At 46.6% G+C, this 115,343-nt stretch carries 92 protein-coding genes and 1 pseudogene (2 of these 93 running past the window's edge); 42 read left to right on the top strand and 51 right to left on the bottom strand.

What is annotated here, in order from left to right; genetic code table 11:
• The 3 genes from IEY13_RS14175 to IEY13_RS14165 form a co-directional block, all read right to left on the bottom strand.
• Nucleotides 1–1,003, bottom strand: partial view of a TonB-dependent receptor domain-containing protein gene (locus IEY13_RS14175; RefSeq protein ID WP_188953191.1) — the 5' end (the start) only. It extends 2,369 nt beyond the left edge of the window; 1,003 of the gene's 3,372 nt are visible here — the first part of the coding sequence; the start codon lies at nucleotides 1,001–1,003; its stop codon lies beyond the left edge, outside the window.
• A gap of 179 nt (nucleotides 1,004–1,182) precedes the next feature.
• Complete coding sequence (locus IEY13_RS14170; protein ID WP_188953188.1) at nucleotides 1,183–2,172, bottom strand: FecR family protein; 990 nt, start codon at nucleotides 2,170–2,172, stop codon at nucleotides 1,183–1,185.
• Nucleotides 2,173–2,257: 85 nt separating this feature from the next.
• Nucleotides 2,258–2,848: an RNA polymerase sigma factor gene (locus tag IEY13_RS14165; protein WP_188953187.1), complete on the bottom strand. Its 591-nt coding sequence runs from the start codon at nucleotides 2,846–2,848 to the stop codon at nucleotides 2,258–2,260.
• A gap of 184 nt (nucleotides 2,849–3,032) precedes the next feature.
• Between IEY13_RS14165 and IEY13_RS14160 the strand changes: the two genes are divergently transcribed.
• The 9 genes from IEY13_RS14160 (at nucleotide 3,033) to IEY13_RS14115 (ending at nucleotide 16,863) form a co-directional block, all read left to right on the top strand.
• On the top strand, nucleotides 3,033–3,605 hold the full coding sequence (locus IEY13_RS14160; protein WP_188953184.1) for an RNA polymerase sigma factor: 573 nt from the start codon (nucleotides 3,033–3,035) through the stop codon (nucleotides 3,603–3,605).
• A 76-nt stretch (nucleotides 3,606–3,681) separates the two neighbouring features.
• On the top strand, nucleotides 3,682–4,770 hold the full coding sequence (locus IEY13_RS14155) for a FecR family protein (RefSeq protein WP_188953182.1): 1,089 nt from the start codon (nucleotides 3,682–3,684) through the stop codon (nucleotides 4,768–4,770).
• A 78-nt stretch (nucleotides 4,771–4,848) separates the two neighbouring features.
• On the top strand, nucleotides 4,849–8,013 hold the full coding sequence (locus tag IEY13_RS14150; protein ID WP_188953180.1) for a SusC/RagA family TonB-linked outer membrane protein: 3,165 nt from the start codon (nucleotides 4,849–4,851) through the stop codon (nucleotides 8,011–8,013).
• Between the two features lie 20 nt (nucleotides 8,014–8,033).
• Nucleotides 8,034–9,377, top strand: a complete 1,344-nt coding sequence (locus IEY13_RS14145; protein WP_188953178.1) for a RagB/SusD family nutrient uptake outer membrane protein — start codon at nucleotides 8,034–8,036, stop codon at nucleotides 9,375–9,377.
• Between the two features lies 1 nt (nucleotide 9,378).
• Nucleotides 9,379–10,518 (top strand): esterase-like activity of phytase family protein, encoded by a 1,140-nt coding sequence (locus IEY13_RS14140; protein ID WP_188953176.1) that lies wholly within the window; start codon nucleotides 9,379–9,381, stop codon nucleotides 10,516–10,518.
• Between the two features lie 829 nt (nucleotides 10,519–11,347).
• Nucleotides 11,348–12,232: an NmrA family NAD(P)-binding protein gene (locus IEY13_RS14135; protein ID WP_188953174.1), complete on the top strand. Its 885-nt coding sequence runs from the start codon at nucleotides 11,348–11,350 to the stop codon at nucleotides 12,230–12,232.
• Between the two features lie 13 nt (nucleotides 12,233–12,245).
• Nucleotides 12,246–13,160, top strand: coding sequence for a helix-turn-helix domain-containing protein (locus tag IEY13_RS14130; protein ID WP_188953173.1), 915 nt, complete (start codon nucleotides 12,246–12,248; stop codon nucleotides 13,158–13,160).
• A gap of 107 nt (nucleotides 13,161–13,267) precedes the next feature.
• Nucleotides 13,268–15,427 (top strand): AAA family ATPase, encoded by a 2,160-nt coding sequence (locus tag IEY13_RS14120; RefSeq protein WP_229687869.1) that lies wholly within the window; start codon nucleotides 13,268–13,270, stop codon nucleotides 15,425–15,427.
• 167 nt (nucleotides 15,428–15,594) lie between these two features.
• Nucleotides 15,595–16,863, top strand: a complete 1,269-nt coding sequence (locus IEY13_RS14115; RefSeq protein ID WP_188953171.1) for a 5-methylcytosine restriction system specificity protein McrC — start codon at nucleotides 15,595–15,597, stop codon at nucleotides 16,861–16,863.
• A 161-nt stretch (nucleotides 16,864–17,024) separates the two neighbouring features.
• Here IEY13_RS14115 and IEY13_RS14110 read toward each other — a convergent pair whose 3' ends face one another.
• The 4 genes from IEY13_RS14110 to IEY13_RS14095 are packed head-to-tail and all read right to left on the bottom strand — an operon-like array spanning nucleotide 17,025 to nucleotide 25,838.
• Entirely contained in the window at nucleotides 17,025–17,924 is a 900-nt protein-coding gene (locus IEY13_RS14110) for a PorP/SprF family type IX secretion system membrane protein (protein ID WP_188953169.1), read from the bottom strand.
• A gap of 30 nt (nucleotides 17,925–17,954) precedes the next feature.
• Nucleotides 17,955–23,987 (bottom strand): Ig-like domain-containing protein, encoded by a 6,033-nt coding sequence (locus IEY13_RS14105; protein WP_188953167.1) that lies wholly within the window; start codon nucleotides 23,985–23,987, stop codon nucleotides 17,955–17,957.
• Nucleotides 23,988–24,015: 28 nt separating this feature from the next.
• Nucleotides 24,016–25,179, bottom strand: coding sequence for an ABC transporter substrate-binding protein (locus tag IEY13_RS14100; protein WP_188953165.1), 1,164 nt, complete (start codon nucleotides 25,177–25,179; stop codon nucleotides 24,016–24,018).
• A 50-nt stretch (nucleotides 25,180–25,229) separates the two neighbouring features.
• Nucleotides 25,230–25,838 (bottom strand): phage tail protein, encoded by a 609-nt coding sequence (locus IEY13_RS14095; protein WP_188953163.1) that lies wholly within the window; start codon nucleotides 25,836–25,838, stop codon nucleotides 25,230–25,232.
• A 595-nt stretch (nucleotides 25,839–26,433) separates the two neighbouring features.
• Between IEY13_RS14095 and IEY13_RS14090 the strand changes: the two genes are divergently transcribed.
• On the top strand, nucleotides 26,434–27,474 hold the full coding sequence (locus IEY13_RS14090) for a hypothetical protein (RefSeq protein ID WP_188953161.1): 1,041 nt from the start codon (nucleotides 26,434–26,436) through the stop codon (nucleotides 27,472–27,474).
• A gap of 5 nt (nucleotides 27,475–27,479) precedes the next feature.
• On the top strand, nucleotides 27,480–28,397 hold the full coding sequence (locus IEY13_RS14085) for an alpha/beta hydrolase family protein (RefSeq protein WP_229687868.1): 918 nt from the start codon (nucleotides 27,480–27,482) through the stop codon (nucleotides 28,395–28,397).
• Nucleotides 28,398–28,477: 80 nt separating this feature from the next.
• Here the strand turns inward: IEY13_RS14085 and IEY13_RS14080 are convergent, their stop codons facing one another.
• The 10 genes from IEY13_RS14080 to IEY13_RS14035 form a co-directional block, all read right to left on the bottom strand.
• Nucleotides 28,478–30,166, bottom strand: a complete 1,689-nt coding sequence (locus IEY13_RS14080; protein ID WP_188953159.1) for an acetylxylan esterase — start codon at nucleotides 30,164–30,166, stop codon at nucleotides 28,478–28,480.
• A gap of 146 nt (nucleotides 30,167–30,312) precedes the next feature.
• Nucleotides 30,313–31,659, bottom strand: coding sequence for an alkaline phosphatase family protein (locus tag IEY13_RS14075; RefSeq protein WP_188953157.1), 1,347 nt, complete (start codon nucleotides 31,657–31,659; stop codon nucleotides 30,313–30,315).
• 7 nt (nucleotides 31,660–31,666) lie between these two features.
• A complete protein-coding gene (locus tag IEY13_RS14070) occupies nucleotides 31,667–33,079 on the bottom strand; it encodes a tetratricopeptide repeat protein (protein ID WP_188953155.1) in 1,413 nt (470 codons plus the stop codon).
• Nucleotides 33,080–33,098: 19 nt separating this feature from the next.
• Entirely contained in the window at nucleotides 33,099–36,023 is a 2,925-nt protein-coding gene (locus tag IEY13_RS14065; RefSeq protein ID WP_229687867.1) for a TonB-dependent receptor domain-containing protein, read from the bottom strand.
• Nucleotides 36,024–36,125: 102 nt separating this feature from the next.
• Complete coding sequence (locus IEY13_RS14060) at nucleotides 36,126–37,199, bottom strand: FecR family protein (protein WP_188953150.1); 1,074 nt, start codon at nucleotides 37,197–37,199, stop codon at nucleotides 36,126–36,128.
• Nucleotides 37,200–37,286: 87 nt separating this feature from the next.
• Nucleotides 37,287–37,862, bottom strand: a complete 576-nt coding sequence (locus IEY13_RS14055; protein WP_188953148.1) for a sigma-70 family RNA polymerase sigma factor — start codon at nucleotides 37,860–37,862, stop codon at nucleotides 37,287–37,289.
• 59 nt (nucleotides 37,863–37,921) lie between these two features.
• Nucleotides 37,922–39,646, bottom strand: a complete 1,725-nt coding sequence (locus tag IEY13_RS14050) for a M14 family metallopeptidase (protein ID WP_188953146.1) — start codon at nucleotides 39,644–39,646, stop codon at nucleotides 37,922–37,924.
• Between the two features lie 240 nt (nucleotides 39,647–39,886).
• Nucleotides 39,887–40,084, bottom strand: a complete 198-nt coding sequence (locus tag IEY13_RS14045) for a hypothetical protein (RefSeq protein ID WP_188953144.1) — start codon at nucleotides 40,082–40,084, stop codon at nucleotides 39,887–39,889.
• Between the two features lie 21 nt (nucleotides 40,085–40,105).
• Nucleotides 40,106–40,648: a YciE/YciF ferroxidase family protein gene (locus tag IEY13_RS14040; protein WP_188953142.1), complete on the bottom strand. Its 543-nt coding sequence runs from the start codon at nucleotides 40,646–40,648 to the stop codon at nucleotides 40,106–40,108.
• A gap of 20 nt (nucleotides 40,649–40,668) precedes the next feature.
• Nucleotides 40,669–40,887 (bottom strand): hypothetical protein, encoded by a 219-nt coding sequence (locus tag IEY13_RS14035; protein ID WP_188953140.1) that lies wholly within the window; start codon nucleotides 40,885–40,887, stop codon nucleotides 40,669–40,671.
• Nucleotides 40,888–41,267: 380 nt separating this feature from the next.
• Between IEY13_RS14035 and IEY13_RS14030 the strand changes: the two genes are divergently transcribed.
• From IEY13_RS14030 to IEY13_RS14015, 4 genes are all read left to right on the top strand, one after another.
• Nucleotides 41,268–42,266, top strand: a complete 999-nt coding sequence (locus IEY13_RS14030; protein ID WP_188953138.1) for a manganese catalase family protein — start codon at nucleotides 41,268–41,270, stop codon at nucleotides 42,264–42,266.
• A complete protein-coding gene (locus IEY13_RS14025) occupies nucleotides 42,232–42,939 on the top strand; it encodes a DsbA family protein (RefSeq protein ID WP_188953136.1) in 708 nt (235 codons plus the stop codon). The genes IEY13_RS14030 and IEY13_RS14025 overlap by 35 nt, the downstream gene beginning before the upstream one ends.
• 76 nt (nucleotides 42,940–43,015) lie before the next feature.
• Entirely contained in the window at nucleotides 43,016–44,206 is a 1,191-nt protein-coding gene (locus IEY13_RS14020) for a GTP-binding protein (RefSeq protein ID WP_188953134.1), read from the top strand.
• 34 nt (nucleotides 44,207–44,240) lie between these two features.
• Nucleotides 44,241–45,323 (top strand): hypothetical protein, encoded by a 1,083-nt coding sequence (locus tag IEY13_RS14015; protein WP_188953132.1) that lies wholly within the window; start codon nucleotides 44,241–44,243, stop codon nucleotides 45,321–45,323.
• A gap of 100 nt (nucleotides 45,324–45,423) precedes the next feature.
• On the opposite strand, the gene IEY13_RS14010 is transcribed toward IEY13_RS14015, so the two are convergent.
• Nucleotides 45,424–46,302, bottom strand: coding sequence for an NmrA family NAD(P)-binding protein (locus IEY13_RS14010; protein ID WP_188953130.1), 879 nt, complete (start codon nucleotides 46,300–46,302; stop codon nucleotides 45,424–45,426).
• Nucleotides 46,303–46,383: 81 nt separating this feature from the next.
• Here IEY13_RS14010 and IEY13_RS14005 point away from each other — a divergent pair, with 81 nt between their 5' ends.
• The 6 genes from IEY13_RS14005 to IEY13_RS13980 are packed head-to-tail and all read left to right on the top strand — an operon-like array spanning nucleotide 46,384 to nucleotide 51,671.
• Nucleotides 46,384–46,752 carry a winged helix-turn-helix transcriptional regulator gene (locus IEY13_RS14005; RefSeq protein ID WP_188953128.1) on the top strand — a complete coding sequence of 123 codons (369 nt, stop codon included), beginning with the start codon at nucleotides 46,384–46,386 and terminating at the stop codon, nucleotides 46,750–46,752.
• A 35-nt stretch (nucleotides 46,753–46,787) separates the two neighbouring features.
• A complete protein-coding gene (locus IEY13_RS14000) occupies nucleotides 46,788–47,873 on the top strand; it encodes a metallophosphoesterase (protein ID WP_188953126.1) in 1,086 nt (361 codons plus the stop codon).
• A gap of 3 nt (nucleotides 47,874–47,876) precedes the next feature.
• Entirely contained in the window at nucleotides 47,877–48,725 is an 849-nt protein-coding gene (locus IEY13_RS13995; protein ID WP_188953124.1) for an NAD(P)-dependent oxidoreductase, read from the top strand.
• A 1-nt stretch (nucleotide 48,726) separates the two neighbouring features.
• Nucleotides 48,727–49,644: a hypothetical protein gene (locus IEY13_RS13990; RefSeq protein ID WP_188953122.1), complete on the top strand. Its 918-nt coding sequence runs from the start codon at nucleotides 48,727–48,729 to the stop codon at nucleotides 49,642–49,644.
• Nucleotides 49,641–50,342: an ATP-binding cassette domain-containing protein gene (locus tag IEY13_RS13985; protein WP_188953120.1), complete on the top strand. Its 702-nt coding sequence runs from the start codon at nucleotides 49,641–49,643 to the stop codon at nucleotides 50,340–50,342. Before IEY13_RS13990 ends, IEY13_RS13985 begins: the two co-directional genes overlap by 4 nt.
• A 36-nt stretch (nucleotides 50,343–50,378) precedes the next feature.
• Nucleotides 50,379–51,671: an amidohydrolase gene (locus IEY13_RS13980; protein ID WP_188953118.1), complete on the top strand. Its 1,293-nt coding sequence runs from the start codon at nucleotides 50,379–50,381 to the stop codon at nucleotides 51,669–51,671.
• Nucleotides 51,672–51,727: 56 nt separating this feature from the next.
• On the opposite strand, the gene IEY13_RS13975 is transcribed toward IEY13_RS13980, so the two are convergent.
• The gene (locus IEY13_RS13975; protein WP_229687866.1) at nucleotides 51,728–52,087 is read right to left on the bottom strand and encodes a hypothetical protein; all 360 of its coding nucleotides are present in this window, start codon (nucleotides 52,085–52,087) and stop codon (nucleotides 51,728–51,730) included.
• Nucleotides 52,088–52,147: 60 nt separating this feature from the next.
• On the opposite strand from IEY13_RS13975, the gene IEY13_RS13970 reads away from it, so the two are divergent.
• Together IEY13_RS13970 and IEY13_RS13965 are read left to right on the top strand one after the other, a co-directional pair.
• A complete protein-coding gene (locus IEY13_RS13970) occupies nucleotides 52,148–52,450 on the top strand; it encodes a hypothetical protein (protein ID WP_188953115.1) in 303 nt (100 codons plus the stop codon).
• Nucleotides 52,451–52,557: 107 nt separating this feature from the next.
• Nucleotides 52,558–53,532 carry a CobW family GTP-binding protein gene (locus IEY13_RS13965; RefSeq protein WP_188953113.1) on the top strand — a complete coding sequence of 325 codons (975 nt, stop codon included), beginning with the start codon at nucleotides 52,558–52,560 and terminating at the stop codon, nucleotides 53,530–53,532.
• Nucleotides 53,533–53,548: 16 nt separating this feature from the next.
• Here the strand turns inward: IEY13_RS13965 and IEY13_RS13960 are convergent, their stop codons facing one another.
• From IEY13_RS13960 to IEY13_RS13930, 7 genes are all read right to left on the bottom strand, one after another.
• Nucleotides 53,549–54,334 carry a LytR/AlgR family response regulator transcription factor gene (locus IEY13_RS13960; protein ID WP_188953111.1) on the bottom strand — a complete coding sequence of 262 codons (786 nt, stop codon included), beginning with the start codon at nucleotides 54,332–54,334 and terminating at the stop codon, nucleotides 53,549–53,551.
• Between the two features lie 134 nt (nucleotides 54,335–54,468).
• Nucleotides 54,469–55,785 carry a RagB/SusD family nutrient uptake outer membrane protein gene (locus tag IEY13_RS13955; protein ID WP_188953109.1) on the bottom strand — a complete coding sequence of 439 codons (1,317 nt, stop codon included), beginning with the start codon at nucleotides 55,783–55,785 and terminating at the stop codon, nucleotides 54,469–54,471.
• Between the two features lie 11 nt (nucleotides 55,786–55,796).
• Nucleotides 55,797–59,120 carry a SusC/RagA family TonB-linked outer membrane protein gene (locus tag IEY13_RS13950; protein ID WP_188953107.1) on the bottom strand — a complete coding sequence of 1,108 codons (3,324 nt, stop codon included), beginning with the start codon at nucleotides 59,118–59,120 and terminating at the stop codon, nucleotides 55,797–55,799.
• A gap of 27 nt (nucleotides 59,121–59,147) precedes the next feature.
• Nucleotides 59,148–61,763, bottom strand: coding sequence for a zinc-dependent metalloprotease (locus IEY13_RS13945; RefSeq protein ID WP_229687865.1), 2,616 nt, complete (start codon nucleotides 61,761–61,763; stop codon nucleotides 59,148–59,150).
• Between the two features lie 165 nt (nucleotides 61,764–61,928).
• Nucleotides 61,929–63,404, bottom strand: coding sequence for a histidine kinase (locus IEY13_RS13940; RefSeq protein ID WP_188953103.1), 1,476 nt, complete (start codon nucleotides 63,402–63,404; stop codon nucleotides 61,929–61,931).
• 159 nt (nucleotides 63,405–63,563) lie between these two features.
• Nucleotides 63,564–63,809, bottom strand: a complete 246-nt coding sequence (locus IEY13_RS13935; RefSeq protein ID WP_188953101.1) for a DUF6965 family protein — start codon at nucleotides 63,807–63,809, stop codon at nucleotides 63,564–63,566.
• A 24-nt stretch (nucleotides 63,810–63,833) separates the two neighbouring features.
• Entirely contained in the window at nucleotides 63,834–64,694 is an 861-nt protein-coding gene (locus IEY13_RS13930) for an alpha/beta hydrolase (protein WP_188953099.1), read from the bottom strand.
• Nucleotides 64,695–64,946: 252 nt separating this feature from the next.
• Between IEY13_RS13930 and IEY13_RS13925 the strand changes: the two genes are divergently transcribed.
• Nucleotides 64,947–66,533 carry a GH39 family glycosyl hydrolase gene (locus tag IEY13_RS13925; RefSeq protein ID WP_188953097.1) on the top strand — a complete coding sequence of 529 codons (1,587 nt, stop codon included), beginning with the start codon at nucleotides 64,947–64,949 and terminating at the stop codon, nucleotides 66,531–66,533.
• Nucleotides 66,534–66,591: 58 nt separating this feature from the next.
• Complete coding sequence (locus IEY13_RS13920; protein WP_188953095.1) at nucleotides 66,592–67,710, top strand: TlpA disulfide reductase family protein; 1,119 nt, start codon at nucleotides 66,592–66,594, stop codon at nucleotides 67,708–67,710.
• A gap of 61 nt (nucleotides 67,711–67,771) precedes the next feature.
• Here IEY13_RS13920 and IEY13_RS13915 read toward each other — a convergent pair whose 3' ends face one another.
• The 7 genes from IEY13_RS13915 to IEY13_RS13885 form a co-directional block, all read right to left on the bottom strand.
• On the bottom strand, nucleotides 67,772–68,830 hold the full coding sequence (locus IEY13_RS13915) for an L-dopachrome tautomerase-related protein (protein WP_229687864.1): 1,059 nt from the start codon (nucleotides 68,828–68,830) through the stop codon (nucleotides 67,772–67,774).
• Nucleotides 68,831–68,978: 148 nt separating this feature from the next.
• Nucleotides 68,979–69,959: a hypothetical protein gene (locus IEY13_RS13910; protein ID WP_188953093.1), complete on the bottom strand. Its 981-nt coding sequence runs from the start codon at nucleotides 69,957–69,959 to the stop codon at nucleotides 68,979–68,981.
• 34 nt (nucleotides 69,960–69,993) lie between these two features.
• The gene (locus IEY13_RS13905) at nucleotides 69,994–71,898 is read right to left on the bottom strand and encodes a RagB/SusD family nutrient uptake outer membrane protein (RefSeq protein WP_188953091.1); all 1,905 of its coding nucleotides are present in this window, start codon (nucleotides 71,896–71,898) and stop codon (nucleotides 69,994–69,996) included.
• A 46-nt stretch (nucleotides 71,899–71,944) separates the two neighbouring features.
• On the bottom strand, nucleotides 71,945–75,118 hold the full coding sequence (locus IEY13_RS13900; RefSeq protein ID WP_188953089.1) for a SusC/RagA family TonB-linked outer membrane protein: 3,174 nt from the start codon (nucleotides 75,116–75,118) through the stop codon (nucleotides 71,945–71,947).
• 372 nt (nucleotides 75,119–75,490) lie between these two features.
• Nucleotides 75,491–76,174 (bottom strand): ribose 5-phosphate isomerase A, encoded by a 684-nt coding sequence (rpiA, locus tag IEY13_RS13895; protein ID WP_188953087.1) that lies wholly within the window; start codon nucleotides 76,172–76,174, stop codon nucleotides 75,491–75,493.
• Nucleotides 76,175–76,206: 32 nt separating this feature from the next.
• Nucleotides 76,207–76,497 carry a hypothetical protein gene (locus tag IEY13_RS13890; RefSeq protein ID WP_188953085.1) on the bottom strand — a complete coding sequence of 97 codons (291 nt, stop codon included), beginning with the start codon at nucleotides 76,495–76,497 and terminating at the stop codon, nucleotides 76,207–76,209.
• A 66-nt stretch (nucleotides 76,498–76,563) separates the two neighbouring features.
• Entirely contained in the window at nucleotides 76,564–76,779 is a 216-nt protein-coding gene (locus IEY13_RS13885) for a hypothetical protein (protein ID WP_188953083.1), read from the bottom strand.
• A 208-nt stretch (nucleotides 76,780–76,987) separates the two neighbouring features.
• Between IEY13_RS13885 and IEY13_RS13880 the strand changes: the two genes are divergently transcribed.
• The gene (locus IEY13_RS13880; RefSeq protein ID WP_188953081.1) at nucleotides 76,988–79,393 is read left to right on the top strand and encodes an ABC transporter permease; all 2,406 of its coding nucleotides are present in this window, start codon (nucleotides 76,988–76,990) and stop codon (nucleotides 79,391–79,393) included.
• 24 nt (nucleotides 79,394–79,417) lie between these two features.
• Complete coding sequence (locus IEY13_RS13875) at nucleotides 79,418–80,095, top strand: hypothetical protein (RefSeq protein ID WP_188953079.1); 678 nt, start codon at nucleotides 79,418–79,420, stop codon at nucleotides 80,093–80,095.
• A 3-nt stretch (nucleotides 80,096–80,098) separates the two neighbouring features.
• Here the strand turns inward: IEY13_RS13875 and IEY13_RS13870 are convergent, their stop codons facing one another.
• The 7 genes from IEY13_RS13870 to IEY13_RS13840 all read right to left on the bottom strand — a co-directional run bounded on the left by IEY13_RS13870 (nucleotide 80,099) and on the right by IEY13_RS13840 (nucleotide 87,219).
• Nucleotides 80,099–81,382: a hypothetical protein gene (locus tag IEY13_RS13870; protein ID WP_188953077.1), complete on the bottom strand. Its 1,284-nt coding sequence runs from the start codon at nucleotides 81,380–81,382 to the stop codon at nucleotides 80,099–80,101.
• A gap of 35 nt (nucleotides 81,383–81,417) precedes the next feature.
• Nucleotides 81,418–82,158 (bottom strand): glycosyltransferase family 2 protein, encoded by a 741-nt coding sequence (locus IEY13_RS13865; RefSeq protein ID WP_188953075.1) that lies wholly within the window; start codon nucleotides 82,156–82,158, stop codon nucleotides 81,418–81,420.
• Nucleotides 82,155–83,228, bottom strand: a complete 1,074-nt coding sequence (locus IEY13_RS13860) for an NAD-dependent epimerase/dehydratase family protein (RefSeq protein WP_188953073.1) — start codon at nucleotides 83,226–83,228, stop codon at nucleotides 82,155–82,157. Before IEY13_RS13860 ends, IEY13_RS13865 begins: the two co-directional genes overlap by 4 nt.
• On the bottom strand, nucleotides 83,225–84,298 hold the full coding sequence (locus tag IEY13_RS13855; protein WP_229687863.1) for an NAD-dependent epimerase/dehydratase family protein: 1,074 nt from the start codon (nucleotides 84,296–84,298) through the stop codon (nucleotides 83,225–83,227). Before IEY13_RS13855 ends, IEY13_RS13860 begins: the two co-directional genes overlap by 4 nt.
• A gap of 92 nt (nucleotides 84,299–84,390) precedes the next feature.
• Complete coding sequence (locus tag IEY13_RS13850; RefSeq protein WP_188953070.1) at nucleotides 84,391–85,701, bottom strand: STN domain-containing protein; 1,311 nt, start codon at nucleotides 85,699–85,701, stop codon at nucleotides 84,391–84,393.
• Nucleotides 85,664–86,641: a FecR family protein gene (locus IEY13_RS13845; protein WP_188953068.1), complete on the bottom strand. Its 978-nt coding sequence runs from the start codon at nucleotides 86,639–86,641 to the stop codon at nucleotides 85,664–85,666. Before IEY13_RS13845 ends, IEY13_RS13850 begins: the two co-directional genes overlap by 38 nt.
• Nucleotides 86,638–87,219 carry an RNA polymerase sigma-70 factor gene (locus IEY13_RS13840; RefSeq protein WP_188953066.1) on the bottom strand — a complete coding sequence of 194 codons (582 nt, stop codon included), beginning with the start codon at nucleotides 87,217–87,219 and terminating at the stop codon, nucleotides 86,638–86,640. Before IEY13_RS13840 ends, IEY13_RS13845 begins: the two co-directional genes overlap by 4 nt.
• Before the next feature lie 193 nt (nucleotides 87,220–87,412).
• Here IEY13_RS13840 and IEY13_RS13835 point away from each other — a divergent pair, with 193 nt between their 5' ends.
• The 9 genes from IEY13_RS13835 to IEY13_RS13795 all read left to right on the top strand — a co-directional run bounded on the left by IEY13_RS13835 (nucleotide 87,413) and on the right by IEY13_RS13795 (nucleotide 102,374).
• Entirely contained in the window at nucleotides 87,413–88,000 is a 588-nt protein-coding gene (locus tag IEY13_RS13835) for an RNA polymerase sigma-70 factor (protein ID WP_188953064.1), read from the top strand.
• A gap of 77 nt (nucleotides 88,001–88,077) precedes the next feature.
• Nucleotides 88,078–89,100 carry a FecR family protein gene (locus IEY13_RS13830; protein WP_188953062.1) on the top strand — a complete coding sequence of 341 codons (1,023 nt, stop codon included), beginning with the start codon at nucleotides 88,078–88,080 and terminating at the stop codon, nucleotides 89,098–89,100.
• Nucleotides 89,101–89,284: 184 nt separating this feature from the next.
• Nucleotides 89,285–92,773, top strand: a complete 3,489-nt coding sequence (locus IEY13_RS13825; RefSeq protein WP_229687862.1) for a carboxypeptidase-like regulatory domain-containing protein — start codon at nucleotides 89,285–89,287, stop codon at nucleotides 92,771–92,773.
• A gap of 11 nt (nucleotides 92,774–92,784) precedes the next feature.
• Entirely contained in the window at nucleotides 92,785–94,497 is a 1,713-nt protein-coding gene (locus IEY13_RS13820) for a DUF4397 domain-containing protein (protein WP_188953060.1), read from the top strand.
• Nucleotides 94,497–95,705 carry a hypothetical protein gene (locus IEY13_RS13815; RefSeq protein ID WP_188953058.1) on the top strand — a complete coding sequence of 403 codons (1,209 nt, stop codon included), beginning with the start codon at nucleotides 94,497–94,499 and terminating at the stop codon, nucleotides 95,703–95,705. Before IEY13_RS13820 ends, IEY13_RS13815 begins: the two co-directional genes overlap by 1 nt.
• A gap of 19 nt (nucleotides 95,706–95,724) precedes the next feature.
• Nucleotides 95,725–96,774 carry a fasciclin domain-containing protein gene (locus IEY13_RS13810; RefSeq protein WP_188953056.1) on the top strand — a complete coding sequence of 350 codons (1,050 nt, stop codon included), beginning with the start codon at nucleotides 95,725–95,727 and terminating at the stop codon, nucleotides 96,772–96,774.
• 17 nt (nucleotides 96,775–96,791) lie between these two features.
• Nucleotides 96,792–98,096: a fasciclin domain-containing protein gene (locus IEY13_RS13805; protein ID WP_188953054.1), complete on the top strand. Its 1,305-nt coding sequence runs from the start codon at nucleotides 96,792–96,794 to the stop codon at nucleotides 98,094–98,096.
• Nucleotides 98,097–98,106: 10 nt separating this feature from the next.
• Complete coding sequence (locus tag IEY13_RS13800) at nucleotides 98,107–99,081, top strand: fasciclin domain-containing protein (RefSeq protein ID WP_188953052.1); 975 nt, start codon at nucleotides 98,107–98,109, stop codon at nucleotides 99,079–99,081.
• Between the two features lie 32 nt (nucleotides 99,082–99,113).
• Nucleotides 99,114–102,374, top strand: coding sequence for a TonB-dependent receptor (locus tag IEY13_RS13795; RefSeq protein WP_188953050.1), 3,261 nt, complete (start codon nucleotides 99,114–99,116; stop codon nucleotides 102,372–102,374).
• 96 nt (nucleotides 102,375–102,470) lie between these two features.
• Here the strand turns inward: IEY13_RS13795 and IEY13_RS13790 are convergent, their stop codons facing one another.
• The 6 genes and pseudogenes from IEY13_RS13790 to IEY13_RS13765 form a co-directional block, all read right to left on the bottom strand.
• Nucleotides 102,471–102,923, bottom strand: a complete 453-nt coding sequence (locus tag IEY13_RS13790) for an SRPBCC family protein (RefSeq protein WP_188953047.1) — start codon at nucleotides 102,921–102,923, stop codon at nucleotides 102,471–102,473.
• Nucleotides 102,924–102,965: 42 nt separating this feature from the next.
• Nucleotides 102,966–103,241 (bottom strand): annotated as a pseudogene (locus IEY13_RS30445) (DUF2185 domain-containing protein).
• A 130-nt stretch (nucleotides 103,242–103,371) separates the two neighbouring features.
• A complete protein-coding gene (locus IEY13_RS13780; protein WP_188953045.1) occupies nucleotides 103,372–104,055 on the bottom strand; it encodes a hypothetical protein in 684 nt (227 codons plus the stop codon).
• 540 nt (nucleotides 104,056–104,595) lie between these two features.
• The gene (locus IEY13_RS13775; protein WP_188953043.1) at nucleotides 104,596–104,952 is read right to left on the bottom strand and encodes a hypothetical protein; all 357 of its coding nucleotides are present in this window, start codon (nucleotides 104,950–104,952) and stop codon (nucleotides 104,596–104,598) included.
• Between the two features lie 163 nt (nucleotides 104,953–105,115).
• Nucleotides 105,116–105,658 (bottom strand): hypothetical protein, encoded by a 543-nt coding sequence (locus IEY13_RS13770; RefSeq protein WP_188953041.1) that lies wholly within the window; start codon nucleotides 105,656–105,658, stop codon nucleotides 105,116–105,118.
• Between the two features lie 6 nt (nucleotides 105,659–105,664).
• Nucleotides 105,665–106,024: a hypothetical protein gene (locus IEY13_RS13765; protein WP_188953039.1), complete on the bottom strand. Its 360-nt coding sequence runs from the start codon at nucleotides 106,022–106,024 to the stop codon at nucleotides 105,665–105,667.
• A 171-nt stretch (nucleotides 106,025–106,195) separates the two neighbouring features.
• On the opposite strand from IEY13_RS13765, the gene IEY13_RS13760 reads away from it, so the two are divergent.
• Nucleotides 106,196–106,549, top strand: coding sequence for a hypothetical protein (locus tag IEY13_RS13760; RefSeq protein ID WP_188953037.1), 354 nt, complete (start codon nucleotides 106,196–106,198; stop codon nucleotides 106,547–106,549).
• 84 nt (nucleotides 106,550–106,633) lie between these two features.
• Here IEY13_RS13760 and IEY13_RS13755 read toward each other — a convergent pair whose 3' ends face one another.
• On the bottom strand, nucleotides 106,634–106,819 hold the full coding sequence (locus IEY13_RS13755; protein WP_188953035.1) for a hypothetical protein: 186 nt from the start codon (nucleotides 106,817–106,819) through the stop codon (nucleotides 106,634–106,636).
• Nucleotides 106,820–106,991: 172 nt separating this feature from the next.
• On the opposite strand from IEY13_RS13755, the gene IEY13_RS13750 reads away from it, so the two are divergent.
• Both IEY13_RS13750 and IEY13_RS13745 read left to right on the top strand, forming a co-directional pair.
• Nucleotides 106,992–107,687, top strand: coding sequence for a LytR/AlgR family response regulator transcription factor (locus IEY13_RS13750; protein ID WP_188953033.1), 696 nt, complete (start codon nucleotides 106,992–106,994; stop codon nucleotides 107,685–107,687).
• A gap of 130 nt (nucleotides 107,688–107,817) precedes the next feature.
• Nucleotides 107,818–110,037: an ATP-binding protein gene (locus IEY13_RS13745; RefSeq protein ID WP_188953032.1), complete on the top strand. Its 2,220-nt coding sequence runs from the start codon at nucleotides 107,818–107,820 to the stop codon at nucleotides 110,035–110,037.
• A gap of 160 nt (nucleotides 110,038–110,197) precedes the next feature.
• Here IEY13_RS13745 and IEY13_RS13740 read toward each other — a convergent pair whose 3' ends face one another.
• Nucleotides 110,198–111,031, bottom strand: a complete 834-nt coding sequence (locus IEY13_RS13740) for a helix-turn-helix domain-containing protein (protein WP_188953030.1) — start codon at nucleotides 111,029–111,031, stop codon at nucleotides 110,198–110,200.
• A gap of 227 nt (nucleotides 111,032–111,258) precedes the next feature.
• On the opposite strand from IEY13_RS13740, the gene IEY13_RS13735 reads away from it, so the two are divergent.
• Genes IEY13_RS13735 through IEY13_RS13725 form a run of 3 tightly spaced genes read left to right on the top strand, consistent with a single transcriptional unit; the run spans nucleotide 111,259 to nucleotide 114,054 of the window.
• Nucleotides 111,259–112,017 carry a hypothetical protein gene (locus IEY13_RS13735; RefSeq protein ID WP_188953028.1) on the top strand — a complete coding sequence of 253 codons (759 nt, stop codon included), beginning with the start codon at nucleotides 111,259–111,261 and terminating at the stop codon, nucleotides 112,015–112,017.
• Nucleotides 112,018–112,034: 17 nt separating this feature from the next.
• The gene (locus IEY13_RS13730; RefSeq protein WP_188953026.1) at nucleotides 112,035–112,928 is read left to right on the top strand and encodes a dienelactone hydrolase family protein; all 894 of its coding nucleotides are present in this window, start codon (nucleotides 112,035–112,037) and stop codon (nucleotides 112,926–112,928) included.
• Between the two features lie 4 nt (nucleotides 112,929–112,932).
• A complete protein-coding gene (locus IEY13_RS13725) occupies nucleotides 112,933–114,054 on the top strand; it encodes a pepsin/retropepsin-like aspartic protease family protein (RefSeq protein WP_188953024.1) in 1,122 nt (373 codons plus the stop codon).
• A 75-nt stretch (nucleotides 114,055–114,129) separates the two neighbouring features.
• Here IEY13_RS13725 and IEY13_RS13720 read toward each other — a convergent pair whose 3' ends face one another.
• The 3 genes from IEY13_RS13720 to IEY13_RS13710 form a co-directional block, all read right to left on the bottom strand.
• Nucleotides 114,130–114,795 (bottom strand): DUF1579 domain-containing protein, encoded by a 666-nt coding sequence (locus tag IEY13_RS13720; RefSeq protein WP_229687861.1) that lies wholly within the window; start codon nucleotides 114,793–114,795, stop codon nucleotides 114,130–114,132.
• A 44-nt stretch (nucleotides 114,796–114,839) separates the two neighbouring features.
• Nucleotides 114,840–115,193 carry a VOC family protein gene (locus tag IEY13_RS13715; RefSeq protein WP_188953022.1) on the bottom strand — a complete coding sequence of 118 codons (354 nt, stop codon included), beginning with the start codon at nucleotides 115,191–115,193 and terminating at the stop codon, nucleotides 114,840–114,842.
• 123 nt (nucleotides 115,194–115,316) lie between these two features.
• Nucleotides 115,317–115,343: the 3' end of a PhnA domain-containing protein gene (locus IEY13_RS13710; RefSeq protein WP_188953020.1), read on the bottom strand. 555 nt of this gene lie beyond the right edge of the window; 27 of the gene's 582 nt are visible here — the last part of the coding sequence; its start codon lies beyond the right edge, outside the window — the gene reads right to left on this strand; its stop codon occupies nucleotides 115,317–115,319.

Here is a 115,343-nt window from a genome sequence, read left to right as displayed (position 1 = left end):
CCATATCGCTGTTGTAAAAGCTGTTTACCATACCACCGGTTTGGGTGTTCATACCTACCTGTGCAGTAATGCTCAGCGTTTGCCTTTCGGGTATAGATTTGGTTTTCAGCTCCACAATACCCGCTGCCGCATCTGCCGGTTTATCAGGCGTAACGGTTTTGTAAATGGTAATGTTATCCAGCAGGCTGGCAGGCACCAGATCAAGCGGAATGGTACTTCTGTCCGGATCGGAAGAAGCCAGGCGCACACCGTTCAGTTGACCAATCACACTACGATCTCCCAGTCCACGGATGGCTACATACTTGTCATCTGTAATGGTTACGCCCGATACGCGTTGTAATGCCTGGGTAGTAGTAATACTTGCCGTACGCTCCATCTGCTGGGCAGAGATACCATCTGAGACAATGGCTGCGTTTTTTCTTTCGTTCAGCAGCGCTACTTCTGTATTAATTTTTCTGCGTGCGCCTACTACCACGCCGGTAAGCGCTTTATCATCAGCAGCAAGAAATACTACCGCCTCATTTTTACCGGCTGATATAAAACGGCTTTCATAGCCTACTATGGAAAACACCAGCACGGCGCCGCTGTCTTTTACCAGTACAGAATAACTGCCATCTGCCGCAGTAACCGAGTTCATTCTGCTACCCTGCACCATTACATCCACACCCGGTAACGGCTTTTTGGTAGCACCATCCTTTACCACACCGGTAACGGGAAACACTTTGGCGGTTACATTTTTATTCAGCGTATCACCTTTCTCCTGTGTTTTTTCCAGGAAAAAAGAGATGGTGGTGTTTACCGGCTGAAAGCCGATATGGTATTTCTTTTTCAGCTCGTTCAATGCTGTTTCCAGCGTTACCTTGTTCCAGTCAATGCTGCCGGTTTCAATTTTCTGCAGCGTTGCGCGGGAATAGGTAAAAGAATAATTGCTTTGTTTGTCCAGCTCTTCCAGTACCGCAGCCACGTTGCTTTGTGTTACGTGTATTGTTACCAGCTCTTTCATGTTGTACGTTTGGGCCTTTGCCGTTTGCCGTACACCTGTTGTTAATAAAAGGATCCATATACCGGCTATCATCAGCGGCATAGCTCTCCCTGTCCGGGTGTAAACCCGGCTTTTTCCAGTGATACCATTCATGTTGTTACTTTTTAAAGGGCTATTGCGGCTGCAACGCCTTGTCTGTTTTAGTCCGTTCCGTATATAGTGAGTTGCTTGTCTTTTAACCTGTACCTGATCTGGTTGGTAAGGGCTATACCCTGTAATATCTGCTCCGGCGTTTCGCGGCGGAACAGGGCGGTAACCGTAGTACCATCCCCTGCTGCCAGCTTTTGCTTCCATTGTACCGTCCAGTCAAAATGCCGGGCCAAGCGTATAATGGCTTCTTCCACCGGCACCTCATTAAACACCATAGCACCTTCTACCCAGGCGTCTACCGCGGCATTGCCAATGGAGTTTACCTCGCTATGTGCCGTTGCTTTGGTATAGGTAACCATGTGGCCCGGTAACAATACCACCGGCTGGTGCTGCAGGCTGTTTTCTTCAAAACGTACCTTACCGCTCAGCAGCGCTACTTTAATAGCCTGCTCATCTTTGTAAGCTTCTATGTTAAACTCTGTGCCCAGTACGGTAGTGGTGGTGGTGCCTGCCTGTACGCGAAAGGGCCTGCCTGCGTGTTGCGCCACGGCAAAACGCGCTTCGCCACTCAGCTTCACCCCCCTTTCTGTATCGTTAAAATTTTCATCCCATTCCAGTGAGGAAAATTCATTCAGCCATACTACAGATGAATCCGGCAGCACTACTTTTTTCAACTCCCTGCGTCCGGTGTTCATGGCAGTGATGGCAGCAGCCTGTTTGCGCATACTTCCCTTCCATACCAGATAGCCGCTATACACAAGCAATATACCGGTAATGGCAGCAGCAATGGCTGTAACGCGGCGTAGCGGCTGCATACGTGTTGCTGCAGGTATTACCTGCGCCGGTAAGCCAGGCAGTTGATTGCGTAGCTGACGCTCTGCCTGTGCGGCAAAGGCACGATCTTTCTCCAGCAGGTTTTCTTCACCTGCTGTCAGCTGATGGTACCATTCATCTACCATGGCTTCCTCGGCAGGTGTGCACTTACCTGCGAGATATTTTTCCAGTAACTGGTTTACCAGTTTTTCCTGTTCAGTAGTCATCGTACATACACCACGTTTGGAAAATACCTGTTGTACCCGTGGGGTTTATTACTAAATTGTTAACAAGAAAAATGACGCTACAGGCTTATACGGTAATAGAAATAAGGATAGCTACCCACAAATGTTTTTCCAGTGCAGAACGTACACGGTCACTGGCTTCAGACAACTGATTACGGATAGATTGCGGGCGCAGACTTAAAGCGGAAGAGATTTCAGCAATAGACAGCTGATGGTGGTGGCGCAGCACATAAATTTCCTTCATTCTGTCGGGCAGCATGTCAATGGCACTCTGCCATTGCTCCAGGGTAGCGGTATAATCCGTAGCGGCCTGTTGCTGCTGTGTGCTTTCGGGCATGTTCTGTAACCGCTCCAGCAGCGCCTCCTTTTGTTTGGTGCGGGTGCTGGTAATACGGTACCAGTTTACAATGCGGTTACGGAGGCTAACGGTAAGGTAAGCGGCCACGTTACCGGTAATGTGTATGCTCTCCCGTTTTTCCCATATATAAATGAATAGTTCCTGTACAATGTCCAGGGCATCCTGATTGTTGCCCGTTTTGCGGTAAGCAATATTGAAGAGGTTTTGCCAGTGCCGTAAAAACAGGGCCTCATAAGCCTCCTTATTTCCACGGGAAGTATACTCCATCAACGCATTATCAGTTTCTCCGGCAAATTGCATGCTTACATGAAATTTGCCGGAAAATTAGAACATACCATCAGCAATGATCTCAGTTTCAACGCTGTTTAATAATATGGTAACATTAAAACGGTACAGACTTAAACATAGCTTAACACAACCTGTACCTGAAAACAGCCAATTTTACTTTTCAAAACCAGTCAATATCCTGTAAACTTCCACTCTCTTGAATATTGCTATTGAAATACAGCAGGGCAATGAGCAGGCTTTTAAGCAGGCATACGAGGAACATCACCAGGCGGTGATGGCCAATATATGCAGGCTGGTGAACAATGCTGCTGTGGCAGAAGATCTGTTACAGGAAGTATTTGTATCGCTCTGGGAAAACCGGCACAAGCTTACCGCTGCACATTCCGTGGCAGGCTGGCTGTTTACCGCCAGTTATTACAAAGCACTGGACTATCTGAAAAAAGCAGTAAGAGAAAAGCTTACCCCTATTACCGATACGCTTCAGGAATTACTGCCGGCAGAAGAACCCACTACCGTAGAGCAGGAGTATATGCATATGTATGAACTGCTTACCGAAGCCATCAGCGAATTATCTCCCCGCAAACAAATCGTATTTCGCCTGTGCCGCCTGGAAGGCAGGAGTTATAAGGAGGCTGCACAGCAACTGGGTATATCTGTAGAATCAGTAAAAGATTACCTGAAATTGTCTGCCGCCCATATCCGGCAGCATATTACCGCCCGCAACCCGGCGCTACCGTTGCTTACCCTGTACCTGCTGAGCAACCTGTAATGCCACGGTTAACAATTTGGTAATACACCACCTCACCCCCATTTTTACAATCGCGTCTATTTCATAGTATACCACTATGCAACAGATAGCACAACTGATAGAAAAATTCAACAACGGCACCGCCACTGCGGAGGAGCAGCTGCAGTTACAGGCAGCCCTGCAGCAGCAGGAGCCTGCTTTGCAGCAATGGATGAAGGAGGCGTATGAAAAGGATAGCACCAACAGCCCTGCCTTGTTATCTGCTGAAAGGTCTGCTTCGCTGTTCCGGGATATACAGGCCCGTGTAGCCCCCGCAGCATGGCAGGCAGCAGAAGCACCTGTGGTTACATTAGAAGCACCTGTACGCCGCTGGTACCAGCGCAGCATGGTATGGAGTGCCGCCGCTTCACTGCTGGTAATAACCGTACTGGCTGTATTATTTACCCAACGCCCCCACCCTGCACAGCCGCTGACGGTGCAGAACGCACCGGTAGCCCCCGCAGCGTTACCCAAACAGATACACAACAACGGCCGCACGCTGATGCATCTGGTGCTGGAAGACCATTCCACCATAGAACTGCACCCCGGCAGCAGCCTTACCTATATACCCGGCTTTACCGCCACTGCACGTACTATACAGTTAACCGGCAGGGCGCTGTTTACCGTAGCAGCAAATAAAAAACGGCCCTTTACCGTAACGGCCGCAGGCATTGCCACCACCGCACTGGGTACACAGTTTCTGGTGAACGCGCAGGATGCAGGCAATGTAATAGTAAAACTGCTGGAAGGCAAGGTAGTAGTACAAAGCGCAGATAGCAGCCTGGCGCAAACCATGCAGCCCGTGTACCTGCTGCCTGGCCAGGAAGCTGTTACCAGCCTGCAGCACCACCTGTGTAAGGTGCGCCAAAGCAGCAACCGTTTACCGGAAGCAGCTGCGCCTGCACCAGCCGGCGATGCTATGGCATTCCATTACAACCGTACACCGCTGATACAGGTACTGCAACAGCTGGGCAGCCGCTACCAGGTGCAGTTTCAGTACAACAAACGGGAAATACAAACCCTGCGGTTTACAGGTACGCTGGAGCAGGGCGACTCGCTGGAGGTGATACTGAACATACTCGGTGCCACCAACAACCTCAGCTTTACGCAAAACGGCAGCAACATCGTAATTACCAAACAACCATAAACAGGCGCTTTATACGTTACCGCACACCTCTTCCGGAAGGGGTGCTACTCAACTATTGTCTCAACTCAAACAAACATTATGTCACTATCCAGAACCTTTACTTCCATCACCCTGCTGCTGGCGCTGCTGTTTCTCAGCACCACTGCCATCCGGGCACAGCAGTCGGGAACCCTAAAGGGTATTGTATTAACAGAAAAAGGCAAACCCATAGCAGGCGTTACCGTAAGCTTTAATGCCAAAGGCAGCACCAGCATACAAACCAGTGTAACAGACGAGAAAGGTGTTTTTACCGCCACACGCCTGGTAACCGGCACCAGCTATCAGTTCCGGTTTACACATATAGGCTATGAAACCTATACCATAGCTGCTTTTGAAATGAAGAGCGGGGAAGACAATTCCTTACTGGTACGACTGAAAGAAGCCCGCGCCAGCTTAAACGATATTGTGGTGGTGGGCTACGGCAGCCAGCAGAAAAAGCAGGTAAGCGGTGCCATCAGCTCTGTAAAGCCCGATAATACCGATAAAGGCGGCACCTACGATGCGCTGAAACTGTTACAGGGCCGTGCCTCCGGTGTAAACATTATTACCCCTGCCGGTACACCCGGTACCAAACCCGTGGTAATGGTACGCGGTGTAGGCAGCATTAGCAGCAACAGCTCGCCCCTGTATGTAATAGATGGTACGCCTACCGAGTTTTACCCCAACCTTAACCCGAACGATGTGGAGAATATAGAAGTACTGAAAGACGCCTCTGCCGCTTCCATCTACGGCTCCCGTGCCAGCAGCGGTGTTATCATCATCACCACCAAAAACGGCAAGCCCGGTAAAACACAGGTAAACGTAAGTGCCTATACCGGCAGCGGCACTATTTATCACGATATTAAAATGGCCAACAGCGCGCAGTACACACAGGTAATGCAGGCAGCAGTTGATAACTACAACGCGCAAAAAGGCACTTCGCTTACGCTGTACAAACCGGGGATGATACAGGAAACAGACTGGGTGAAAAGCATATCCCGCTCACAGGCACAGATACGGTCTGTAGATGCCAACCTATCCGGTGGTACCGATAAAACACAGCTCTACGCCAGCTTTGGTTATTTTAACCAGCAGGGCATACTTAACACCAGCAACTACCGCCAGTTTAGCATGCGCTTTAAAATAAGCCACGAGCTGAGCCGTTCTATAAAATTAAACGTAAACCTTTCCGGCACTGTTACCCCACGCAGACTGGTGGAGGAAGACAATACCAGCCTTAAAGTGCTGCGCAACGCGCGGGAAGAGCAGCCCTGGTACAGCCCTTACCTGGCAGATGGTACCTATAAAGTAAACGGCACCTATATTTTCCGCCACAATCCCGTAATGGAGATTAATGAAGAAAAATGGACGCGCAACACCTTTGAAGGCCTGGGCTCCGTTAGCCTGGATATTACCCCGCTGAAAGGTTTTAAATACACACCCAGCATAAGCGCCTACGGCACCCTGATAGATGAACGCAAAAAGCTGACCGATCAGATGGCTGCCCGCGCCCGCAGCGCCGGCTGGGGTGCATTGTTACAGAACAGAAACCTGGGCGTGCGTTATGTGTTCGACAACATCTTTAGCTATACCAACAAAGCAGGCCTGCTCAACTATACCCTTATGGCCGGCCACTCGTACGAAAAATACACCTCCGACCTGCTGGGCATTTACAGCAGCAACTATTCCGCCAACGCCTACCCTTCTTCCAACCTGGATATTATTAATGCAGGCCCGGCGGTATATGCCGATCCTGCGGGCAACGGCTACAACGCCTACAACCTGGAATCGTACCTGGGCAGGCTTACGCTGGATTACGACGGCCGCTACCTGCTCAACGCCAGTGTACGGCGCGATGGTAGTTCCCGCTTTTCCAAAGATCACCGCTTTGGCACCTTCCCCTCCGTATCGCTGGGCTGGGTACTCTCCCGCGAGCAGTTCTGGCCCGCAGCACAGCGTGTGATAAGCTTTCTGAAACTGCGCAGCAGCTACGGCGTAACGGGCAGCCTGGCAGGTATAGGCAACTACGCCGCTTTATCGCTGGTAAGCGCCGGCAGCTCCTACAACAACCAGGGTGGCTTTGTGGTATCGCAGGATGCACAGAACGTAACCTGGGAAAAAGCACGCCAGTTTGATGTGGGTGTGGATGCGGAATTATTCAATGGCAGAATCAGCTTTACGGCCGATTACTTTCAGCAGAAAAATACCGATCTGTTGTACAGTCGCCCCATTTACGCCACCTCCGGCTATACCAGCATTCCTTCCAACATAGGCTCGCTGCAAAACAGGGGCTGGGAACTGGCTGCCAACGGCAAAATAACCACCGCTGCAGTACAATGGACGGCCGGTGCCAACATCAGCTTCATCAGCAACAAACTGTTATCCCTGTATCAGAACAAGGATATGTATATAGTACCCGCCTCCGGCTTTGAGCAAATTGGCGGACAAATGCACGCCCTCATCAACGGTAAACCCGTAAGCGCCTTTTACATGCTGCGCCAAACGGGTATTTACCAGTACGATAGCGAGGTGCCGCAGAAACTGTTTGCCAAAGGCGTGCGCGCAGGCGATGTGCGGTATGATGATTATAACAACGATGGTGATATTACCGATGCAGACCGCCAGTATGTAGGCAAAGCTATTCCCGACTTTTTTGGCGGTATTACCAACAACCTGCGCTGGAAAAACTTTGAGTGCAATATATTCTCCCAGTTTTCCAGCGGCAGCCGTGTAGTAGCCTCCTGGCGCGGTATTAACTCCGAAGGTGCAGAACACCTGGGCGATGCACTGAGCAACGTTAAAATTGAAAACGGCCAAACCGTAGAGCAATACTACAACGTAAGCCAGGCAGCCGCCAACAGCTACTGGCGCGGCCCCGGCACCAGCAATACCACACCGCGGCCCGTACGCAAAGGCGTGTTCTCTGGCTATACCTATAACTACAACGCCATGGCCAGCACCCGCTTTCTCGAAAACGGCTCTTTCTTCCGCATAAAAACCGTAACACTGGCTTACACCCTGCCCGCCACGCTTACGCAAAAATGGAAGATGGACAACATACGCATTTATATAACGGCCGATAACCTGTTCACCTTTACCGGCTACTCCGGTTACGACCCTGAACAGAGTTTTGTAACCACACCGGGCGATAGCAACTATGGTGTAGACTTTGGCCTGCAATCCGCCCTGCGTACTTATATGGTAGGTGTAAACATTAAATTCTGATCACTCCCAGGCAATCTTATATGAAAAAGAATATACTTTCTATTGCAGTTTTACTGATGGCCGTTTGCAGCAGCTGCAGCAAGCAGCTGGATGGCATACGCCCCAAAGACCAGATACCGCAGGAGGCACTCAACAGCAACGACATTAACACCCTGCGCGTAGGCATGTACTCGCAAATGGAAAACGTGCTGTTTACTTTCTGGTTTGATTTTGATATTAAGGCCGGTAACCTGAAAGGCGGCCCCGGCTTTACCATGAGCAGCGACTATGTAAATATGTCGCCCTCCGATGCCGCTATTGCCACCATGTGGCAAACCGCTTTTCTGGCACTGAACAAAATCAACTTTTTGCTGGAAACCATCGACAACAATCCGCAACCCGCCAGCTTCGCCACCATTAAAGGAGAAGCCCTGTACTTTCGCGCACTTGTCTATTACCACCTGGCCGCCCGCTGGGGAGGCATGCCGCTGTTAACCAAAAGAACCTACGATGTAGTGCAGCGCTCTACCGAAGAGACCACCTGGGACCTGATAAAGGCCGACCTTACCAGCGCCGAAAAACTGGTAGCCAACTACAGCGACCGTTTTTATGTAAGCACCCAGGCCGTACAAGCACTGGCTGCCCGCGTATACCTGGCTACTAAAGACAATGCCAACGCCATTGCCTATGCCGATAAGGTGCTGAGCTACACCACTAGCGGCTTTACCCTTTCTGCCGATGCCACCGCCTATGCCAGCCAGTTTGTAGCCGGCAGCACCGCCAGAGAGCTGATTTTTGCCCTGGCCAACAACACCGCCGCCAACCCGCACCTGTTTTACCAGCAGGTGAATGATATTGATGGCTCCTGGGGCTACTCCCCTGCCAGCGATCAGTACACTACCCTGTTTGCCGATAACGAAGCCGCCGCAGGTGATAAAAGAAAAGCAGCCACGTTTTCTGCAGATAATAACCGCATTATCAAATTCCCCAACGGCATCAGCGGCCAGCAGTTGGTAAGCACTACCAGCGCCGCCTACACCCCTATTGTGGTGAGCCGCCTTGCAGAAATATACCTGATTAAAGCCGAAGCACAGGGCGCAGGCAGCGCCGCCGCAGCCACCCTGGCCCCGTACTTTGCCGCCCGTTACCAAACAACACCCACCGCCGCCTATCTTACCGGCTTGAACGCCACCGGCCTGCAAAGCCTGCTGCTGAACGAGCGCCGCCGCGAGTTTTATGCCGAAGGCTACTGGTGGTACGATATTAAGCGCACCAACCGTACCGATCTGCTGCCTGCCCTTAACAGTCGTAACTATTTGTTATACTATCCAATTCCGCAAACTGAGTTAGATTTGGCGGGCTATACAAAAAACGAAGGATATTAACATGAGAAGCTTTATAGTATATCTTACCCTTGTTACCGCAACCGGCTGCGCTGCCCACAGGCAGGCAGCCGGTTCGGCTTCCGGCACCACCATTGCCAGCCTGCAGTTACTGAACGAATATGTACTGCCCTGCCCCCGCCAGTTTAACCAAACCGCTGTGGGCGGCCTCTCCGGCATTGACTACAAAGCCGCCACCCACCAATACTACCTTATTTGCGACGACCGTAGCGACAGCAACTACGCCCGCTACTACACCGCCGCCATACCCTTTAACACCAAAGGCATAGACAGCGTACAGCTGCTGGCCGTTACCACCCTGCGCCAGCCCAATGGCCGCCCATACCCCAGCCTTAAACAGGGCGGCGGCCCCACGCCCGACCCCGAATCTATCCGCTACCACCCCGTTAATAAACAGTGGTTCTGGAGCAGCGAAGGCGAACGCCGGGTAAAAAGTGGCGACACCGTGCTGATACACCCCGCTATTTATATTACCAACGCACAGGGCCAGTGCACAGACAGCCTGGAGCTACCCGCCCGCTTTCGCATGCAGCCCACCGAAAAAGGCACACGCCAGAACGGCACACTGGAAGGCCTTTCTTTTGCGGATAGCTACCGGGTTCTGTTTGCCGCTATGGAAGAGCCGTTGTATGAAGATGGCCCGCGTGCCACACCCACTGCCGGCAGTTATACCAGACTGTTACAATGGGATATGACTACCGGAAAATGCACCGCCCAATACGCCTACCCGCTGGAACCGATAGCCCACGCTCCGCTTGCGGCCGGTAAATTTTCCGTAAACGGTATATCTGAAATACTGGCCATTAATACACACGAGCTGATAACCATTGAACGCTCTTTTACAGATGGCGTAGGCTTTACCGTACGCCTTTATCTGGTAAACCTGGAAAAGGCTACCAACGTTACCGCAGTAGCATCCCTTTTGGAGGATAAAAACTTTCAGCCGGTTACTAAAAAGCTGCTGCTGAATACCGAAAGCCTGAACCGGTATATAGATAATATAGAGGGAATTACCTGGGGGCCGGTACTGCCTAACGGACACCGCTCGCTGGTGCTGGTGAGTGATAATAATTTTAATAAGGACGAGAAGACGCAATTCTTTCTTTTTGAGGTGCTGCCGTAGGGGGAGATTTGCCGGATGATGGGGAGGCACGGGTTGCTAAGTAGTTTCGTCACTGTTCGGTTCAGTGCTAAATATATACGGATGATCGGGATAACTGTCTCACTCATTGGGATAGCTGTACGGATGAGTCAGACAGCTGTCTGGTTCAGTGCGACATATGTACGGAAGATCGGCGTAGCTGTCCCATTCATCGGGATAGCTGTACGGATGAGTCAGACAGCTGTCCGGTTCAGTGCGACATGTGTACGGATGATCGGGATAGCTGTCCCACTCATCGGGATAGTTGTACGGATGAGTCAGACAGCTATCCGGTTCAGTGAGACATATGTACGATTGATCGGGATAGCTGTGCGGATGAACCGTACAGTTGGCCACCTCTCTAACAGACCCCCATCTAACTCCCGGCAAAGCTCGCGCCCCCAATTACCCAACTTAACAATTTAATCCACCAACTCGCCGATCATTTCCGCCAACCTGCTGGCCATTTCAGACAACTCTCTGAAATGCTCAGACAACTCTCTGGCCTCTTCAGCCAACTCTGCGGAATGACGAGACAACTGTCTGGATATTTCCGCCAGCTCCCTGGAATGTCAGGATAGTTACCGGAGCGTTCAGGAAACTCACCAGAGTGTTCAGCCAACTGACCGGACATTTCAGCGAGCTTCCTAAGCGCTCTGGCGAGTTGGCTGAGCATTTCCGCCAGCTCGCCGGAGAAAAAGATAAGTTGCATTTTTATGCGGAAACATGCGTTTTTGCAACAACAACAGTCGATGTTGTTACAGCTGCTTTTTTACCACCACACAACTTTGCAGCATTAAATAGCTACAAAATGAAAATTGTTATTACAGGCTCACTGGGGCATATTAGCAAGCCGCTGGCAACAGCGCTGATACAAAAAGGGCATACCGTAACCCTAATAAGCAGCAACCCGCAAAAGCAGGGCCCTATTGAGGCGCTGGGTGCCACAGCAGCCATTGGCCAGGTAACCGATGCTGCTTTTTTAACCAGCACCTTTACCGGCGCAGATATGGTGTATTGCATGGTGCCACCTAACTATGCAGCGCCCGATGTTATTGCTTACTATGAAACAGTGGGTAGCTGCTATGCCCAGGCCATTCAGCAATCCGGCGTAAAAAGGGTATTCCATTTAAGCAGCTTTGGTGCGCACCTTTCGTCAGGTACGGGTTTTATTACCGGTTCCTATAAAGTAGAGCAATTGCTGAATGCACTGCCGCAAATACAGCTTACGCATATACGGCCAGGCTATTTTTACTATAACCTGCTGCATTTTACGGGTATGATTAAAGCGGCCGGTTTTATAGGTAGCGTATACGGCGGTAACGACAGTTTTCCGCTGGTGGCCCCCACTGATATTGCTGCTGCCACTGCGGAAGAAATACTGGCTACCAACGTGCACAATCCCGTACGCTACGTGGCCAGTGATGAAAGAACCTGTAATGAAATTGCCGCGGTGCTGGGAAAAGCAATTGGCATTCCTGACCTTAAATGGCTTACTTTGGAAAAAGAACAGGTGCTGCAACCGCTGCTGCAAAACGGAATGCCGGAAAATACAGCTATGAACTTTGTAGAACTGGGGCTGGCCATTCACAACGGGTTGCTGCAGGAAGATTTTATAACCAATAAACCTGTTTTGGGTAAAGTGAAACTGGAAGATTACGCAACGGAGTTTGCCGCCGGTTTTCATCAGCAATAAGCAATAGCACTGTATGAGCAACAAGCTACCATACCATATTAAAACCATACAAGAGTTTCACCAGTTAAGGGGGCTTCCCGCACCGGAGCACCCCTTAATCAGTATTATCGATTACAGTGTTGTTACCCGACTGCCGGATGCAACCAGCTGGACACAGCAGTTCTATTCTATCTCCCTCAAAAGGACCACCAACACCAAAATAAAATACGGCCAGCAGGAATACGATTTTGACCGGGGCGTATTGTTTTTCATAGCCCCCAACCAGGTGTTCAGCATTTCCGGAAACGAACAGCAGCCTCCACAGCACACCGGATGGCTGCTATTAATTCACCCTGATTTTCTCTGGAATACCTCACTGGCCAAGGCTATTAAACAGTACGATTTTTTTGATTACTCCGTAAACGAAGCCCTTTTTCTTTCCGAAAAAGAAGAAACCATTATCAACGCCATTATTGAAAACATACACCGGGAATACCAAAACAACATTGACAAATTCACCCAGCAGATTATCGTTTCACAACTGGAAACACTGCTGAGCTACTCAGAACGGTTTTACAACCGCCAGTTTATTACCCGCAAAAAAAGCAATCACCAGATACTGGATAGGCTGGAAAAACTGCTCACAGATTATTTTGAAAGCGGTGAACTGACAAAAAACGGCCTGCCTGGCGTGGAGTATATATCCCAACATCTTCATGTGTCGCCCGGCTATTTACGCGGATTACTAAAATCACTAACCGGGCTAAGTACGCAGGAGCATATTCACAACCGGGTTATTGAAAAGGCCAAAGAGAAGCTTTCCACCACCAACCTGTCTGTAAGCGAAATAGCCTACGAGCTGGGGTTTGACAGGCCTCAATCGTTCAGCAGATTGTTTAAAATAAAAACACAGTTATCACCACTGGAGTTCAGGCAAAGCTTTCGGTAAAAAACAACCGCAGTTTAAAGTTGCTCAAGCTGGATATCAGAAGTACTGTTAACAGGAGAAAGGATTGGAGCCTCTACAGATTTTTTATAAATTTGAGAACATTCAATATGGAAAGGCGAACACTGGAAAATATATGTAAGGGCATCAATGTATGGACAGACTGGCAAGCGAATTATAAAAAGTTCGTTCCTGAATTTATAAAAGAAGCAGCCAGCGGCTCCCATTGGGAAAATTGGAATCAGGATGTATTTCATGAGTTTTTCATAAAATCCTCTGATCAATGCGTTTCGTCACTAAAACAGGGATACTTTACAAATAAGGAGAAAGAAGCAATTAAAACACATTGGGATGAGATTGCCCCTTTGCTGCAGAAAATTGCTCAGGAACAATATAACCCGCAATATGAAGTATATAACGAGCTGAAGACCCAAATACGTGAATATACAAATTTCGACAGACGAGCCGCAACCAATCGGCTGATAGCCGGGTTGCAGCCTCAGCTTTTGTGTACCATAGTCAATCAGCATAAGCTATGGGAGTTGTATGCTTTATTGACTAAACATGTAGCAGAGCCTGAGATAGAATGGAAGCCCACCTGGTTTGAAAACAGCTACCAGATGCAACAGCTTTTTAAAAAAGCGCTTCAAACTGATGATGGCTACCAAATCATAACATATCCCTGGCAGGTTTATGAAGAGCACGACTTTACACATTCCAACAAAGCACCGAATAATGATATGAGTGAGGATAAAATTGCAGAGATCAGCGCCCTGTTAAAATATAAAAAGCAGATTATCCTACAAGGACCTCCAGGCACAGGTAAGACCAGATTAGCAAAGGAAATAGCCCAAATGCTGACTGATGCTAACAGCACATCTGGATTGACAAAGGAAATTATAACCGCAAATTGCCAAAACCAGACCAGCATACCCACCGCAAAAACCAAATTGAATTTTAGGATACTGGGAGTAAATGGAAACGGCGTACGGGTTGAAAACTCAGAAGGCAAGGAATATACAGCCCCGTATAACGACATTGTTAATATGTATGAACAGAAGGCATGGGAAAAAGAGGGAGTGATTATTAACGGCGCCAATTCTTATAGTGCAGCAGTTGCCAAATTTCTGTACGGCAAACTAAATGCAACCACAACATCTGAAAACACTAAAGACTGTAAAATTATACAGTTTCACCCTTCCTACAGCTACGAAGATTTTGTAAGAGGATTAGTAGCAAAACCCGACCCCGATGACAAGGGAATTGTTTACAATGCAGAAAACAAAATACTGGCTCAAATTGCAGAGGAAGCCTACCAGAATTTTGCTCTTAACCAGTCGACTTCTCAACCAACCGCAGAAGTAAACATAAGCCATTTTCAACTTTTCATTGATGATATCAAAGAACAGATTGCGGAAAGTAAAGAGCAAAAATTATCCCTGACCGACCAGGTTTATCTGTTCGAACCTGATGATAAGAAATTTAAGTACAAAGGCGACAATTGGATAGCCCATAAAAACGGGCTAAACATGAAGTATTCAGAATTGGAGAAAATTATTGCCTCCGGAGTAAAAGAACGATCGCAGATTAAAAACATCCCCGATCTGCAGGAGCTTACAAAGCAACACTCAAGTTATTTTATCCGGATAGTGGACATGTACTATGAATATCTGAAAAAACACCCACTGCCATCGCAAACAGAAGTTGTTGAAACAAAACTAAAAAACTACGTCCTCATTATAGACGAAATTAATCGTGCTAATCTTTCATCTGTTTTGGGCGAGCTGATTTACGGACTGGAGTACCGGAACAAACCAGTAAACAGCATGTATGCAATAGATGGCGATAAACAGCTGGTATTACCGCCCAACTTTTACATTATCGGCACCATGAATACCGCAGACCGCAGTGTAGGACATATTGATTACGCTATCAGAAGGAGGTTTGCCTTTGTAGATGTGCTGCCGGAAGCATTGGAAGAAGATGAAGAAATATACTTCAACACCGCAGGCTTCACAAAAGTAGCTGCGTTGTTTAATAGCAATAATGTAAGCCCTGAGTTTGAAGCAAAGGATGTACAGGTAGGTCACAGTTATTTCATTGTAAAAAAGCAGGATGCTCCATCAATAGAGGAAAGAGATGAATTATTCCGGTTGAAAATGACTTATGAAGTGGTTCCGATATTGCTTGAATATGTAAAGGATGGGATATTAAACGGCACTGTAGCCCAAATGGATGTCAAAAACTACATAATCAGCCTGAAACAATAAGTATCATGAAGATACTACTTACAGAGCATGCCAGCGTGGAGGTATACCATTCTATTGCCGGAGATGGAATAAATACTCTGGCGTTGAGTGAAGAAATCTTTGCCAGGGTTAACCCGGATAACATTCGCGTGTTTAAACGTGAGCGCGGACGGAACATTTACCCTTTTTTGATACAGCAGAAAAATGCGCAAACTTTCTCTCTCACAGCTGATTACTATGTTGGCGTAGACTGGCTGGTTAAAGAAAAAAAAGTGATACAGGTAGAACCCAAAATCAATACCAAACTAGCAGCTATTTTTGACGCAACAACCAACGACCCCGACCCTGAAATGAGTCTGGAGAGCCCGAATTACAACCTCCCCCCTGTTGAATATCAGGAAATTGATTACCTCAAAATACTACTGGACATCATGGCTGCCGGGCTCCCCTCCCGCTATACAGAAAACCTTGTACTGATTGATTGGAACACTTCACAAATACCGGTAACACAACAGGAAGACCGGCTTACGCCCTTCCTGATTATACAGTTTCTACAACTACTGAAAGTTATTGTGCGTAAGGGACTGAAAAAGTCGTATTACAAAGTGCAAAAAAATCTGACTAACACAATCAAAGGCAAAATACTGGTTGGATCAAACATTAAACAAAACATACTTAAAAGCCGCTCCTTACAAACTTTCTGTGAATACCAGGTGTTTGGCGCCGACAATATCGAAAACCGCTTCCTGAAAAAAGTACTTCGTTTTGCCGTCAGCTACATAGAAAATAACAAATCCCTGTTTACAGGAGATAATCTCACAACAATAACACACCTGACAAACTACTGCCGTCCGGCATTTGAACAAATTGGCAATGAGTTGAATGAAGACCAATTGAAGCAGGTACGATACAGCGCCTTCTTTAAAGAATACAAAGAAGCAATTGCCGTTGGCAGACAAATCCTCAGAAAATTTGCATACAATCTTTCGGAAACGGCCAATAAAGAAATAAAAACACCTCCTTTCTGGATTGATATGCCACGGCTCTTTGAGCTATACTGCTACACACAATTGTTAAAAGCAAATCCCCAGGATAAAGATTATATTCATTACCAGTTCAGCACATATGGCAATGTGCTGGACGTATTGATCTCGAAGCCTGGTTGCGAATTAGTGATAGATGCCAAGTACAAGCTGCAGTATCAAAAGGGACAGATACATCAGGATATCCGGCAAGTTGCCGGATACGCAAGATTAAACAAAGTACGAAACCAATTGGCTGCAAAGGCTGCAGAGAATATAGCCTGCCTTATTATGTATCCGGATATGAATGCCATCGACTTCAGCTACTCACTAAGCAACCTTCTGAGAAAAGCAGAAAGTGTTGCAGCTTATTGCAAAGTATACAAGCTTGGCATTCGGCTACCAGTTATAGAAAAATCCGGTTTCTCAAAATAAAGGCAGGTTTTATGCCATTTAACAGACCTCAATGTCTAACCTAAATCACCACTGGAGTTCAGGCAAAGCTTTCACTAATTCATATTCCGAAACTCCGCAAGAGGCAGCCAGCCCCTTACTGGCAACCACCAGCTATGGGGCTAACTTACCATTATCGTTAACTATTTCTGCTTTACCTCGTTTAATTTCTTACCAGGCAAGGCTACCCCCAACCCTACTTCATACTGCTGCCCATATCCCTGCTTATTATTGGAAGCATAGGTAAAGTTTAATTCACCCAATTGCTTTACCATAAAACCCAGTGTTCCACAAATGCTTCCGGTGTTTTGCCAAACAGCACTGGCATGAAACAGGTGATCGTACGTAAACTGACCACCTACTGCTGCCACCCAGTTAGATTTGGTGAAAAAACGGGCAGAGAGCAATGGCTTTAACTCAATATTGCTGGAAGTTTGAAAAGCATAAGACGCCATACAAGCCACTGTTTCTAAATCTACAGGCTGTTTGTTTAATGGAGGAAACCAACGACGCAGGTTAAAAGCGGTTGCACTAAACTGAAACCCTTCTGTTTGGTAAACGGCACCAAAATCTCCGTCAACATGCCAATCCTGATCATTAAACGCTTTTGCAGTAGGGTCAATAGCACCTCCATCTGTAATAGCAGTATTATCCAAACGCTGGCGATAGCCGGTTAAGGAAAAGCCCAGCTTTATCCATTCCGAAGGGCCACCCAATTTTATCTTATAGGCATAACTCAGTTTAGCATACGTACGTTGCAGCACACCGCTTTTGTCGGAAGCTACCTGAAGGCCCGCACCGGAGTGCGCACCAAAAGGAAGATCTCCGGCAAACTGTATTAAGGTAGGTGCACCGTCAAACCCTATCCAGCTGCGGTTTACCAGACCATATAAAAATGGCTGGTTGCGGCTGCCTGCAAATGCAGGGTTAGCCAGATAGTTGTTACGGAAAAAACGGGCTGCCTGGTTGTTATAGTACAATTGTGCTTTGCCTTGTAAGCTTAGGCAACTGATCAGCACTATCCCAATTATATACTTTTTCATACTTCCTGATTTGCTTGTTTTACAATACTGTTAACGGACAAGTGTAATAGTTCCCTTTTTAATAATCCTGCCTTTCACCGTTAACACATAGAAATAAGTGTCGTCCTGGAATGCACGCAGGCCTGTTCGTCCTTCCCAATCGTTACGGTAATTTTCTTTCTCGTATATCAGTTTACCGCTGCGGTCAAAGATGCGTAACGTATTATCCGGATAGGCATCAATATTATCAATGATAAACTTGTCGTTAACACCATCACCATTCGGTGTAATGATTACACGTGGGGTTAACTTAAAGTCTTCCACCACTTGTATGGTTACATTACCTGTAGCCTTACAACCCGCAATATCTGTTACTGCAACAGTGTATTGTGTGGTTTCGAGCGGACGGGCCGTTGGCGAAGTGCTTAGCGGGAAGTTCAGCGATGCTGTCGGCGTCCAGCTGGCTGCTGCAATAGTAGTGCTGGAAGTTACCGACAAGCGGGTTACATCACCTTTGGAAATGGAACCTGCCTCACTGGTTACAGTCAATACTGGTAATGGGTTAACAGTAACTACAAAAGGCAATGAGGTAGCCGTACAACCACTGCTATTGGTTACGGTAAGTGAATAAGAACCAGCCGCAGTTGCCGTGTAAGACTGTGCGGTGGCACCGGAAACAGGCGCACCATTCAGGTACCATTGATTACCGGTGGCGGAAGCGGAAGTGAACACCACATTACCACCTGCGCATATACCCAGCGGCCCGTTTACAGTAACAATAGCCGTAGGTAATGTAAACACTACCACAATCTGCGGAGCCGACACTGCCGAACAACCGGATGCATTGGTTACACGCACCGTGTAAATACCACTGGCGGTAGCAGCGTACGTACTGCCGGTTGCTCCTGCTATAGCTATTCCATTATTAAACCACTGGTTGCCCGTAGCGGAGGAAGAAGTAAGCGTAACGCTCGATCCCAGGCAGAAGCTTAATGCACCACCCGGCGTAATCACCGGTGTTACCGGCCTGGTATTAACCGTAACGGTTGCAGTAACGGCATTGGTACAGGTTCCGTTACTATAGGTATACGTGATCGTAGCGGTTCCGGCAGCAACACCGGTTACCAAACCTGTACTGCTGTTAACCGTAGCCACGGCTGTGTTACTGCTGCTCCAGCTGCCACCGGCAGTAGCATTAGCCAGCTGCGTAGTTAACCCGGTACATACAGTAGTGGTACCGGTAATAGCAGCCAGCACTGGTAAAGCGTTAACCGTAATGGTTGTTGCAGCACTGTTGCTACAGGTTCCATTGTTAAAGCTATACGTAACAACCGCAGTTCCTGCTGCCACACCTGTTACCAGGCCACTGGAAGCGTTTACTGTAGCTACCGCTGTATTACCACTGCTCCAGCTGCCGCCTGCCGTAGCATTGGCCAGCTGCGTAGTTAATCCGGCACACACCGTTGTTGATCCGGTAACAGCCGCTACCGCTGGCAGCGCATTTACCGTAACCGTAGTAGTTACTGAATTGGTACAGGTGCCGTTATTATAAGTATAGGTAATAGCAGCAGTTCCGGCAGATACACCCGTTACCACCCCCGTACTGCTGTTAACAATAGCCGCAGCGGTATTGCTGCTACTCCAGCTACCACCTGTGGTAGCATCAGACAGTTGTGTAGTAAGTCCGGCACATACAGTGGTAGTACCCGTAATGGCAGCCAATACAGGCAGCGCATTTACGGTAACAGCTACCGTTGAAGCGTTGCTACAGGTACCGTTGTTATAACTATACGTGATTATTACAGTTCCGGCAGAAACACCAGTTACCAAACCACCGGCATCCACTGTTGCCACAGCAGTATTATTGCTGCTCCAGCTGCCTCCGGCGGTAGCATCAGCCAGCTGCGTGGTTAAACCAGCACATACAGAAGTAGTACCGGTAATAGCGGCCACAACAGGCAATGGATTTACTGTTGCGCTGGCAGTGGCGGTATTGCTACAGGTGCCGTTATTGTAAGTATAAGTAATAGTGGCTGTTCCGTCAGAAACACCAGTTACAAGGCCACTGGCATCTACCGTTGCCACAGAAGTATTGCTGCTACTCCAGCTGCCACCAGTAGTAGCATTTGCCAATTGAGTAGTTAAACCGGCACATACAGAAGTAGTACCGGTAATAGCGGCTACCACAGGCAATGCATTTACCGTAATAGTTGCAGTAGCTGTATTGCTACAGGTTCCGTTATTATAAGTATAAGTAATAGTGGCAGTTCCGGCAGATACACCGGTTACCAGGCCACTGGCGTCCACTGTTGCAATGGCGGTATTATCACTACTCCAGCTGCCACCGGTGGTAGCATCAGATAATTGAGAGGCACTACCCGTACATACACTGGTAGTACCCGTAATAGCTGCCACAGCTGGCAACGCATTCACAGTTACCGTAGTGGCGGCTATATTGGTACAGGTTCCATTATTATAAGTATAGGTAATGGTGCTTGTGCCTGCAACAACACCGGTTATCAGGCCACTGGCATCGATAGTTGCCACAGCAGTATTACCGCTGCTCCAGCTGCCTCCGGCGGTAGCATCAGACAATTGCGTGGTTAAACCCGCACACACAGTGGTAGTACCGGTAATAGCAGCCACCACCGGCAAGGCATTCACTGTTACGCTGGCAGTAGCGGTATTGCTACAGGTTCCGTTATTGTAAGTATAAGTAATAGTGGCTGTACCCGCTGAAACTGCTGTTACCAGACCACTGGCGTCTACCGTTGCCACAGCTGTATTATCACTGCTCCAGCTGCCACCGGCAGTAGCATCGGCTAATTGAGTGGTTAAACCCACACACACCGTAGTTGTACCCGTAACCGCGGCCACGGTTGGTAATGCATTTACGGTTACAGAAGTAGTAGCCGTATTGCTACAGGTTCCGTTATTGTAGGTATAGGTAATAGTACTTGTGCCTGCACTTACACCCGTAACCAGGCCACTGGCATCAATAGTTGCCACAGCCGTATTACTACTGCTCCAGCTGCCACCAGTGGTAGCATCAGATAACTGTGTGGTTAAACCCGCGCATACACTGGCAGTGCCCGTAATTGCTGCCACAGCTGGCAACGCATTCACAGTTACCGTAGTGGTGGCGGTATTACTGCAGGTTCCGTTATTATAGGTATAGGTAATAGTACTTGTGCCTGCACTTACACCAGTAACCAGACCACTGGCGTCAACTGTTGCCGCAGCGGTATTACTACTGGTCCAGCTGCCACCGGCAGTAGCGTTAGACAACTGAGTAGTTAATCCCACACATACGCTGTTAGTGCCTGTAATAGCGGCCACAGCTGGTAACGCATTCACAGTTACCGTAGCGGTAGCGGTATTGCTACAAGTACCATTATTATAGGTATAGGTAATGGTGGTTGTACCTGCGGCGATACCAGTTACCAGACCACTGGCATCAATAGTTGCCACGGCTGTATTACTACTGCTCCAGCTGTCACCGGCAGTAGCATCTGCTAACTGGGTAGTTAAACCGGCACACACCGTAGTTGTACCCGTTATAGCGGCCGCCGTGGGTAGTGCATTTACGGTTACAGAAGTAGTAGCCGTATTGCTGCAGGTTCCATTATTATAAGTATAGGTAATAGTGGCTGTGCCTGCGGCTACACCAGTTACCAGCCCACTGGCATCAATAGTTGCCACAGCAATGTTACTGCTGCTCCAGCTGCCACCGGTAGTAGCATCTGCTAATTGAGTGGTAAGGCCTGCACAAACGGTAGTAGTGCCGGTAATAGCGGCTACTGTTGGCAACGCATTTACCGTAACCTTTGCAGTAGCAGTGTTAGTACAACTTCCGTTATTATAAGTGTAAGTAATAGTTGTTGTTCCGGCCAGCAAACCAGTAACCAAACCACTGGCGTCAATTGTTGCCGCAGCCGTATTACTGCTGCTCCAGCTACCGCCGGCAGTAGCGTTTGCCAAGTGCGTGGTTAATCCCTCACATACGGCAGTAGTACCGGTAATAGCGGCCACTGTGGGAGTTGCATTTACCGTAACAGCAGCAGTAGCGGTATTGCTACAGGTGCCGTTATTATAAGTATAAGTAATAGTGGCTGATCCGGCTGTTACGCCTGTTACCAGGCCACTTGCATCTACTGTAGCCACGGCGGTATTACTGCTGCTCCAGCTGCCACCCGTAGTAGCATCAGCCAGTTGCGTTGTTAAACCGGTGCAAACAGTGGTAGTACCGGTAATGGCAGCCACCGCAGGTAATGCGTTTACAGTTACCGTAGCAGTGGCAGTATTAGTACAGCTTCCATTGTTATAAGTATAGGTAATAGTGGCAGTACCCGCAGCTACGCCGGTTACCAGGCCACTGGTATCAATAGTTGCCACAGCAGTATTGCTGCTGCTCCAGCTGCCACCCGTAGTAACGTTTGATAGCTGAGTAGTTAAACCCGCACATACGGAAGTGGTGCCCGTAATGGCGGCTACAGCTGGCGTAGCGTTTACAGTAACAGTAGCGCTGGCAGTATTACTACACGTTCCATTGCTATAGGCATAAGAGATAGTAGCAGTGCCTGCCGTTACAGCCGTTACCAAACCACTGGCATCCACGGTGGCTACAGCAGTATTACTGCTGCTCCAGCTGCCGCCGGTAGTGGCATCAGCCAACTGGGTAGTTAAGCCGGAACAAACCGTAGTGGTACCGGTAATAGCCGCTACCGCAGGTAATGCATTTACAGCAACGGATGCAGTAGCTGTATTACTACAGACTCCATTGTTATAAGTATAAGTAATGGTAGAAGTGCCCGCAGCCAAACCGGTTACCAAACCACTGGCATCAACCGTAGCCACAGCCGTATTACTGCTGCTCCAGCTACCTCCGGAAGTGGTGTTGGACAATTGGGTAGTAGCGCCTGCACACACCGTATTAGTGCCCGTAATAGCAGCTACAGCGGGTGCCGCATTCACCGTAACATTGACGGTTAAAGAGGTACTGACTATTCCATCAGAAAGATTAATTACAAACGCATCCGGTCCGGAATAGCCTGCCGCAGGCGTAAGGGTTAATCCCGCTGGAGTTACACTGTCTCCGGTAGAAGAAGCGGAATAAGGGAAACCACCCAGGGTACTATGTGCCGGGGCGGTAGTTACAGTCCAGCTAAGGGTTTGCCCGGTATTGACGTCATAACCTTTTAATAAAGCATTTACATTCACCACTCCTCCGTTTGCACAATAAGAAAGCGTAGCAGGTGATGTTCTTGCAAAAACAGGAGCAGCATTGATATTTAATGTAGTAGAAGTAGTTGAGATACCATTGGTAGTAGAACCAGGCGAGGTATTATCCCCTGTCCAGTTACTCCTGTCGTTTAAGCGGGCTAGCCAGGCAGCTTTATCTGCTGCAGTGGTAGGCCCATTATACTGCACGTTACGCTGAAAGCCAGCGCCCCCTGTAATACCCACCGCAGTGGTACCCTTGGTAAGGGTATTCTGACTGCCATTGCCATCGGGAAAGTTGGAATCACGCAAACTCTGGGATACCACCGTATTCCATCCTGTAGCATCCACAGCACCATCTTGGGTATTGTTAAACCCATAAATAAAAAAAGGATTATTCTCGGCCCCCTGGAAAATAAATATCCCATCGCCTGTATTGGTGACAGGATCGGTTAATGTGTAACCCACTACAGCCGTAATCTGCGAGTTTAAGCTATCACCTGTGGAATTATTCGCCAGCCGGGGGCCACTGAGGGGATCTGAGTTTTTTTGCTGAAAACGCATGGAAAACAACGTGCCTGCCGGAAAGACAGAGGCAGTAGTCCAGGTAATTACCCCATCTCCTGTAGCCGTTCCGGTAAACGTTTGTGTAGAATTATTCCATCCGTAATCGGTAATTCTAATCACCGTTCCGCCGGGTATGGTTACCAGGTTTACAAAGCTAACTGTGTTGGTGTAGGTGTTCCAGCCAGTCATTACAATATCACCGGCATTAAGGGTTTGCGCGTTGGCTTTTGCCAGGCAACACAATACAAAACACAGCACAAATAAGCGTTTACAACGCAGATGTAGAAATGGTATCATAAGGTACGGTTCAAAAAATGATGGATAGCTATACACACAGGTAAGGGTTTTGCCAACCGCTTACATTTTCATGGTGTATCTGTTTAAAAATTTCATGGTTATAATCTAAACATTGGCCCTGCGCTATCACCAGCCTGGTTACTGCGCCTGTGCCCAGTTGTATTTTTTCTATATCAATAAGAGGCTGTTTATAACTACTGTCCAGGTAAAAACTTCTTTCGCCACGCGGGCTGCGGATAACCTGGCTCTGCAAAAGCTGTTGCACTTTTGCCCAATCGCGTTTTTGCAACTCAGGAAAAAGTGCCGTAAGCACCAGGCCCATTTCGTAGCCCAGCAAAGCAAACACATCAGGTTTTTTGCCCGTAAGCCTCAGATAAGCTTTTTTAAATCCTGTATTGTTTTTTTCGTCTGAATCGTAGTTATACATAGGTGCTGCATAACATTCCAGCTGCAAATCAGCCACCTGTTGCAGTATTTCTTCCGCTGCCATGTGCGTAGAAATCATCAGAGGCACATTCCCATTCAGCGTTGATGCCTTATAAGCTTTTAAAAACTCTACGGCCTCTGTGCCACAAACTATCACATGTATATAAGCAGGCGGGGCAGCCTGCATTTTTTCTAAAAACAAATGTATGTGTTGCTGTACCATGCTCTGCCGCATGTCGCCACCATGCAGTATTTCGTAATCCATAATGGTAGCCCCTGCCTTAATAGCACCCTGCCTGAAAGCGCTTTGCAAATGGTACCCTGCATCGTACATAGACATTACCACCACTCCTTTATCGCCAAACTGCTGCTGCGCCCAATATCCCAGTGCATATTCCGATTGCCAGAACTGAAAGCTGTTAAAAAATACGTGCTTCGATTGTAGTTCTTCCGAAGGAATACATTCGCCCATATCCGTAAAAAAGCCAATACGATTGGCGCTTTCAATAAAAGGTACCAGCCCTTTTGCTGTTTTATAATTCACCAGGCCGGCAATAATATCGGCCTGGTGAAAGAACAATAGTTTCTTAACGGCCTCTTCCACATCTTTCTGGCTGCCTTGTTTTACATATTCCGGAATAAACTCAAAAAAGCCACTTTTAACAAGGGCAGGTGGCAATGCAGCGTATACGCCACTTACCAATGAGCCGGACAATTGCGGGTAAATAGAAGAATATGGCACAAGTAAACCGATACGGATGGGCATAACAAACGTTGTTAGCTGTAGTAGAGGGTGTTTAAGAAAGTACTATTTGATTAATTTCTGGAAGGATAAATACCTTCTAATGCAATGATGTAATTAATGGCCAGGTAAGGCTGAATATTGTCGTGCGGCTGGCTACCGCCTGCCATTCCGTTTGTTACAGCAGGCAACGGAACAGTGATGTCAGAAATAGCTACTGCACCGGCATTCATGTTTACCGGTGTGCCGGCGCTGCCATACACAGTGGAACCTGCTGCGGTATCCTGCGCCAGATAATTGCCACCTGGCAAATCAGAACCACCAGGACCATTAATTGCTTTTAACGTACCTGTAGCACTGCTGGCACCTGATCCTGCTGCCACAAATGCAATATGCGTGTGCTGAGGCATTTGTGTGGTAATTAACGTAACCGATTCCACACCTGATGCCTGGCCAAGCACATAAGGACTAAGTCCCGGGCCCTGACCAACACCTACCGGAACACGGCTGGCAAAATTGGGTAATGCAAAAGTGGTTGTTCCGTTACCGCCAAAGGTGGTGCCTAATAAAGAAAACAAAGCAGAATTCTGGGCTATAGAAAGAATCTGCCCCTGGCAAAAAGCCCAGCCGCGCGGAGCAAAATTGGCGGCCCATAGAAGGATAGCTGACAAAAACGTTTCCATTGAGATTGGTTTATATTGATAAATAAAAAACCGGATTACAATGGCTTTTCAAGGATAAGTGCAGCTAATGTATAAAGAATAAACAACAATCGTTAGCAATTCTTTAACTATTTTTTAACCATTCTACTGTTATTAAACCCGCTCCTGCCTGTTAATTCACGTACCTGCGGTCAGCTGTAATTACGAATTGGTAAAATAATGCGCCAACTTTAGCGGCTCCGCAATATGCTCTGGCAAACATTGCCGGAGCAGCAGAAAGTGATCGCTGAGCTTTAGCAAATGGCGCTACACCTTATAAATATGCCCAACCAACACTGGCAAAACTCCAGAAAGCTGGAGCATTTCATCCACCAGCTTTTTCAATTTCTTATAGAGCACTTTAGAATCTCCGGAAAGCCCGGGTATGTGCGGCACCGACTCGGGAAATTTGCCGCCAGAGCCCGGGGATTTGCCGCCAGAGCTCAGAGATTTGTAGCCAGAGCTCTGGGATCATTTCAGAGGGCCCTCCTGAATGCTCCCAGAGCCCTACCGTTCATTCTTAGAGCACTCTGGAATAGCGCGAGGTCCCTACGGGCATTCCATAGAGCTGAATAGAATGGCCAGAGAGCTCTTCAGGGTCTTTATAGGGCTCTCCGGAAAGGCCAGAGGGCTCCACCTACACTTCAGAGAGCTCTGGCGGCATTCCCCAGACCTGTGGCATTTGCCGCCAGAGCTCTGGGGAGAAAAGCCAGAGTGCGCTTCCTGCCTGTTTTCGCATATTTTTACCGCAAACTCTCCAGAGAGAGAGAGGAATCAAACTTTCACGCATCGTAGAGCTAGTTGCCCCATGAAACCTTTAAACTTTATAAAAACAAGAGAGCAGAACTTATTCGTTTACAATTTTTTTTATGACAGATTCCAAAATCCAATAATTGAAAAAAGCTGGAGTGGGCTCTATGAAAAGGCCCCCTATGAAGAAGATGAGAAAAATCCATATTACAATTTTGCCATCAACAACAATTTAGCCGAAGACAACATTATTTATATCACATTAGTCTGGCAACTTTTAAAAAGCAAAACGGCATTTGCTATTCCAAACTATTACCGGGATGAAGCGAAGGATATTCTTAATAAGGCTTTTCATTTTATTAAATGGGAATATGACCTGGAGTATGAACACATGATGACAGAACCACAAGACAACGGTTTTGTTAAAAGCCGCTCATGCATTACAATTAGCCCTGAACCTTCAAGCTGGGAGCAAGAGCATAAACACCTGGCCGGATTATTTGAAATAGAGAAATACCAGGACATCATTGGACTTGAACTTGCGACATTTGGTGATGCAAGTTCTGAAATAACTTTCTTCGGCCTCGACAACTATAATTTGAAATTAGTGAACCAGCTATCTACAAATGAAAAACCAACACTTGACGAAATACTTGGCGAAAGAGACATTTTCATAGACTTGTTAATTGGACAAGATATGGGATACTATAGTTGTATCACTATTAAAGCAAAAGAGGATATATGGGAGACTTTAAATACGCTTACTATTGAATTGTATAAAAAAGGACTGAATTACGAGCAAAACTTGCATAATATTGAATCAATTGATGACTTTGCAACTGAAATGAAAACAATAATTAACTTATAACTACAATGAAAAAATTTACACCCGTTATCCTTACCCTTTTTGTGGTAGCAGCGTTCAGCTGTAATAACAGTACTCAGAAAAACAAAACAGAACATACACTCGCTGAAGCCCGCAAGGGATTTAAAACGCAGCTGATTAAGATCAACAAGATAGAAGACCCCGCAGAAGAGCCCCCACAGGACTTGTTTTCAATTGTCTCTTACCCCACCCCTATTGGTAATATGACGGCTTACCTGGGTAAGATACCAGACGACGGTAAACTGCACCCCGCTATTATATGGATTACAGGTGGCTTTGGTAACGATATTGGCGATGTATGGAGCGAAGCCAGCCCCGATAATGACCAGAGTGCCGCAGACTATAGCAAGGCAGGTATAATAATGATGCACCCCGCACAAAGAGGTGGCAACGGCAACCCCGGCTCTGATGAATCTTTCTTTGGCGAAATTGATGATATTATAGCAGCAGCCGATTTTCTTGCCAAACAAAAAGGTATTGATCCCAACAGAATTTACCTGGGTGGCCACAGCACCGGCGGCACCAAGGTATTGCTGGCTGCTGAATGCACCAATAAGTTCAGAGCCGTTTTCAGCTTTGGCCCTGGTACCGCTGCCGCGGAATATGGCCCCGACAATCTCACTTATAACACTACAAACGAACAGGAAAACAGGCTTCGCGCCCCTGCTCTGTGGCTATCATCGCTGCAAACACCTGTGTTTGTATTTGAAGGAGATCAAAACGGTAATATGGATGCAGTAAAAGATCTGGAACGCATAGCTAAAAAGGAAGACAATCAATTTCTGCATTGCCACATTGTAAAAGGGAAAGATCACTTTTCTGTACTGCAACCTACCAACCAGGAAATTGCACAGAAAATACTGGCAGATGATAAAAAAGGAGCGGTTACCATGTCATTTGAATAATGTAAAAGGCTGCTTCCTGTACAGGAAGCAGCTATAACATCGTACCGGCAGCCGCCGGTTATGGCGCGGGCTGCCCTTAACTATTCCAACGCACCCTTTAAAAACAGGAACATGGCCGTGTAGGGGTCAGATTCTCCCACATGGCTGTCGTCTGCATTTATCACAAAACGTTTCTCACCACGTATTTCGTTATATGCTGCAAACCCTACACGTGGAGGGCAATCATCATCCAGCAATCCGGTGGCATAAAACGTTTTCGCTTTTATCAGAGGGGCAAAATTCTTTGCATCAATAAAATCCTGCACAGCCAGTACCTGTTCAAAGGAGCAGGCATCATTATAATAATGGCGATAAGACTCCAGTTCCTCCACACAAAGTTTCCGTGTCTGTATCAGGTCGCGGACATCACAGGGAAAAGGATCGAAATAAGCAAGCGCCTTAACATGATCCGGCATTAACCCGGCCGTTGCCAGCGCAAGGCCTCCGCCCTGACTGGCCCCCATTACTCCCAAACGGGTGGAATCTATTTCGGGGCGGCTGCATAAAAACTGAATAGCCCGTGCACAGTCCAGATATATCGAGCGGTAAGCGATGGTCTGCTGGTTGCAAAGCTGATACCCCCATATACCCGGCACACCAAATCCCGGATGAAACACATCTGCGCTAATGCCATGTCCGCGTACACATAATGCAAGCTCTGCAACATTTTCCCTGCTATTTATAAACTTCTCCAGATTCCGATAACCATAACCATACCCTGGCAAATGCAAAACAGCAACATGTTTTCCGGAGGTTCGCGGAACAAAATAGTAGCCCCTGATGGTTATATTACCGGCAGATTGATAACTGATAATAAAGGCATCGCGGTTGCCCCGGCTCAGGCTGTCGCTTTTTATTATGGTAAAGCCGGGTGGTATGCTGTTCAACTCCTGTAATGACTCCTGCCAGAACTCTGCAAAACCATCCGGGGTTTGCGTAGTACCGGTAATATTTTCCGGCTGCTTAGCAAACCATTTTACATCACCCTTGTATCCCCTTCCCTTCTGTACTACTATGCACTCATAAAAACCGGGGTGTGTAATACTATGGCGCAGATCAATCGACAGCTCCTGCTGCCCTTTCTTTAAAGAAAACGTTTTTTGATATAAGGTATCATGAAAATCGTTAACAACATATACATCCGCCTTTCCCATTGCTTCTGTACGGCAGGTTAGTTTTATTACCGGAGCGTTTTTTAAATAGAGTCTGTCCGCGTTATCAAACCCAAACGTAACAGACTCCTGTGTATTAGATACAGCGGGCAGCAGCAGGCAGCGGTTATTGCTTTTACCACCGGTATAGGCAAAGTTATCAGCCACAACAGACAAACGGTTTTTTCCCGCACGAAGCAGGGAAACAGGCAATTCAAAACGATGCAGTGTATCCCGCTTCGTATGGCGTACATATGGCAGGTTTTGCCCAATCAATACACCATTTACATATACAGCCTTTATACGGCATTCCAGGCCCACCTGCAATTGCAGATTGCCTTTGCTACCTGTTATGGGCACCTCAAATTCCGTCCATAAACGGCGGGTACCGGTTCTGGCAAAATAGCCCTGCCGTTCCCAGGATAATAAGAGGTTCATCCAACGGCTTTGCAAAACACGGCCGGTATCAGGCGCAGATACAATGGTATCACTACTACTAACCTGCCAGATTAAAGGCAACAGATTCTGACCAGAAATTTTTACGGGAAAAAAGAATAGAATGGCAAACAAATATCTCATGAAGGCAATTTAACCCGATTACCTGATACCACCCAATACATGTAATCTAACCGTAGTTGCAGCAACCTATTCCGGATAAACAAAAAGGCTGCCCCCTTTACAGGAGGCAGCCAAAGGATATGTACAATCCAAAAATCGGGAACCGCCTATTTCTTTTCCAGCAGGCCGGGATAAGCAACACCATCTGCGTTCGGTAGTTGAATACCCAGTAGCTGAGCAATGGTAGGCGCTATATCTTCCAGGCCAATCACCGGAACCACGCCACCTTTTTTAAAGCCTGCGCCGTATCCGATAAAGCCGGTTTGTATTTCGTAGAAATCGGGGAAATAACCGTGTGTACCACCTTTGGTAGGTTTAAGAATATCGCCGGAGGTATCGTTGCTGAAAGAAAAGCCCTGTACGGCGGTAAGCGCCAGGGAGGCATCGTAGTCAGCACCCATTTTGTCCATTTCCTTTCTGTCTACCACGCGAAATAGCTTTTTATACTGTTGTGGAAGTTCATCCAGCATCTTCTTTATCTGTGCCAGGGTTTTCTCGTCTTTCTTGTCTTTCAAACGCAGAAAGGTGGAGCCGCCGGTGGTAAAGAATACCGCCTTCCAGTTTTCTGCATCTGCTTTGGCGGGAGTTAAGCCCAAACCGGCCAGCCATACATTGGGGGCTATGGAAGTATGGGTATCTACAAAACCATGATCGCCGGTTACAATTACGGCAGCGCTGTCTTTAATACCTGCTTTTTCCAGCGCATCCAGAATATTGCCAATGGCATGATCTGCAGAAGCCACTGCACGGGTTACCGCATCGCCGGTACGGCCCTGACTGTGCTGTGCACCATCTGTACAAGGCAGGTGCAGGGTAATAAAGTTAGGCTTATAAGTACGGATGATATAAGCAGCCATACGACTTACGTTTTCATCCATAGCCAGTGAACTCAGATTGTAATCGTTCATCTGCAGTTTACCGGTAGCATTCAGTTCCACTTCATCAAATAAACCTTTTGGGGTAGATTGCTCACGGCTGGCACCTCTTCTGTCCGCAGGGTTGGTTTTGGAAAAGGTTTCAGGAATATTGTAATCAATGGAGGTTGCGCCAACGGTAACAGGCCAGGATACGGAGGCAGATGTCATACCCGCTTTCTTCACCGCTTCCCACAGGGTTTCTGTTTTAACCAGTGAGGCTTCTGTGTTCCACTCACCGCGCTGGCCGGTAGCTTCAAAAGCAGTATTGTATAAAATACCGTGTTTGGCGGCCATAGCGCCGGTTACCAGCGTGGTGTGGGAAGGATAGGTAACGGTAGGAAAAATACCGCGTACCCCCTGCGCCCATACGCCCTTCTCCATCATCAGCTGCATGTTGGCGGTGGGCCAGGTTTTGTCTTTATAAAAATCCGGTCTGAAGCCATCTACGCTTATCAGCACCACATACTTCGCCTTTTGAGCAGCAGCACTGCCACCAATGACAAGCAGTGCGCTGAACAGAATTACTATCTTTTTCATGTTCGGGTTAATTAATAAATGGAAAAATTTCTTTAGCGCTCTTGTTCTGTACCATCACCTTATTCATATCATATGTAATGGTTACCACACCTGCTGTTTTATCATACGTAAAATCGTCCATGCCTCTGTTCACTGGTATAAAGGCAGGTATCTGTGGTTTAATATGCGCATCGGTAATGTTGCGGTTGTTCAGTTGCTCGGTTTGCGATACCGGCATTTTAATACCCAGGTCTGTCATTCTCCTGCCTTCTGCAAAAAATATCTCCTGCCGCAGGCGGTATACCAGATACAGTAACGCATCCTGCGTGGCAGCTGCATCAATTTCCGCAGCAGTAACTCTGGTGGCAGATACCGTGTAAGAACGCATGGTGCCACCCTTACGGTTTATAACATAGTTGCTGCGTAAGCTATCGGCCGCATCAAACTTTACCTGTACGGCTACTAACGGATAATCGTTACGGTTACCACCATTGCGGGTTTCGCGGCTATCGTCCAGTAACGTGTACGGGCGTGCGTTTACTACTTCAGAAAGCAGGTTCTTCAATGTGGTTCTGGCTTCTGCCAGGCGTGAGGCAGAAACCTGCACTTCTGCCAGTATCAGGCGGGCTTCTTCTGCCTTTACAATAGCCACCGGGCGTTGTTCTGTAGCCGGTACACCGTTATCAGAGTATTTAGGGTCCAGAAAATCCAGACGTGGTAACGGTGCCAGGCGGTTAGGCAGTGAGGTAAACACAGCGGTTTGCATTTCGTTGCTTACCGCATTTTGCCCGTCGAAGGCAACGTTAAACAGCATATCTTTTGAAGCAGCAGCTTCCAGTGCAAACTTTTCTGCATTGGCAGCATCGCCCAGGTTATAATATACGCGCGCTTTCAGCACCGTATAAGCTGTTTTTTTAACAGCATCTGTTTCTACCGCCAGCGCCTCATCTAAAAACTCCAGCGCTTTGGCATAATGCTCCTGCGGCGTTAAGGCCACGCCATTGGTACTGGCCGGCAGTGCTACAAACAGCTCGCCGCTTAAAATATGTGCGTAAGCGCGGCTGAAAATGATAAGGGCACGATCTGTGGCGGTAGCACTGGCATCGCCCGGCAAAATGGTATTCATACCATACTCAGCCGCTGCGCGTAAACGCTGAACCAGCAACTGAATATTGTTTACATCCACATCGGTATAGTCCATCTGAGGCACATCAAACACTTTGCTGTACTGCGTATAGTTGTTGAAGTAATTATCAGAGGCTATTTCTACATTCACAACAATGCCGTTCATCGTAAGCGCCAGCTGGCGTCTTAAACCCTGCGCCCAGCTTTTGGCAGCATCGGGCTTAGACAGGTAAGCCTCTTCTGTAAGATTCGGATTTTTTACGCAGCTACTCAGTACAGAAACACCCAGTAAACCTGCTATTATATATCGTTTCATATCTGTATGCGTTAATGAGTTAAAAGTTTACACGCACCGAGCCTACAAACTGGCGTGGCGCAGAATAAGTAGCGTAAGAAATACCACCGGTAGTAGCACCACCCTGGCCCTGTGCCGATCCGCTGATAGTAGCTTCAGGATCGAATGGAGAAGCGGCGAAATTGAACGGATTGCTTACGGTAAAGCCTATTACCATGTTCTGAATGCCTGGTATGGCAGACAGTTTTTTCAGCCCCCAGGTAACCCCAATGGTTCTTACTTTAATAAAGTCTGTTTTATGTACAAACATGTTGGTAAAACTTAACCAGTTGGCACGCTTGTTCTTATCAATCTCCCCTTGCGGAATACCTTCCGTACCTGCGCCATAGTTGAAGCGGAACTGACTATCCCAGTCGCTGGCAACAGCACCCTTCTGATAATCGGCATTGGCAAACAGGCTGAGGTTACGATAGCGGAAATTGAGACCCATGCTACCAAACAGGTCAGGAATGGTAGTACCCAGGTAGCTTTGTGCTACGGTAGAACTTAACACACCATTCGCATCGAACGTACCATAGTTACCACGCAAAAAACCTACGGAATAACCTTGCTGCACCACGGTTTGCAAAGTACGGGCACTGAAACCATTCAGGTTAAACGGTGCCACACCGCCGGAACTGAGCACTGTATTATACAGGGTGTTTACTGATAAATTGGCAGACAGGGTAACATCGTTGGTTTTTACCGGTACTACGGTAGTATGAAATTCCCAGCCACGGTTCAATATTTTTCCTACGTTAAACTGCTGGTTTTGCATTTCGCCACTGGAAGGTGTGGGCGGCACAGAAAACAGCGCCCTGTTGGTAACCGCACGGTAGTAGCCGGCAGAAAACGTAATACGATCTTTCAGAAAGCTCAGATCAATGCCACCTTCGGCAGTTTGTGTTTTTTCAGGACCAAGATCGTTATTACCAGGCTGACCAAAATAAGCGGTTTGCTCGCCTCCAAAACCATCCAGCTTAATAGTACGCTGGTTAGCCCATGCCATAGGCAGGTTACCCGCCAAACCATAGCTTGCACGCAGCCGGGCAGAGCTTACTACATTATGAATACCTTCCATCCAGGGCTCACTGCTAAACACCCACGACATACCGGCTTTGGGATAATACTGTACACCAATGTTTTTACCAAACGCAGGGTTTCCATCACCACGCAAACCGAGATCTAAAAAGAAGCGGTTTTTATAGCCGATGTTCTGCAAAACATAAATACCATAGTTAACCACTTCTAAATAATAATCGTTGGCCGTTCTTACAGCCGCATCGCTTACCAGGCGCGAGCCATCGCGCACATTGGTACCGGAATAGGCTACCTGATTGTCTTCATTTCTGAAAAACTGGCCGCCGATGGTAGATACAAACGAAAAGTCGTTAATATTCCAGCTATACTGGCCATTCAGTTCAAACGTAAGGCCCATGTACTTACGCTCACTGTTAGAAATGTTGCCCCTGTTATTGGTGTAGGTACCGGTGGTATGGGTAAGATACTGGTTGGTTTGCACCATCATATCGCGCATAACCCGGTAATCGATACCGCCGGTAGCTTTAATTACCATTTTTTTAATAGGTGTATACTTAAACACCTGCGAGGTAGTAAAGCGGTTAACGGTTATCTGATTATCCTGTAAACGCTCAGCCTCATTTACATAATCTTTCATTTTTGCAAAGTCCGCATCGGAAAGACTGTCCAGGTTAGGATTAAAGCGCGGGCCTGTAATGGACGAAGAGCCGCTTTCTGCAAACCAAAGGCCTGTATAACCACCCTGGTTGCCATTACGGTTGCGCTTGTATTTATTGTTTACATAGGTAAAAGAGTTTTCGTAGGTTAATTTATCTGTTAACGCAGCACGGTAGCCACTGCTAAAATCTATTTTGCGGTTGTTGTTCTGATCGTATATCTGCACACCACTGCTGTTCATATAATTCATAGAAAAGCTAAAGCCTGATTTGTCTTTTCCACCATTTACAGCCACGTGGTACTTTTGAAACAAACCATTTTGAAAAAGCAGATCTGCCGTACGCTTAAAATGCAAAAAATCGTTGGTTGATCTTTCTGCCCCCAGCTGCACTTCGGCTGTAACCGCCGTTTTACCACCGCTTCCTTTTTTAGTAATAATCTGTATTACACCATTGGCTGCATCTGAACCATATAAGGTAGTGGCAGCACCACCGTTAATGTATTCAATGGTTTCAATATTATCCATAGGTATATCGGCAATAGAACTGATAGCAGAACCCTGCGCGCTACCGCCGCCCAGGGCAGCAACGGTATTCAGGTTATCTAACCGTACCCCATCTATGTAAATAATGGGTGTAGAGTTTACAAAAGCGGAAGTAACACCACGGGCGCGGATAATAGAAGTAGCGCCAGCCTGACCACCGGTTAAACGGATTTGTGCGTTGGGCAGTTTAGACTGCAACAACTGATCTAACCTGCCGGAAGGCAACTGCTCCAGTTCAGTGCCTTTAATAGAAGTAACATTGGTGGCTATGCGTCTTTTACTAATGCCAATGCCCTGGCCCGTTACAACTACTTCATCCAGCTGATTATTTTTTTCTTTCAGTTTAATCAGCAAAGAGTTTTTCTGTGCGGCGGGTTTAACCAGATAGTTACGGTAAAAATTGTTTTCGTACCCTACGGAAGAAAAAGTAAAATCGTACTTAGTACCTGCTGCCAGTTGTTTAATCATAAACAACCCTTTTTCATCGGTTACTACAGAAGCAATCACTGCTGCACTGCCCGCTTTACGTGCCTGCACATTCACGCCCTGTAAAAAATCGCCTTTTTCTGATATAACAGACCCTGTTACTGCTGCATCCTGTGCATGCGCCTGTACCTGCAGGCCCAGCAGTAGCAGCAAACACCAGCCCCACCGGGTTGTACGCCCGGCAAATACCTGTTTCATAACCAACATCATAATGTTTATTTTTTAATATGCACAATAGTTCTGAAGCACACAGCCATGCTGCATGTTTACCGGTAATGTGTGCTTCGTATGGTAGTTTGCTTATTGCGGATTACCAATCTGGTATCCCTGTTCAGTTTCCTGTATATCTAACCCGTTCATGCGGATAATTGCTTTTAATATCACCGCCGCTGCATCTGTTTTTTGCATGGCTCCTGAAAAATACAGCCCTTCTATAGCTGCTTTATTGTATTGTATGGAAATATTATAAAACCTGCTGATGCAATCCAGCACCTGTGGCAGAGAGGCGTTTTCAAACACCATTTCATCGCCACTATCCGTAACCGTACCCTGCTGTACCGCTGCCACAGGAGCAGCTACAGCAGCAGACATTTTGCTTACGGCAAGCGCGCCCTTATGTGCATTGTATTGCAGCTGTTCACCTGCCAGCAGTACCAGATCTTTTTTCCAGCCGGTCTGCTGCCCTTCTGTAGACCGCACTTTTACCTTGCCGCTGAAAAGCTTTACAGATAAGCCAGAAGGCATATCCTGTATGGAAAAGGAAGTACCCAGTACGGCAGTGGCAAAATGTGCGGAGTATACCGTAAAAGGCCTTTGTTTATCTTTCGCTACATCAAAAAACACTTTTCCTTCAATAGTTACTTCGCGTGCATCGCTACCAAACTGTTGCGGATATTTAAGCGAAGCGGCAGGTGATAACACCGCTACAGTACCATCTTCCAGCTTTAGTTGCAGATTGGTTTTACCCGTATTGGTTTTGCGGCGGAATGCCGCAATAGAATCGTTTATAACGGGTACCACCTGCTGTGTTTTTGCCAGCTGTGTAGTAGTAGCACGCTGCTGCTGCTGCTGCTGCCATATATACACGCCTGCTACTGCGGCTGCAATACCTGCTGCGACTGCTATCCCCCGCAGGTGATAACGGCGTGCTGCGGGTTGCAGCGGCACTACAGGTGCCTGCGGCGCGGGCAGCCTGCTATGCAATTGCTGTAACAATATATCCAGCTGCTGCTGTTTAGGCTGCCCACTGGTAAAAAAAGGAGCGCCGGTTATTTCCAGGGCTTCGTACCAGGTATCCAGCTCTGCCTGCTCAGCAGCCTGAATAGAACCGGTACCATATTGTTCCAATAAATAACTGAGTCGTTGCGCATCCATTTTTACTGCCGCTTTACTAATACAGCAAACGGCGGAAAAGAAAGTACCATCAAAAAAACGGAGTTAATAATCTGGTAACATAGCCGGTTAAAACAGCCAGCTTCTGAACTTGTATAAAGAAGAACGGATACGGCGGGAAGCCAACCCCAGCTGGTTTTTAACGGTTTGTTCGGAAAGCAGCAGGCTATCTGCTATCTCCTGTATACTCATAGCGCCGCGGTTACTGAGCTGGTAAATTTTACGCATACCATCGGGTAAAGCCTCTACTTCTTTTTCCATGGCCCGTTCCAGCTCACGCCACTCCGCCTGCTTCTGCGGATCAGTTTCTGCTGCTACAGGCGAAAGTCGCAGCAATTCACCCGCCACCTTGCCGTGGCGTACCAGAGCCGCGTGATAATTGAATATTTTGTTACGGAGTGCGCCGAAGAGATAAGCGCGTACAGTGCTGTCGTTGTCGTCCGACAAAGTAATTTCGGGAGCCTTTTCCCATAACCAGATAAACAATTCCTGCACTATGTCCTGCGCTACTGCCTTTTCGCCCGTTTTTAGTAATGCCATGTCCAGCAGCGGCTCTGCCAGCCGGTGGTATAAGGCATCAAAAGCATCACGGTCTTTCCGGCGAATGCCCTGCAGCAGCATGTGGTTGGTAAGAGTACGGTACATGATTTCTGCACGATGATTCGTGGGCGAAAGTAAACAGTCTGTATTAACACAACATTATCTTACTCCATCCTGTACACCGGATAACGCATATGCTCCGGCTCGTAATAAGGAGAATGCTTATACACAAACTCCAGCTGGGCAGAAGCATTGGCAGCAAAAGCGCTATCCGTTTTCTTTTTCGCATCCAGCACCTGTTTTACCTCCGGGTGCGTTTTCATCCATTCCGCAGCTACATCTTCCCACCTGTAATCACTGTATCCCTCTTTCTGTTGCAGAATGGCATCAAAGAAATTCCAGGCAAAATAAGAATCATCACCTTCCGGCTCCAGCATCTCTACCAGAAAGCGCCGGGCTGGCTGATGGGTGTTAATAATATAATCACCCTTGCGCAATGCAATGGCTTCGGTTGTGCTGTTCACTTTTACCTGACTGTTTCTGTGATGCTTTTCATAAGGTCTGGCACTGCTGCGGTAGTCTGCTATCCGGTATACTCCCAAACGCATAACTGTATCGCGTGTTAGCTGGCGCATAACTACCTTATTCAGGCGCAACAGTTCAACCACCTCATGCCAGCCTTGTGGAATAACATACGCTTCAGGCACATTAACGTGTTGCACAGGTGCATAATAGTTAAAGAACTTTACCGTTTTTTCAAATGGTCGTGTATGATCGTAATACAAACGAGGCATACCGGTTACCTCGCTTGTTTTGGTAGCCGTTTCATACCCACGAAAAAGCAGCGTATCCCAACGTGTGGTATCGGCCTGCCAGCGTAACGCTGCCCGGCCATCGCTGGCATAGGCGGCAATATCCTGCCTGCGCTTTTCTTTTATATCCCTGGCATAAGCCGATGCTTTGGTAACAATGGTTTCCATCATAGCACGCGTAGCTTGTACACGCGTGGGAAAAGGCTTTAGCATATGTGTTTCCGGCATAAAAGCAATGGTGTTAAATAAGGCAGCGTAGCCGCTTGAATAACGTGGCGGATCGTAAAAAGCCTCCCAGCCTTTTTCAGGATTCCCCGCTTCAAAATTTACATAGGGTGTTAAAGGCCAACCCTTCTTTTCCATACCCTCAAACAAAGCAGGCTGAAAAACATCATGCAAAAAAGTACCCAGTGCGCCTCCCATCTTATTCCACTGGGTACTAAGCAGCGTCATGGTATACTGATAATCGGCGCCATCACTCACATGGTTGTCAATCAGAATATCAGGATTTAACCAGTGAAATATTTGCGCAAACGAACGCGCCTCCCGTGAATCGTTTTTAGTAAAATCGCGGTTCAGATCCAGATTCTGCGCATTACCCCGAAACCCATAGCTTTCCGGGCCATCCTGATTAACGCGGGAATAGCTGTTGCGATTGAATGCCCCACCAATATTATAAACGGGAATAACTGCCAAAGCAATATTATCAGGAATATGCGCTTTGCCCGTTGCCAGATCGCGCAACAGCAACATACTGGCATCTATGCCATCCGGCTCGCCAGGGTGTATGCCGTTATTAACCAATATAACTAATTTGCCTTTTTTATGCCAGGCGGCAGGATCTGCCACACCATCGTTGGAGAATAATACCAGGTGATAGGGATAACCCGCATCACTGCTTCCCATTTCTTTAATAGAAACACGACTGGAATAGCTGTTCAGCTGTTTGTAAAAACGGATACACTCCGCATACGTAGCCGTTTGCCTGCCGGCACTGTTTTCAAAAGGTGTTTGCAACACCTGTGTCTGCGCCTTTACGCAAAACAACAGCAATGCCAGCATAATAGTTTTTCTCATGCCGCTAAATTAGGGCATCTTAGGCTACCCTTACTTTTTACCTGCTATAGCACCGGGATAACGGGTGAAACAGGGCTGTTTCATTGGCCACATATCCGGAATGCAACAACCAGCCACGGTATACCTGAATGCGTTGCCTGCTATGATTCTTCGCACTAACTTTTAGCGAGGCATTAAAAAAGAACAGCCCCGCATGTTTGTAAACAAGGAGACTGCTCTGCTATCCAATACACGATTACCCTATCCCTGCGAATTATCCTCTTCTTCCGCATCCGGCATATCTTCTATGTTACCAGATTCACGGATATATTTTTCTGCTTTTTCTTTATTGGCGGTGGCTTTATCACGCACTATTTTTTCATCAGCCGGTGATGGATTGCTGGCATTGCCTGTTGGTGCCGGCTTTACCGCTTCGGAAGTTTCTTTTTTGTCTGACATAGTTTAGCGTATAATAAATGGTTAACTGATATCATCTGCCAGTTCCCTGCTGGCCTGATAGTTTATACTACCCTCTGCAATCTGCGTAAGCAGCGCATCGGTTTCTTTTTCTTCGGCCAGTGTTTCTTCAAATATATGGGCAATGCGCTCCTGACCAATGGTACGGCCCAGTGTAGCAAGACTACCATAACAGGCCATTTCATAATGTTCTACTTTCTGCGCGGCAATAATCAGCGCAGCATCCCGCTGAGCTGTGCCATCTTCGGTTTCGTCTATTACCTGCCAGCCCTCATCAAATAAGCCTTGTAAACCGGCACATGGCTCGGGAGAAGCTTCCTGGTTCAGCAACTGAAATACTTCTTCCAGTCTGCGTACATGCGTCTGGGTTTGCGACAAATGCTGTTCAAAGGCGTTTTGCAGTTTTCGGGTAGTGGCCCGGTCCCGCATGGTACCTAATACATTTACCAGCTGCAACTCAGACCAGTAAATTTCCTGAAGCATGGTATTAAAAAACTGCTCCAGGCGGGAATGAACATTGGTTTGTGTTTCTTCAAGTGTTTCCATAAAGTTTCATTTTTTAATGGTTAATCATGCCCCTCTGTTTTTACAATCTTGTTATAAATACCAAGCAGTAAAAAGGGTGCTGCCCACTGCCCTACAAATAAGGCTGTGTGCTTTTTACCCAGGCATTTTAATGTGAGCGATGCGCCCATCGCGGCCAGAGAAGCGGCAAGAAATACGATTGATGGTACTTTAGACGTGTGCTTCTCTACTTGTTTGGTAGTTTCTCCTTCTGACGACATAATCACCTCCGTTTTTACTCAGGCCTGTTTCCCTTATCGGTTTTCTTTGCCTGACTGGTTAAGAATACTATTACGATAACAATTACCAGGACTACTGCAATGAAAGGTATAACCATATACTTTCTTTTTAAATAACCGGATGCAGAAGAATACATAAAGATCATTCCATACAATCCGGTTCCCCAACAGTACCCCATACCCCAACTTAAAAGTGGAAGCATCCCGTAAAATTTCCTTTGCTTCCACCGCGAACGATACATCCACTCCCCAACACCCACGTGGCATAACTTTTTTAACATATGCAGTAACGGATATATCAGCCCCTGACATTCTGTATATGCCGGGGAATATTTTGTAATCACCTATATAAATTCCACCTTATGTTTTATCACGTAAAAGAGTTACAGTTTAACGCCCGGGTATCTAAACCAGATCCGGGTTTCGCTACGTTGTTACTGGAGCAGTTTGGAGGTGCCAATGGAGAACTGGCAGCCGCCCTGCGTTATTTTGGACAGGCATTTGGAGCACGCACACCTTTTCCTGACAAGTACGATCTGCTGATGGATATTGCCACGGAAGAGTTCAGCCACCTTGAAATTGTAGGCGCTACCATTCAGATGCTGTTACAGGGAGTTAACGGCGATTTAAAGAAGGCCGCTGACGAATCAGAGATTATGCAGTTGCTGAACGGCAAAAAAGCGAAAGAAGAATTTATTCATCAGGCTATTGTAGCCCCTCAATTTCTTACCTCCAGCGGTGGCACACCGGCGTATACAAACAGTCAGGGAGTGCCGTGGACCGCTGCGTACATTAACGGCGATTGTAATGGCGACCTGACTACCGATCTGCGCTCTAACATAGCTGCAGAATCGCGCGCTAAAATTACGTATGAATATCTGTTACAGTTTACCGATGATCCGTATGTAAAAGAAACATTGAACTTTTTAATGACGCGGGAGGTAGCGCACTATCAGATGTTTGAAGCGGCGCTGGAAACGATACAGCCTAATTTTCCACCAGCCGTGTTACAAAGCGATCCGCGTTACAGCAACCTGTACTTCAATATGTCTAACGGTTCTGCCGTACGCGGACCATGGAACCAGGGCGAAAGCAGTCAGTTGGGCGAAACCTGGCAGTATATTGATGATCCTGTACAATATGTACTGGAAACCAATGGTCTGCTTACCAAAGAACCGGAAGGCACCGCCCGCACCCTGGAAGGTATACAGACTTTAGATACAGAATTGAGTATAGAACGCAGCGAAGAAATAAACACCGCAGTACCATTGGGTCCGCAGGTATGGAGCCAGAGTGCAGTAGATCAACAAACCAACACCACCGGTAATGGCAAAGGAACCAAACGCAAAAAATCCAGTTAATACCGCACACTCCAACACGGCGGCGGATCGGTTACAGATTGTTTACTATACCGATCCGCTCTGCTGCTGGAGCTGGGCCTTTGAAAAAACATGGCAACAGATACAACAGCAATTTCCCATAAGCAGGCGTTACTGCATGGGCGGATTGCTGGCGAACTGGAATAGCTACCAGGACACGTTGAACGCCGTAACCCGCCCTATACAAATGGGCCCCATATGGATGCAGGCCAGGCAATTATCCGGCGCTACCTTTAACGATCGTATCTGGTTTACCGATCCACCTGCTTCCTCCTATCCCGCCTGCGTGGCGGTGAAGTGCGCCGCCCGTCAATCGCCCGAAGCAGAAGATGCTTACTTATATGCGTTGCGGGAAGCCGTAATGACCCAACAAAAGAATATTGCCCGTAAAGAGATACTACTGGAAACAGCTGCAGCAATGCCTGCTGACATATTAAACTATGAACGGTTTACAAAGGAACTAACCGCCCCCACCGTAATAGATGCATTTAAAGCCGATTTGCATGAAGTGAGCTATCGTAACATCAACCGCTTCCCCACCCTGGTTATCAGCAGTGCGTATAACAAAAAAGCACTGGTAGTAACAGGCAACCGGCCTTATGAAGCTATAGCCCCTTTGCTGGAGCAATGCCTTCACCCGGTTGCGGCGGTATAAAACCAGCAAAAAATAGCGCACAATATTTTGCAACGAAATTGCATTTTAAAACTACATTTGCAAAAACGTTGCAAAAATGAAATTACCCGTAACGGTATTAAGTGGCTTCCTCGGATCTGGAAAAACCACACTGCTGAACCATGTGCTACATAATAAGGAAGGGCTGCGTGTAGCGGTGATTGTGAACGACATGAGCGAAGTGAACGTAGATGCGCAGGTGATAAAACGGGAGCATACATTACACCGCACCGAAGAAAAACTGGTGGAAATGAGTAATGGCTGTATATGCTGTACATTGCGTGAAGACCTGCTGGTGGAAGTACAGAAGCTGGCGGCAGAAGGCCGGTTTGATTACCTGCTGATAGAAAGCTCGGGCATAAGCGAACCGCTACCGGTAGCGCAAACATTCACTTACCGCGATGAAGCACAGGGCATAGACCTGAGCGCCATCAGCCAGTTGGATACACTGGTAACGGTAGTAGATTGCTATAGCTTTATACATGACTTTGCAGGCACAGATACATTGCAGGACAGAAAGGTAACGGATATGCCGGAAGACAGGCGGATGCTGGTAGACCTGCTAACCGATCAGCTGGAATTTGCCAACGTAATTGTACTGAACAAAACAGATCTGGTTACACCGGAGCAATCGGGTATGATACGCACCATGATACAGCAGCTAAACCCCGAAGCGCGCATTATCACTGCCGCTTTTGGCAAAGTAGCCCTTGCAGATATATTGCATACCGGCCTGTTTGATGCCGATAAAAGTAGTCAGACCGATGCCTGGCAGCAGGAGGCACAGGCACACCATCACACGCCCGAAACAGAAACCTACGGCATCAGCAGTTTTGTGTTCCGCAACCAGCGCCCCTTTCATCCGCAACGGTTATGGAACTATATGCAACAGCAGTGGCACAATACTATTATCCGCAGTAAGGGTTTGTTCTGGCTGGCCTCCCGCCCTGCCAACGCACTACATTTTAATCAGGCGGGTGGCAGCCTGCGTACAGAGAGTGCCGGCGTATGGTGGGCCAGCATGCCTTACAGTGAACGGATACATTACTCTGATTTTGTTAACAACCAGCAACAGATTGAAAGCAGATGGCATAAACATTTTGGTGATCGCCTGAATGAACTGGTGATTATTGGCCAGCATATGAACCAGGCTATCATAACCACAGAACTGGAAGCCTGCCTGTGTACCGATGCAGAAGTAGCGCAGATGCAGGGCGGGCACACCTTTACCAACGAGTTCTTCGTGTAAACCATTCCTTTTATACATATTTAAACAACAAACAATGATTAACGTTTTTCGTTCCAGAAACGTACTGGCCCTTTATGCCCTTGTATTACTGATTACCAGCTGCCGGAAAGAGTATACCGTAAATGGGTATGTAGCCCCCGTTTCACTACCCGATTCTGTTACTGCTGTGTATGGTGATACCCTGCGCTTTACCCTGCCGGAAGATTATGCCCGCATACCCGGCATTTCTCTTTCGCTTCAACTAAACAGCCCTAACCAGAAAGTACTGGCTATTGATTCTCTGGATGTACTGATACGCAAAGCCATAACGGTTAATGCACAGCAAATGACCATCAGAACAGGTATGCTGTACCCTAACAATATGTATTCTGCTTTTTACAAAAACAGACTGCCCGATACCTATGATATTTCGTTACTGGTAAACACCGGTAACGGGTTAAAAGGGGTAAGCAAAAGCTTTAAGCTGAAAATACTTCCGGCACAGCTGGGTATTAAAGAAATCGGTGGCAATGATAATATACCTTATGGTTATAGCCTGTACAGCGATACCAGTGTAAAGTATACTGTGGACTTTTTAAAAACCGATACCAGTAAAACTATTCTGGAACTGTTTCAAAACGGCCGTGAAGACAATAATGTATGGTTAACCGGCAACCAGGTAGTAATTGCAAAAGGCGCAGGCGACCCGGCGAAAAAAGCAGAGTGGACCTACGACCTCATTCCTACCCTGAGTAAAGATGGTTATACTATTGCCCGCAGACAGTTCAGAGCGGTACTGCTACCCAAACCTAAATTCTTTTACGGCACTTATTACGCAGAGTATGATTTATCGGTAGTTACCAACCGGGTAGTCATCGGCTTGGGCAATGCTTATAACTCGCCCGCACCTGCTTTCAACCCGGCAAAGTATAAAGGCAGTTTCAACATCAGCAGCATTACCAAAGATGGTACTGCTTTTACAGATACCAATAAACTGTTCAGCGTAAACAGCAGCACCGGTGCCGTGGCTGTAGCTTCTAATGGCACGCTTACGGCAGGTAGTTATACCTTAACGGTTGAAGCGGTTACCACTAATAATATCAGCCTTACTGCTACTTTCACGCTGGTGATGGAATAGTGATAGTTGGGAGTTGATAGTTGGAAATTGGCAGTTATTCACTATCATAATTTAAACGAGTACCCCGGAGATATAACTGCCGGGGTATCCTCTTTAGTTTTTAGAACTTCTGCGCAAACTCTTTGGCAAAATCTTCCAGTTTGGTAGCGCCTGTTACCGGTGATCCGTTCTTTTCAAAATCAGCCTGAATTTTACCGGTGCGTAAACCCACGCCCATTTCGGTATATAGTGCAGCTATTTCCTGTGGTATACCTGCCTGTGCCATACCCTGGAGCGATTGTTCATCGGTAAACTCTACCCATGGCAGTTCAGGTTTACCAATAGCAGTGCCCAATGCTTTAGCTACCTCAGCCGGTGTATACACGCCGCTTACCACATAACGTACATTTTTACCGGTACCAGGTTGTTGCAGTTCTTCTGCCGCTGCGGTGGCTATATCCGCCGGGTGTACCAGCGGCAACGCCAGTGTGGCGGGAAAGTTAGCGCCCATAATGCCCATGCCTTTAATCAGCGGTACATCATTGTAAAAGTTGAGATAAAAATAACCGGCACGCAGAAAGGTAACTGATACGCCTTCCAGTGCATTGTACAATTGCTCAATAGGATGTATGCCTGCAATAGGCCCGTTACCACTGGCCAGATCGGCCCCTATGCTGCTGAGCATTACTACCCTGCGCACGCCGGCAGCCGTAATAGCGGTGGCAAATGCTTTACCCGCTGCGGCGGTATTGGCAATTACGTTGGCACCGCCCATATTAGGAGGCGTCATAGCAAATACCGCATCTGCACCGGTGAATACCTGCTGTAAAAAAACAGCATCTGACACCGACCCAATAGCCGCTCTGGCACCCAGCGCTTCTATGGCTGATTTTTTATCTCCGTTGCTGCTGATAACCGTTACATCATAACCCGCTGCTATCAGTTTTTCTGCCAGCGGTTTACCCGTATTTCCTAATGAACCTGTAATAATCACTTTCATATACTGCTGTTTTTTATTTGCTGAAGCAAAGCTACCTTTACACTTACTTTTTTACAAGTACTTACCCCAAAGTAGGTGTATATGACAGTTGTTAAAGAATCTTCTACCATACAGCAGAACAAGCAGTTTGCACTGGAAAAATGCCCGGTTACCTACGTAATGGAAAAAATAGGCGGCTACTGGAAACCCATTATCCTGTACCATCTTTCTGAGGGTGATAAACGCTATAGCGAACTGAAACGCGCCATTCCGGCCATTACCGAAAAGGTATTGATACAGCAATTGAAACAACTGGAAGCCGACCGGCTGGTAATACGTGAATCCAAACCGGTGGTGCCGCCCTTTGTTACTTACCGCCTCAGCGGTGGTGGACAGGGCTTATTGCCGGTAATTAATGCGATGGCACTGTGGGCTTTTAAAGATATGGACGGCGCTTACCAGCAGGATTAATTGTTACGCTTTGGGTTTCTACCTGTTCTTTAGGTATGAAACTATTGATCATTCCTGCCCTGCTGACCTGTTTACACCTGACGGCGCAAGAGCCTGTTGATGGCCCATACATTTATTGCCCCAATAAAGACACGGCCGTGGCATTTACCCTGTTGCAACAGGGCGATGTTTTGCGGAGCAGCGCACGCCTGATACGTCGCAGCGGCCCCGGCAGTAATACCTTTACGGTGCCCGTAGCCAACCACCCCGAATGGAACTTTACCGTTCAGTTACATGACGCCCCCATTCCACCAGCAGAATACGAAATGCCGGAGCAGCTTTTTGCCCTGTCTGACATAGAAGGCGAGTTTGCCGCCGGACGCGCGTTACTGATATCAGGTAATGTTATAGACAGCCAATACAACTGGACCTTTGGCAAAGGGCACCTGGTAGTAGCCGGCGATTTGTTTGACCGTGGTGTGGATGTACTACCCTGGTTATGGCTGCTGTACAGCCTGGAAGAAAAAGCCCACGCGGCCGGTGGTTTTGTACAGGTATTACTGGGCAATCACGATATTATGCAGCTGAACGGCGATTACCGCTATACCGATGCCCGCTTTTTTAAACACGCGTGGACATTGGGAAGAGATATCCGTACCCTGTTTGATGAAGATGCCGAGCTGGGCCGGTGGCTGCGCAGCAAGAATATTATAGAACGAACCGGCAGTTATCTGTTTATGCACGCCGGATTATCTCCCGATGTACTGCGTATGAACCATACCCCGGAGCAAATCAACACCCTGTGCCGCCCCTGGTATGCGGCTGCCCGCAAAAACATTCCCGATTCGCTGCAATGCTTTTTCGACAGCCGGTCGCCTTTCTGGTACCGTGGCTATTTTGCCAGCCCGGCGCTGGACGAAGCAGTGGTAGATAGTACCCTGCAACAATACCATTGCCGCACTATTGTGGTAGGCCACACCATTACCGATACCACCCTGGCCATCCGCTACCACGGCAAAGTACTGGGGATAGATGTAAACCAGCATGAAGGTCACCACGCTGCCTTGCTGATTAACCGGGAAGGGCTCTACAGCGTAGATGAAAAAGGTAACCGGTTGTTGTTATCTTTATCGAAAGAATAACCGATGATCGCATTTTTAGGAACGGGATTGTTAGGAGCCAATTTTGTGAAAGCGCTCCTGAAAAAAGGAAATGAAGTACAGGTATGGAACCGCACGCCCTCTAAAGCAAAAGAACTGGAGTCAGCAGGGGCCAAAGCATTTACCGATGTGGCTGCCGCTGTACATGGCGCGGAAAGAATACACCTGACCCTGAAAGATGATACCTCTGTAAATGAAGTGCTGGCCATGGCCCGTCCGGCCCTGCAACCCGGCGCTGTTATTATAGATCATACCACTACCTCTGCACAGGGTGCCGCCCAGCGAACCGCAGCCTGGAAGCAACTGGGTTACACCTATTTGCATGCGCCGGTATTTATGGGCCCGGTAAATGCACTGGAAAGTACCGGTTTTATGCTGGTATCCGGCAACCAGGAAGTAATACAACAGCTGGAACCGGTACTGGCCTCTATGACCGGTAAACTGCTGAACTTTGGTGAAGAGGAAGGCAAGGCCGCAGGCATGAAACTGATAGGCAACCTGTTTCTGGTAACCTTTACCGCAGGCATTGCCGATACCCTGGCAATGGCCAAAGGTTTAAACATTTCCTTTAACGAAGTAGCTACGCTTTTTGATAACTGGAACCCCGGCGCAATGCTGCCCGCCAGGCTGCAACGCATGGGCGGCGGCAAATACGACAAACCCTCCTGGGAGCTGAGTATGGCCCGTAAGGATACTCAGTTGTTTCTGGATGCAGCCGAACAAACCGGCACCCACCTGGCCGTGATACCTGCTATTGCAGTGGAGATGGACAAGTGGATTGAAAAAGGCCATGGACACGAGGATTGGACTGTAATAGGTAAAGGCGCGCTGTAAAATGAAAACTTACTTTCAGATTCAGTATCGCCGCCTGCTGCGCGGTATACAGGCGTTTGGTGTGCCTTCTTATGCAGGTTTAGCCGGTATACTTATCGGCTTTCCTGCACTGACCGTGCTGTTGTTTGCGCGCACTCCTTACGCCCCTTACCTGTATCTACTTTTTGCGCTAATGAGCCTGGTGCCGCTGGGTGCAGCAGAACGGAATAACTTTTTGCGAACACTGTTTGCTATTCAACAATACCATCGGGTACGTTTGGCAGAGAACCTGTTGCTGGCAGCTCCTTTCAGTATCATGCTGCTGGTATACCGGCAGTGGTTAGCTGCACTGGCAGTGATAGCTGTTAGCATAGTATTATCGCGCATCAACCAGCTTCGCCACTCCGCCCGGGTAATACCCACACCTTTTTCAAAGCAGCCGTTTGAGTTTACTACAGGTTTTCGCCGTCAGTGGTGGGTAATATTAATCGCGCTGGTGCTTACCGGTATTGGATTGTATGTAGATAACTACAATCTTTCGCTGGTTGCCTTAGCCGCGTTGCTGTTGCAGTGTATGGGCTTTTACACACAGCCGGAACCGGATTTTTACGTATGGGTATATGCCTTAACCCCAAAGCAACTGTTGCTGGCTAAAATAAAAACAGCCTTGTACCATACGCTATTATTGTGTTTACCCATTACCTTATTGCTCAGCGGTTTTTATCCGCAACAGGCATGGATTACCGGTTTGCTGTTACTGGCCGGCATATTGAACGTGTTAATGAGCGTAGTAGTAAAGTACTCCGCTTATCCCGCACAACCCGGCCTGCCGCAACTCATCAGCATGGCAGTGGCGTTGGTTTGCCCTCCGCTGCTGTTGTTGTTTATTCCTTACTATTTTAAACGTGCTGCTGCACAGCTTAACCCCTATCTTACATGATTACCATTGAAGCCCTGAATAAAAGCTATGGTGAACACACCGTTTTACAGAACATTCACCTGGAGCTGAAACGTGGTGAAGTAAACGGCATAGCCGGTGAAAACGGAGCGGGTAAAACCACGCTGTTTAAATGCCTGGCTGGCTTGAAAAAATATACGGGTACCATCCGTTATGAAGGCAGTGGGCTGCTGAAAAATGTAACCGGCTTTTTACCTGCTACACCTTACTTTCTCTCGCGCCTTACCGGCAAAGAATACTTACAGCTTATGGCCCATGCCAGAGGCCGCTACGGCACCGATATAGAAGCCGGCAATGTGTTTGACCTGCCGCTGGAGGAATATGCTGAAAACTACTCCACCGGTATGCAGAAAAAGCTGGCTATTACCGGCCTGCTGATACAGCAGAATGAGTTGTTTATACTGGATGAACCGTTTAACGGTGTGGATATACACAGCAATATCATTATCCGCGAAATCATTGCCCGATTGAAACAGGCCAACAAAATAGTAGTAATGAGTTCGCACATCTTTTCTACACTCAACGATTCCTGCGATCACCTGCACCACCTGAAGGAAGGTAGGATTCAGAAAACCGTAGGCAAAGGACGTTTTGAGGAAATAGAAACCGCTATGAAAGGCGAAGGCATAGGTGCCAGGCTGGATCAGCTGCTGGCAGCCGACCCATCCGCCACAGTATAGATATTTTCAATATATTTATACAAACTGCATCCGCTTATGAAGTATCGCTTTGTGCTGCTGCTATTTTCAGCTACACCTCTGCTCTCCTATGGGCAAACCACTGCATTGGATTCAAAAGTTGCCCAGGTCAAAGACTCTGTGGTAGCCTGGCGCAGACACCTGCATCAGAACCCCGAACTCTCTAACCGGGAATACCATACTGCTGCCTTTGTAGCAGCCCGTTTACAACAACTGGGGCTGGAAGTTAAAACCGGCGTAGGCAAAACCGGTGTGGTAGCACTGTTGAAAGGCGGCAAACCCGGCCCCGTAGTAGCACTGCGTGCCGATATGGATGCCCTGCCGGTAAAAGAACGTGCCTCTATCCCTTTTAAATCAGTAGACTCCGCCGAATACCTGGGCCAGAAAGTACCGGTAATGCACGCCTGCGGGCATGACTCACACGTGGCCATACTGCTGGGCACTGCTACGGTACTCAGCAGCATGCAGAAAGACCTGCACGGCACCATAAAATTTATATTCCAACCTGCGGAAGAAGGCCCTCCCGGTGATGAGGAAGGCGGCGCGCCACTGATGATTAAAGAAGGCGTTATGGACAACCCAAAGGTAGACGCCATATTCGGGTTACATATCAACTCCCAGACACCTGTGGGCACCATTAAATACAAATCAGGCGCCGTAATGGCTTCCAGCGATTGGTTTAGCGTACAGGTAAAAGGCAAACAATCGCATGGTTCACAGCCCTGGTCGGGCATAGACCCTGTGGTGGTAGCTGCACAGATTATACAGGGCTTCCAAACCATTGTAAGCCGCCAGGCAGAACTTACCAAAGCACCCGTAGTAATTACTGTAGGCAAAATACACAGCGGCGTGCGTAACAACATTATACCGGAAGACCTGCTGATGGAAGGCACCATACGCACCCTGGATGGCGCAATGCAAAAACAGGTGCACGAAAAAATGCAACTAACCGCCACCAAAATAGCCGAAGCTTCCGGAGCCACCGCCAATTTTTCCGTAACCACCAAAACAGAAGTTACCTATAACAATCCCGAACTGGTAAAACGCATGCTACCCTCACTGGAAGCCGCTGCGGGCAAAGACCATGTAAAAGAAAGCGACTGGACCACCGGCGCCGAAGACTTCTCCTTCTTTGGAGATAAAGCACCCGCCTTTTTCTTTTTCCTGGGCGGTATGCCTCTGGACCAGGACCCGGCCAAAGCAGCGGCCCACCATACACCGGATTTTTACATAGATGACTCTAAGCTGGATGTGGGGGTGAAAACGTTTTGCCAGTTGGTGATTGATTATGCGGCGAAAGCAGGTAAGTAATGTATAAAATTTCGCCTCCTGCCCTGGCAGATAACTATATGACAGCGAAGTTGCGGTTAGCTACGGGGTGTTTTGTACATCCCGTAGTCTACCTCTTCTTTTTGAAAAAAGCTGCTTGTATTCAGAATTGCATCAATTTTTAAAATGCAGTCCTGATTCTCTTCTGCCATGATGAATGCAAAACCCCAAATATCTTTGGAATACAAAAAGCTGCCCCTATCAGTAGCAACAGTCAGCAACACCTCGTCATTCATCCACAGGTCTGCTATATCTTCAATAACAGGATGTATGCTTTCCAACGCTGAAAACAAAGCTTTCTCAAATTTACCATCCGGCTTGTCTATAGAAAACTCCAGCAACAACTTGTCTGAGCCGTAGGCTGGCCTTAACCTATATTTATATGGAATGTCCTGCATGAGTTATGCTGTAAATGTTGTTACTTAAAATTATCATCTAAGCTATCCTATATTTATAAAATGGAAGCAATATCTGTAAATACCCCGGAATACATCAACAAACTTGAATTTGATTACATAGAAACCTATTCTTTTCAAAGAGGACAGGAATATGAAGACGATCTGATAACCCAGCAGAAAGATTTAGATCAGTTAAAAGACAGGAAGAAAAATGGCGCTGCGTTAACAGCACAAGAAGAAGTCCGATACCAGAAATTACATGCGCTTTTAAATTCCACTCAATATCTGGTAAATAGCAGGAACGAATTTCACCCATCGGGCCAAAATACAGCGACCATTTCAGGATGTATCCATAGAAATTAAATAATCCCCCGGTTAAGCGTTGCCTGGCAGCAGGCAATGCTTTTTTAGTCATATTTGCACCAGAAATAGTGTGTGGCAGTTTTTTGCCAGCAGTAAAGCATGATGCAATGAAAGACGAGAGAGTACCGATTACCATTCTTACAGGTTTTTTAGGCAGTGGCAAAACAACCCTGCTGAATTACCTGCTGCAAAGCAGGCAGGATAAAAAGATTGCTGTTATTGAAAACGAATTTTCGAATTATGCTTTTGATGCAGACCTGTTGAATAACGATGCTGTTGCCGCCATCAGAACCATCAGTGCAGGTTGCATTTGCTGTACGCACAACAGTGCTTTATCAGAAGCAGTAGCACAGCTTCTGGAAAATGAAGAAGCATTTAACCATATTATTATAGAAGCAACCGGCGTGGCAGATCCCGCCGCCATTGCAGCCAGCCTTATGGACCCTATGGTGCAGGAAAAGTGCTTTATAGATGCTGTGGTTTGCATGGTAGATACCGCACACATAGCTCAGCAACTGATGGACACAGAGGAAGCAGGCCGGCAGGTAGCTTTTGCAGACGTGTTGCTGCTTACCAAAACAGATATGCTAACCACCGCCAACTCAATGGAAATGGTAAAGAACCTGCTTGCTGGTGTTAACCCGATGGCAACGATACATGAAAGCAATTATGGCGTTACGGCTGATTGCGACATTCTGCAACTGTTTGCTTACCGCAGCGACAAAATGGTACAAGCCACAACACGCGCCAGCCAGGAAACAGGATTGACACACGAAAAAATTAAGTCCGCCAGTTTTACACTGGAGCAACCACTGGATTTTTCAGCCTTCAATTTTCTGCTGAACACGCTGAGTAACACTTTTGGCAATACCCTTTACCGTATTAAAGGTTTTGTATACGCTGACGATCTGGAACACCGGATGATTTTACAGTCAGTAGCAGGCACGCACTGCTGGGTACCTGGCGCCAAATGGCAGGCCGATGAAAAGCGGCAATCAAGACTGGTATTTATTGGCCAAAATGTGAACAAGGCAGCACTGGAAAAGTACATACAACTTTGCTATGCAGAGGTAACGGGGTAATGCACAAACGGCATTGTTACAAATTCAGCCACTGCTTAAACTCTTCCGCCCGCTCCTCGCTCACTATAATATCCATGCTCTCCTGCGGAGGTGGATTAAGTACAATGCTTACCCGGTTGCGCGGCAACCGGTGCATTTCGCGGATGGCGTGAATGCTGATGATAAATTTTCTGTTGATGCGGAAAAAGGTTTCGGGGTTCAGCTGGGGTTCCAGACTACTGATGGTTTCTTCAATAATATACCGTTGCTGATCTTTCGTAACCATAAACAGGTATTTATCAGAAGCCATAAACCAGGCCACTTCATCCATCTGAACGGTTTTGATAAGGTTACCCAGCCGTATCATAAATCGATTGCGGAGTTTTCCGGCTACCGGAGCGGGCAGTGCGGACGTAGTAGTAGCGGTGGGCGTAGCAGTAGCAGGTGTAGCGTCGGCAGGTGTAGCAGACCGGCGTATAGCGGCCAGTTTATCCAGCGCAGCCCTTACATCCACCTCATCAAAAGGCTTTAACAGGTAATCAATGCCTTGATGCTTAAAAGCCTGCAGTGTATACTGATCGTAGGCAGTGGTAAAAATTACCGGGCAACTGACTATAACCTCCCGGAAAATGCCAAAGCTTTCCCCATCGCCCAGGTGAATATCCATGAAAATAAGATCAGGTTGCTGTTGCTGTAGCCATTTTACAGAGGCGGCCACTGTTTCCAGGCTGGCCATTACTTCTATTTGCGGATCAATACGGCGAAGCATATTCCGAAGGGTAGCAGCTGCCAGTTCCTCATCTTCAATAATCAATACTTTCATGCCTGAAGGGTTACATAGTTACGGATACTGTTAGAACGGTAATACCGCCCCACAGCACAAATATAAAAAACTCCGGCCGGGTTAATGCCTGGCCGGAGTTGGTACTATGTAATCAAGCTGTTGAAAGGGAAAGCTTAGAACAGATTGGGGTTATTGGCAACGGCCGATTGAGGGAAACGGAGCGTGTAACGGGGGTCGTTTACCAGTAAAGTACCCGTATTGCCACCTGTTTCATGGGTAAGTGTTGGCTGTCCGTAGCGGCGCAAATCGTACCAGCGGTGGCCTTCCAGCGCCAGTTCTCTTTCGCGCTCTGCCAGTATTTCAGCCAGCAGGGGTGCTTTTTCCAACGCGTTTATTCTGGTTTCTTCTGTTGCGTACAGCGCGGACTTAATACGTTTGGCTTTCAGGGCCAGCAGGCTCTGACGGGCCAGCGCTATATCGTCTGTTTGCAGCGAAGCTTCTGCCTGTATGAGATAAAGTTCTCCATTGCGAAAAGAGATTTTCAACGCATCATTATTGCCTTTGATGGATACATAATCACCACCCGAGCGGCTGAAATACAACGGAAAACGCAGGTCGTTGGTACGGTCGTAAATACCCAGCAGATGGTCAGAGATCATAGAAGCAGCACGGATATTGAAAGCCGACTCCATAGACATGATGTTTTCTACACTCTGGTAGTGATTAGGTAAACGGGTAGAGGTATTCAGGTCTTCCAGCTTGTTGTTAACCGCCAACGCCTGTTTGGCAGCATCCAGCGCTTGTGCCCATTCACCCCGGAACTCTCTTACCCTTGCCAGCAAAGCCAGCGCCGCGCGGGTAGTAAAGCGGTAATTTTTACCTGCCTCAAAAGTAGCCGTATTCAGCAGAGACCGGCCCGCTTCTATATCAGCCAGAATCTGCGCATATACCACTTCTACAGTAGAGGGGGCATAGTTCTGTTCAATATCAATGGTAAGCGATAAAGGCACACCACGGTCAGTAGCTGCTGTGGCCTTGTTATAAGGTTTGGCATACAGGTTCAGCAATTCAAAATGCGCATAAGCACGCAGCAGGTAAGCTTCTCCTTTCAGCTGTGCGGTACCTGTTGTGGTACCGGCCTCATTTTCTATTTCAGCTATTACGTGGTTGGCGTTAAATATAGCCTTGTAAAAAGCTACGTAAGGAAACTCAAAAGTAGCCGGGTCGGGGCTGCCATCTTTCCAGGTGTAAATATCCCGCAGGGCAGAATAATCCGTAGCCCACTCATCCAGTATCAATTCATCTGTACGAACAGAAAGCAGCGATTTATGCTCAGGAAAAGTGCCATAAGCAGCTGTGAGTAAAGCCCTGAAATCTTCTTCCGTTTTAGGAATAACGCGGCCCACCGGTTCTATATCCAGATATTTTTTACAGCTGGTTGTGCCGGCCAGAAGTACAAAAGCTGCTATAGTTATGATAATCTTGTTCATAATGTTGTTAATTAAAAGGTAGCGTTTAATCCAAAAGCAATACTTCTCGAAATGGGTTGTGCGTAAATGTCACCAAAGGTTTCCGGATCAAAATAGCCATTGTAATTAGTGCCAAACACAAACGGATTTCTTGCTTCCACAGACAGCCTCAGATTGGTTGTTTTTATCTTACGGGCCACCGTAGCAGGCAGCGTATAACCTAAACGTATGCTGTTAATACGCACATAACTCATCTTTTGCGCAAACACATCCAGTTGTTTGTAGGAGTTAGCAGGATCATAGCTCTGCAGCCACAGATACGACATCCATCTGTCGCCATTGTAACTATCTCTGCCAAAAGCAGGTGGTACACCCTGGGTTGATTTGGAATAGTTTAACCCACGGTCCAGCGTGGCCGGGTTATAAGCCGGTGTGCGCAGGCGCCACTGATCCAGATTAAACAATGCAGATACCACCAGATCAAAACCGGCGTAGCGGAAGCGGTTGGTAAGGCCACCGGTAAACTTAGGATCTTTATCACCCGCATACACAAACAAAGCACGGTATTGCTCCGGTGTAAGATTGCTGGCAATGGCTTCACCCGGGAAGAAATCAGCATAGGGGTCGTACAACTTAAAGAAGTCTTCCATCGTCACCACCTTATCGCCCTGGCGGAACAACGGAATATTATTGGCATCTACACCTGCAGTGGGCACCACAAACAGTCCGTTTACAGCGTAGCCTTCTTTGGAAGGTTCATAATCACTGGCACGCACTTTTTGCCTTTCCATCCTACTTTTGTTACGCGCAATATTGAAATCGGTAGACCACTGGAATTTGCGGGTACTGATATTTCTGGTAGAAATGCTCAGTTCTAAACCTCTGTTGCTGATGCGTGCAAAGTTAGAGGTGCTATATTCAAAACCATTTTCCAGCTGCAGCGCTTCTGTACCAATCAGGTCTCTGCTCTTTCTGTTGTAATAATCTAATGTAACCTGTACCGCATTGTTGGCAAGCCCCAGTTCCATACCAGCATTAAAGGTGGTGGTCTTTTCCCATCTCAGTTTTCTGTTAGGTGGGCTTGATACTACAATAGTAGGCTCGTTGTTACCTGGTAATATGGTGGTATTGCCTGGTGCACCCACTATAAAAGGAGAAGTGTTTTTATCTATGTTACCCTGTACACCAAAGGAGCTGCGTACACGCAGGCTGGAAACCCAATCCACATCTTTCAAAAAGCTTTCGTCTTTGGCATTCCATGCACCTGATACAGAGTAAATAGGCAGGTATTTGTATTTAGGATCTACCCCAAACAAATCAGAGCCATCAAAACGTACACTACCATATAAGGTATATTTACGGTTGTAGGTGTAAGACAGGGTGGCGTATGCAGAAACAAATGCATTTTCCACAAAAGCCTTCTGATAAGCTCTATAGAGCGCACTATTGGCAAAATTAGCCGTTGGGAAAATAATATTCTGAGTAGCCAGTGTACGATCATTATATCCAAAGCCCTTGCTGAAAATATCGGTATTCTTATTTCTTCTCAGTTCCGAACCCAGTAAGGCATCTATCTCATGTTTACTGTTAAACACCTTGTTGTACTCCAGAATGTTTTTCCAGTTGTATTGAAAGAAAGAAGTGTTCTGATTTTGAATAGTGCCACCTGTTGGCATAAAGTATTCGTACTGGCGGGTAGCGGAATTATAATAACGGGTACCCTCGCGCAGCTTGCGCATAAAATACGAGTTTACACCCGCATATTTTTCAATACCAATTTCATCCAGCTGAAGGCCCAGTTCTGAACGGAATTTCAGGCCCGGCAGTATTTTATAGCCCACGGTAAACAAGCCTTTCAAGCTATTGTTTTTCAGTGCATACCGCGTATTTGACCGCTCCTCAATAATATTAAAAGGAATATATACATCATTAGTCAGGTTGTTGGTACCAAAGATATCCTGATCGTACATATAATTACCATTCGCATCCTTCACCGTAAGGTAGGGGTTTACATTACGGGAGTAACGGGAGGGGCTGGTAAAAGCATCATTTTCGGTAAGGTAGTTTTTACGGTCAGTTCTGGTAGCAAAAATGGCCATACCCACATTGAGTCTGGATGACAGGTTTACATCTGTTTTCAACGTAACGTTATAGCGCTTCATGCCGGTACCAATGGTAGCACCTTTCTCATCATAATAACCACCGGAAAAATAGTAAGCGGCCTGATCGTTACCACCGGAAATGTTGAGGCCGTATTGCTGGTTTACCACAGCCTGATACAACTCTTTACCCCAGTTGGTATTGTTGTTACGCAGTGCGTTGATAGACTGTTGGGTAGCAGCACTGAGGCCATTAAAGCCATTAGCCCTGTAGGCAGCCAGCTCGCCTGAACGGTTCAGCAGCCGGGCAATAGCCCCCTGCTGATCGCGGAAAGTAAGATTGGCATCCGCAGCCATACCCAGTTCAAAATCAACTTTCTCACTGGCGTTCATCAGGTTCAGTTTATCAAAAGCGGGGCGTTCCGTAACAAATGTGTTGGCCGTGAAGCTTACAGCCGCCGGGCCTTTTTTACCCTTTTTGGTGGTAATTACAATTACACCGTTTGAAGCGCGGGCACCGTAAATGGCGGTAGCAGCCGCATCTTTCAGCACCGTAATATCTGCAATGTCATCGGGGTTTAAACCGGCAATAGGCAGGTTTCGTAACTGATCAATATTGTCTTTATCGTAGTTCAGTGGCAGGCTGGTGCCTTCCAGCGGAATGCCGTCCAGCACCCACAGCGGATCCTGATTGGTCAACGATACGGTACCGCGTATTCTTATTTTAGGCGCTGCGTTGGGGCCACCGCTAATGCTGGTTACCGCCACACCTGCCATCTGCCCTTCCAGCATCTGGTCTATGCCCGATACACCGGTCTGGCGAATTTTATCGTACTCCACCTTTGCCGTAGCAGTGGTGTTTTTACGGCGTGAAATGCCGGTATAGCCGTTTACAATAATGGCACCCAGTGTGTTATTTTCCGGGCTTAGGCGTATGGAAAGTGCCTTTTTACCGGTAATGCTTACCAGTAAAGCCGTGTAGCCAATACTGCTCACTTTCAGGTGTGTAGTACCTGCGGGTACTTTTACCGTAAAGCGGCCTTCGGCATTGGTTACTGCGCCAATTACCGAATTCTGAATAACATCTGCACCAGCCTGCTCCCCAATGGGGTTCTGGTCAATAAATACAGAAGCACCGGGAACGGGCTTGCCGTTTTCCTCCGATAAAACCTGTCCGGTAACTGTGATCAGTTCCTGACTGAAGCCGGTGGAGAGGTCCGCCAGCGATAGAAGCAAGAATAATAGTAGTCTGCTCATTTTTGCAAGATTATGGATAGTTGTGGTTTAATGCAATTGTAAATGCTGTCTGATGCGTAAAATCAGGTCCAGATAGTGGTTCCGGGTGTCTGTATCGCCTGTATTCCGGCTTTTTTCCAGCAGTTGTAGTACCGTGTACAGCTCTCCCCTTTTGGCGGCAGCCACCCCGGAGGTGCGCGCCATAGCGGAAACATGAATGTTCCGCAGTGCGGCAGCTTCTGCCACATTACTGCCGTTTGCAGTGTTATACTGCATGCGGAAAGCACGGGGGGTAAGATCGCAAAGCGCGGGAAGATTCCGCTGGTTGCTACCCGCCTGCGCTGCGGTTATAACTGCCCCGCGCAGGTTCGTTGTTGCAGCCTCGTCTTCCGTCAGCGTTTTCTTACTTATTTTTTCCATCAGTTTATCGGCGCTTACAATCAGCGCGTCTACGTAATTCTGCTGCCCCAGCCTTTGCTCCATGGTAAGCCCCCGGCCCTGCTGTGTAGCTGCAAACAGCTGTTTACGGCATGCATTCAGCAGTTCTGAAACAGTAAATACCTTTTCCTTACCATAAGCAGCTTCCGTTTCCAGCAGGCGCAGCAGCCTTTCATCACCCAGCAGGCTGTACAGCAATCCGTATTGCTGCTCGCGCTTCATGTTGTAAGGGCCGTACTCGTAAGGGCCCAACGGTGTATCTTTTACTGCAAACGTTTTTTCCTGTATAGCTGCGTTAAACAGCCAGTCTGGCAATGTAAACAGGTACTTGGCCAGAAACTGAATGGCTTGTTGTTGTATGTTTTTAGGTACAGGCGTATAAGCCTTTTGGCCATCGCCCTGTACCGGCTGCTCCAGATAGTAACCACCAATATTGGTAATTACGTGGTCTATATAGGTATTCCATTGCCATATGGCAGCCATGTACAGCTTGCCTGCCTGGTAATAAGAATCACCTGCATCAGCGGTCCAGGCTCCAATCTGCGGCACCAGGCGTTTCAGGTTGCGCAGCCCATACTCACCCGCTTTCATAGCGTTATCACCCAGGTCTTCTGATTGCGCACGGGGGTCGATGGTATTCAGACTATTCTGCTGCTCACCATAATGATACAACGGATCACCGGCATGTGCCGCAATCCATTGCTGCTGCACTTTCAGTGCCTGCCAGGGTGTAACAGTATCGCCCAGCCAGCGGTAGCCCCAGGCAATGGCATAACGGTCGTACACGCCAATATTGGGTGTTATGGTAGTTACCTTATCTTCCGGCTGCGCTACATAATTAAAACGGGCGTAATCCATAATAGAAGGTGCTGTACCACCCATGCGCGCTGTGTAAGCGGCAGACCGGAGCGAATCGGTAGCATAAGCTGCCGAAGCGCCCATATTGTGTTTCAGCCCCAGGGTGTGGCCTATTTCGTGCGCGGCCACAAAACGAATGGCATGCCCCATCTGTTCTGCCGTAAATTCATTGCTGCGGGCACCGGTATCTATAATACCGGTTTGAATGCGCATCCAGTAATTCAAAGAGGTCATTACATTGTGCCACCATATTACATCCGACTCCAGTATTTCACCCGAACGCGGATCAACCACCGCAGGCCCCATAGCGTTGGATTTAGGAGAAGCGGCGTAGGTAACCAGCGAGTAACGCACATCATCACCATCAAAATCGGCCGTATCTGTTACCAGCCTAGCCTGTATAGCATTTTTAAAACCAGCTGCTTCAAACGCCTGCTGCCAGTCGTTAATGCCAGCCATAATATACGTACGCCACTGAACCGGCGTGGAAGGATCTATGTAAAAAATAATAGGGCGTGCAGGTTCTGTTAACTCTCCTGCCAGGTAACGCGCACGGTCTTCCGGTTTGGGTTCCAGACGCCAGCGCGTAATCAGGTCGCGGCTTTCCATCTTCTGCTGGGTATCTGAAAAATACCAGCGGGGTGTGGTAAAAAAGCCTACCCGGTTATCTGCAAAACGTGGCTGCATAGCCTGTTCCGGTAACAACAGCAGGTTGGTAGTAACGGCAACACTTACCGCAATAGTACTCTGCCCCTCGGTAACAGAAGTGCTTAATAAAGAACGCACCACCACGTTCTGCGGAAAGCTTTTAATATGTTCAATACCGGATAAAGCTGTTTTAGGGCTGGTACCCAAACCAATATCCGTAAACACATCGTTGAAACTTTTCTCCGATCCGTCAAATACTTTATTCACCTTAACTACCACGGCAGTAGAATCAGGCGAGTAAGCTTCTATTTTAAAAGACTCTATAACCGAACCGATAAAATTGTCTTTTACGGAAAGCGCAATGGCATCACTGGCAGGTGCTTCTGCTTGTGGCACAATGGTTTTTACCCATACGGCACCCGCATTTTTGTTTAAGCTAAAGCGGATAACCTTGTTACTGGTATTCATTCCTTTGTTAATACCTGCCTCGTTAATGGCCATGGGTACGGAGGAAATTTTGTTTACCAGCAGAAAGTCTTTTTCCATCAGCGAAAGCGGTATCTCAAAATAATAGTCCGCCTCCGTCTGATGTACTTTAAAAAGGCCATCTGCAGTTTTTGCCCTCTTCAGCAGGGCTGCATAACCTTTCTCTGTATTCTTTTTTGTACTATCCTTCGCCTCTTTGGGGGTTGTTTGCTGAGCGTGTATTGCTGAGAACAAAAAGCAGCTTAAAGCAGTTACAACGGGAATCAATCTCCAGATCATACCCCCAAAATCACAAAAAAATAACACAGGCAAATGGCACGGGCGATGAACTGGCGGCTTTACAGGAGTGAAAGCGCAGTTATGGGGAGTGAAATTTTCAGCAAAAAGCCTTTACGTTTGTTACCTGCTGGCCGGCAGCAGCGGCAGGTAGCAAACAAACGAGCCACCTTCCACACCGCAACGGAAATTTCCACTACCCAAATGGCTATAAGTGCTTTGCAGATAATGCAGCCCCTGCCCTCCCGAGGCTGTTACATCGTTCCGTAACTGCAGATTGTTGCTAACAATAAGATGATCATTCTTAATATGGATAGTGATGTGCAGGGGCATATCTCTGGAAACAACATTGTGCTTCACCGCATTTTCAATAAGCGTTTGTATACTCATAAAAGGGATACGGCGCGTCAGCAGTTCTTCCGGCAGTTCTTCTGCCAGCGGGGCCAATCCCTGCCCAAAACGTATTTTCAACAGAAAAAAATACTCCCTGGCAAAGTTCAGTTCTGCCGCTACGGTTGCCACCCCATCCGGATAAGCATCCAGCACATACCGGTACACCCGCGACAGTTTCATTACAAAGGCCTGCGCTGTTTCCGGTGACTGGTCTATCAATGCGTTCAGTGAACTGAGGGAGTTAAACAGAAAATGCGGGTTTACTTTCTCCTTCAATGTATTCAGCTGCAACAGCGCGTTATCTTTCTGCTGCCTTTCTGCCATCAGGCTCAGCGCCTGTTTTTCTGCCAGCAGTTCCTGCCGCGTAAGTTCGGCCTGCTGGCGCAGCATAAACTCTTTCTGCCATTTGTTCTGCGCCCAGCCAATCAATATTATTATCAGCACAGCCGTTGTTACCAGCAGCAGTAAAATGTATCGTTCTATCGCCTTTACATCTTCATCTACTGCCAGCATGGGCGTATCTACTATCAGTTTCCATTGAGCGCCTGCCAGCAGTAGCGGTGTGGAGTAGCGCACTACAGGCAACTGCAGATAAGCAGAGGTAACGGTTTCATAAGTGGTTACGCTATCGCCCAGGCGTTTTGAATCGTTGCCCGTAACGTTCTCCATTTTACGGCCAATCAGTAACTCATCGGGGTGCGAAAGATAAGTACCCTGTTCATCTGTAATAAAAGCATAGGCCCGGCCTGTAGTATCTACACTCCACAGATAATGCTGCAGTTGCTGCAGATTGATATCCAACCCTAATACCAGTGTGGAAGTATCTGCCAGCCGGTAGCGGGCTGTTGCCAGCCAATGCAGAGAATCTGCAGATCGTATAACGGCACTTTCGTATAGGCTGTCTATGCCAGCAACACATGCTATCTGTTGGCGCTGATAAGGTAGTAACGCCGCCCGCACATAACCCTTTTCCTGTTTCTGAAGCCCGTAGGCAATAGTATCCCTGCCGCTAATCAGTGCATAAAAACCATGTTTTACAGAGGGGTGATTCAGCAGCAAGGTGGCCGCAAACGGAAGGTTTTGTTGCAGTGTGGATGTATCAGGCGATTGCGTTACCACCAGCGCCGCATCATCCAGCCCCTTTACAAAACCGCGGAACTCGTTACGTATAACGGCGGCTTTTAGCTGGTATACCTTGGTAGCCATATCAGTGCTGATCTGGCTGGTGCGTTTACCAGATTGTACAGATAAAAATATTCCCGTTGCGGCAAAGCAGAGCAATATCAAAATGCCGGTGATAATGAAATATTTGGATCTGTAAATCTGCGATAACATCCGGCAAAAATAAATATTCCCGCTTTTAAGTTATGCTGCCAGGTGTTTTTCCACAGCCGCTTTAATTCTCTTCAGCATATCTACCCGCATGTTTTGTATACGGCCGGGAATACTGCCATCTGATAAGAAATGAAAACACTCGTTTATCAGCCAGGGAACGTCATTTACTTTTTCTGCTCCTGTAAGAAACAACTCTTTGGGAATTCTGTCGTGAACACTGTTGAAATACTCGTGTAACTGATTTACTTCTTCTACGGAAATGGGATTTACTGCCATAAGGGGCGCGAAAGTAAGGATTTGTTACCGGAAATCTGCCGTTAAAAACTTCAGCGCCGTTGGCAAAGCTTCCTGCCAGTACTCCCAGGTATGGGCACCGTTTTTAACGCGGTATTCATGAGGTATCTGTTGTTGCTGCATAATTATATGCAGCAGAGCACTGCCTTTAGAAAGCGGATCATCATCCCCGCAATCAATATAATACCGCACCTGCTTTTTCTGTACTTCCGGCATGTGTTCTGCCAGATACAGAATGCTGTTTTCATGCCACCACGGCGTTATACGTTCGTCCTTTTCGTGTATAGTACCCAAAGCAGTGCTATATCTGCGTTTGAACTCCACCAGCGACATGCGTTTGATATCCTCATCATTTCTGATACCGGGGCTCATAGCATAACAGGCACTGAACATATCCGGATGATGCATAGCATACAGCAAACAACCAAACCCGCCCATAGAAAGTCCGCTGATAACGCGGTTTTGTTTACCAGTTTTACAGGCATACCGCTTTTCCAAGGCCGGTATCAATTCGTGCATAAAGTAATCCTCATAGGGAGTATTGCCGTCTTTGCTGTTCAGATAATACGTAAGTCCCGCATCGGGCATTACAATAATGCAGGGCTTCATACTACCGTTGCTGATACAACTATCAGCCACCTGCTGCAAACGCCCCAACCTAAGCCAGCCTGTATGGTTATCGCCCATACCATGCAACAGGTACAATACCGGCAAGCTGTCTTTTCCGGTAACATACCCCGCAGGTTTATAGACACTTACATGCTGCGCACGATGCAGCAGATTACTGTAAAAAGTAGTGTCTGTAACGGTACTCCGCTGAGCCATAAGCCCACCGGACAGCAATAAAAACAGAAACATGAAACGCATAGTAGAACTAATATAACACAGTTTAGGCAAACGCAGCTAATACACTACAGCCGGCAGGTGCAGGTACAATACTTTTATGTTTACAAATCATTTTAGTATTTTTTTTGCCGATGCAGCAAAATATTTAGCAGTTTACTGCTGCCCTGTACGGCTGCAATTGTTATTCAACTCCTCTTTCGTACATTCAATAACACGATGCAATTGCCGTCAATGAAACCAATAACTAAACAACCTGTCCAAAAACTAACATGTATGAAAAATGCGCTCTTGGCAGCCGTAACTTTGTTTGCCAGCCCCTTATTGTTACCCGCTCAATACACAACCTCAAACAACAACTTACCAAAACGGGTAATCACTGCTGATTACAACCAGGTAAGCGGCCCGCTTCCTACAATATTTAATGAATGTGTGGGTGCCGGGCGCGCCAATGAGGGGCTACGTGCCGACTGGCAGCAGCAGCTGGCGTACGTTAAAAAAGAATGCGGCTTCCGGTATATACGTATGCACGGACTACTTACCGATGATATGGCTGTGTACAAGGAAGATAAAAACGGTAAACCGGAATACAACTTTATGTACATAGATGCCTTGTTTGATTACCTGCTAAGCATAGGCATAAAACCTTTTGTAGAACTGGGCTTTATGCCCAATGCACTCGCCAGCGGCAGTAAAACCATTTTCTGGTGGCGGGGCAATGTTACCCCACCACGCAGTTATGAGAAATGGGGTGCTTTAATAGAAAAGCTTACACAGCACGTAACAGAACGCTACGGTGCAGAAGAAGTAAAAACCTGGTATTTTGAAGTATGGAATGAGCCCAACCTGGATGGCTTCTGGGCGGGTAGTCAGGATGATTATTTCCGGCTGTATGCGCACAGCGCCAGAGCCGTTAAAAAAGTGAATGCAGCCTACCGCGTAGGTGGACCCGCCACAGCAGGCGCTGCGTGGGAGCCGGAACTGATTGCCTATTGCCATAAAAACAAAGTACCTATCGATTTTATATCCACCCATACCTATGGTGTAAAGCAGGGCTATCTGGATGAGTTTGGCAATACCGGCACAGTACTATCTTCAGACACTGCAAGCATCAGTGGGGATGTATGGCAATCGCGCAAAGAAATTGCTGCTTCTCCAATGCCCCGTCTGGAACTGCATTATACCGAATGGAGTTCTTCCTACACTCCTGCCGATCCGCTGCACGACAGCTATCATGAGGCCACTTTTGTATTGCAGAAATTAAAACAATCGGGCACTGCTGCCAATTCTATGTCGTACTGGGTATTTACAGACATCTTTGAAGAGCCGGGCCCACGCTATACACCATTTCACGGCGGCTTTGGTATGCTAACAATACAGGGCATTAACAAACCTGTATTTTATGCCTATCAGTTTATGAACAGGCTGGGCAAACAGCAACTGGTGAATAAAGATCCTTCTTCATGGGTATGTAAAGATCAGCAGGGAAACCTGCAGGCCCTGGTTTGGGATTATACCTATACGCAAACAGACGTTGAAGTAAACAATCAGTCGTTGTATATCCGCGACCTGCCTGCCAAAACAAAGGGCAAGCTGAACATCAATATTGCCAATGTACCCGAGGGAAAATATGCACTGGAATTGTACAAAGTAGGCTACCGCGCCAACGATGCCTATACTACTTATCTGGATATGGGCAAACCGGCCGGGCTATCTAAAGAACAGGTGGCACAGATTAAAAACATTAATAACGGCAAGGCATTTCATAAAGAAATAGTCACAGTTAAAAACAAAGAAGCCTTTGTGAAAGAGCTGGACATTCGCGCCAATGATGTATTCCTGCTTCAACTGAACAAATTATAGTAACATATCACTATCTTAAACACCCCAAAACAAATATCTGGCGTAAATACAACATGTAATGAGAAGTAAATTACTCACCTCAACCCTCGTCATTAGCTCATTGTTTTTCAACAATTCTTCCGTTTTTGCGCAAAAAGCGAAAAAAGGCTTTGTTATTAACGGACACATATCCGGAAGCGAAAAAGGAACTAAGATTTACCTGACAACCATTAAAGAACAGACATTTCTGGACTCCTGCATTACAGATAACGGGCACTTTACTTTCAGGGGTTATGTAAGCAGGCCCACCTCCTGCAGAATAGAATGCGGCAATGAAGATGCTGTTATTGAACTGGAAAACACCACTTTTCAATTTACAGCACCTTTAAAACGGATGCAGTATCATGCAGTGATAACGGGCGGTAAAGAACAAGACCTGTCTAATCAGCTGCGCGCCCTGCAACGCCCGCAGGATTCACTGGCACTATTGTTTCTGGATAGTATTAACAACAAGCTATATAAAGATAAAGAAGACAAAAAGAGGTTAAACAACGCCTACTACGCCGCAGGCGATTCTGCCCAGAACATTTATGTTGATTTTGGGAAAAGACACCCCAATTCGTATTTAGGATTAGACATCTTATATCGTAACCGGATAAGTATTGGAAAAGACACGATAAGAATGCTTTTAGCAGAAGTAAACAAGCCGCTTACAGGCAGTGCAGAGGCTATAGGCCTCCACGCTTTTGCTTACGGAAACTTAGCAGAGAAAGGGCAGCCTTTTATAGATTTTAAAGCAAGAACACTGGAAGGGGAAGTTTTTACCTTGTCTGGCCTCAAAGGCAGGTATATACTGCTTAACTTCTGGAATCCGGGATGCGCTCCGTGCCTGTGGGAGTTTAAAGAAATTAACAAACATTACAACCGTTTAAAAGATAAACTTACCATTGTAAGCTTTAATATCAGCCCTAATAAAGACTATTGGGCTGCAACCAGCAAAAAAGCAAATATTCAGTGGACCAACGTTTCAGACCTGGAAGGTGATAACGGGAAAATCAAAACCCAATACAATGTTCAGGGAATACCTACTTCCTACCTGATTAACAAAGAGGGAATTATAGTGGAAACCTTCCTGGCGTTTAACGAGGATACTTTTATCAAAAGAATAGAAGAAATAACCAATCAAACGGCATTATAAAATGCTGTTAGTACCCGGAAAGGCTAACGTTACGGTTATCCTTTCCGGGTATCATCTTCTTCTAGTGTGTGTACACTCCCATTGGCAGCTTTATCTTATATACAGGATAAGTAAGCGCTTCTGCCCCATTCTTAGCCTCGTGTATTCTTGAATTGGTAAAATACAAATAGTAACCATCAATACTAAAGCTATCGGCCCAACCCACATTCACATCTTCTATCAGCGTTTTCATTTCTCCCTTTGGCGTGCGGTAAACAATGGCATGTTTTTCCAGATCGGCCATATACAGATATCCCCTGAAATCGAAAATCATTCCATCCGGCGCAGGTGTGGTAGCCACCGTACGTACCGATCCTGCCACATCATCATCGGTACCATTACGCAAAGCAGCGGTAGATACAGAATACAGGGTATGCCCGGTAAGCGCATGATAATACAGGCGTTCCGTTTTAGGGTCAAAAGCAATACCATCTGCATGTACGGGTTTTGTACCCCATTTAACACCATCAATCATTAAATGATCGGCTTCTGCTGTGGTGGAAGCGTGCCCGTTCAGTGAACGGTAGCTGTTACGCTTTTTCAGGTCGTATACAATAAGCCCCGGTTCATTGGAATCTGTTATATAAATGGCCTTGCTCTTTTCATCCACATACAGGTCGTTGGTGTAAGAGTTGGGTTTGTAGCTGGCTTCTGAAAGCACCAGTATATCCGACAGTTTGTTTGTTCTCAGATCAAACACAAATATGCGCGGTGAATTTACCACGCCCCCCCATAAAGGATTGCGGGTATCCAGTACATATAATTTACCGGCCGATTCCAATACCGACTGCACGGCCACAAATACAGAATCACCCACAGGCTGCCCGGGTTTCCAGCTGTTCCATGCAGAATCCGGGTACGGGCGCGCTGCACCACCGGACTTTACTTCCATTACAGAGTTCTCCACAGAATTTCTCCAGCGGGGAAAGTTCACAAATATCCTACCCCTGTCGCCCACCGTAATACCGGTAACCTGCTGTCCTTTAAATTCGGCTACCAATTCTAATTGTTTGGGTAATTGCGCCTGTGTTACAGCTACTCCTGCCAGCAATGCCACGGCATTCATCAAGATACTTTTCATGTTGCTAAGGTCTAAGGTTTCATCAGACAGCGCAAATGTACCCCGTTAAACGCAGTGTTTTTATCGCCGTTTGCTATAAAATACCTAAAAAAACAACGGCCTCACCAGATACTGATAAGGCCGCCGCCCTCATAAACCACAAACAAATTTATAGCTGCGTGCGCCAGGAAAGGTTTACATACACCTTTCCTGCGGCATCTTTCTTAGCCACATTGAAAAGAATGACACCATATTTACCCTCGGGCGTTTTAAAGAATACAAACTTGCCGGTGAATACGTTGTTACGGTCACCTTCCGCCCGTTTATCATACCCTGTTCTGATTACAGAAGAAAAGGTCTTTTTCTTTGCTTCATCGCCAATTTTGGTAGAAGTATTAAAATTCACTCTCAGCTTTTCTTCACTCCCATCTTCCGGGATAGAAAACACAGTACCTCTTTTTGCCCATTTACTAAAATCGTACAGCGGATTAGGATTAGGTTGCGCAGCTGTAGAATATACAATCAGCGGATAATACGTAACGGTAGAGTCTGCTCCGTTAAACTTCACCACTGTATCTTTCCGGCTTACATGAACACCCATATCAATACTTTCCGATTTTGCTGCTGCGTCTGCATAGTTATAAGATATACCGTTGCTCAGTGAAATAAAAGACAATTGCTTGCCGGCAGTGTCTGCTGCGTACATAAACCGGTTGGTAAAATAAGTAAACGCTGTTTTTACCTTTATCTGAATGTTTTTGTATCCATCACCCAGGTATACAGATGCCCTGTTTACCGCCCATATGCGGTAAGTGGTAATGCCCGCACCCATATCTTTTGCATATAACTTATAGGTGCCCGTAGCTTTACGCGTTGCAGAAATGTTGGTAACGTTGCCTCCCGAACTTCCGGTTTTAAACAAAGCCACTCCGTAAATATCCTCACTGGGGCAGGCGATGGTGTAGTTAACCGTAACAGAATCAGTATCGTCAATTTCAATGATCCCATCGGCATCCGGTGTTTTATCCGTTTCCAGGTCCAGTGTAACATCAAACATATTAAATATGTTGGGTGCCTCTTTTGAGCAGGAACTCAGCAGCAGGGTTAACCCTGCTGCTACTGCCAGCGATTTTATAGTAAGTAATTTCATTACATTTTTCATTTAAGTAGAATAAACAGATACCTTAATCCAGCGGATCAAAAGTGCCACCCTCCCATCCAATGGTTTGCTCCAGCAAAGAGCTTGATTGCAGAAACAGGTTATTAAATCCGAAGAAATAATAGTGCTCCGGCATACCCATGCCGGCTACGCCACTGGGAATATTGGTTCCGTCGTAAGCCATAAAAAACTTATCTACCGAAGCCGGGTTGTTCATATTAATGGTATCACGGTTCATTTTAGAACCATCAGATTTCATAGGTGCTACCAGAAAGTCTTTGGTACCCAAACTATCAGTTACACCAGGCCCCACCCAGAATTTTCTGTTGGTAAGTTTGGGGCCTGCTTTGTAATAATACAAGGCGCCGTTTAACAGGTGCATACGTCTGGTACGGCGCAGATCATCGTTCCGCTTTCCTTCAAAGGCAAACTCCACCATTCTTTCATTAATAATCAAATCGCGCATTTCATCCTTATTGGTAGCCAGCGCAAGGCCATAATCGTAACTTCCCTGTTCTATACCTGCCCGCTGCCTTATCAGCTTCACCATTTTTTTAGCAGTAGCTATATCTCCTGTTTCATTAGCTGTTTCTGCATAGTTCAATATTACTTCTGCAAAACGCAATTCAATCCAGTCCATACCACTACCACCCACATCGCCGTATTTTACGCTTCCCATTGGCAGGTTAGGCGCACTGAATCTTTTGCAATACAGGGCAGATTTATCATCACCACCACCCTCATAATTCCATTGCCTTCTGCCGTTTTTACCACTCAGTACCCAGTTGGCTCCGTTAAAGCCAATAGTAGCATCAAAACGGGGGTCGCGGTTCATCCAGAAATGCACTTCATCATATTTATAGGCCGATGTAACGCTACCAGCAGCAGTAACAGGCACACCATCCTTCATGGTATAAGCGCCCACCATTCTTACGCTGGGTTTATAGCAGTCATCCGCACTACCACCTTCAGAACCAGGTCTTATTCTGCCCTCCACGTTATGGCCTCTTTTATTGGCAGTGGTATTGTAAGAGCGCAGTATCATGGCTTCTTTGTTACCAATACCTTCTGTTTGAAAAATAGTCGCATAATCGGCCTGTAACGCATGGCCGCTTGCCACCGCTATTTCATAAGCCTGCTTTGCCGCTTCATTCGCCTGCTGCCAGCGGCTGGCATCGTACGGGTGCTTAGGATCGTTTACCGGATTAAACTGCGGGCTGGCCCATAACAGCAGCGCTCTTGATTTTAAAGCAGCCGCAGATGCTTTGGTTAACCTGCCTACAGGATCTGTATAGGCTACACCATCCAGATATTCCATAGCCGTATTTAAATCAGCCACTATTACCTGAAACATATCTTTTGCTTTAGAGCGGCGCACCAGCTCTACATTCTGCGGACTCACCGTTTTAGTTATCAGCGGCACCCCACCATAGTATTTGGTAAGGCTCAGATACACCATAGCACGCAGGGCATAAAACTGCCCCATAAACTCGCGTATTTTAGCCTGGGAAAGTCCTTTGCTGTTGGGCAGATTATCCAGCGCCGCATTACACTTGGCAATATCAAAATACCGGTTATCGCCAATATTGTTGCCCTGGTATTTTACCGCTATGTATTTAAAGTTGTCGCCTATTAAACTACCTTTTGAATTAAACGTTTTTTGCGGCAGTTCCTGGGTAGAACCGTAAGCATTTTCGTCCGAAGTCCAGTTGATAGCATTATTATTAACGGTATTCTGATAAGGAAACTCCGGCATAATTACCTGATAGGTTTCATTCAGAAAGTACTGCACCGAACCTTCTGCATCCCATATACGGGAATCCACCCCATCGTGGTCTACCACCTGCAGAAAGTCGGATGTTTTTTTGCAGCTTACCGGAAAAACCAGCAGCCCCAGAGCCAGTAATTGTATAGAAAAGCGCAGTTTCATCGTAATCTTTTTTAGAATCAATTCATATGGTTTTCAACAAGCCCTGTTATAAGTTCAGATTCAGGCCTACAGAAAGGGTTCTTAATGTAGGGTAATCGTAGATATAACTGGAGTAAGGATCTTTGTAAGGCAATGGATTTTTAATCACCCACAGGTTATTACCGGTAAGCACTAAACGGGCACCGCTCAATCCTGCTTTCTTTGTTACTTTCTCCGGCAGCTGATAACTTAAAGTCATATCATTAATGCGGATCATAGTACCATCCACTGCCCAGAAATCAGACTCTACATCCAGGCTCGGATCGTCACCTCTCGGAAATCTTCCGTTCGGGTTATCGGGTGTCCACTGGTTCTTCCACATAGTACTTACATTGGTGTAAGCCGTAGGCTGCTCTTTTCTGATGCGGCCATCATAAAATTCCTTACCACCAAACTTCGCTGCTATGTTCACGTTCAGGGCAAATGATTTATGCGATACCGAAACCTGTCCGTTGGTAGCTACCTTAGGGTCTGTTCTCTTAAACATCACCGTTTTATCTGCTGCCGTAATGGCCCCATCGCCATTTACATCTTTATAGTACAACCATCCTGGTTGTGGTATTCTGGTATAGATGGTATAACCAGGATTTTTTGCCAGGTAGGCATCTACTTCCTGCTGTGTTCTGAACATGCCTTCGCTGATTAAACCAAAGTTGCCACCGTTGTACGTAAGCGGGTCGGTACCCAGCTGGTACTGCCAGTCATCCGGATAGTTAATCCACAGGTTGTTAGAGTTAATAAACATTTTGGTAATGCGGGAGTTGCCAAAGCCAAAGTTTACGCTGGCTCTCAGGTTCCAGTCGTTCCGGAATGGCTGATTGTACGAGATAGTATATTCAGAACCCCAGTTATACCGCTGCATGTAGTTAACCACCGGCGCCGTAAACCCTGCATACATCGGAAAGTTTTTATCATTCCCTTTGTCAAACATATCATATCCATAGTTCTGGAAAAACTCCACACCCAGGTTCAGCCGGTTATCCAGCAAGCCCAGTTCAAAGCCCAGGTTTACGGTTCTTTTTCTTTCCCAGGTAATATCGGGGTTAGGAATAATCTGCTGCTGTAAACCCGCTACCAGATCGGGGCCACTCCAGAGGTAAGACTGGTTGTTTACTTTAAAACGCTCCTGCCACAGTCTGGCATCAATACGGTCATCTCCCGTTAAACCTATGCTCGATCTTATTTTAAAATAATCTACAAAACGTACATTGTTACGGAAGAAAGGTTCATCGCTCACTATCCAGCCCAAACCAATGGTAGGCGCCACACCCCATATTTTGCCTTTTGCAAAGTTGGAAGAGGCATCAAAACGGGTTATACCTGTTATGGAATACTTACCTCTGAAGCTATAGCTGAAATTGGTTAAAAAAGAACGTTTGTACGATTCGCCCAGTTTGGCAGATGGCGGGTTAGCTGTGCCAAAAGCCCAGGGTTCATCATACCCCAGCATGTTCTGCGTTTGCCATTCCTGGCTTTGCGAAGAGGTGTTGGAAGCTGCCTGCTCACCGGTAGCCATTACAGAAAAGCGATGTTCGGCAATGCTTTTCTGATACTGCAGGGTAGCAAAGATTCTGTAACCGCTACTTTGCGATTGACTGCGGCCCAGTCTTGCGTTGGCGGCGCCATTAATAGCAACCGTATCTCTGATAGTGCCCTTATACAGCACATAGTTAGCCATATCAAACCTTACCAGATCGTAACCGGGTCTGAAATTGGCTCCGGTAGAATTACCGCCGGTTTGCGCAGCTTGTACTCTAAAGGTTAACCCCTTCAGCCATCCTGCTTCGGGCTGATAAATCAGAGCAGCGTTAATGCCATAGGCACGGCCACTCTCATTGTCATAAAAGCCCGAAGCAACCATGGCGCCGGGGTGCATATTTTCATATTTATCTTTACCAGTCATCGGGTTTACATAAGCACCGCTGATGGTGTAAGGAACCCAGCGTGGCATCTGATATACCAGATCTAAAAACTCCTGATCGTTGGCATTTTTAGGGTTCTTGCTTTTCTTAACGTTATTATCCACGTTAAAATTCAGCTCTGTTCTGAACCCCTTACCTATTTTAGCAGAAAGGTTGCTGCGCAGCGTATACCGGTCGTTACGGATATTAGCATAGTTACCATTCTGGTTCTGGTAGCCGCCCCCGATAGCAAACGTTACTTTATCAGATCCGCCGGAAATATTCAGGCTGTGGCGCTGGGTTAAAGAAGACTGCCACAGTTCATCTATCCAGGGTTTGTAATGAATGCTCTTCAGCGCATTCATCGCCGAATCTGAAAACACCACATTATCATCATTTTCCTGCTTATAAGTATATCTGTTGGCCTGGTTTACTGCCACAGCCAGGTCATAGGCCGACAACATTTCCGGCATACGCGTGGCCTGGTTTACACCCGCAAAACCACTATAGGAGAATTTAGTAGGGCCTGACTTTCCTCTTTTGGTGGAAATAAGGATTACCCCTTTTGCACCTGATGCGCCATACATGGCTGCAGCGGCATCTTTCAGAATGGTCAGTTCTTCTATCATAGTGGGGTCCAGTGCATCAAATACCGACTTTTCTACAATAATGTTGTCAATTACATACAATGGCTCGGTAGTGGCGCTGTAGCTGCCTGCCGCACCGGATATGGCAGAATTACGTATGTTCAGGGAGATAGACGAACCTGGTCTGCCAGAGGTAGTATTTACACTTACCCCCACAATACGGCCCCGCAAAGCACCGGCAATATTGGGTGCAGGTATATCCTGTATTTCCTCGCCTTTAATTTGTGCTGTGGCAAACGGGTTATCTCTTTTACGCGTTCCCTGGTTGTAACCTACCACAATAACATCGTTAAGGTTGGCGCCCGCCGGGTGCATAACAATATCCACTATCTTTTTACCCTCCAGTTTTATATCCTGGTTCAGCATACCAACGTGCGATACAACCAGCGCAGTTACACCCGCCGGCACATCCATTCTGAACGAGCCATCGGTTAGCGTCATGGTTCTTACTTTAGAACCCTTTGCCTCTACCACTGCATTTTCCAGTGGTGTGCCTTTTTCATCTTTAATAGTACCTGTAATAGTTCCGGAAGCAGTACCGGCGGAAGCAGATTCCTTTTTTTCCTGCGAAAGGGAAAGGGCAGGCATGGCCATAAAACAGCCAATAACCCATGCAAGCAGTATTGGTTTCATATTGCAAACTAATTTAGAGACCCGTTAGATAATCTGCTGCTAAATTAGGGGTGATGCCATCCGCCCAACAATGACACATTCGCTTATAATGATGGATTATTTTATTATTTTTAAAATACTTTTAACTTTTAAAAACCTTACCCACAAAGGATTACACCAAACACAAAAAGCAGTAGGCGTACCAATACACCCACTGCTTATATTTACGTGTTTGCCTATAAAAGCCGGTAGTTAATAAGTTATCCTTATCAGATAACAGCCACAAGGTAAATTTGAAAACTTTCTGTTTTTTCACCGTTTGTTGTGTTTTTTTCACGGTGCCAGCTGCGTTCATACTATGAGGCCATGTACGCTCCCCCGCGGAAAAAACACTCAGGAACGTGGTGCAAATAGAATATCAGTACCAGAATAACCGGCAACAATGGCTTTGGAAGCCATGCGGTAAAACAGCGAATGCTCCAGTACACCTGGCAGCATTTTCAGCAGATTCAGTTCCTGCAAATAGGGCAATGTATTAAAACGTACTTCTACCAGATAATTGTTTCTGTGTGTAGTAACGGGCTGCTGCAGCTCTTCCCTAAAACCCACTGCCGCACCGGGAAATTGTTTTTGAATAACAGCCATCACCTTACGTGCAGCTTCAGGAATTACCTCTAACACAAGCGGATAATCAGGTGTAAGTACAGGCATCAGCTTACCGGCATCTGCCAGCAGTATAAAATCATCAGCCATAGCAGCCAGCATTTTTTCATCGGTATGTATTCCGCCACCACTCTTCCAGGCGTTTAACTGATGATCCAGCTGGTCGCAACTGTCAAAGTATACATCTACACGCTCATACTCCCGGGCATTGCCCATGGTAAGCTGCTTTTGTAATAATAAGTCTGTAGTAACGGAGGAGGCAGATAAAAAAGTAAGTGAATGGGCCAGCTCCTGCTGCTCTTCAATAATCTCTATCAGATAAGCAATAGTTTTACCTGCACCCAGGCCCACTGTCATTCCTTTCTCCAGCCACTCCACAGCGGCCACTGCCGCTACCTTTTTTAAGTCTTTCATGGGTAATACACTAATACCCCAAAGATAAAACACTAATTATCAAACAACAGCAGACAAAACAACGATAGCTGAATAATATTGGGACTAAACCCTACAGGCCGTCCTGTATCGGTTCGTATAGCCTGTTTGTTCACCCCTTTTACAAACCTGGCCTCCACACCAAAGCCGCTTGTATGCCGGTACCCCAACCCTCCGGTTAGTGCAAACTCAATTTCCGAAGCATTTAAAGGAATGCCTACGTTTTCTACAGACTGAGATATTTTCAGATTTACCTGTGGCCCCGCGTTAACAAACAAGCCAGAAGCATGCTTATACCTCAACATTACCGGAAAAGTCATGTAGCTAAACTGCGCATGCAGCTTTACAGCCCCCACCCGCAAATCGGCCACCTACTTAGAATACAGAATATCCAGCTGTATGCCCAGGTGGCGGTTGATGCCGAAATAAGTCATAGTACCATAATGATTTCCCAGGTTTGACTGATACCCGTTAACACCATCTGTAAACCGGCTTATGTTAGCACCACCTCTAAACCCAAATCCAAAGTATTGGGCACAAAGCGTATTGCCATACAGCAACAGCAGCAACAAGATTATTTTTTGCATAAAAAGCCCCCCGGGGCAAAAAAACAGTTTGCCATGTAACAGTAAAAACAAATAAGACAAAACAGCCGCAGCAATAAATAAAACACCCGGCATAACAGATAAATCTATTACATAAACAGAACAGCAACTGTACGTTTACGTACAGTTAAGGCCATCAATAAGCCCCTAACCTATCTGTTTTCAACCTGTTAAACAACTGGCACCGCTATTGAGCTTATTTTCACTACAATTACATACCATGCTGGCTAACTACTTTAAAATTGCCTGGCGTAACCTGCTTAACCATCGCCTGTTTACCCTGCTTAATATAGCAGGCCTTTCTGTGGGGCTTTCGGCTGCTTTGCTTATATGGTTATGGGCGGCAGATGAGTGGGGTATGGATAAATACAATGCTAATGATGCACAGTTGTACCAGGTAATGCAAAACCTGCCGGGTGCAAACGATATAGAAACTACCCCCAATACGCCCGGCCTGCTGGGCAACGCACTGGCTACAGAGTTTCCTGAAATAGAACGCGCTGCCACCGTGGTACCCGCTTCGTGGTTTTCCTCTCCGGGTGTTATCACTATCAACGGCAGTAACCTGAAAGCAAAAGGGCAGTTTGTAAGTAAAGACTTTTTTTCGCTGTTTACCTGTCCGGTAATACAGGGTAATATTCAACAGTTTGTTGGTAACAAACAGGCAATAGCCCTGTCGGACGAGCTGGCAGCTAAACTTTTTAAAAACAGTAATCCGCTGGGCAAAACCATTGAATGGACTCAGGATGATTTTCAGGGCAACTATGTAATCACCGCCATATTCCGTAAAAACCCGGCCCATGCCACTGAACGTTTTGATATACTGTTCAACTACGACCTGTTTGTGCAAAACAGACCAGGTATATTGAAATGGGGTAACAGCGATCCCTGTACCTATATTCTGTTAAAAGAAAATACAGATGTTGCGGCACTCGATAAAAAGCTCACGCATTTTCTGGCAGCTAAATCAGGTCCCAATTCAGGCACCTTATTTCTACGTAAGTTTTCATCCGGCTACCTCTATGGCCATTACAGTAACGGGCAACAAACAGGCGGCAGAATAGCCTATGTAAAGCTATTCTCCGGCATTGCTATTTTTATATTGTTAATAGCCTGTATCAACTTTATGAATCTATCTACGGCCAAAGCCACCAGCCGGGCCAGAGAAGTAGGTGTTCAAAAAGCACTGGGCGCATCCCGTACCAGGCTGATGCTGCAATACCTTGCTGAATCGGTACTAGCCAGTATGGCTGCACTGGCAGTGGCGCTTGTACTGGTAGCCTTGTTTTTACCCGTGTTCAATAATATCACAGGTAAAACACTGGCCCTTCAACCCTATCCCGGCCTGTTATCAGTTATTGTACTTATCACGCTGCTTACAGGTCTCCTGGCCGGCAGTTACCCGGCCGTGTATATATCAGGGTTCCGCTCTGCCGCAGTATTAAAAGGGGCGTTATCCACCTCTGCCTCAGAACTGAACATCAGAAAAGCATTGGTTGTATTTCAATTTACCCTTTCTGTTGGCTTTATAGTAGCCGTGCTGGTTATATACCGCCAGCTGGATTATATACAATCTAAAAATCTGGGGTATAACCGGGCTCATATCATACATTTTGAAATTCCGCTTACAGAAGATGCTGCTATACTCAGCCGGGCACAACAATTTATAAGCGAACTGGGCACGGTAGCCGGTGTAACACAGGCATCCAGCTATTACCACAACCTTACCGGCGATCATGGTGGCATAGGCGGGCTGGAATGGCCCGGAAAAGCACCCGCACAAGATATATCTTTTGCCAACCTGGAAGTGGGTGAAGGCTTTTTACAAACCATGGGCATACGGCTAAAAGAGGGCCGGTACTTCTCTACCGGTAAACAGGCAGAATCTGAAATTATTTTAAACGAATCTGCCATTCAACGCATGGGCCTTGTAAACCCGCTGGGCAAAACCATTTCTTTCTGGAACCGCCATAAACAGATTATCGGTATTGCAGAAGATTTTCATTTTGAATCGCTTTACCAAAAGGTAGCTCCCTGCTTTTTTCAGCAATATCCTGTACTACCTAACATTATGGTTAAAATACAACCCGGCAGCGATAAACAGGTACTGGCACAGATAAAACAGTTATACGAACGATTTGCACCCGGCCTCGCCTTCGACTACCGGTATCTTGATGAAGAGTATCAGGCATTGTATGCTTCGGAAAAACGGGTATCGGTACTGGCGCGCTATTTTGCAGTATTGGCGGTGTTTATTTCCTGCCTGGGCCTGGCAGGGCTTACTGCTTTTACCGCGCAAAAGCGCCGGAAAGAAATTGGTGTAAGAAAAGTAGTGGGCGCTTCCGTTACCAACGTAGTATATCTGCTTTCCAAAGATTTTCTGCGTCTGGTGTTTATAGCAGCCTGTATAGCCTTTCCCGTTTCTGCCTGGCTTATGAACAGCTGGTTAAACAGTTTCGCCTATCGCATCACCATTCAGCCGGATATCTTTTTGTTTACCGGCCTGGCAGTAATGCTGATAGCCCTGCTAACCACCAGCTTTCAATCGTTAAAAGCAGCCATGGTTAATCCGGTGCAGACTTTAAGAAATCAATAAACGGTTATTTCTATCTTTACCGGCATGAAATCAACCCTTTTTATTCTGATTCCCTTTTTTATTATCAGCTGTAATAACAGCTCTGCCGATGCCGTCCATCAGAAAACCCCGGATTCAGCAACAGCAATTGCGGGTAAGCCTGGTTCATCTGCCGAAACAACTGTAGAAACCATTATTACCGACTTCAACAATGATGGCGTAAAAGATTCCCTTGCGCTGCAATCACCTCCTGTAGCGGGAGATCCGGGGCAGTTTTCCCGCATACGGCTTCGCATTTCCGGTTTGCCGGAACAGTCTTTTACCTGCGCGGATGTATGGGATTATATTGATTCCTCTTTTACTCAGCCCAATGCTGTTGCCTCAAAACGGATTTATGCTTATAAACACCATCAATATACTTACCTGCTACTATTCGGCTTTCTTTACGGAAGCGGCAGGGACAACTTTGATATCATCAGAATTGGTAACGGACAAATAAAAAAGATTTTCTCTCAGGCTATTCAGGAAGCTATAGCACTTCAACCTATGGGAAGTGACGGGAAATTATGCTTCATTGGTCGCCCGATAGCAGAAACAGACCAGGACACGCCTGATAGCACATCAGGAGCAACCAGCACCCAATCATCGTACATTGTTTACGAGCTATCTGATACCAGTAAAATAGATATTCTTTTAACAACAGCATACAATCTGAGCCACTAACGCTTAAGGTCTGTTTTCCTCAATACAGTAAATTTCATTTTTACAGGCTTTCGCAGCTACTTCGCGGGCGTGCTTTTTATCGGGGTATACAAAGTCGGTAAGGCTTAATCTGTTATTCCTGGCTGCCAGTGCTTCTGCACCGTAACTGTAGTTAGCCCGGTACGCCTTTATAAAAAACAAAGTACAGATGGCAATAGCTATCCAGCTTTGTTTGTGATGCTGAAAGCGGAACACCAGCATTACAAACACAACAATGGCCAGTAGCTGGGAATAAATCAGGTAACGGCTACTTATAGATTCACTATCGAAAATATGTGCCTGGCCAGACCTCAGCAATGCCGTGGCAGCCATAGACATACCTGTAAAAAGCAACAGACACAGAAAGGGCAGTATTCTGTCAATATCAGCCTGCTTAAATTGATAAAAAAGACTTGCCCCCAGCACAGCATATAATACCACTGCAATAGCAACCCCATATTCAAAATTGAAATGTGAGCCGGACAGCTTCAGAAAATAAAAGAGAAACATACCGGCAGACTTCGCTTTCATATCCACACTACCGGAAACGGAATGATAGGTGAGAAAATAGCAGGCCGTAAATATTGCAAACCCAGCCAAACATACCAGCATATTCAACCGGTCTTTACTAAAAACGGTATACAGCAACAGTGCAATACCCGCCATAAAGCCATTACCGCTGGAAAAGGCACAGATAAACTGAAACAACAGTGCCGGCAATAATTCTATTCTACGTTTGGTTCTGAGGCTATAGAAAAACAGGCTGAGCAAAAAAAGCATTACTACGCCATAGTTCTGTAACCCCGCCATAGCAAAGCCAATATTATCGTAACTGGCTATATCAAAAACACATAAAGCAATAACGAAAACAAGCAGTCCCTTAAAGTATGGCACATCCAGCACTTTACCTGAAAAATAAGCCAGTATAGCCGCTATTACCAGCAGTTGCAGATTGGCAATGTATATAACAGAGAGAATATTGATATTGTGAAAAAGGATGTACCAGCCAACATATATCAGTTTTGAGGCCAGTATTCTATGCTCGTTGTGCTGTGCAAACAACAGTTCCATTTTATTATCTGCATGCTTCCAGGTATTTAGAAAGCCCAGTATGGCATCCCAGTCGTCGTTGTAAGGAATATTAAGCGCATGGCTGTTCACCAGCTTAAAAAGAAGTACCACCGGTATTATGGCCAGCAGCAGAAAAACCAGATTCCATATACTGCCCTTTTCAGTAGCAGCCGCTGTTGGCGGCAGGTTCTTTTTCATGTTCATTATTTAAACGTTTCTAAAGGTGTTGGGTATTACCATTTCTTTTTAAAGTCACCCCGGCTAAAAAACTTTTCTATTAAACAGTACAGCAGAATAAAAAAGTACCTGCTACCCATTTCACGAATTTTAAGGTTGGAGGTACCAAACTTTCTTCCCCGCCAGGTATTGGGTACAATAGCATAGGTATACCCGCGTACCACCGCTTTCAGCGGTAGCTCTACGGTAATATTAAAGTGGGGCGATAAAAAAGGCTTTAAGCCCTCAATGGTATGTTTTGAGTAGAGTTTAAAGGCGTTGGTGCAATCATAATACCGGATCCGGAACAACAAGGCAATCAGGTTATTTACCACACGGTTCAGTATCAGTTTTTTACGCGGGTACCTGGTAACACTGCCCTTTACCATAAAGCGGTTGCCAAAAACACAGTCTACCTGCAGGGCCACAAAGGTTTGATAATACCTTACCAGATCGGCTGGCGAATCACTCATATCTGCCATTACCAGCACTACACAATCGCCTGTAAAATGTTCCAGCCCTTTGCGTATGGCATAGCCAAACCCATTCTTAGGTGGGTTATTAAACACAGTATGCAGTGTGGGAATCTCCTGCTGCAGGTGTTGAATTACGGCTTCCGTATCATCGGTGGAGTTATCGTTTACAATCAGAATTTCATGTTCAATCCGGTTTTCCCTCAGTGCCATATAAAAAGCATGAATGGTTTCCGGTAAGTTCTGCGCCTCGTTAAAAGCAGGAATAACAATACTTAATTTCATGGAAGAACGGGCTGTCTCAATTGCAGGTTTTCAAAAATCTGAACAAGGGTTTGCTCCAGCGACCAGGTATGGCTCCACTCCGGATAATCAGCTTTAAACCGGGAAACATCACTGATGTACCAAATATGATCGCCGGAGCGATTGGCCTCCACATACTGATAGCGCATTTTATTACCCGTAATGGTTTCGCATATAGTAATAGCCTCCAGCATAGAGCAGTTGGAGTAGCGGCCACCACCGGCATTATACACCGCTCCGCATTTAGGATTCTTGTAAAAATGCCAGAACATATTTACCAGATCCCAGGCATGTATATTATCCCTTACCTGTTTTCCTTTGTAGCCAAATATGCTGTACTCCTGCCGGGTAAAGGCACATTTCATCAGATAAGAAAGAAAGCCGTGCAGTTGCGCGCCGGAATGGTTAGGCCCGGTTAAGCATCCGCCCCTGAATACCGCTGTCTTCAGCTGAAAGTACTTTCCGTATTCCTGCACCATTACATCTGCCGCCACTTTGGAAGCACCAAACACCGAATGTTTGGATTGGTCAATACTCATGGTTTCGTTAATACCATGGGCATAAAAAGGGTGTGTTTCCGCTATCTCCCACCGGCTTTCCTGCTCAACCAGCGGCAGGTAATTGGGTGTATCGCCATATACTTTATTGGTAGAGGTAAAAACAAACACCGCCTGCGGGCAATACAACCGGGTTAACTCCAGCAGGTTTAAAGTACCGTTTGAATTAATGGTAAAATCTGTTATCGGCTCCCGGGCTGCCCAATCGTGACTGGGCTGTGCAGCAGTATGTACAATCAGCCGTATATCTTTCTGATATTCTTTAAACAACAGTTCCAGTGCAGCATAGTTGCGGATGTCTTCGTTGCAGTATTTATAATGCCCGTACTGCGTTTCCAGCACCTGCTTATTCCACAACGTAGAAGCTTCTTCTCCAAAAAAATAAGCACGCTGGTTATTGTCTATCCCTATAATCAAATCCATTTTATCCGCAAAAAAGCGTACGCTCTCGCTTCCTATTAATCCGTGCGAGCCGGTAATGATGGCTATATTCATTGACAAAGAATTGGCTTGAGTAAAGATTCGTTTGCCCGTATCCATTCAAAAACATCTTCCACAATCTGTTGAACGTTTTTAACGGGTTTCCAACCTGTGGCCTGTTGTATTTTAGTGTTATCTGACAGGTAGAGCGGAATATCCCCCTGCCGGTTTTGCACCACCGCATGTTCTTTTACCGTATTGCCGGTAACTGCAGCGCATATGGCAGTAAGCTCTTTCAGCGAAATACTGCACTGCCGCCCCCCTCCCACATTAAAGGTGTGGCCATCTACCTTCTCAAAATGATGTATCTCATAATCTATTAAACAAAACAGGTCTTCTATATGCAGTATATCCCGTACCTGCTTTCCTTCTCCTCCATAGCCGAAGTACGATACGTCTTTTTTCCAGTAATGCCTGGCTACCCATAAGGCCATTACCCCCTGGTCTACCTTTCCCATCTGGTAAGGGCCTGCCACCACCCCGCAACGGTTTACCACATACTGCAGCCCTAAAAAAGCCTCATACTCTGCCAGCAGCAGTTCAGACGCCAGTTTGGTGGTACCGTATATTGATCTTGCTTTATCCAGCAAAAATGCCTCACTAATGCCTTTGAGGGTAACACCGGGCAGCAGCTGCACCGGCAGCAGTTCAAACCGTGTATCTGTTGTCTGGTATTTTATAGCTTCCAGGTATGCAATGGGGTATACCCTGCTGGTAGATAAAAATATCAGCTTTGCTTTATGCTGTACCGCAAAACGTAACAGATGTACGGTACCATTGAGATTGGTATTCACCACATAACTGAGCGCGCCGTCGGCCCCTGCCAATACCGATGGCTCGGCCGCAGCATCAATTATAATATCCGGGCGCATGGGTAAATCCAGATCTTCCATGTTTCTCACATCGCCATGTATAAAAACAATGCCCTCGCTGGTAAGCCTCGGAATATTTAACTCAGAACCCCTTCTTTTCAGATTGTCAACACATACAATAGTATAGTTTGTATACTTTCTTTTTAACAGCACAGCCAGATTAGAACCGATAAAACCACAGCCTCCTGTGATTAGAATAGTCAGATTACCCACTTGTTATAATTTACGGTACCAGCAATAGCCTGCATTGCACCAATGCAGCCTGCTACACAGACACCGTGCAAAAGCCATTACCCTTACGGGAATTATAAAAAGCGGTAAAAAAGAGTAAGCTGCATACCCAGCCAGGATCTATCAGCGGTGTTGGAACCTGTGGTTTTGCCAAGCGTATAAGGAGGTACAAACACGCGGTAGCGCTCATCAAAATTGCCGGTAAGCGGGTTTCTGTCTGTAGCAGCACTGGTATCGGTGGCAGCAGTAAACGACTGATGCAGCAGGTTGTAATGCAGCTGCACCTGTATATTCAAGCGGCTGCCAATATCTTTACTCCAGGCAATACCCAGGCGGTGTAACCTTTCTTTTTCCCACACGGCCCTGTAAGCAGAGTCCTCTGCATAAAAGGCCGAAGCAGCACCTGTAGTAAAATTAACATGTATCTGCTGGCTACCGGCAACAGGCAATGATAACCCAGCCCCCCAACGGAACTGAGCGTTTTTAAAATTGGTGCCCCAGGCAGCTATACCATACAGCCATTGTAAACCTGCCTGCACATGCGCACCGGCATACAACAACTCATCCGCTGTAACACCTACTTTCAGCACAGGCTGCCACCATCCCCGTTTTCTATCTGGTTGCTCCGCAGTATTAACCGCAGCAGGCTGCACAGGCAAGGTACTGGTAGCTACTGCTTTTTTTGCAGGCTGTACAGGCAGTACGGTATCTCTTGCTTTAAGCCATGCTGCCATTAAAAAAGCAGTGTTGTTATTGGCGGTAGCAGCCCACTGCCTGGCAGCAATGGGTATAACACTACTGTCAACCGGTGTCAGGCTTTTCTTCTCAGCAGGCTGCCCCACCTTTACCGCGGAAGTGGGTGGCGTGGGTTTATGAATGCGCGTCTGCACCTTAACAGGCACGGTACGTTTTACCACTTTGGATGGCGTTTGCAACGCCTGACCGTTTTTTGTAACAGGCGCAGGTTTTACAGCAAGCCCAGGCTTTACAGCAGGCGTAGGTTTTGCATTGGACGCAGACTTTGCTGCGGGTGCAGACTTTGCAGCAGCACTGCCTGCACTGTAATCAACAAACAATATATGGGTACCCAGTATTTTGTATTGAAGGCCTGCCTGCTTTTTTACCTGCTCCAGCACCTGCGATAACGGATAATTGCCGGGTCGCAACACTATCTTCTTACGCAAAGAAGTGTTTTGCATATTCAGTGAATATTTCAACCCCGTTTGTGCAGATATGTCTTTGGCAAGGCTGGTAATATCTGTAGTAGAAGTGGTAATATGAATGGTTTCCTTTCCCTGTTGCGCGGCAGCCGTATTCCATAAAAACACGCCGGCTATCAGTAGCCTGCTACTTTTGCGTAAACACAATTTCATTATTCCCTTCATAGGTATATTGAATATTTAAAGTAGCTGCTATTACTTCTAATATATATTCCAGCGACTGTTTTTCAAATACGCCCGATAGTTTTAACGCAGCCAGTTCCGGTGCCCGAAAGGTAATGGTTTTATGATAGGCTTCAGATAAAGTTTCGCAAATAGTTTGCAGAGATTCATTTTCAAAGTAAAAGCGCATGGTAGCGTAGGCATTGCTGTTTTTATTTACCTGCGGCAATAGATAAAAACGATGTGTAGGTTTGTGGTACACCCCGGTTTGGCCCGCCGTTGCCACTATGTTACCATAATTATTATATAACTGTATTTTCCCCTCATATACTTCGGCCACTACAGTGCTGTCTGTTGCAAAAGTATTAAAGGCAGTACCCAATACCCGTATATTTACCCCGTTGCCTTCCACTTCAAAGGGGGCTAAAGCAGCAGCGGCTACTTCAAAATAAGCTTCGCCGGTTAAAATAACCTTCCGGCTGTCTGTAGCAAATGTGGTGGGGTACAACAATTTTGCGCCCGCATGTAATACAGCTACGGAACTATCGCTCAGTTTTATTTCCTTAACTGTGCCGGAATCTGCAACAGCAGTATTCATCACCAATTCCACAGAGCGGTTTTGCAGGTACAGCACACCTGCTACCGCAATAGTTATAACAGCCGCAGCCGCCATCCACCATTTGCGCAAAACAACAGCAGTATTTTTTACAGGCTGCAGCAGCATTTTTAGCTGTTGCCAGGTAGCATCTGCATCAGGTTTGCGCCACGAGGCGGCAGAAACCTTTTGAAACGCAGTAAAAAGGTGATGAAAGGCTCGTGCATTCTCCTCCCCTCTGGCAACCCAGTCGTCTACTTCCATAGCCTCCTGCGGGGCAGCTTCTCCGGCAAAATACTTCGCCAGCAGTTCGTCTGTTATACCGTTATTGTTCAGCTGCTCATTCATATACTACAGGATACTTTACCTAATTCGTTTATCAGACTTCCTAATAATAATACCACCAGCGCCCATTGCGATAATACTTCGCGCAGTATACGCAGGGCCTTGCCCATCTGGGCCTCAACCGTTTTAACCGATATATCCAGTTCTGCCGCAATTTCTGCGTACGATTTCTCCTCAAACCGGTTTTTATAAAAAATCATCCGGCATTTATCCGGCAGGTGGTCTAAGGCGGCCAGAATTTCTTTCCGTATCTCCCGGCTGTCTATCTCCTCCTGCACATTACCGGTATAGCCCGTTTGTGCAACAGCCCCCTGCTGGTGGGTGCTGCGGGTTTTGCTGCTGCGCAGACTGTTAAGGCTGGTATTGTGGGTAGCAGTATATAAATAGGAACGTACCGACTGCTGAATGGCTATATCGTTTTTACGCTGCCATAACTGCAGAAATACATTCTGTACCACATCTTTAGCCTCATCACTGTCTTTTATAATGGTATAGGCATAACGATGCAATACTTCAAAATACTGTCTGAAGTAGCCCTCTAATACGTTACCGTCAATAATTGCTTCGCGAAGTACTTTCAATTTGTTGAAACAGTTTTCGGTTTTGGGTAGCAGACACCTGCGATTGCAATATACCCTTATGCCCCGAAAAGTTTTTTCAAAAAAATTTCCGGCGGGGTTAATTGGCGTAACTATCTGTTAACAATGACTTAATACATCCTGCAACCATCGCCTTTATTTTAAGTTTTAGGTTTGCTGTCAGGAAACGGATAGTATGGCGCAATTGTTACAGGAGTATACAGATCAGGAGCTGTTGCATGCTTGCTGCCAGAATAATATTCAGGCATATAATATACTCTTCGACCGGTATTTTAAACGCCTGTACGGTTTTCTGCTGTCTTTATTAAAAGACCGGGAAACAGCCCAGGAGTTGGCTATGGATGTAATGTTGCGCATATGGCAAAAGCGGGATACCATTGTGGCACAAACTGAGCTAACGCCCTATCTTTTCCGCAGCGCTAAAAATGCACTATACAACCACCTGCGCAGAAATCAGTTACTTACCCTTTCGCTGGAAAACTTATCGGAAGCAGAAGAGCCCGGTTTTACCGATGCCGATAACAACGTACTCCGTAAAGAACTATACACCCAATACGAACACAAGCTACAGGGCCTATCGCAACAACGCCGCCAGGTGTTTCACCTGAGCCGGGTAGAAAACCTTACCTACGATGAAATTGCAGACCGCATGAGTCTTTCGGTGCATACCGTACGCAACCACATGAACGCATCGCTGCGTTATTTCCGCGAGAATATGGTAGATATGAATGGTGCATTATTACTCTTATTTCTGCTGCAATAAAATATTTTAAAAAAAGTAGTAACTGCATTAGTACTGTCTTTATTAAAATGTGTTATGCCGGGTAAAGACTACCTGATATGCCCCATCCGGTTAACAAACTCTTACTGCAAAAATTTATAGCAGGTGAATGCACGCCGGAGGAGGCTGCCCAGGTAAACCAATTCCTTACCACTACGGAAGGAAAAACATTGCTGGAAACCACTTTGCAGGCACACTGGCAACAGGCCGAAAAGTTTGAACCGGCACCACACGAACTGCAGGAATGGAAAATGCAGCTGAACCAGCGCATAACACCGGCAACCGCTACCACAAAACGTATGTTTTTACCTACCATCGGCCGCCGCAACTGGCAGCGCGCAGCGGTATGGACGGCATTGTTACTAAGTGTGGCAGTACTGTATAAAATGGCCGGTAAAATAAACACCGCACACAAAACAGCAGATAATACCCTGGCTATGAAAACGGTAACCACACCACGTGGCCGCCGTGCAACCATTCACCTGCCAGATAGTTCCAGTGTAGTACTGGGCCCCGGCAGCACCTTCAGCTACCCCATTGCTTTTAAGGACGCCAGCCGGGAAGTAATATTGGAAGGAGAAGCCTGGTTTGAGGTAGCAGGCAACCCCGCCATTCCTTTTAAAGTACGTACGGGCAATATATACACCCAGGTACTGGGTACCACTTTTAAAATAGCCGCCTTTGCCGGCAAACAGGTGCAGGTAGGTGTTGCCTCCGGCAAGGTAAGAGTAGATGAATACCTGAACGGCCAGCCGGTAAAACAACTGGCATTGCTTACCGCCGGTAAACAGGTAAGCTATACCCCCGAAGGAAAAATAACCCCAGGCAACTTTCCGGTACAGGATGCAGAAGCATGGCTGAAAGGGCGCCTGATATTTAACGGCACGCCTTTACAGGAACTGGCCGAAACCCTTACACGGTGGAGGGATGTACAGTTTGAGATACAGCGGGCCGACCTTAAAACGATGCCCGTAACTGTTACGGTAGACAACCAGGTAACCTTACATCAGCTGCTGGAAGGCCTGAGTGTAATAGGTGATTTTAAATACACGATAAATAAGCACAAAATAATTATCTATTAACCCAGCCTGTGTAAAGCCGGAAAAGGAGGTACTATGTAGCTGCAAGCAATCCCGTAAACGCTCCCGCATCAGATGCGGGAACGTGCCAGGAATCTGTTGTCCGGAGATTTCCACGTCAGCCAGGCAACAGGTGGTATTACAGAAAAAAATCCCAAACAGGAATCACCTATAATTTTTCAAATGTATGCAAATAGCATTACAACTGTTTTTTAACGCAACCCAACGGCCCAAAAACAGGCAGCGTAAACGCCGCCTGCTGCTGCCAGCGGTTTGTTTTGCATTGATGGTGTTGTGTTGCAACACCCCTGCCCTATCTCAGAATCTGGATCAGCAGGTAACCCTTTCCCTTACAGAAGTATCCGTAAAAGAAGGCCTGCTGGCGCTGGAAAAAGCTTCCGGCGTACGCTTTCTGCTGCGGGATGATCTTTTTACCAACGCACACAAAAAGGTATCGCTCAATGGTAACCCAACCACCGTGCGCAACGCGTTGCAAAGCATTCTGGCCAATACCGGCCTTACCTTTAAAATTACCAACGGCTTTGTAAACATTGTTTCCAAAGCTCCACCCCGCCGCATATCAGGTAAAGTAATAGATGCCGGAACCGGCGAGCCCCTGGGAGGCGTAACCGTACGCCCAAAGGAAGGTAAAAAAGGTACTACCACGGCCGCTGATGGTAGCTTTTCTTTACAACTGGCAGAAGACGAAAGCATTCTTTCGTTCAGCTCTACCGGTTATGTGGCCCGCGATTTTACGTTAACTGCTGATAGCAGAAGCGTATTGGTTGATCTTACTTATACCCGCGCCGCACTGGGCGAGGTAACCGTACAGGCCCGCCGCCGTGCCAATACAGAAATTGCTGTGCTGAACGAGCGCCGCAAATCGGCCATTGTACAGGATGCTATTTCTGCCGCGCAGATTGAGCGTACTGCCAGTATTACCACCACCCAGGCATTACAGCGTGTATCGGGCGTAACGGTTACAGATGAAAAATATGTAGCTATCCGTGGTCTGGGCGACCGTAGTGTAATTGGTCAGCTGAACGGTGTACGTCTGGCCTCTTCCGATCCTGACAGAAGTACCATTCCGCTGGATCTGATTCCTGCCACACTGCTGGATAACATTACCATTTATAAAACAGTAGCCGCCGATAAACCCGCTGATGCTGCTGCCGGTATTATAGAACTGAAAACCAAATCGGTACCCGATAAAATGGTGCTGGATATTGTAGTGCAAAGCGGCTTTAACTCTAACATTGGGGTGGGCGGTACGTACAACAGTTTCTGGAACAGTGATATGGGGTTTACTGCCGGTAAAATCAAAGACAAAAAGCTGAGTGCCGACTTTCAGGGCCTGGCTAACAAATACCGGGGCGGATCGCAGGAATTACAAAAGCTCATCAGCAACAGCACTTACGATCTGGAAAGCCGTAAAGAAGTAAACCGCATCAACAATATTATGCAGGGGTTTGATCCGGTACTTACTTCTCAGTTTAAAAAAGCACCATTAAACCAACTGTATTCCGTAACATTTGGTAACAGTTATAACGTATTCAAACATCATAAACTGGGTGTAATAGCCGGCGCTAACTACTACCGCCGTTATACTGACATCTATGATGCTGAATTAACACAGTACAGCATTTACCAGGGTGTACTTACAGGCAACCCTTATATCTTCAGCCGCAGAAATATTCCGGGCTTTATCAGTACCAACAACCTGGTTATGGGCAAGTACCAGACCTATAGGGAAAACACAGGTACCGAAACCCTGAACTATGGCGTACTGGCCGGATTGGCTTACCGGTTCAATGCCCGCCACGAAATAAGCTTACAGTATGTAGGCAGCTGGGGCGGCGAAAACCAGACTACCCATCTGAATGGAAAGTACCAGTATTCCGGCCTGTCTGGCGATGTAAACAGTACTATCTATTCATTAAAACAAACCTATCGTACACTGGGCACATACAACCTGCAGGGTGAGCATCAGCTGCTGAAAGGCGAATACTCCCCCCGCTTCAGCTATAACCTGGCAACTTCTACCTCCGGCCAGGAGAACCCGGATTACCGTTATGTAAACCTGGTGGATTATGCACCCAGCGGAGGTGGTTATTATCAGCAGAGATCGCCGGGTGGCACGGAGGAAGGATTGGAATGGAAATATGTAGAACGCTTTTATGCACTGGCCTCCGGCTATGTAAACGGATTTGGTAACTACGGTGTTATACAGGCAGAGCCTAACGGACGCAGATGGAGAAGCCTGGAAGAAACCAACTATAACTACAAAGCCGATGTGGCCATACCCTTTAAACTGTTTGGTGAAAAGCAGGAATTTAAAACAGGGGTAAACTACCTGAACCGGGAGCGCACTTTTGGTGAGAACGTATTGTTTTTACCAGGCTCTAATTTTATAGGTAACCGCGAAGCTCCCTTGTACAATGTACAGGGCAACCTGGATCAGCTGGTGAGCAACCGCATAGTAGGCATTCACCTGCCCGGCACTACCGGCGAAGGACAGGTACCTTCTACCGGCTTCCTGTACAATACCCAGAAATCGCCTAACAACTACAAAGGTTTTTTTGAAACCAATGCGCTGTACGGCATGCTGGACCTGCGTTTGCTGAAAAAGCTGCGTTTGGCAGGTGGTGTACGTTTTGAAAAAACAAACATTCAGTCTGCAGTAGATACCGCCAATGTATTCCTGGATCCTGCCCTGGCAGCTGCCGGAGCAGAAGGTAAAGTACAGGTTAGACCTATAGATCCTAACTCGGTATACAAAACTTCTTATAAACCTTATTATTCTATCAACGCTACCTGGGTTCACAATGACAAGATGAACTTCAGGGCAGCATTCAATACCACACTGGCACGCCCGGAGTTACGCGAGATTACAAACGTGTTTGAGTTTGATGCTTTTCAGATGGGCCTTGTAGTGGGTAACCCTAACCTGATTAACCAGAAAACCGAGAACATCGACTTCCGCTGGGAATGGTTTCCTAACCCGGGTGAAGTAATTGCTGTGTCGGCTTTTGGTAAGCAGATTCACAATCAGCTGGTAAAAACGTTCAGCCTGAGAACAGAGGGGTTAAATTCAGCTTATCCCGAGTACCCCATTATCCAGTTTCAAAACGATCCTAACGTAGGTAGAGTGTGGGGTATAGAACTGGAGTTTGTAAAAGACCTGGGTAAAATCTGGGCGCCCATGCACAACTTCTTCCTGGGTTCTAACATGTTACTGGCGCAGAGTGATATTAAGAAAACACCGGAACGCCTGGCCGCCAACTGGTCGCTCGATCGTAATGCACCCAAAAACAGTCCGCTGTTTGAGCAGGCTCCTTACTCCGTTAACGGATGGCTTAACTACAACAACAAAGTGCTGGGTACCGATATCACTGCCACCTTCAATATGGTAGGTGAAAGATTGATACAGATAAACCTGACCGGCGAGCCTGACCTGTACACGCGCCCGGCTGCCATGCTGGATCTGGTATTCAGTCAGCGTTTGAGTAAGCGGATTCTGTTTAAAGGTTTTGCCAAAAACATACTCAACCCTGCCATTAAAACCGTATATGCCAACCCTGCAACGGGCGGTAAATGGTACGGCAATGAATATATAAACCGCAGCTTTAAACGTGGTGCAGAACTGATGTTTGGATTTACTTACAACTTCTTTTAACTATTATATCCATGAATAGCTATACATTATTTTTAAAACGGGCTGTGTACGGGGTGCTGCCGGCAATGCTGTTGCTGGGCTCCTGCACCAAAGAAAAGCTGTCGCCCAAAAGCGATTACCGGCCTGTAACCGATGCCCGTGGCAATACGCTGATGCGCCTGGTAAACCTTGGCGATTTTAACCAGGTACAGGTAAATGGCGACACACTTACCAATTATACCATTCTGCATCCGAATGACGCTAAAAAATATCCTGCTACCAAATATTTTCCGGATAACGGCCGTTTGGGTACTATCTGGAATATACCCAAAGCCGTTTTTAACGAAAAAGGAGAAGCCAGCATATATACAGAAGCGGCCAACTATAATCCTTCACCTCAGACAGGGGTAACGATAAATGTGAATGAAAACAGCAACGAAGCAATAGACTATTATTTGCTGCAAGACAAATTCTATGTAGAAGGATTGCCGGAATGGAAGGCTGTGCCCAGAGATATTACAGCACCTTCGCGGCCGGACTATTGTAAAGTAAGAATTATCAACCTTTCCGGCAAAGTACAGAACAGCCCTATGGAAAGCCTGGAAGGCAATATGACGCTTACATGGGCAGATGGCACTCCTGTACATACCGCTACATCAGACATAGCAGTGGAAGGTGTATCACCCTATATTGAAATACCCTATGGCACCTATCAACTGAAAGTACTGAACAACATGGGCATACAGGTACCTGCCGTTGGTGGCCCTTCCGGTGAAAACGCCAGGCTGATGGACGTAAATACTTCCACTATGGTATTTTCGCTGCTGAACCAGACAGTAGAGAGTATCGGGTTAACCTATGTTCCTATACAAACCTACCAGCCGGGCGGCATATACACTATTGTCATTCATCCTGCTACTGTAACCTATAACAGCCAGAAGGAAGATATAGATACCCGGCAAAACTGCATCCGTATTATAGAAGATATTGCTGCACCGGCCAACCGCACTTATGGAAGGGTACAGCTGGTAAATGCATGGAGCGAAGGCGATCTGCAACTATACATAGACGGCGCTCCATCTGGCGGTACCGCCGCTTATACCCAGGCCAGCGAAGCCGGTGCCATTATAGCAGGACACCATTTGTTTGAAGTAAAATCAGCCAATGGCACACAGTTGGCCAGCACCACTGCCAACCTGCTTGCCGGCGATCATTTCAGTATATGGGCTGCGCCAGGAAAAGATGGTAACGCCAGCGCTTTGGTAGTAAGTAATAACCTCAGCGGCTCGTGGAATGCAGACAACTCAGGCGATGATGGAAGTCTGGCCGGAAGAAGCAAAAAAATACCACTGGATATACGTTTTATGAATTTCAGCAATGAACCCTTTATCAGTATTACCGGTAAAGACGGCCAACCGTATGGTGCAACCTCCCCGCAAAATCTGCAGCCGGGCATTGTACCCATAGCTCAGCCGCTTCTCAGCCTGGGTATGAGCACCAATACACCCTACTCGTTTATGGTATTCCGTTCCGCTCCGGGCGTAGTACCGGGTACCTGGATAGCCGATATACCTGTGGTAACAAGTACTGCATTTATAGCACGGCCTCAACTATATACCCACGCATCCAGAATGCTGCCCTACATGGAGCCAGGCGTGTATTCCATGGCATTAGTGGGTACCACTGCCGCCGGAGCCGCGCCTGAAAAGAAAGCCAGACTGATGATTATAAAGCATACTAAATAATGAACAGGATAAATACATTATTACTATTACTACTTTGCACGGGTGCACTGGCATCGTGCCGGAAAGTAGAATACCGCACGGTAAGTAACCCTGCTTATATCAGGGTATTCAATAACCTTACCGAACCACAGGGCATACTTAACAAGCGTCCGCGTCCTTTCTTCTGTATGTTCATTGACCCTGTAATGGATGAGAAAGGTAAAATTACAGGCGGCGCTACCGTAAGCGATTTTCTGAATAAAAGGGGCGTATACGCTGCCCCCAACCCTGCGCATGTGGGCTTAAGCACTTCTAAGTTTAACCCGGAATACCCCGGTAAAGAACTGGTACCTGCCGGGCCTGTATTAAACGGCTTTGATTTAACCAACTGGGCGCAGATATCTGCCGGCAAACACCGTTTTGTATTTATATACCGCCCGGTAAGCGAAGTGCCGTTTTTTCAGCTGCAGGAAGACCTGAGAAGTAATATAGCCTTAGATACCACTATTGAACTGAAGGAGAAAGAAGTATACACGCTGCATGTACTGCTGGAAGATTTTTTAGCCCGCAAACATGCGTTGTATGTAAGGCAGGAAAACTTCTACAAACAGGCGTTTTATGATTCACTGGTATACATCAACTTTTACAACCTTAGTGGCAAAGGCTATCTGCAGGCAGATGAAAGCGAAAAAGACCTGAATAGCCTGGATATAGCAAACATGCCGCACCGGTTTGGCTTGAAAGATGACATGCATATATACATATCGCATATATCAGAAAAAGATTCATTGATTAATGAGTATGCTTACCAGTTTGCAGGAACCATGCATTGGACGGTGAACAACCCCATGGTAACGCCCTATGCCTCCTTTCCCATTTTCAGAGATAAAGCCAACAATGGCATTACCACCAAAGCCTGGCAGATTATTCAGTTTGTAAAACCGGGTATAAACCCCGGCGTAGACTTCAGGTATGCAAGCGTACTGCCCACCCTTAATGTAAGATTTGGTATAGACTATAAAGCCGGTGAGTTTGGACAGGTAATGTTTAAAGATTCTCTGTACAACCTCAGCCACCGCGCCAATGAATACATGCCCAATATGGTACTGAATGTGCATTCCGGCGTAGATAATCCCCGTTCTTTCGGATCGGTGAATTCGCTGGAGTTTATCAATGGACGCATGTATTTAATGACCATTCAGCGCAAATATGCGCCCCCTGTTTATTAATGATCCGGAAAAGTGATATATGAAAAATTTAATAAAATATTTTTTGGCGTGCGGCCTGCTCACATTTGGCAATGCCTGTACGCATGACGATCTGGAAGTATTTAAACCATCGGAAAATTATAGCAATCTGGTTGATTTTGCAGCCAACAACTATGATCTCAGTTTGTTTGCCGCCGGGCTGGAATATACCGGGCTGGCAGATACACTGCGTACTGCCGCAGGGCCGTTTACCGTGTTTGCACCTTCCAACACCGCATTTAATGTCCTGGGCGTAACACAGGCCGCAGATTTTGCCCTGCTGAACAGAGACAGTTTAAAAATGATGTTGCGGTATCATATACTGCCCCGCCGTTTATATACAGCAGATGTGCCGGATAAAACAGCGGATAACTTTTATACCAACCTGGCGGGTTTGCCATTGGGGGTAGATCTTAAACTGGGTTCAACCGAACCGGGAACCTACTTTTATGCAGGTGGCGCCAGGGTAAGCCGCCGCGATGTGGTAGTATCTAACGGAGTACTGCATGTACTGGAGAAAGCCATTAAATATAGTACCGGTAAAGTAACCGATGTGCTGGAATCAAGACCTGAATACAGCCTATTCACCGCCGCACTCAAACGTTTTGGTTACTGGCCACAGTTGCAGCAGGGATCGCAGTGGACGGTGATGGCTGTACCCAACAGCGTGTTTGATACCAACAACATCAGCCTGCAGGATATTGAAGCCATGAATCCCGAGGAGTATCATAAAAGATTCCTGGGTTGCTATCTGTTCCGTGCAAAAATACCCTGGTCGCATCTGAGGGTATTGGAGGCCCCGCAAGGTTCGGGACAATACTATTATAACTCTGCTTATTTCCGCATACCTATTGAGGGCGATGAGGAGTATTGCTCAGGAGTAGGAAAAAGTGAGTTGAAGTTCTTTATCTCACGCACCAATCCAGGCACATCCACCCCACAGGCACTGGGCGATTTTGGGCCTGCGTTCAAGCTGGATTACTTATGTACCAACGGCGTAGTACATGATATGAATATACTGCTGGTAAAACCTTCACAAGCAAAAAAATAAGAACAAATAACTGATATATGAACCGCTTAATACATACTGTAAGGGGTTGGTGCCGGCTCACATGCATAGCACTGGCACTGGCTTCCTGCCGGAAGGAGGAGTTTATGCCCGAGCCGCAGGGAAATACCATTCCCACAGATTCCATTCCTTCTATAATTGCCGCTTTGTCTCCCTCCTCTCATTCTTTATGGATACAGGCCTGGAAAAAAAGCAATATAGAAACCATACTATCTCAGAAATTTTCCACCGCTACTATCTCCGTGCTGGCACCGGACAATACTGCCCTTACGGCAGCAGGTTATACCGCCGACCGTATAGCTGCGGCTACCACCAGTGAGCTGGATACACTGTTGATGTACCACACATTGATTGGCAATTTAGACCCTACATTGCTGCGCCAGGGCGTACCCCTGCAATTTGCCAAAAGCCTGTTGCAGGATGCAAGCCTGGCAGTGGGCCTAAGTAAGAGTGTGCCCGGAGCAACCTTCAAAGGCACAGAAATATATAGTTACAGGCATGCTGTGCAAATGGCCGGTAACGATTTGATGGTAGATGGCAAAAGGCTTACCCTGGGTAATACTGCAAAAATTGTACGCGGATGGGTACTACCGGTAAACCAGGTATTGGAGATGCCCCGCCACCAAATGAAGCAATGGCTGGAAGCGGATGGCAGATTCTCTCTGTTTCTGAAAGCATTAGATCTGATAAGTGCCTCCTACGAAGCTAATTTTAACATGTGGGGCGGGTATTGGATAGTGTACGACGCGGTGGATCCTTCCTTCCAGCTGGATACAAAAAAATACTATGCCGGTTGGATACCCAATGTAGCCAATCAATTGATGCGGAATACGCTATTCGCACCTACCGATGAGGCCTTTCACAAAGCCGGTATTTTCAACGCTGCACAGCTGGAAACGCTGAATAATCGTTTCAATTATGCAGAGGCATATGAAGGCAAGCCTACACTGGATTCTATGCTGCATCTGCATATGCCGGCAGCCGCAGAAATGGACATGCCGTTTGATGACAACTGGTACGTTACAGGCGTTCGTATCATAAGCACCCCAACACCAGCCAACACAGTATTCCACAGTGATATACTAAACAACACCCTGCTGGGCAATTACAATCTTAATGCAGGTGGTGGTTCAGATAAAAAACTGAATCTGACCTTTGACCGTACTGGTGCAAGCGCTATTACCGTAAATGGCATAGATAGCGAAACGCCTGCCGCCACTATCACAGAGGCCGATCGCATGACCCTGCAAGGCCCGGTTCATGTGGTAGACAGGCTGATTATACCAGGTTCTTTTAAATTCTAAATCCAGAAGAATGCGAAAATCATATTATATCATACTTGCAGGAGGCATATGGCTGGCTTCCTGTAAAAAAGAAGATTCCGGTATAGCTGCCAACCGTGGCACAGTAGCTTATGTGGTAGCTGACAACTTTAACCTCTCTTATTTTAGTGCTGCCCTGCGCCGCACCGGTCTTGAAGCCAACATGAAAGAAGCGGGACCGTTCACTGCCCTTTCACCTTCGGACGATGCTTATAAAGCACTTGGTTACAGTACTACAGCTGCGTTATATGCAGCGCCTTTTGCGCAAACCTATGCGCAAACGCATTATCTGCTGCTGAAAGGAGATATTTCCATAAAAAGCTTACCGCTGCAACTAAACAAAGCATTCCCTTCACTGGCAGGGGCAGATGTATATGTGAGCCGTGTAGTGAAAAAAGGCGATACCCTTACTACCATCAATGGTGCCCGCTTATTAAGAACGGATATTCAAGCTACAAATGGTAAAGTACAGGTTATAGACAAAGTGCTGCGCCCCATGAGCTATAAAACTACCGACCTGGCCATAGCTTCCCAGGCTAATCTTACGCTGTTTCACCAGGCCCTGGTACGTTCCGGTGTATTGGCAGCATTACAAACCGGAGCTTTCACGGTATTTGCGCCGGACAATGCTGCCATGCGGGCATACGGCTATGCAGATATGGAGGCGGTAAATGCAGCAGATGCCACAGTACTGGCTGCGTGGGTAAAATATCACCTGGCACCCGGCAGAAACTTTGCACAGGATTATTTTATCCGTGCCGGAGAAGGGGAAACCAGCATTTCCGAAACCATGCACAATGGCAACGCACTTACCGTGAATATTTTATCGCAGAGTAATGTACCCAACAGCTTTACCGGTATTAATCTGCGGGGGGCCGCAAATAGTTCCAATGCTTCCACTTCAGCCACAGATATTCTGGCAGGCAACGGCGTGGTTCATATCATTAACCAGGTGCTGCGGCCATAGAACATTAAGGGTTACTAAAAAGAAATAATTATATGATCGTTCAACAGCTTTGTAAACGAATGGGGATGCTGTTTGCCTTACTACTGGCATTTACAGCCTCTTTTTCGCAGGAAACTACCGGCTCTATTGGCGGTACCGTTTCCGATGAAAATAAAAAACCGCTGGCAGGTGCCACCATTACCGCCCTGCATATTCCTTCCGGCACCCGTTATAGTGTAGTAGCAGATAAAAACGGATATTACTTTCTCAACAACCTGAAACCCGGCTCGCCCTATACCCTTACAGCAGTACTGCTGGGTAAGGCAGAAGAGAAAAGGGAAAACCTGGCGGTAACACTGGGTGGCAACCAACAGCTGGATCTGCAGCTGAAAGATGCTGTAAAACAACTGGAAAACATAGTAGTGGCTACCCGTGCCACCCGTAACCAGGCAGATGGTTACGGTGCTGGTAAAAACATCAGTATTGCCCAGGTACGCAACACCCCTACTGTTAGCCGCAGCATTACCGATATAACCCGGTTAACACCGCAGGCTACCAAAGACAACAGCTTTGGCGGTACCAACTTCCGTTATAACAACGTTACCATAGATGGTGCTATTAACAACGATGCTATCGGGTTCAGCCCTTCACTGGGCGGGCAAACAGGTACCTCCGGTATGGCGGGCAGCAGCACGCGTACCAACCCCATATCGCTGGATGCTATTGAAACCATGCAGATATATCTGGCCCCTTACGATGTTAAGATTGGTAACTTTACCGGCGGCTCGGTAAACGCGGTTACCCGCAGCGGCTCTAACACCGTAACCGGATCGGTATACGGCTATGGCCGCAACGCCACCATCACCGGTAAAGACAAAACAGGCCAGCTGGGTAAAATGAAAAGTGATTTCCATGATTATCAGGCAGGCTTTCGTGTAGGTTTTCCGATTTTGAAAAACAAGCTGTTCTTTTTTACCAACGCCGAGATTACGGAAAGAAAAGACCCGGCGCAACTGGTGGCAGGCACTCCTGAAACCGCACATATACTCAGCGTAGCCGATGCCAATACCATCAGCGATGCCGTGAAAGGCCGCTATGGCGCTATTTTCGATGCAGGTACGGCAGGCGATTTTCTGAACTGGTCTAAGTCGCAAAAGTTTTTTAACCGCGCCGACTGGAACATCAACGACCGTCATCAGCTTTCTGTACGCAACAATACCATCTTCAGCAAGGCCAGTCATATGGACCGCGACCAGCAGGACTTCCGTTTCAGCAGCATGGCTTTTGAACAGGAGAACAACCAGAGCAGCACCGTAGCTGAACTGAAAAGCAAGCTGAGCAACCGCGTAACCAGTAATGTGGTAGCCGGTTTTACGGTAGTAAACGACCGTCGTAACCCTTTAAGCGACCCTTCCCTGCCACAGGTGCAGATTATGGGCCGTACACCAGGTACTACCATTTACCTGGGTACCGACCGGGAAGCCAGCATATTTAACATGAAGCAGCAAACCTGGGAGTTTACCGCCAACGTAAATGTAAACCTGGGCAAACACAAGCTGCTGATAGGTACACACAACGAGCTGTATAAAATACGGTATGGCTTTGTAAACGGCTGGAATGGCCGTGTGGACTACCTGAGCATTGAAGATTTTGTAAACAACAACCCTTACCGCGTACGGGGTAGCTACCATTATGGCGATAACAGCCGTGATTATCTGCTGAATAACCCTGCGGCCAGCTTTAAGGTAAACATGTATAGCTTATACATTCAGGATGAAATACGCCTTTCAGATAAGCTGCAGGTGGTGCCAGGCTTACGGGCTGATATGACGCACCTGCCCACCATGCCTTCTTTAACAGAAAAGGTACAGGATGTATGGGCTGATCCTGACTTTGGTAACACGTATACCTATACCCCGCTCAAACGCCTGAACAACCGCTTTCTGAACAAACCACAGATTTCTCCGCGTGTAGGTTTCCGTTATAACATTCTGGGCGATCAGAGTCTGGTGCTGCGTGGCGGTGTGGGTGTATTTACCGGCCGAATTCCTTTTGCATGGCTGGCTTACGCTTACTACAACACCGGCAATACTTTTGGTGCATTTGACCAGCGTGCCGATCAGAAACCATTTGCACCCGGCAGCGATGCTATACGCCCCAACTCCAATGGCATAGCAGGTTTTGTAGCGCAAAACGGTACGGTAACCAATAACCCCAACAGCGGTAAAACGCAGGTTGACCTGGTAGATAACAATTTTGTACTGCCTAAGGTAATGCGTGGCAGTGTGGCACTGGATTACACCACCCTCTCCGGCTGGAAAATGAGTGTGGAAGGTATGTACACCAAAACCATGAAAGACGTGCTGTTTCAGCAGCTGAACACCCGCGACCAGGCCAACTGGTATGGTTACGACCGTAACCACCAGCATCCGGTTTACAGCGGCACGGTAGACGCACGTTTTTCTAACATCTACCTGCTCAGCAATACCAGCGAGGGTTACCGTTACAGCCTTACCGCTTCTGCCAACAGAACCTTTAAAGCATGGAACGTTAGCCTGGCGTATACCTACGGCCAAAGCAAAGACCTTAGCAACGGCGTTCGTAACTCCATGGAAAGTAACTGGCAGCTGAACCAGGCGCTGATACCCAATAACCCCGGCCTGGCCAACAGTAACTTTGATATACGCCACCGCGTGGTAGGCAACATCAGTTATACCATGCAGTGGAAAGAAAGTGGACGCACCAACATTTCCCTGCTGCTGAGCGCACAAAGCGGCAGCCCTTTTACGTATGGTATTGTTAACAACAGCATACAAGGCTTATCGCAACAGGTATCACTGGCTTATATTCCGTTGAAAGACGAAGCCATCCGCTATTTTAAAGATGAAGCATTTGCCACCGCTGCACAACAGGCCGAAAACTTCAATCAGTTTATTGATGGCAATAAATACCTGAGCGGCAGAAGAGGCCGGTTTACAGAACGCAATATGGCACGTACCCCATGGAACGTACAGGCCGATCTGCACCTGGCACACGACCTGTTCATCAGCAAAAACAAAGCCCGCTACATTACTATTACAGTAGATATTATGAACCTTACCAACCTCCTGTATAAGGAGTGGGGTATACAATATTTCTCACCCAACACTTTTAATTCAACCAGCAGCGTGGGCCTTACCCCTTCCCTGTTTCCCCCCAAACAGAACGAAGGAGAATATCCGGTATTCAATTTCAGCAATCCGGGTAAACCCTACAGCATTGATTACTTCAGCTCAAGGGCACAAGGCCAGCTGGGCGTGAGGTACACGTTTTAGTTACTTTGCATCAACCACTTGTAAGAGCCGTTCCGTTAGGGAGCGGCTCTTTGCATGCCTGCTTAACCATTTCCGGCGCAAACAAAAACGGTTAATTCACTGCCGCAATACCGCTTCCAGCCTGTCAAAGTTTTCTTCGTTCTTATCAACAACAAAACCTTTTAACTTATCACACTCCTCTCTGGTGGCAAACTGCATCCTGAATACCAGCAAGGTGTTACCCTCTGCCGCTTCTTCAAACGTAGTCACCACCCTGAACAGCGGCTTAGAGATACGATCCCAGGCTATCAGGCTGGGTTCTTCTATTGCTATAAATGTTACTTCATTTTCGTAATGCCCTTTTTCAGGCCCGTGCATGGTAAAACGCCACCTGCCACCTGGCTTCAGATCAAACTCATGAAAAGTGTTGGTAAAGCCAGCAGGTCCCCACCACTTTTGCAGTAGTTCCGGATTTGTCCATGCCTGAAAAACGGCTTTGCGTGGATGGTTAAAAACTCTGGAACTTACAATTTCGCAGTCAGTCGCAACAGTAAACGATGCGTTATTCATAGAACTCTTATTTAGTATGCCGATATTGTTTCTATTCCAACATTATGAAACTATTTTATATAAACCGGATTTATCAAATCGCTCTAGTTTAGTCCCTACAGGCAAAGACAAATAAGGAATAATAGCACCATCATAATTTGCAATGGTATTTACCTCATATATCATGGAATTACTGCTATCATCAATATACTCCTGACTTTCATCACCAGAAAAAAAGCGTCACCCACTATCATTTTCAAAAAACGGCTCATCCCGATACATATAACCCACCAAATGTCCATTCACAGTAATCTCATCTGTAGCAATACAACCTCCCATAGGAGGAAGTAACCTCTTAATTTGTGACTTGTCAAGTTTAAACTTCTTAGCAATATTGTCAGCAATATACCGATCTCTGATCAAAAGACTGAATATCCTATATCGGCAGGTTTAATGCTCCATCAATTTATTAAAAAAAAGCACTGGTCGGCTTATTCAATTCTAAAGGTTTATTTTCAATTATATCAGCTACATAAGTCTTAAATAGCTTTTCAGGGCCATTGAATTGGTACGTAAAAAAACAGCTATCTTCTTCCCATAACACTTTGCTTACTTTGAAAACACTAACCTCATCCTGAAAACATAAACGGCGGGCAATTTCACTTTTCTTCTTATCGTATAATACTTCATAAACTTTATAAGCTCCAACGTCCACCCAATGATAAAAACCTATATAATGCTGCTTGTCGGGGCTAAGAAATAGTCTGTTCTTAAAAAACCACTTTAATTCCAACTGTTGTTCCATACATTTCTCATAAGCCGCTTCAAAAGGTTTCGCATCCCAATTGAACTCATCACACAACTTCAGCAAAGTTGAATGAATAGCCATTAATACCTCTTTTTTCCACTGAAAAGGATTGTCTTTTAGTTGATCGTATAATAACAAATCAAACTTACAGTCCTGCTCTAAAATTGCTGGAAGTACCTTTCTGTAAGAATCAGAATCAGACAAATAAACATTAATAATCTTAATACCGTTACAATTAACCTTTCCTAAATTCATGTAATAAAGCTCATCTATGCCTCCTGTATAATATTGCTTTACAGGTGTTCCTTTACCAGAATGAATTCTTACCGTTATCGTTTTCAACATATCGTTAATTGGGCTAAAACTTAGCTTGTTCTATCAAATTTTCCGATGGCTTTAAGTTTTCATCTACTACTCAATCCGAGTTAATCGCTTTCAATTTTAAATGGCTCTTAATCCAGGCAGAATCAGCAGCTTTTAACAAGATATTCCAATACAAGCTTCTGTCAGCATTTAACATTTTCTCTTTAACAAACAACTCTCCGTTGGTACACAAGAAATCGATTCCATAATAATTTAGCACAGCGCATACCAATGGTTTATTGGTAATTGGCTTATCAGTTATGATCAACCCTTTAGATTCTTCGCATTCTATTTGAGACAACTTCTTATAACCGGTATTAGTAGTACAAGAAAGGAAACAAAAGAATATTAAAGCGACAACTACCCTTCATATTATTGGTTCCATTTACACCAGTGAAGTTATACACCCGTACAAACAAAAACAACATTTATACTTTACATATAAATGCTGTCAAATATGTTTACTCCATCAGATAGTATTTGAATTGGTCCGGTTTTATTTAAAATCACAAGATATATAAATTATCTCACTCTAAGCGCCGTTAACCCTATATCCGCCACCCCAGTACCAAAGGTCATAACATCCGTTGTACAACTCGCTTTTAACGCCCCTGAAAAAGTAACATTCTGCGGAAGCGTAAGCCTCTGAAATACACTATCTGCCTGAGCATTGAAAGAACATATAAAATAAAGCGGGCCAGGCATTGGAGATGCCAGAATAACCAGCTGCCGGTGTGTGGAATCGTAGTAAAGTGTTCCTGCCTGGTCAGCTGCCATGCGCAGCGTGGGGGCCTCACAACCACAGGTTGTTTCTTTTTTTGCGCAGGATACAAACAACAGTAATAGCCCCAGCACTCCCCCCAGCCAAGATTGTTTCATGAATGTTTTTTTTCAATATATGATGTTACGGAAAAAGGTTTCGTTGCACACGCCTGAAACTTCAAAAAACGGGCCTGTATTAAACCGGATTCTGGGTTCCATATGCGGGATTCGTGCCCATATATGCTATGCTCATCTATACAGCTTTGGAACCGACCCGCACTTATGTGGCCATCAGTCTGTCATATGTGAGATTCACCCCCACCACTTCCCCGGCAATCGGGAAAACTATGCCGATCATCCGTACAGCTATCCGCTTCATCGGCATATATGTGCGGATGAAACGGATAGCACTACCATTCAACGGGATATATGTGCGGGTGAGTGGTACATATGTACGGATGATCCGCATATATATGCCGATCATCCAAAGTGCTATCCCACTCATCGGCATAATACTGCGGCTGAGCCGCATAGCTATGCGGCTCAGCGCGCCAACTATGCCGATCATCCGCAGTACTATCCCACTCAACGGCATAGCACTGCGGATGGCCGGGATAGTTGTACGATTCCGCCGGAGTGCAGGACAAACATGTTGCAACACTGGCTGCATGAAAATGAAAGCATGCAAACAAATACTGACATAACCACCATAGGGTTGTACAAATAACCAATTATTGAAAAATTGCCAGCGCCTTTGTAAAACAGGTATTTTAAACCATGTCCGTGCTGACCGGCGGTGCCAAAAGGTATATTTCCTCCCCAAAAGCAACTATTTACTCAGTGGATCTTCTGCTCCGTTGAGTGGAGCAGACAAGTTATTCAGCGGATGTTCTGCTCCATTGAACGGAGCAGACAATTTACTCGTCTGTACAACTGTTCTATTCAACGGAGCAGACAAATTATTGAGTGGTGCAGTTGCTCCATTCAGCGGTGCAGACAATTTATTCAGCCGTGCAACTGCTCCGTTCAGTGGTGCAGACAATTTATCGGGCGGATGTTCTGCTCCGTTCAACGGAGTGGACAATTTACCGGACGGTGCGGTTGATCCATTCAGCAGAGCAGGCAATCTGCAGGGCAAATGTTCTGCAACAGCCAACGGAGCAGAAGAAAAGCGCGCCCGCTGAAACATTTTTGGGGCTGTTTAGTAACCCATTCAGAGGTGTTTTGAATAAAAACACCTCCAAACACCGGATAATTCAGCCCGTTCACCGGCCAAATCTGCCGCCCCCTCCTTTTAAGGGGCCTTCATTTTATCTCCCCGTTAACAAATACAGCTACCTTAGAAATCAACTGTTGAACTATGGAAATTGACTTTGCACAACTGATTCCGGAAATACAGGAAGCATCCTGCGATCAAAAGGGTTTCACGCAGTTAAAGCGTATTACGCTAACGCTCCAGGGTTTTCTGGTAATAGCCAATTGCCGTAACGGCATATTTGGAAAAGAACCGCTGGAAAACCTGCGGAATATTTACCAGAAATTAAACAAGCAAAAGACAGGCAACAACAACGGCTTGCCCGATCTGAAGGAAAAGCTGATACGGCAGATAAACCACTACCAAACTACCATAACTATGGATGTAGCCCCTGTAGTTGCAGCTTTTACCGAAGCAGAGGAAGAAGCGGAAGCTACTCATATGGCATTAGCTATGTAGCCAGCGTTTTTTGTTACTCAACAACAATATCTCTTTTATAACTGAAAGGGCCGGATTATTACACCCGGCCCTTTTAATTTCGCATTATTCTTTTACCTTTTTCTTTTTCCCCTTGCCGGTTAACCGGATTTCGTAAGTGCTGGCATTACTGCCTACCTGCTCCGATCTTTTCAGCATTTCCTGCACTGCTTTATCGGCAGGATCGTAAAAAAACGGCAACTCCCCTACGATAACGATGTTTTTCCCTTTGTCGAATTCCTCGTTTTCCATGAGTCCAAATTACCACAATACCAGAACCCGAAGCAGTTGATAAATTTATTGTTGCCGGCTGTTTATCCACCCTTATTGACGATTTATACAAGAATATATCGCTAATTTACCAGAAGCTAACCTGGGTTTTCATTTGTCAAGCATTACATTTGTTAACGTTTTTTATCTGGACATGAACACGCTTATAGTAGACGACAATCTGGTAGCCCGGAGTGTGCTGTTAAAATTATGCAGCCAAACCAGGGATTTTGCCACCGTAACCGACTGTGGTAGTGCAGACGAAGCACTGCATATTCTTTTAAACAAACCGATAGACTTATTACTGCTGGATATTGAAATGCCCGGCATGAGCGGCCTGGAACTGGCCAAAAGCCTGGGACAGAAAAAACCACTGATTATATTTACCACCTCCAAAACAGAATATGCTGCGGAAGCCTTTGAGCTGAATGTGGTGGATTATCTGGTAAAGCCCATTAATACCGCCCGCTTTCATCAGGCACTGGAAAAAGTGCGCGAGGTGTACGACAGCAAAAAAGAAGAAGTAAGCTACACGCAGGATGAGTTTATATTCATCCGCGATGGCAATGTGGTAAAGCAACTGAAGCTGGACGATCTGTTGTTTGCCGAGGCTATGGGCGATTATGTAAAACTGCATACGCAGGAAAAGTTTTACGCCGTTCATACCACCCTTAAATCGGTAGAACAGCGCCTGCCTGCCAGTATGTTTTCGCGGGTACACCGCTCTTATCTGGTAGCCATCAGCAAAATAGAATCGCTGCAGGAAGGAACGTTGAAAGTAGGCAAACACAATATACCGCTGGCCGATGCCTACCGCAAACCACTGAGTATTCGCATGAATATTATATAACCAACGGGCAAAAATGCCTTTTCAGCGAACCTTATTCCGCTTTCAACGGATGCAGGAACGTTAATGATCGCTTATGTACAAGCTTTGCTGTACTAAGTGTGGAAAAATGAGGCAAAAGCTGAAACATTACATGAAAATCCTGACTGGCAAACCCTTCCTCGCATCTATCATGGTCACTTTTCTGACCGGGTTGTTGCTGCTGCTGTCCATTCAATGGAACTCTGACCGGAATATTGATGCGTTAATAACCGGTAACGAACGGCTGATGCGCGAGTTGCGCATTACCAACTACCTACGCGAACTGGAAAGGGATATTATATGGGTAGAAAGCCGCATCAGGGGCGCAATTGCCACAGACGACACCTCGCATATTGAAGGCGTAGCCCACAAGATTAACGAGATTGAAAACTATCTGGATACGCTGGATGATACCAATACCGACCCCAAATCGCTTGTATACATTAACCGGCTCAACTACCTGGCGCGTCAGAAACTGAGAGCGCGGGATATGCTGATGGAGGAATACGTACGCTCGGGCCGTATGGATGATACCAGCTTTATAGCCAACCCCATGGCGCGCGAAACCTCCAACGAAATAAGTTCGCTGGTACGTAAAATTTATGAAAACAGACAGGACGCTATTGTAAAGCTTACCAGCGATATTGAAAACAGTGGCCGTAAAGCCAAAAACTGGGGCACCCTGCTGGTGATAGTAATACTGATAAGCGGTGTGGGCTGGCTTTGGTTTATTATAAAACGGATTCAATACCAGAACACGCTGATTCTGCAACTGAACGAATCGGAAAACCGGGCGCGGGAGGCCGCGCGTATAAAAGAAAACTTCATGGCCAATATGAGCCATGAAATACGCACGCCGCTGAACGCCATTCTGGGTTTCAGCAATTTTCTGGAGCGGGAACAGCTGGACCATAAACAGAAAGACTTTGCCGTTTCTATACGCAAAGCCAGCGAAAACCTGCTGGATATAGTAAACGATATACTGGATGTATCCCGCATAGAAGCAGGCATGGTTCGCATAGAAGCCTACCCTTTCAGTGTGCGTGGTTTGTTACAATCTGTAGAAACCCTGTTCTGCCGCAAAGCCACGGAAAAAGGCATTCACCTGCTTACCCAGGTGGCAGACAGTGTGCCTGACACGCTTATTGGCGATGCCACCCGTTTAACACAGATACTGGTAAACCTGATAGGCAACGCGCTGAAGTTTACAGAAAAAGGACAGGTAAGAATACTGGTAACCGTGCTCAGCCGCGAAAACAATGAGGTAAACCTCAACTGTAAAATTATTGACAATGGCCCCGGTATTGAACAGGATAAACTGAAAGTAATTTTTGAAAGGTTTAACCAGGGCGAAAACTCTATTACCCGCCGCTTTGGTGGCACAGGTCTGGGGCTTTCTATTGTAAAAGACCTGATTGAACTACAAAACGGCAGCATAGAGGTAACCAGTGTGGTGGGCGAAGGCTCTACATTCCGCTTTAATATACCTTATCAGGTTTCTGAAACCCAGCTGGAAGCGCCTGCCCATTGGGATGGCGGCAAGTTTGAGCAGGACCCGCAAAACGGCATCCGCATTCTGATAGCAGAAGACAATGCCACCAACCGCAGCCTGATGACCTATATGTTACAGCAATGGGGCCTGGAGTTTGACATGGTAGACAATGGAAAAATGGTAATTGAAGCACTGGGTAAACGTGCATACTCACTGGTGCTGATGGATATGCAGATGCCCGTTATGGATGGTTATACCGCCACCCGCAGCATACGGGAAGATCTGCAACTGCAAATACCTATTATAGCCATGACAGCACACGCCATGGCTGGTGAAAGGGAAAAATGCCTGAGCATGGGTATGAACGAATACATATCTAAACCCATACGTGAAAGGCAATTGTTTGATATGATTGCCCGCTTCTGCAACATCACAGAAAAAACAGCAGAACCAGAAATAGTTCCGGAGCCCGCACCCACTGCTGCTCTGCCCGAACAAAGCTGGCATTATATTCAGCTGGATTACCTGCTGGACATTGCCAAAGGCGATACGGAATTTATGAAAGTCTCCGCACAACAGTTTATTGATTTTGTACCCGGCGAAGTGGAAGATCTGATGCAGGCCTGCAAGCTGGAAGCTATCCCTGCTATGAACAAAATAGCCCATCATCTCAAAACCACCATCTCTATTATGGGCCTTACCGATAAACTACATGATGCCTTATCGGTACTGGAAGACCCCAGCATTGCCAAACAGGACGCTATTATCAATATTAATTTTGTGAAAGCCTGTTGCGATGCGGCGTTGGATGAAACCAGGCGCTTTCATCAGTCTTTATAATTCATTCAAAGTATTTACATAAGCGGCCTGCTCCTTTATCGGGAACAGGCCGCCTGGTTTTTGTACCTGTTGCTCATGTGCAACCGACTTTAAGGTAGGCGCAAAAAAGCCGGCAAATACTTGCCGGCCCTCACTGTATAAATCCCCGATCATGTCAATCTTATGGAACCATCAATGCAATATTCGTCCTGTCTTTTTTAAACGTAGTGAAGTTATCTCCTGTTTCTTTTTTGAAAAACTTACTGAAGTGATAGATATCCTGAAAGCCTAACTCCCACGCCAGTTCCTTCATACTACAGTCTGAGTAAACAGCCTGTCGCTTAGCTTCCAGTACAACGCGCTGGCGTATATAATGCCCGGCGGTATTGCCTGCCGTATTTCTTACCGCATGATTCAAATGATTGGGTGTAACCAGCAGCAGATCGGCATATTCCGATACCCGCTTGCAGGTTTTAAAATTCTTATCTACCAGATTGATAAAACGGTTGAATAAACGCTGGTTGCAGTTATAACTGTTTGTCTCCGGTTCTTTACGGCATTTACGGCCCATGTAAATAAACAGAATGTTCAGGTACTGCATAATCAATTCATTCTGGTACGCTTCTGATAAAAGGTGTTCTTTTTTCAGCTGTTCTACCACATGCAATACCTCGCTGAAGGCTGGCTCATCAAAGCCCATGCAGGCTGAACGACTTATAGCATGCAGCAGATTGGCCTGAAACAAGGCATCAATACTCTTGTTACCCTCCTGCATTACCTGCTCGTTCAAACGGATTACATACCCTTCTGCTGAAGGCGATACCTGCAGCTGCGATAACTGCGAAGGTGCGATACAGTACACATGCTGCTGCTGTACTTCAAACAGCTGCATATCAATCTGAATAGTACCGCCCCCACGGGTTATCAGCCATAATTCATACGTGTTATTGGCGTTTACTTTGTTACGCAATGCATCTGCATCGCGCAGGCTTTTTAGTGTATCTATAGTAAGCATAGTAGTTGGTTTTCTCAAAACTACCAGTTACTATGGCCGTGTTAAAGCGCCTGTCGTTAAACGGGCAAAAACTATCGTTCTTCTGTGCTTAGGGCGGGTTTAAAACCTAAAAGCATTTAGCCTGCAGGTTAATAGTTTATTCCCGGCATCGGAACAGGAAATGTCAGTGTTAGCAAACTAAAGCGCAACAGCAGTTTCATATATTTGAGATAGTCAATAAATACGTTATGAATAAAACACCTATCCTTCTTCTGCTTCTTTCCTATGGTATAACGGGCGCTGCACAGGAAATAAATGCTGAAAAGCGCAAAGTAGTCAATGCATTTATCCAATGTATTAAAACAGGCAACAAAAAAGCCCTGGCCAATAAGGTGGCATATCCGTTGAAACGGGAACTGCCCCTGCCTGCTATTAAAAACCGGACTGAATTTATACAACGATACAACGAAGTGTTTGACGACAGCCTCATTCAGCAGATAAGCCGGTCTAAGCCAGATCAGGATTGGTCGGAAGTGGGCTGGCGGGGTATCATGTTTCAGCAGGGCGATGTATGGCTGGATGAAGATGGCAGGCTGATATCGGTAAATTACCAGTCATTCACCGAAAGTAAGCGGAAGGCTGTCCTGTTAACTGCTGAAAAAAGTAAATTACATGAATCTATACGGGTATTTGAGGAACCGGTTAGTGTGCTGAAAACCAGTAAATACCTGATAAGAATTGACGACCTTGGCAACGGCAATTACCGGTATGCTTCCTGGCCGGTTACAAAAGCAATGAGCAGTAAACCAGATATTGTTATTACAAACGGAAAGTTTACAGCAGATGGCACAGGCGGCAACCACAGCATTACGTTTACCAATAACGGTTATACCTACGAATGCTATTTTACAATTATCGGCGCAAAAAACGATCCGCCTGCTACAGTAACCATCAGTAAGGGCAACAAAGTACTGTTAACACAGGCTGCCGGCATAATAACTCCGTAATAATTATAACACACCATATGAACAGCAACGACATTAAAAAAGAAGATATACAGCAGGAAGTATTTGACCTGTATGATGACTATGCCCATAACCGTGTTACCCGGCGCGACTTTGTAGAAAAGCTTTCTGTATATGCCATCGGCGGCCTTACCGTAGCTTCTCTGATGGGCTTTCTGATGCCGGATTATAAAAACGCCATACAGGTAAACGCAGGCGATGCCCGGTTACAATCTGATTATGCCAACTACCCTTCACCCAAAGGTGGGGGTACTATAAAAGCGCTGGTATCTAAACCTAAAGAAAGCAAAGGCAAGCTGGGCGGCATTATTGTGGTACACGAAAACCGCGGTTTAAACCCGCATATAGAAGATGTAGCCCGCAGGGCTGCGCTGGCAGGTTTTATATCGGTAGCACCAGATGCACTTACACCACTAGGCGGTTACCCGGGCACGGATGATGCGGGGCGCGAGTTGCAGAGCAAGCGAAACAGGGATGAAATGCTGGAAGACTTTATTGCAGCATATGATTACCTGAAAAGTCACCCGGACTGTAATGGTAAAATTGGTGTGGTGGGCTTTTGCTTTGGCGGATGGATTGCTAATATGATGGCCGTACGCCTGCCGGAACTGGCTGCTGCTGTTCCTTTTTATGGTGGTCAGCCCCCCAAAGAGCAGGTAACACAAATTAAGGCCCCGCTGTTAATACACTATGCCGGGCTGGATACCCGCGTAAACGAAGGCTGGCCTGCCTATGAAGCAGCGCTGAAAGAAAACAAAAAGGAATACACCGCTTATATTTATCCGGATGTAAACCATGGCTTTCATAACGATACCACACCCCGTTACGACCGCACAGCGGCCGAACTGGCCTGGAAAAGAACCATTGAATTTTTTACTGCCAAACTGAGTTAAACAAATGAAACCAACACTACTGCTTATTACCACCCTGCTGGCAGGCGCAACGGCTGCGCAACAACCATTGCCTGTAATTAAAGCAAGTTCACCCAACATTGCTATTAACGATGGTGGGTTTTACGATGCTGGCGCCTGGACACTCTCCCCCAAAGTAAGGCCGGATGTATACACGGCTGACAGAACCCGGCAAACCAAATGGGTAACCTTTTATACAGATATAGATTCTATACGTGTAAAAGTAGAACCGGGAACACGGTTTAACTTTGTGATTCTGTATAACGGTAAAGACTCCTGCTTTACACAAATAGCCAGCGCTATTCCACCCCAGACACCCAATACAGCGGCAGTAACAGCAACAGACACCATTCCCTTTACGGTAACAGCCCATAGCGCTATTCATGCAAAAGCACTGGTGAACAACAAAGACACACTAAACCTGCACTTTGATGTGGGCTCTTTTGACTTCCGGTTTTTACGGAATATAAAAACACGTATAGGAAAGGTGAACACCCTGCAAATGGGTACCCGAACATGGAATAACCCGGATGTGTTAGCCACCGGCAATACCGCCCGCGAAATGGATGGCCGTTTTGGCTGGAACCTGTTTGAAGGCAAGACGGTGGAGATAGACTACGACCATAACAGGCTTTTGATTCACTCACAGTCACCCGCCCACACCAAAGGCTACCAGCGGTTGAAGCTGGATTTTATACGCTCTTTTGTTTGTGTAAAGGGGAAGTTTCAATTAGATAACAAAGATTATGAAGGCAGTTTTCTGCTGGATACCGGCAGCGACCAGGCGGTGATACTGGACAGCAACTGGGCGGGCAGCCGTGCCGCTTTTGGTACACTGCCATTGATACGCACCGCTGTATTAACCGATCCGCGTGGTGTAAAGTATGAATCGCGTATTGTAAAAGCGCCGCGTTTTGCCCTGGGCAAATCTACCTTGCATGATGTGCCTGCTTATATACTGGCTGGCAAAAGCCCCGTAGGCTTTGAAATTAATTATCTGGGCAATGATCTGTTGAAGCGTTTTAATACCATACTGGATTTTAAGAATGATTACCTGTATCTGAAACCCAATAAACTGTTTTCAGGTGCGTGGAAGGAACGTGCGTAACCACTACCCTGCCTGTAATGATACTTATAAAAAAGCCCCGTTGCATTTACGGGGCTTTTTTGTAACTGTTACTCATTATTTTTTTCTGGTAAGCTTTATCTCCATGGTTTTATACTGCTCGCCGGTTTTAGAATCCGGGCCATACATTTCCATTACTTCGTTGTTTTCATCTACTATCTTGTATACTTCCTTCATATCGTACTCCACGCCATTGGCCGGGTTGGTACATTTGCCGGTTAATACCATTGATTTGGAAGCCTCGTCCCAATCGCCTTCCATTTTCATAATACCAGTACCCATATTGTCTATCCAGGTGCTGACATATTTTTTCTTGTAATTGTCGTAAGCCGTAATAGCCATTCCTTCAAAAGGCATACCCATAAAATCGCCTTTGAAAGAAGATTGCTGATAACGACCACCCAAAATCATCTTATTCACCATCATAGAAGAGCTGGTAGCAGGCGGCGCATCTTTCGACATCCACATGGTGGTTTGCCCTGCCCAGCTGCCATCTGACTTTGCCAGTTTTTTCTGTGCTTCACCTGGCGTGGAATACTCCATCCAGGCTTTCATTTCGGTAGCAGAGTCTACTGCTACCCAGGCTTTTTTTTCAGGAACAGTGGTGGTGGCTGGCGGAGGGGCGCTATCTGTTGTTACAGCTTTCTCATCGGGGTTTGTTCCGCTGTTACAGGCACCGAAGGCCATTGCAGCCACGGTAAAAGCAATCATTCTTTGTTTCATAGCGTGTGTGATTTTACTAAAAATAACAAAATCTTCGCAGTTTCTTAGCCCTGTTGAAAAATGATGCAAACCGTGGTAGGGTCCAGGCAAGCGAACTCTTTCAGCCCCCAGGGCTGCTGTTTAATATAATTGAGGTTGGGGTGCAGCAAGCCTGGATTACGCCCTTTTATTTCCTGATAAACGGCCTCAATATCATCGGTAGCAATACGTATTTCAGGTCGGTCTCTGTTACCCAAATCTTCATTTATTACCAGCAACAGCGTTACATCGTCTTTACTAACAATGTATAAACTTTCATCATGATACCCCAGTTCAAAACCCAGTCCGTCTACAAAAAACGAAAGACCTGTCTGAATATCTGCGTAAAATATTTTAGGTAACACTGCCCGTAAACTCATAACAACTTTTTTAATAACTAAGATATACAATTAAACTGCCATAAAGTTAGGGCTGCAACAGCGGCCAATAAAAAAGCAGGCTGTTTCTGTTAGCCTGCTTTCCTTTATCTGATGATATACCCTTTAGGAATGCTTTCTTACATACTTAGT

It is taken from the genome of Filimonas zeae (assembly GCF_014641615.1).
Taxonomy (GTDB): Bacteria; Bacteroidota; Bacteroidia; order Chitinophagales; family Chitinophagaceae; genus Filimonas; species Filimonas zeae.
Note: the sequence above shows the minus strand (reverse complement) of the source record. Positions and strands in the feature narration are given on the sequence as shown.

Excerpts from the sequence above, each read along its gene's own strand:
- IEY13_RS14170 (WP_188953188.1), bottom strand. The coding sequence starts at position 2,172 with ATGACTACTGAACAGGAAAAACTGGTAAACCAGTTACTGGAAAAATAT.
- IEY13_RS14165 (WP_188953187.1), bottom strand. The coding sequence starts at position 2,848 with ATGCAATTTGCCGGAGAAACTGATAATGCGTTGATGGAGTATACTTCC.
- IEY13_RS14155 (WP_188953182.1), top strand. The coding sequence starts at position 3,682 with ATGCAACAGATAGCACAACTGATAGAAAAATTCAACAACGGCACCGCC.
- IEY13_RS14150 (WP_188953180.1), top strand. The coding sequence starts at position 4,849 with ATGTCACTATCCAGAACCTTTACTTCCATCACCCTGCTGCTGGCGCTG.
- IEY13_RS14145 (WP_188953178.1), top strand. The coding sequence starts at position 8,034 with ATGAAAAAGAATATACTTTCTATTGCAGTTTTACTGATGGCCGTTTGC.
- IEY13_RS14140 (WP_188953176.1), top strand. The coding sequence starts at position 9,379 with ATGAGAAGCTTTATAGTATATCTTACCCTTGTTACCGCAACCGGCTGC.
- IEY13_RS14135 (WP_188953174.1), top strand. The coding sequence starts at position 11,348 with ATGAAAATTGTTATTACAGGCTCACTGGGGCATATTAGCAAGCCGCTG.
- IEY13_RS14130 (WP_188953173.1), top strand. The coding sequence starts at position 12,246 with ATGAGCAACAAGCTACCATACCATATTAAAACCATACAAGAGTTTCAC.
- IEY13_RS14120 (WP_229687869.1), top strand. The coding sequence starts at position 13,268 with ATGGAAAGGCGAACACTGGAAAATATATGTAAGGGCATCAATGTATGG.
- IEY13_RS14110 (WP_188953169.1), bottom strand. The coding sequence starts at position 17,924 with ATGAAAAAGTATATAATTGGGATAGTGCTGATCAGTTGCCTAAGCTTA.
- IEY13_RS14105 (WP_188953167.1), bottom strand. The coding sequence starts at position 23,987 with ATGATACCATTTCTACATCTGCGTTGTAAACGCTTATTTGTGCTGTGT.
- IEY13_RS14100 (WP_188953165.1), bottom strand. The coding sequence starts at position 25,179 with ATGCCCATCCGTATCGGTTTACTTGTGCCATATTCTTCTATTTACCCG.
- IEY13_RS14095 (WP_188953163.1), bottom strand. The coding sequence starts at position 25,838 with ATGGAAACGTTTTTGTCAGCTATCCTTCTATGGGCCGCCAATTTTGCT.
- IEY13_RS14090 (WP_188953161.1), top strand. The coding sequence starts at position 26,434 with ATGGCCAGAGAGCTCTTCAGGGTCTTTATAGGGCTCTCCGGAAAGGCC.
- IEY13_RS14085 (WP_229687868.1), top strand. The coding sequence starts at position 27,480 with ATGAAAAAATTTACACCCGTTATCCTTACCCTTTTTGTGGTAGCAGCG.
- IEY13_RS14080 (WP_188953159.1), bottom strand. The coding sequence starts at position 30,166 with ATGAGATATTTGTTTGCCATTCTATTCTTTTTTCCCGTAAAAATTTCT.
- IEY13_RS14075 (WP_188953157.1), bottom strand. The coding sequence starts at position 31,659 with ATGAAAAAGATAGTAATTCTGTTCAGCGCACTGCTTGTCATTGGTGGC.
- IEY13_RS14070 (WP_188953155.1), bottom strand. The coding sequence starts at position 33,079 with ATGAAACGATATATAATAGCAGGTTTACTGGGTGTTTCTGTACTGAGT.
- IEY13_RS14065 (WP_229687867.1), bottom strand. The coding sequence starts at position 36,023 with ATGAAACAGGTATTTGCCGGGCGTACAACCCGGTGGGGCTGGTGTTTG.
- IEY13_RS14060 (WP_188953150.1), bottom strand. The coding sequence starts at position 37,199 with ATGGATGCGCAACGACTCAGTTATTTATTGGAACAATATGGTACCGGT.
- IEY13_RS14055 (WP_188953148.1), bottom strand. The coding sequence starts at position 37,862 with ATGTACCGTACTCTTACCAACCACATGCTGCTGCAGGGCATTCGCCGG.
- IEY13_RS14050 (WP_188953146.1), bottom strand. The coding sequence starts at position 39,646 with ATGAGAAAAACTATTATGCTGGCATTGCTGTTGTTTTGCGTAAAGGCG.
- IEY13_RS14045 (WP_188953144.1), bottom strand. The coding sequence starts at position 40,084 with ATGTCAGACAAAAAAGAAACTTCCGAAGCGGTAAAGCCGGCACCAACA.
- IEY13_RS14040 (WP_188953142.1), bottom strand. The coding sequence starts at position 40,648 with ATGGAAACACTTGAAGAAACACAAACCAATGTTCATTCCCGCCTGGAG.
- IEY13_RS14035 (WP_188953140.1), bottom strand. The coding sequence starts at position 40,887 with ATGTCGTCAGAAGGAGAAACTACCAAACAAGTAGAGAAGCACACGTCT.
- IEY13_RS14030 (WP_188953138.1), top strand. The coding sequence starts at position 41,268 with ATGTTTTATCACGTAAAAGAGTTACAGTTTAACGCCCGGGTATCTAAA.
- IEY13_RS14025 (WP_188953136.1), top strand. The coding sequence starts at position 42,232 with ATGGCAAAGGAACCAAACGCAAAAAATCCAGTTAATACCGCACACTCC.
- IEY13_RS14020 (WP_188953134.1), top strand. The coding sequence starts at position 43,016 with ATGAAATTACCCGTAACGGTATTAAGTGGCTTCCTCGGATCTGGAAAA.
- IEY13_RS14015 (WP_188953132.1), top strand. The coding sequence starts at position 44,241 with ATGATTAACGTTTTTCGTTCCAGAAACGTACTGGCCCTTTATGCCCTT.
- IEY13_RS14010 (WP_188953130.1), bottom strand. The coding sequence starts at position 46,302 with ATGAAAGTGATTATTACAGGTTCATTAGGAAATACGGGTAAACCGCTG.
- IEY13_RS14005 (WP_188953128.1), top strand. The coding sequence starts at position 46,384 with ATGACAGTTGTTAAAGAATCTTCTACCATACAGCAGAACAAGCAGTTT.
- IEY13_RS14000 (WP_188953126.1), top strand. The coding sequence starts at position 46,788 with ATGAAACTATTGATCATTCCTGCCCTGCTGACCTGTTTACACCTGACG.
- IEY13_RS13995 (WP_188953124.1), top strand. The coding sequence starts at position 47,877 with ATGATCGCATTTTTAGGAACGGGATTGTTAGGAGCCAATTTTGTGAAA.
- IEY13_RS13990 (WP_188953122.1), top strand. The coding sequence starts at position 48,727 with ATGAAAACTTACTTTCAGATTCAGTATCGCCGCCTGCTGCGCGGTATA.
- IEY13_RS13985 (WP_188953120.1), top strand. The coding sequence starts at position 49,641 with ATGATTACCATTGAAGCCCTGAATAAAAGCTATGGTGAACACACCGTT.
- IEY13_RS13980 (WP_188953118.1), top strand. The coding sequence starts at position 50,379 with ATGAAGTATCGCTTTGTGCTGCTGCTATTTTCAGCTACACCTCTGCTC.
- IEY13_RS13975 (WP_229687866.1), bottom strand. The coding sequence starts at position 52,087 with ATGCAGGACATTCCATATAAATATAGGTTAAGGCCAGCCTACGGCTCA.
- IEY13_RS13970 (WP_188953115.1), top strand. The coding sequence starts at position 52,148 with ATGGAAGCAATATCTGTAAATACCCCGGAATACATCAACAAACTTGAA.
- IEY13_RS13965 (WP_188953113.1), top strand. The coding sequence starts at position 52,558 with ATGAAAGACGAGAGAGTACCGATTACCATTCTTACAGGTTTTTTAGGC.
- IEY13_RS13960 (WP_188953111.1), bottom strand. The coding sequence starts at position 54,334 with ATGAAAGTATTGATTATTGAAGATGAGGAACTGGCAGCTGCTACCCTT.
- IEY13_RS13955 (WP_188953109.1), bottom strand. The coding sequence starts at position 55,785 with ATGAACAAGATTATCATAACTATAGCAGCTTTTGTACTTCTGGCCGGC.
- IEY13_RS13950 (WP_188953107.1), bottom strand. The coding sequence starts at position 59,120 with ATGAGCAGACTACTATTATTCTTGCTTCTATCGCTGGCGGACCTCTCC.
- IEY13_RS13940 (WP_188953103.1), bottom strand. The coding sequence starts at position 63,404 with ATGGCTACCAAGGTATACCAGCTAAAAGCCGCCGTTATACGTAACGAG.
- IEY13_RS13935 (WP_188953101.1), bottom strand. The coding sequence starts at position 63,809 with ATGGCAGTAAATCCCATTTCCGTAGAAGAAGTAAATCAGTTACACGAG.
- IEY13_RS13930 (WP_188953099.1), bottom strand. The coding sequence starts at position 64,694 with ATGCGTTTCATGTTTCTGTTTTTATTGCTGTCCGGTGGGCTTATGGCT.
- IEY13_RS13925 (WP_188953097.1), top strand. The coding sequence starts at position 64,947 with ATGAAAAATGCGCTCTTGGCAGCCGTAACTTTGTTTGCCAGCCCCTTA.
- IEY13_RS13920 (WP_188953095.1), top strand. The coding sequence starts at position 66,592 with ATGAGAAGTAAATTACTCACCTCAACCCTCGTCATTAGCTCATTGTTT.
- IEY13_RS13915 (WP_229687864.1), bottom strand. The coding sequence starts at position 68,830 with ATGAAAAGTATCTTGATGAATGCCGTGGCATTGCTGGCAGGAGTAGCT.
- IEY13_RS13910 (WP_188953093.1), bottom strand. The coding sequence starts at position 69,959 with ATGAAATTACTTACTATAAAATCGCTGGCAGTAGCAGCAGGGTTAACC.
- IEY13_RS13905 (WP_188953091.1), bottom strand. The coding sequence starts at position 71,898 with ATGAAACTGCGCTTTTCTATACAATTACTGGCTCTGGGGCTGCTGGTT.
- IEY13_RS13900 (WP_188953089.1), bottom strand. The coding sequence starts at position 75,118 with ATGAAACCAATACTGCTTGCATGGGTTATTGGCTGTTTTATGGCCATG.
- rpiA (WP_188953087.1), bottom strand. The coding sequence starts at position 76,174 with ATGAAAGACTTAAAAAAGGTAGCGGCAGTGGCCGCTGTGGAGTGGCTG.
- IEY13_RS13890 (WP_188953085.1), bottom strand. The coding sequence starts at position 76,497 with ATGTTGAGGTATAAGCATGCTTCTGGCTTGTTTGTTAACGCGGGGCCA.
- IEY13_RS13885 (WP_188953083.1), bottom strand. The coding sequence starts at position 76,779 with ATGCAAAAAATAATCTTGTTGCTGCTGTTGCTGTATGGCAATACGCTT.
- IEY13_RS13875 (WP_188953079.1), top strand. The coding sequence starts at position 79,418 with ATGAAATCAACCCTTTTTATTCTGATTCCCTTTTTTATTATCAGCTGT.
- IEY13_RS13870 (WP_188953077.1), bottom strand. The coding sequence starts at position 81,382 with ATGAAAAAGAACCTGCCGCCAACAGCGGCTGCTACTGAAAAGGGCAGT.
- IEY13_RS13865 (WP_188953075.1), bottom strand. The coding sequence starts at position 82,158 with ATGAAATTAAGTATTGTTATTCCTGCTTTTAACGAGGCGCAGAACTTA.
- IEY13_RS13860 (WP_188953073.1), bottom strand. The coding sequence starts at position 83,228 with ATGAATATAGCCATCATTACCGGCTCGCACGGATTAATAGGAAGCGAG.
- IEY13_RS13850 (WP_188953070.1), bottom strand. The coding sequence starts at position 85,701 with ATGAAGGGAATAATGAAATTGTGTTTACGCAAAAGTAGCAGGCTACTG.
- IEY13_RS13845 (WP_188953068.1), bottom strand. The coding sequence starts at position 86,641 with ATGAATGAGCAGCTGAACAATAACGGTATAACAGACGAACTGCTGGCG.
- IEY13_RS13835 (WP_188953064.1), top strand. The coding sequence starts at position 87,413 with ATGGCGCAATTGTTACAGGAGTATACAGATCAGGAGCTGTTGCATGCT.
- IEY13_RS13830 (WP_188953062.1), top strand. The coding sequence starts at position 88,078 with ATGCCCCATCCGGTTAACAAACTCTTACTGCAAAAATTTATAGCAGGT.
- IEY13_RS13825 (WP_229687862.1), top strand. The coding sequence starts at position 89,285 with ATGCAAATAGCATTACAACTGTTTTTTAACGCAACCCAACGGCCCAAA.
- IEY13_RS13820 (WP_188953060.1), top strand. The coding sequence starts at position 92,785 with ATGAATAGCTATACATTATTTTTAAAACGGGCTGTGTACGGGGTGCTG.
- IEY13_RS13815 (WP_188953058.1), top strand. The coding sequence starts at position 94,497 with ATGAACAGGATAAATACATTATTACTATTACTACTTTGCACGGGTGCA.
- IEY13_RS13810 (WP_188953056.1), top strand. The coding sequence starts at position 95,725 with ATGAAAAATTTAATAAAATATTTTTTGGCGTGCGGCCTGCTCACATTT.
- IEY13_RS13805 (WP_188953054.1), top strand. The coding sequence starts at position 96,792 with ATGAACCGCTTAATACATACTGTAAGGGGTTGGTGCCGGCTCACATGC.
- IEY13_RS13800 (WP_188953052.1), top strand. The coding sequence starts at position 98,107 with ATGCGAAAATCATATTATATCATACTTGCAGGAGGCATATGGCTGGCT.
- IEY13_RS13795 (WP_188953050.1), top strand. The coding sequence starts at position 99,114 with ATGATCGTTCAACAGCTTTGTAAACGAATGGGGATGCTGTTTGCCTTA.
- IEY13_RS13790 (WP_188953047.1), bottom strand. The coding sequence starts at position 102,923 with ATGAATAACGCATCGTTTACTGTTGCGACTGACTGCGAAATTGTAAGT.
- IEY13_RS13780 (WP_188953045.1), bottom strand. The coding sequence starts at position 104,055 with ATGTTGAAAACGATAACGGTAAGAATTCATTCTGGTAAAGGAACACCT.
- IEY13_RS13775 (WP_188953043.1), bottom strand. The coding sequence starts at position 104,952 with ATGAAACAATCTTGGCTGGGGGGAGTGCTGGGGCTATTACTGTTGTTT.
- IEY13_RS13765 (WP_188953039.1), bottom strand. The coding sequence starts at position 106,024 with ATGTTTCAGCGGGCGCGCTTTTCTTCTGCTCCGTTGGCTGTTGCAGAA.
- IEY13_RS13760 (WP_188953037.1), top strand. The coding sequence starts at position 106,196 with ATGGAAATTGACTTTGCACAACTGATTCCGGAAATACAGGAAGCATCC.
- IEY13_RS13755 (WP_188953035.1), bottom strand. The coding sequence starts at position 106,819 with ATGGAAAACGAGGAATTCGACAAAGGGAAAAACATCGTTATCGTAGGG.
- IEY13_RS13750 (WP_188953033.1), top strand. The coding sequence starts at position 106,992 with ATGAACACGCTTATAGTAGACGACAATCTGGTAGCCCGGAGTGTGCTG.
- IEY13_RS13745 (WP_188953032.1), top strand. The coding sequence starts at position 107,818 with ATGAAAATCCTGACTGGCAAACCCTTCCTCGCATCTATCATGGTCACT.
- IEY13_RS13740 (WP_188953030.1), bottom strand. The coding sequence starts at position 111,031 with ATGCTTACTATAGATACACTAAAAAGCCTGCGCGATGCAGATGCATTG.
- IEY13_RS13735 (WP_188953028.1), top strand. The coding sequence starts at position 111,259 with ATGAATAAAACACCTATCCTTCTTCTGCTTCTTTCCTATGGTATAACG.
- IEY13_RS13730 (WP_188953026.1), top strand. The coding sequence starts at position 112,035 with ATGAACAGCAACGACATTAAAAAAGAAGATATACAGCAGGAAGTATTT.
- IEY13_RS13725 (WP_188953024.1), top strand. The coding sequence starts at position 112,933 with ATGAAACCAACACTACTGCTTATTACCACCCTGCTGGCAGGCGCAACG.
- IEY13_RS13720 (WP_229687861.1), bottom strand. The coding sequence starts at position 114,795 with ATGAAACAAAGAATGATTGCTTTTACCGTGGCTGCAATGGCCTTCGGT.
- IEY13_RS13715 (WP_188953022.1), bottom strand. The coding sequence starts at position 115,193 with ATGAGTTTACGGGCAGTGTTACCTAAAATATTTTACGCAGATATTCAG.